This window comes from Streptococcus anginosus (assembly GCF_900636475.1).
Lineage (GTDB): Bacteria > Bacillota > Bacilli > Lactobacillales > Streptococcaceae > Streptococcus > Streptococcus anginosus.
In genome coordinates this window covers 865,072-980,414 of record NZ_LR134283.1, presented here as the reverse complement: position 1 = coordinate 980,414, position 115,343 = coordinate 865,072, and the positions used below count along the sequence as shown (strand labels likewise).

General features: G+C 39.1%; 96 protein-coding genes, 1 tRNA gene, 1 other RNA gene, 2 pseudogenes and 1 other annotated feature (2 of these 101 only partly in view). Of the genes and pseudogenes, 85 read left to right on the top strand and 15 right to left on the bottom strand.

Annotated elements, in window-relative coordinates:
- Positions 1-193, top strand: partial view of a superoxide dismutase gene (locus EL079_RS04745; RefSeq protein ID WP_003025442.1) — the 3' portion only. 413 nt of this gene lie to the left of the window's left edge; 193 of the gene's 606 nt are visible here — the last part of the coding sequence; the start codon falls outside the window, past its left edge; it ends in the stop codon at positions 191-193.
- Between the two features lie 274 nt (positions 194-467).
- On the opposite strand, the gene EL079_RS04740 is transcribed toward EL079_RS04745, so the two are convergent.
- Together EL079_RS04740 and EL079_RS04735 are read right to left on the bottom strand one after the other, a co-directional pair.
- The gene (locus EL079_RS04740) at positions 468-1,829 is read right to left on the bottom strand and encodes a bacteriocin secretion accessory protein (RefSeq protein ID WP_003030685.1); all 1,362 of its coding nucleotides are present in this window, start codon (positions 1,827-1,829) and stop codon (positions 468-470) included.
- Between the two features lie 10 nt (positions 1,830-1,839).
- Complete coding sequence (locus tag EL079_RS04735) at positions 1,840-4,017, bottom strand: peptide cleavage/export ABC transporter (RefSeq protein WP_003030689.1); 2,178 nt, start codon at positions 4,015-4,017, stop codon at positions 1,840-1,842.
- A 247-nt stretch (positions 4,018-4,264) separates the two neighbouring features.
- Between EL079_RS04735 and EL079_RS04730 the strand changes: the two genes are divergently transcribed.
- From EL079_RS04730 to EL079_RS04685, 10 genes are all read left to right on the top strand, one after another.
- Positions 4,265-4,549 (top strand): bacteriocin immunity protein, encoded by a 285-nt coding sequence (locus EL079_RS04730; protein ID WP_003030694.1) that lies wholly within the window; start codon positions 4,265-4,267, stop codon positions 4,547-4,549.
- 181 nt (positions 4,550-4,730) lie between these two features.
- Complete coding sequence (locus EL079_RS04725; RefSeq protein ID WP_018543435.1) at positions 4,731-4,982, top strand: hypothetical protein; 252 nt, start codon at positions 4,731-4,733, stop codon at positions 4,980-4,982.
- 51 nt (positions 4,983-5,033) lie between these two features.
- Positions 5,034-5,363 (top strand): hypothetical protein, encoded by a 330-nt coding sequence (locus tag EL079_RS04720; RefSeq protein WP_003030698.1) that lies wholly within the window; start codon positions 5,034-5,036, stop codon positions 5,361-5,363.
- Between the two features lie 214 nt (positions 5,364-5,577).
- Positions 5,578-6,636 carry a serine hydrolase gene (locus EL079_RS04715; RefSeq protein WP_018543436.1) on the top strand — a complete coding sequence of 353 codons (1,059 nt, stop codon included), beginning with the start codon at positions 5,578-5,580 and terminating at the stop codon, positions 6,634-6,636.
- Between the two features lie 136 nt (positions 6,637-6,772).
- Positions 6,773-7,459: a Crp/Fnr family transcriptional regulator gene (locus EL079_RS04710; protein ID WP_018543437.1), complete on the top strand. Its 687-nt coding sequence runs from the start codon at positions 6,773-6,775 to the stop codon at positions 7,457-7,459.
- A gap of 309 nt (positions 7,460-7,768) precedes the next feature.
- Positions 7,769-8,998, top strand: coding sequence for an arginine deiminase (gene arcA / locus EL079_RS04705; protein WP_003028185.1), 1,230 nt, complete (start codon positions 7,769-7,771; stop codon positions 8,996-8,998).
- 23 nt (positions 8,999-9,021) lie between these two features.
- The gene (gene argF / locus EL079_RS04700) at positions 9,022-10,038 is read left to right on the top strand and encodes an ornithine carbamoyltransferase (RefSeq protein ID WP_003025410.1); all 1,017 of its coding nucleotides are present in this window, start codon (positions 9,022-9,024) and stop codon (positions 10,036-10,038) included.
- Positions 10,039-10,191: 153 nt separating this feature from the next.
- Positions 10,192-11,139: a carbamate kinase gene (arcC, locus tag EL079_RS04695; protein ID WP_003031893.1), complete on the top strand. Its 948-nt coding sequence runs from the start codon at positions 10,192-10,194 to the stop codon at positions 11,137-11,139.
- 237 nt (positions 11,140-11,376) lie between these two features.
- A complete protein-coding gene (locus EL079_RS04690) occupies positions 11,377-12,879 on the top strand; it encodes a YfcC family protein (protein WP_003031884.1) in 1,503 nt (500 codons plus the stop codon).
- Between the two features lie 24 nt (positions 12,880-12,903).
- Entirely contained in the window at positions 12,904-14,238 is a 1,335-nt protein-coding gene (locus EL079_RS04685) for a dipeptidase (RefSeq protein WP_003031838.1), read from the top strand.
- Between the two features lie 64 nt (positions 14,239-14,302).
- On the opposite strand, the gene EL079_RS04680 is transcribed toward EL079_RS04685, so the two are convergent.
- Positions 14,303-14,776, bottom strand: a complete 474-nt coding sequence (locus EL079_RS04680; RefSeq protein WP_003031885.1) for an arginine repressor — start codon at positions 14,774-14,776, stop codon at positions 14,303-14,305.
- Positions 14,777-14,786: 10 nt separating this feature from the next.
- Complete coding sequence (gene queA / locus EL079_RS04675) at positions 14,787-15,815, bottom strand: tRNA preQ1(34) S-adenosylmethionine ribosyltransferase-isomerase QueA (RefSeq protein ID WP_003031869.1); 1,029 nt, start codon at positions 15,813-15,815, stop codon at positions 14,787-14,789.
- A 306-nt stretch (positions 15,816-16,121) separates the two neighbouring features.
- Here queA and EL079_RS04670 point away from each other — a divergent pair, with 306 nt between their 5' ends.
- The 12 genes from EL079_RS04670 to EL079_RS04615 all read left to right on the top strand — a co-directional run bounded on the left by EL079_RS04670 (position 16,122) and on the right by EL079_RS04615 (position 31,846).
- On the top strand, positions 16,122-16,829 hold the full coding sequence (locus EL079_RS04670; RefSeq protein ID WP_003031845.1) for a glucosamine-6-phosphate deaminase: 708 nt from the start codon (positions 16,122-16,124) through the stop codon (positions 16,827-16,829).
- A gap of 116 nt (positions 16,830-16,945) precedes the next feature.
- Positions 16,946-18,322: a DUF1958 domain-containing protein gene (locus EL079_RS04665; protein WP_003031862.1), complete on the top strand. Its 1,377-nt coding sequence runs from the start codon at positions 16,946-16,948 to the stop codon at positions 18,320-18,322.
- Positions 18,323-18,399: 77 nt separating this feature from the next.
- Positions 18,400-19,569 carry an MFS transporter gene (locus EL079_RS04660; RefSeq protein ID WP_003031874.1) on the top strand — a complete coding sequence of 390 codons (1,170 nt, stop codon included), beginning with the start codon at positions 18,400-18,402 and terminating at the stop codon, positions 19,567-19,569.
- A gap of 296 nt (positions 19,570-19,865) precedes the next feature.
- Positions 19,866-20,897 carry a competence protein CoiA gene (locus EL079_RS04655; protein WP_018543438.1) on the top strand — a complete coding sequence of 344 codons (1,032 nt, stop codon included), beginning with the start codon at positions 19,866-19,868 and terminating at the stop codon, positions 20,895-20,897.
- Positions 20,849-22,651 (top strand): oligoendopeptidase F, encoded by a 1,803-nt coding sequence (pepF, locus tag EL079_RS04650; RefSeq protein WP_003031896.1) that lies wholly within the window; start codon positions 20,849-20,851, stop codon positions 22,649-22,651. Before EL079_RS04655 ends, pepF begins: the two co-directional genes overlap by 49 nt.
- Before the next feature lies 1 nt (position 22,652).
- Positions 22,653-23,336, top strand: coding sequence for an O-methyltransferase (locus tag EL079_RS04645; protein ID WP_003031902.1), 684 nt, complete (start codon positions 22,653-22,655; stop codon positions 23,334-23,336).
- A gap of 106 nt (positions 23,337-23,442) precedes the next feature.
- Positions 23,443-24,381: a peptidylprolyl isomerase PrsA gene (gene prsA / locus EL079_RS04640; RefSeq protein ID WP_003031860.1), complete on the top strand. Its 939-nt coding sequence runs from the start codon at positions 23,443-23,445 to the stop codon at positions 24,379-24,381.
- Between the two features lie 137 nt (positions 24,382-24,518).
- A complete protein-coding gene (locus EL079_RS04635; protein ID WP_080559883.1) occupies positions 24,519-25,088 on the top strand; it encodes an LURP-one-related/scramblase family protein in 570 nt (189 codons plus the stop codon).
- A gap of 54 nt (positions 25,089-25,142) precedes the next feature.
- Positions 25,143-27,761, top strand: coding sequence for an alanine--tRNA ligase (gene alaS / locus EL079_RS04630; protein ID WP_003031831.1), 2,619 nt, complete (start codon positions 25,143-25,145; stop codon positions 27,759-27,761).
- Positions 27,762-28,179: 418 nt separating this feature from the next.
- On the top strand, positions 28,180-29,514 hold the full coding sequence (locus EL079_RS04625; RefSeq protein ID WP_003031829.1) for an SPFH domain-containing protein: 1,335 nt from the start codon (positions 28,180-28,182) through the stop codon (positions 29,512-29,514).
- A 50-nt stretch (positions 29,515-29,564) separates the two neighbouring features.
- On the top strand, positions 29,565-30,650 hold the full coding sequence (locus EL079_RS04620; RefSeq protein ID WP_003031904.1) for a hypothetical protein: 1,086 nt from the start codon (positions 29,565-29,567) through the stop codon (positions 30,648-30,650).
- Positions 30,651-30,667: 17 nt separating this feature from the next.
- Positions 30,668-31,846: a TPM domain-containing protein gene (locus EL079_RS04615; protein ID WP_003031856.1), complete on the top strand. Its 1,179-nt coding sequence runs from the start codon at positions 30,668-30,670 to the stop codon at positions 31,844-31,846.
- A 256-nt stretch (positions 31,847-32,102) separates the two neighbouring features.
- Here the strand turns inward: EL079_RS04615 and gggC are convergent, their stop codons facing one another.
- The 5 genes from gggC to EL079_RS04590 all read right to left on the bottom strand — a co-directional run bounded on the left by gggC (position 32,103) and on the right by EL079_RS04590 (position 38,300).
- A complete protein-coding gene (gene gggC, locus EL079_RS04610) occupies positions 32,103-33,653 on the bottom strand; it encodes a streptosactin export ABC transporter GggC (RefSeq protein WP_003031906.1) in 1,551 nt (516 codons plus the stop codon).
- Between the two features lie 63 nt (positions 33,654-33,716).
- Positions 33,717-34,955 (bottom strand): aminoacyltransferase, encoded by a 1,239-nt coding sequence (locus EL079_RS04605; protein WP_003031890.1) that lies wholly within the window; start codon positions 34,953-34,955, stop codon positions 33,717-33,719.
- A 12-nt stretch (positions 34,956-34,967) separates the two neighbouring features.
- The gene (locus EL079_RS04600) at positions 34,968-36,182 is read right to left on the bottom strand and encodes an aminoacyltransferase (RefSeq protein WP_003031881.1); all 1,215 of its coding nucleotides are present in this window, start codon (positions 36,180-36,182) and stop codon (positions 34,968-34,970) included.
- Complete coding sequence (gene yidA / locus EL079_RS04595) at positions 36,182-36,991, bottom strand: sugar-phosphatase (protein ID WP_003031895.1); 810 nt, start codon at positions 36,989-36,991, stop codon at positions 36,182-36,184. The genes EL079_RS04600 and yidA overlap by 1 nt, the downstream gene beginning before the upstream one ends.
- Positions 36,981-38,300: an HD domain-containing protein gene (locus tag EL079_RS04590; protein ID WP_003031897.1), complete on the bottom strand. Its 1,320-nt coding sequence runs from the start codon at positions 38,298-38,300 to the stop codon at positions 36,981-36,983. The genes yidA and EL079_RS04590 overlap by 11 nt, the downstream gene beginning before the upstream one ends.
- A gap of 208 nt (positions 38,301-38,508) precedes the next feature.
- On the opposite strand from EL079_RS04590, the gene EL079_RS04585 reads away from it, so the two are divergent.
- The 3 genes from EL079_RS04585 to EL079_RS04575 all read left to right on the top strand — a co-directional run bounded on the left by EL079_RS04585 (position 38,509) and on the right by EL079_RS04575 (position 42,807).
- Positions 38,509-38,895, top strand: coding sequence for a DUF1934 domain-containing protein (locus EL079_RS04585; RefSeq protein WP_003031891.1), 387 nt, complete (start codon positions 38,509-38,511; stop codon positions 38,893-38,895).
- A 368-nt stretch (positions 38,896-39,263) separates the two neighbouring features.
- Positions 39,264-41,957: a cation-translocating P-type ATPase gene (locus EL079_RS04580; protein ID WP_003031887.1), complete on the top strand. Its 2,694-nt coding sequence runs from the start codon at positions 39,264-39,266 to the stop codon at positions 41,955-41,957.
- A 58-nt stretch (positions 41,958-42,015) separates the two neighbouring features.
- Complete coding sequence (locus tag EL079_RS04575) at positions 42,016-42,807, top strand: DUF2785 domain-containing protein (protein WP_003031907.1); 792 nt, start codon at positions 42,016-42,018, stop codon at positions 42,805-42,807.
- A gap of 35 nt (positions 42,808-42,842) precedes the next feature.
- Here EL079_RS04575 and EL079_RS04570 read toward each other — a convergent pair.
- Positions 42,843-43,660 (bottom strand): annotated as a pseudogene (locus tag EL079_RS04570) (metallophosphoesterase).
- A 184-nt stretch (positions 43,661-43,844) separates the two neighbouring features.
- Between EL079_RS04570 and EL079_RS04565 the strand changes: the two are divergent.
- From EL079_RS04565 to ftsX, 4 genes are all read left to right on the top strand, one after another.
- Positions 43,845-44,588, top strand: coding sequence for a Cof-type HAD-IIB family hydrolase (locus EL079_RS04565; RefSeq protein ID WP_003031882.1), 744 nt, complete (start codon positions 43,845-43,847; stop codon positions 44,586-44,588).
- 195 nt (positions 44,589-44,783) lie between these two features.
- A protein-coding gene (gene prfB, locus EL079_RS04560) for a peptide chain release factor 2 (RefSeq protein ID WP_108720872.1) occupies positions 44,784-45,879 on the top strand; the annotation gives its coding sequence in 2 pieces (ribosomal slippage) (positions 44,784-44,855 and positions 44,857-45,879; 1,095 coding nt in all).
- Positions 45,880-45,983: 104 nt separating this feature from the next.
- Positions 45,984-46,676: a cell division ATP-binding protein FtsE gene (gene ftsE / locus EL079_RS04555; protein WP_003025346.1), complete on the top strand. Its 693-nt coding sequence runs from the start codon at positions 45,984-45,986 to the stop codon at positions 46,674-46,676.
- On the top strand, positions 46,669-47,595 hold the full coding sequence (ftsX, locus tag EL079_RS04550; RefSeq protein WP_003031842.1) for a permease-like cell division protein FtsX: 927 nt from the start codon (positions 46,669-46,671) through the stop codon (positions 47,593-47,595). The genes ftsE and ftsX overlap by 8 nt, the downstream gene beginning before the upstream one ends.
- A 92-nt stretch (positions 47,596-47,687) precedes the next feature.
- Here the strand turns inward: ftsX and EL079_RS04545 are convergent, their stop codons facing one another.
- Positions 47,688-48,323 carry an MBL fold metallo-hydrolase gene (locus EL079_RS04545; protein ID WP_003031900.1) on the bottom strand — a complete coding sequence of 212 codons (636 nt, stop codon included), beginning with the start codon at positions 48,321-48,323 and terminating at the stop codon, positions 47,688-47,690.
- A 136-nt stretch (positions 48,324-48,459) separates the two neighbouring features.
- Here EL079_RS04545 and EL079_RS04540 point away from each other — a divergent pair, with 136 nt between their 5' ends.
- From EL079_RS04540 to ezrA, 7 genes are all read left to right on the top strand, one after another.
- Positions 48,460-50,919 (top strand): bifunctional DnaQ family exonuclease/ATP-dependent helicase, encoded by a 2,460-nt coding sequence (locus EL079_RS04540; RefSeq protein WP_018543440.1) that lies wholly within the window; start codon positions 48,460-48,462, stop codon positions 50,917-50,919.
- A gap of 120 nt (positions 50,920-51,039) precedes the next feature.
- The gene (locus tag EL079_RS04535; RefSeq protein WP_003031880.1) at positions 51,040-52,020 is read left to right on the top strand and encodes a YeiH family protein; all 981 of its coding nucleotides are present in this window, start codon (positions 51,040-51,042) and stop codon (positions 52,018-52,020) included.
- Positions 52,021-52,067: 47 nt separating this feature from the next.
- On the top strand, positions 52,068-53,300 hold the full coding sequence (locus tag EL079_RS04530; RefSeq protein ID WP_003031850.1) for an FtsW/RodA/SpoVE family cell cycle protein: 1,233 nt from the start codon (positions 52,068-52,070) through the stop codon (positions 53,298-53,300).
- Between the two features lie 12 nt (positions 53,301-53,312).
- Entirely contained in the window at positions 53,313-53,861 is a 549-nt protein-coding gene (locus EL079_RS04525; protein ID WP_003031899.1) for a DJ-1 family glyoxalase III, read from the top strand.
- Between the two features lie 128 nt (positions 53,862-53,989).
- Entirely contained in the window at positions 53,990-54,553 is a 564-nt protein-coding gene (locus EL079_RS04520) for an HAD-IA family hydrolase (RefSeq protein ID WP_018543441.1), read from the top strand.
- A 12-nt stretch (positions 54,554-54,565) separates the two neighbouring features.
- Positions 54,566-56,512, top strand: a complete 1,947-nt coding sequence (gyrB, locus tag EL079_RS04515) for a DNA topoisomerase (ATP-hydrolyzing) subunit B (protein ID WP_003031868.1) — start codon at positions 54,566-54,568, stop codon at positions 56,510-56,512.
- A gap of 87 nt (positions 56,513-56,599) precedes the next feature.
- On the top strand, positions 56,600-58,324 hold the full coding sequence (gene ezrA / locus EL079_RS04510; RefSeq protein ID WP_003031886.1) for a septation ring formation regulator EzrA: 1,725 nt from the start codon (positions 56,600-56,602) through the stop codon (positions 58,322-58,324).
- Positions 58,325-58,541: 217 nt separating this feature from the next.
- Here ezrA and EL079_RS04505 read toward each other — a convergent pair whose 3' ends face one another.
- Entirely contained in the window at positions 58,542-59,555 is a 1,014-nt protein-coding gene (locus EL079_RS04505; RefSeq protein ID WP_003031840.1) for a lactonase family protein, read from the bottom strand.
- 352 nt (positions 59,556-59,907) lie between these two features.
- Between EL079_RS04505 and EL079_RS04495 the strand changes: the two genes are divergently transcribed.
- The 6 genes from EL079_RS04495 (at position 59,908) to budA (ending at position 67,041) form a co-directional block, all read left to right on the top strand.
- On the top strand, positions 59,908-60,564 hold the full coding sequence (locus EL079_RS04495; RefSeq protein ID WP_003025323.1) for a response regulator transcription factor: 657 nt from the start codon (positions 59,908-59,910) through the stop codon (positions 60,562-60,564).
- A complete protein-coding gene (locus EL079_RS04490) occupies positions 60,561-61,937 on the top strand; it encodes a sensor histidine kinase (RefSeq protein ID WP_003031848.1) in 1,377 nt (458 codons plus the stop codon). The genes EL079_RS04495 and EL079_RS04490 overlap by 4 nt, the downstream gene beginning before the upstream one ends.
- A 149-nt stretch (positions 61,938-62,086) precedes the next feature.
- Positions 62,087-63,226 carry an AI-2E family transporter gene (locus EL079_RS04485; protein WP_003031863.1) on the top strand — a complete coding sequence of 380 codons (1,140 nt, stop codon included), beginning with the start codon at positions 62,087-62,089 and terminating at the stop codon, positions 63,224-63,226.
- Positions 63,227-63,251: 25 nt separating this feature from the next.
- Positions 63,252-64,481, top strand: coding sequence for a tetratricopeptide repeat protein (locus EL079_RS04480; RefSeq protein ID WP_022524383.1), 1,230 nt, complete (start codon positions 63,252-63,254; stop codon positions 64,479-64,481).
- A gap of 82 nt (positions 64,482-64,563) precedes the next feature.
- Positions 64,564-66,228 (top strand): acetolactate synthase AlsS, encoded by a 1,665-nt coding sequence (alsS, locus tag EL079_RS04475; RefSeq protein ID WP_003031892.1) that lies wholly within the window; start codon positions 64,564-64,566, stop codon positions 66,226-66,228.
- A 93-nt stretch (positions 66,229-66,321) separates the two neighbouring features.
- The gene (gene budA, locus EL079_RS04470; protein ID WP_003031898.1) at positions 66,322-67,041 is read left to right on the top strand and encodes an acetolactate decarboxylase; all 720 of its coding nucleotides are present in this window, start codon (positions 66,322-66,324) and stop codon (positions 67,039-67,041) included.
- A gap of 483 nt (positions 67,042-67,524) precedes the next feature.
- Here the strand turns inward: budA and fbp62 are convergent, their stop codons facing one another.
- On the bottom strand, positions 67,525-69,174 hold the full coding sequence (fbp62, locus tag EL079_RS04465) for an Rqc2 family fibronectin-binding protein Fbp62 (protein ID WP_003031903.1): 1,650 nt from the start codon (positions 69,172-69,174) through the stop codon (positions 67,525-67,527).
- A 118-nt stretch (positions 69,175-69,292) separates the two neighbouring features.
- Positions 69,293-69,530: a binding site (T-box leader), on the top strand.
- A gap of 133 nt (positions 69,531-69,663) precedes the next feature.
- Here fbp62 and trpX point away from each other — a divergent pair.
- The 3 genes from trpX to EL079_RS04450 are packed head-to-tail and all read left to right on the top strand — an operon-like array spanning position 69,664 to position 72,322.
- Entirely contained in the window at positions 69,664-70,668 is a 1,005-nt protein-coding gene (gene trpX / locus EL079_RS04460) for a tryptophan ABC transporter substrate-binding protein (protein WP_003031888.1), read from the top strand.
- Between the two features lie 32 nt (positions 70,669-70,700).
- A complete protein-coding gene (locus EL079_RS04455) occupies positions 70,701-71,567 on the top strand; it encodes an ABC transporter permease (RefSeq protein WP_003031834.1) in 867 nt (288 codons plus the stop codon).
- On the top strand, positions 71,564-72,322 hold the full coding sequence (locus EL079_RS04450; protein ID WP_003031905.1) for an ABC transporter ATP-binding protein: 759 nt from the start codon (positions 71,564-71,566) through the stop codon (positions 72,320-72,322). The genes EL079_RS04455 and EL079_RS04450 overlap by 4 nt, the downstream gene beginning before the upstream one ends.
- A gap of 15 nt (positions 72,323-72,337) precedes the next feature.
- On the opposite strand, the gene EL079_RS04445 is transcribed toward EL079_RS04450, so the two are convergent.
- Positions 72,338-72,679, bottom strand: coding sequence for a hypothetical protein (locus tag EL079_RS04445; RefSeq protein ID WP_025271884.1), 342 nt, complete (start codon positions 72,677-72,679; stop codon positions 72,338-72,340).
- Positions 72,680-72,766: 87 nt separating this feature from the next.
- Between EL079_RS04445 and EL079_RS04440 the strand changes: the two genes are divergently transcribed.
- The 24 genes from EL079_RS04440 to EL079_RS04325 all read left to right on the top strand — a co-directional run bounded on the left by EL079_RS04440 (position 72,767) and on the right by EL079_RS04325 (position 104,100).
- Complete coding sequence (locus tag EL079_RS04440) at positions 72,767-72,979, top strand: YdbC family protein (RefSeq protein ID WP_003025304.1); 213 nt, start codon at positions 72,767-72,769, stop codon at positions 72,977-72,979.
- Positions 72,980-73,179: 200 nt separating this feature from the next.
- Positions 73,180-74,073, top strand: coding sequence for an ABC transporter ATP-binding protein (locus EL079_RS04435; RefSeq protein WP_003030980.1), 894 nt, complete (start codon positions 73,180-73,182; stop codon positions 74,071-74,073).
- Complete coding sequence (locus tag EL079_RS04430) at positions 74,070-75,284, top strand: ABC transporter permease (RefSeq protein WP_003030981.1); 1,215 nt, start codon at positions 74,070-74,072, stop codon at positions 75,282-75,284. Before EL079_RS04435 ends, EL079_RS04430 begins: the two co-directional genes overlap by 4 nt.
- A gap of 120 nt (positions 75,285-75,404) precedes the next feature.
- Positions 75,405-78,677, top strand: coding sequence for an ATP-dependent nuclease subunit B (rexB, locus tag EL079_RS04425; protein ID WP_003030982.1), 3,273 nt, complete (start codon positions 75,405-75,407; stop codon positions 78,675-78,677).
- On the top strand, positions 78,674-82,354 hold the full coding sequence (gene addA / locus EL079_RS04420) for a helicase-exonuclease AddAB subunit AddA (protein ID WP_003030984.1): 3,681 nt from the start codon (positions 78,674-78,676) through the stop codon (positions 82,352-82,354). Before rexB ends, addA begins: the two co-directional genes overlap by 4 nt.
- A 520-nt stretch (positions 82,355-82,874) precedes the next feature.
- The gene (gene glgB, locus EL079_RS04415; protein WP_003030447.1) at positions 82,875-84,785 is read left to right on the top strand and encodes a 1,4-alpha-glucan branching protein GlgB; all 1,911 of its coding nucleotides are present in this window, start codon (positions 82,875-82,877) and stop codon (positions 84,783-84,785) included.
- A 3-nt stretch (positions 84,786-84,788) separates the two neighbouring features.
- Entirely contained in the window at positions 84,789-85,931 is a 1,143-nt protein-coding gene (locus tag EL079_RS04410) for a glucose-1-phosphate adenylyltransferase (RefSeq protein ID WP_003025294.1), read from the top strand.
- Positions 85,921-87,060, top strand: a complete 1,140-nt coding sequence (gene glgD / locus EL079_RS04405; protein WP_003030501.1) for a glucose-1-phosphate adenylyltransferase subunit GlgD — start codon at positions 85,921-85,923, stop codon at positions 87,058-87,060. Before EL079_RS04410 ends, glgD begins: the two co-directional genes overlap by 11 nt.
- A complete protein-coding gene (gene glgA, locus EL079_RS04400) occupies positions 87,057-88,490 on the top strand; it encodes a glycogen synthase GlgA (RefSeq protein WP_003030475.1) in 1,434 nt (477 codons plus the stop codon). Before glgD ends, glgA begins: the two co-directional genes overlap by 4 nt.
- A gap of 21 nt (positions 88,491-88,511) precedes the next feature.
- Positions 88,512-90,908, top strand: a complete 2,397-nt coding sequence (locus EL079_RS04395; RefSeq protein ID WP_003030473.1) for a glycogen/starch/alpha-glucan phosphorylase — start codon at positions 88,512-88,514, stop codon at positions 90,906-90,908.
- Positions 90,909-91,241: 333 nt separating this feature from the next.
- Entirely contained in the window at positions 91,242-91,442 is a 201-nt protein-coding gene (locus EL079_RS04390; RefSeq protein ID WP_003025282.1) for a F0F1 ATP synthase subunit C, read from the top strand.
- 39 nt (positions 91,443-91,481) lie between these two features.
- Positions 91,482-92,195 carry a F0F1 ATP synthase subunit A gene (atpB, locus tag EL079_RS04385; protein ID WP_003030483.1) on the top strand — a complete coding sequence of 238 codons (714 nt, stop codon included), beginning with the start codon at positions 91,482-91,484 and terminating at the stop codon, positions 92,193-92,195.
- Positions 92,196-92,209: 14 nt separating this feature from the next.
- Positions 92,210-92,704 carry a F0F1 ATP synthase subunit B gene (atpF, locus tag EL079_RS04380; RefSeq protein ID WP_003030479.1) on the top strand — a complete coding sequence of 165 codons (495 nt, stop codon included), beginning with the start codon at positions 92,210-92,212 and terminating at the stop codon, positions 92,702-92,704.
- Positions 92,704-93,240, top strand: a complete 537-nt coding sequence (locus EL079_RS04375; protein ID WP_003030492.1) for a F0F1 ATP synthase subunit delta — start codon at positions 92,704-92,706, stop codon at positions 93,238-93,240. The genes atpF and EL079_RS04375 overlap by 1 nt, the downstream gene beginning before the upstream one ends.
- A 15-nt stretch (positions 93,241-93,255) precedes the next feature.
- A complete protein-coding gene (atpA, locus tag EL079_RS04370) occupies positions 93,256-94,761 on the top strand; it encodes a F0F1 ATP synthase subunit alpha (protein WP_003030489.1) in 1,506 nt (501 codons plus the stop codon).
- A gap of 15 nt (positions 94,762-94,776) precedes the next feature.
- A complete protein-coding gene (locus EL079_RS04365; RefSeq protein ID WP_003030484.1) occupies positions 94,777-95,655 on the top strand; it encodes a F0F1 ATP synthase subunit gamma in 879 nt (292 codons plus the stop codon).
- Between the two features lie 34 nt (positions 95,656-95,689).
- Entirely contained in the window at positions 95,690-97,096 is a 1,407-nt protein-coding gene (gene atpD / locus EL079_RS04360; protein WP_003030503.1) for a F0F1 ATP synthase subunit beta, read from the top strand.
- Positions 97,097-97,106: 10 nt separating this feature from the next.
- Positions 97,107-97,526, top strand: a complete 420-nt coding sequence (locus EL079_RS04355; protein ID WP_003028068.1) for a F0F1 ATP synthase subunit epsilon — start codon at positions 97,107-97,109, stop codon at positions 97,524-97,526.
- A 104-nt stretch (positions 97,527-97,630) separates the two neighbouring features.
- Positions 97,631-97,861, top strand: a complete 231-nt coding sequence (locus EL079_RS04350) for a DUF1146 family protein (protein ID WP_018543445.1) — start codon at positions 97,631-97,633, stop codon at positions 97,859-97,861.
- 38 nt (positions 97,862-97,899) lie between these two features.
- The gene (gene murA, locus EL079_RS04345) at positions 97,900-99,180 is read left to right on the top strand and encodes a UDP-N-acetylglucosamine 1-carboxyvinyltransferase (RefSeq protein WP_003030496.1); all 1,281 of its coding nucleotides are present in this window, start codon (positions 97,900-97,902) and stop codon (positions 99,178-99,180) included.
- Positions 99,173-99,349 (top strand): DNA-directed RNA polymerase subunit beta, encoded by a 177-nt coding sequence (locus EL079_RS04340; RefSeq protein WP_003030460.1) that lies wholly within the window; start codon positions 99,173-99,175, stop codon positions 99,347-99,349. The genes murA and EL079_RS04340 overlap by 8 nt, the downstream gene beginning before the upstream one ends.
- Before the next feature lie 100 nt (positions 99,350-99,449).
- Positions 99,450-100,295: a DNA/RNA non-specific endonuclease gene (locus EL079_RS04335; RefSeq protein ID WP_018543446.1), complete on the top strand. Its 846-nt coding sequence runs from the start codon at positions 99,450-99,452 to the stop codon at positions 100,293-100,295.
- A gap of 289 nt (positions 100,296-100,584) precedes the next feature.
- The gene (locus tag EL079_RS04330; protein WP_003030487.1) at positions 100,585-102,321 is read left to right on the top strand and encodes an ABC transporter ATP-binding protein; all 1,737 of its coding nucleotides are present in this window, start codon (positions 100,585-100,587) and stop codon (positions 102,319-102,321) included.
- Positions 102,322-102,330: 9 nt separating this feature from the next.
- On the top strand, positions 102,331-104,100 hold the full coding sequence (locus EL079_RS04325; protein ID WP_003030463.1) for an ABC transporter ATP-binding protein: 1,770 nt from the start codon (positions 102,331-102,333) through the stop codon (positions 104,098-104,100).
- Between the two features lie 458 nt (positions 104,101-104,558).
- Here EL079_RS04325 and EL079_RS04320 read toward each other — a convergent pair whose 3' ends face one another.
- The gene (locus EL079_RS04320) at positions 104,559-105,557 is read right to left on the bottom strand and encodes a YdcF family protein (RefSeq protein ID WP_003030451.1); all 999 of its coding nucleotides are present in this window, start codon (positions 105,555-105,557) and stop codon (positions 104,559-104,561) included.
- A 137-nt stretch (positions 105,558-105,694) separates the two neighbouring features.
- On the opposite strand from EL079_RS04320, the gene ssrA reads away from it, so the two are divergent.
- From ssrA to rfbB, 15 genes and pseudogenes are all read left to right on the top strand, one after another.
- Positions 105,695-106,044, top strand: a transfer-messenger RNA (tmRNA) gene (gene ssrA / locus EL079_RS04315).
- A gap of 8 nt (positions 106,045-106,052) precedes the next feature.
- A tRNA-Ser gene (locus tag EL079_RS04310) sits at positions 106,053-106,140 on the top strand.
- A gap of 150 nt (positions 106,141-106,290) precedes the next feature.
- A complete protein-coding gene (locus tag EL079_RS04305) occupies positions 106,291-106,671 on the top strand; it encodes a CidA/LrgA family protein (protein WP_003037448.1) in 381 nt (126 codons plus the stop codon).
- Positions 106,664-107,359, top strand: coding sequence for an LrgB family protein (locus tag EL079_RS04300; protein ID WP_003030476.1), 696 nt, complete (start codon positions 106,664-106,666; stop codon positions 107,357-107,359). The genes EL079_RS04305 and EL079_RS04300 overlap by 8 nt, the downstream gene beginning before the upstream one ends.
- A 117-nt stretch (positions 107,360-107,476) precedes the next feature.
- A complete protein-coding gene (locus tag EL079_RS04295) occupies positions 107,477-107,989 on the top strand; it encodes an adenine phosphoribosyltransferase (RefSeq protein ID WP_003025236.1) in 513 nt (170 codons plus the stop codon).
- A 100-nt stretch (positions 107,990-108,089) separates the two neighbouring features.
- Positions 108,090-108,849 (top strand): annotated as a pseudogene (locus EL079_RS04290) (homoserine O-acetyltransferase/O-succinyltransferase family protein).
- An 8-nt stretch (positions 108,850-108,857) separates the two neighbouring features.
- Positions 108,858-109,532, top strand: a complete 675-nt coding sequence (locus EL079_RS04285) for a DnaD domain-containing protein (RefSeq protein ID WP_003030497.1) — start codon at positions 108,858-108,860, stop codon at positions 109,530-109,532.
- A gap of 93 nt (positions 109,533-109,625) precedes the next feature.
- Positions 109,626-110,315: a tRNA (adenine(22)-N(1))-methyltransferase gene (locus EL079_RS04280; RefSeq protein ID WP_003030457.1), complete on the top strand. Its 690-nt coding sequence runs from the start codon at positions 109,626-109,628 to the stop codon at positions 110,313-110,315.
- The gene (locus tag EL079_RS04275) at positions 110,302-111,099 is read left to right on the top strand and encodes a Nif3-like dinuclear metal center hexameric protein (RefSeq protein WP_003030444.1); all 798 of its coding nucleotides are present in this window, start codon (positions 110,302-110,304) and stop codon (positions 111,097-111,099) included. Before EL079_RS04280 ends, EL079_RS04275 begins: the two co-directional genes overlap by 14 nt.
- Positions 111,100-111,111: 12 nt before the next feature.
- A complete protein-coding gene (locus EL079_RS04270) occupies positions 111,112-112,209 on the top strand; it encodes an NAD(P)/FAD-dependent oxidoreductase (RefSeq protein WP_003030470.1) in 1,098 nt (365 codons plus the stop codon).
- Positions 112,210-112,686: an 8-oxo-dGTP diphosphatase gene (locus tag EL079_RS04265; RefSeq protein ID WP_018543448.1), complete on the top strand. Its 477-nt coding sequence runs from the start codon at positions 112,210-112,212 to the stop codon at positions 112,684-112,686.
- An 18-nt stretch (positions 112,687-112,704) separates the two neighbouring features.
- On the top strand, positions 112,705-113,532 hold the full coding sequence (locus EL079_RS04260) for a ZIP family metal transporter (RefSeq protein WP_003030461.1): 828 nt from the start codon (positions 112,705-112,707) through the stop codon (positions 113,530-113,532).
- A gap of 201 nt (positions 113,533-113,733) precedes the next feature.
- Positions 113,734-114,603, top strand: coding sequence for a glucose-1-phosphate thymidylyltransferase RfbA (gene rfbA / locus EL079_RS04255; protein ID WP_003030472.1), 870 nt, complete (start codon positions 113,734-113,736; stop codon positions 114,601-114,603).
- Between the two features lie 3 nt (positions 114,604-114,606).
- The gene (locus EL079_RS04250) at positions 114,607-115,200 is read left to right on the top strand and encodes a dTDP-4-dehydrorhamnose 3,5-epimerase family protein (protein WP_018543449.1); all 594 of its coding nucleotides are present in this window, start codon (positions 114,607-114,609) and stop codon (positions 115,198-115,200) included.
- A gap of 30 nt (positions 115,201-115,230) precedes the next feature.
- Positions 115,231-115,343 carry the beginning of a dTDP-glucose 4,6-dehydratase gene (gene rfbB / locus EL079_RS04245; protein WP_003030502.1) on the top strand. 934 nt of this gene lie beyond the right edge of the window, so the window shows 113 of its 1,047 coding nt (coding positions 1-113); the start codon lies at positions 115,231-115,233; the stop codon falls past the right edge of the window.

Genomic DNA, 115,343 nt, shown 5'->3' with positions numbered 1-115,343 from the left:
TAAATTAGAAGTGACTTCAACTGCTAATCAAGACACACCAATCTCTGAAGGGAAAACACCAATTTTAGGAATTGATGTTTGGGAACATGCTTATTATGTGAAGTACCGCAATGTTCGTCCAGATTACATCAAAGCATTCTTCTCAGTCATCAACTGGAATAAGGTTAATGAATTGTACGCAGCAGCAAAATAAGGTGTGCAATGAGATAGAAAAAACGAATCTGATTAGGTTCGTTTTTTTCTGTTATAGTAAAATTACCTATACATTCCTTCCAAATAAAACCAGATTTGTTGTTTGAGGAATTTCAGAGAATGATCGTTTATTCTGTCAATCACGCCAAAAACGAGATAATGATTTTTAAATAATAGCTCATAATCAATATTTTCTCCGACAATAATAATTTTTCCTCCTTGTAAAATATCTTATCATATAAGACAATCTTCTTCTGAGTGAAATCCTTAAACAGTCATTCAACGTTGTTTAACAGTTTATCTTTGTAGTAATGAAAGAATGATTTTTTCGCAATGACACTCGTTACTTGTCCTTGCAAACCGTACTTCAAGATCTGGCTATCTCTTTTAGATACAAAGGCTCTTGCAGTGATTTTAAACAGGTTTCCCTGTTTTGTTTCAGTAGCAGAAGTGTCAATGCTGTTAATTTTACCGATAATAGTGATTGTATGATTTCCAATTTTTTCTAGAGTAAGGCGGGAAGTTTGTCCCTTTTTTAAATTGGTCATATAGGCTGAAGGCACGTAATAGGTGATAAGAACTTCTTTTGTTTTCGTGATATCTGGATAGATCTGAGCAATTTCCGTTCCTTTTGGTAGTAAAGCCTTTCCTTTGAGCGCACTGCTGATATGAAGAATACCTGTTTCAGGAGCAGTTAACTGATTGTTTTGAAGTTGAGCAGTTGCTTGGTTCAATTGATTTTGCAAATCGATTATCTGAGTTGTAAGGGTTCTTAATTCTTGCTCTGTGGTCTGGATAAATTGTGTGCGAAGTACCTCAATTTTAGTCGAAAGACTATTGTCATAGGTCGTTGCAGTTCCGGCACTAGCTTTTTGAATCTTTAGATTGGCAATGGAAGAATTTAGGCTGGATATCTTTGTATCAATTTGAGCTAAGTATTGATTTGTAGTTGACGAATCATGTTTGACGTGATATTCATTTTTATATAGGTTAAAGGTTGCTTGATGAGGATTGCTTTTTGGCAAATTTGAAACGTTGCTAGAAATGGCATTATACAATTCATGATAGTCATTCATTTGTTTTGTTAATTCGTTCATTTGCTCATCAATAGCAGCAATCGTATGGTTGGTTAAAGAAGCTTGTTTACTAACTTCGGAATTATTTTTTGAAATGCCGATAGTTAAATCTTCTGATTGTTTGATAAAATTGTTAAATGTGTTGGCATAGCCAAACTCATCTTTGTCTGTAAAAAGATTTGTTCCCTGCTGTAAACTATTTTTTAATGTTTCTAATTCTGCTTTTTGGCGCTGGTAAGTGGCAAGTTGCGTTTCAATGGCTGTTTGTTGGGAAGCTTCCATATTTTTTGTATATTGAACCAACAACTCTCCTTTGGTGACGGTCTTATTTTCAGCTAAATGATTGGTCAGAACCGTATTGTCACTGGTTGACTGAATCATGGCAATGACTTTCGTTGGTGTGATTTCGCCAATGGATTTGACAGTCACTTCTTTTTGCCCGATAAAGGAAAAAAGAACAAGAAATAGAACGAAGAATACCAAAGGCAGAATGAGAACGGTCGCAAAGTTGTGGTATCTTCGATGATAAAATTCTGCACTTTTAAACAGATTGGGATTCATAATTTACTCCTTATTTATTAAATAGATGATAATAAAAACCTTTTCTTTCTATCAATTCAGTATGAGAACCAGTTTCAATCACTTTTCCTTGGTCAAGGACGATAATCTGATTTGTACGCTTTGAAATGCTGAGACGATGAGCAACAAAAATAATGGTTTTGTCGGGTAATTTCATGAGATTATCAATGACTTTTTTCTCTGTTAGAACATCTAATCCACTCGTTGCTTCATCTAAAATGAGAATGGGAGATTTCGTCAGCAGAGCGCGTGCAAGTGCGATTCGCTGTTTTTGCCCACCAGATAATCCAGCTCCGTCAGACAATTCTGTCTGGTATCCCATGGGCATTTGTTCGATATCTGAACGAATTTCTGCAATTTCACAGGCACGAAGAATGTCTGATTGAGAAACTGTTTGATCGGCTCCTAATGTGAGGTTTTCTAGAATGGAGCCGCTAAAGATGTAAGCTTGCTGAGGCAGGTAGTTGATATATTGCCGAAGAACTTTCTTATCAATTGTCTTGAGGTCATTTCCGTTGAGGCGAATTTGTCCTTGATAAGGCTCATAAAAATGAACAATCATCTTAGCAAGTGTTGTTTTTCCCGAACCACTGATGCCGACAAGACTGATTTTATCTCCTTTCTTGATAGTCAAACTAATATCTGATAAAGTATCTCGTCCAAAGCCGTATTTATAGGAGACGTTATGGAAAGTAATGTCTCCAGCTAAGAATCTTTTCTCCGTAAGGACTTGCTTGGTTTTGAATTCGGATTCTACCAGATAAACTTCATTCAGTCGATGATTGGCAACTTTAGCTGATTGCAGTTTGGTTTGAAGATTGATAATACTTTCAAGCGGACTAGTAAAGTATGAAAGGAGAGTATTGAAAGTAATCAGCTGACCAATTGAAATCTTTTGAGACATGACTAAAGAAGCTCCAACCCAGAGAATGACCACATTCAAAATAAGTTGTGCTCCTTGTTTGAGTGCTGTCTGCATAATAGAATATTTACTTAACTTGAAAGTCTTATCCAGATAATCAACAAACTCGCTATCAATCTTTTGGTAACGGCTTTCTTCGCTGGTTAAAGATTTAATGGTTTCAATTCCGTTGATATCTTCGATAATGGCAGAATTTACCATAGCATTGCTTTGCATAACATCGTTATTCATTTTTTCAAAAGGCTTCATAAAAGCAAAAATAATGAGAGCGTAGATAGGAATTGCAAGCAAGGTGAGTAAAAAGAGATTGGTATTTTGCAGTAAAAGAACATTGCCGACAATCATCACAATGGACAAATCAAGAAAGAGAGACAGGATAGTTGAAGCTAGAGCATCAATAATGGAGTTGGCATCTGTAAAACGAGAAATAATCTCCCCAGTGCGTCTCGTCGCAAAAAAGGACATTGGTAATTCAAAAATATGCCGAATATAAGACAAAATCACATCAATTGTTAATCGTTGACTGAGCACTGTTAGCAGGTAGTCTCTTGAAAAACTCATCATTTGCTGTAAGATGTAGGCAATGATAAGCCCAATTGAAATAATCCCAAGAGTTGATTTCATCTGATTTGGGATGTATTCGTCCAAAACACCTTGCAGATAATAGGAGCCCACAATGTTGATGAGGGTCACGAGCAAACTAGCTAAGACAATATAAAAAATCAAAGAACGCTGTTTAAAGATGAGTGGTAAAAAGCTAGCAAGCCCGTTCTTCTTATCCTTATGAGGTTTATAGCTAGGTTTCGGTGCGAGAAAGATAGCAACACCAGTCCAATCTTTTGCAAATTGTTCTTTGCTAATCTTAGTTATAAATTGTTCTTTGCTAATCTTAGTTATTTTGACAGTTGGATCAGGATCACCGATAAGCAAGTGCTTTTTCTCGTTTTTATAAACAACATAATAGTGCTGAAGGTTGCCGTTTTTATTGATATGTACGATGAAAGGATAGGGAAGCTCTTCTGTATCAAACAATGTCATATCTGCTTGGATTGGTCGGGTTTCAAAGCCCATTTCTTTTGCTGCTTTGACAATTCCAAGTGCAGTTGTCCCTTCTTTGTCTGTCTTTGCGAGCTCTCTCAAGTGTGCTAAAGAATAATTTGAACCATAGTATCTAGCAATGGAAGCCAGAGCAGCAATACCACAATCTCTAGCATCTATTTGCGGCACAAACGATTTTTTTAAATTCACTATAATGTTTTCCTTTCGTTTTGTAATGTTATTTTCTCAAAAAACGCAAGAAAAAGAGCATTTTAATCTTAAATGGTCGTTCTGATGTCTTAAATGATTAAAAAATACCATTCAAGATGTCAAAGCTACTGTTTAAGAATTTAATGTTTACAAAACCAAGAAAATAGTTATATTTAAATGATGTTCAAGATAATTTAAATTGAACAATTTTAAAAGTCGATTTTATAAATTGAAAGAGGAAAATCTGATGGTAGAGATAAACTGGTTTTTAGGTGGCAAAGAGAGACGAGATGAAGCAGTCACTATTGTTGACGATCTGCTTTCAAATTTGACGAATCCCGATTTGAAGAAAGTCTTGTTATCTTATCGTGAAGAGTTGAAAAAGCAGGAAATAGCAACTCCATTTATATTAAGTCGTATGAATCTTGCTCTTTTTCAAAAGCTGATTGAGAAAAATATTCATTTATCAGAAGTTCAGTCTAATCAGTTGAAGAGATTAAGAAGTTTATCAAATATACGGTATATATTTTAACCTAGCTAATATAAGCCTATATAAAAATGCATTAGAACACGAATAATAACTTTTTCATTGCTTCATATAGACAGTTTGATTTGTAACAGTAAATAGCAATCTCTTAGTGATATGATTAATTACGTCTGTGAAATGATGTACTGGAAACGTAAAAAATGAGATGATTAGAAAGTAGGAATATATGACTTATTTAAAGAAACTACAACTATGGATTTTAGGTGGCTTAATAGGAACCTTGCTTTTAGACTATTGGTCACACGATTTAAAGCAGCTTTATGCTATTGTTGCGACTTATGTGATGAGTTCAGCCTATACATTTATCTGCATAAAAATATTGAAGTTTAATGAGAGGCTCACATTGCTGTCGGCTGTTATGTTGTCGGTTGTAGTGATGATTGTTTGCTTATATTTTTTACCTCAATTTATCCTATAAAAATGGAAGACTTTTATTAAGGTAAGAATAAATCAAAAAGTGGAGAATACCATGAAAGTAATTTATAAAAATCAAGTAGCTAATGTTTGGAAAATTGGTAAGGAAACTGAACAGCCTGATTGGGTGAAAGCAGCTTTTGCTAAAAATTATTTATATTGGTTGGATGATCATTTTCGGATTTTAATGGCAGGACTAAATCCTTCTACGCTAGAAAATTTAAAAATTGGCGCAGTTGGAACAGTAGGCGGTGGATTTGCTGGTTATGGCATGTATGTGCTAGGGTATATTGATGATTATTTGGATGTAACCAATCACCGAGTCGTCTCTCAAAAAACATTTGAAAAAGAGTATCATGTTCAAGAAAATTTTAAAATAAATTGATTTTTTATCACTTTTTAGCAGACTAGCTGAGATAGTTTTACCATTCAGGGGATCAGAGCTATCATTTAGGATTTTTTTTAATGAACTAGAATTATTAGTTTATACTGTATATATATAATAAAGGAAGTTGAAAATAGTTAATGATTCTGTTTATCATATCTTGTTATTTTTTTATTCTTCCTATATAATGAGGTATATAAGTTAGGAGAAGTGCGTGAGTAAAAAGACAATAATTCTTTGTTTGATTGGTTGCTTTATGATATGTGGTGTGTTGGTGTTAAGTGCTGTGCACTTTGGGCAAGCTAGAAAGCCACATCATACGAAGGTAGCTAAAAGTTACACAGTTAGTCAAGAAAAGAAAAAAAGTTCGTCAAAAGAGTCGAAACCAGCAACTACTCGTGTTCCAACAAAAAGTATGGAAGAAAAGCAGAAAGTCATGGAAGCTGATTTGCCTGTAATGGGAGCTTATGGTTTGTATTATGATTATGCCAATCTAAATTTGGTTCAAGTCGTACAGGCGTATCTAGATGAGATGGGAATTGATCATTCACAAGTTGCATTTTCTTATAAGGATTTAACGAGTGGGCAAACCTATGCTATGAATGAGACGCAGCCGATGACAGCAGGCTCAACTTACAAATTGCCATTAAATATGTTGGTCGTTGATGAGGTAGAAAAGGGAAATTTATCACTAACCGAGCGGTTTGATATTACACATACTCGCTATGAATATATCGGTGAACACAATAATTACGTAGCGGCATTTAATGGGACAATGAACATTCCTGAGATGCAGGAATACTCTCTTCTCTATTCTGAAAATACACCTGCTTATGCTTTAGCGGAATGCTTAGGTGGCTTGGATAAAGCCTATACGATGTATCAGCGCTATGGAAAAGGAAAGGGCGAGATTAAGACAATCAACCAACAGAATCAAACAACGACGGATTATTATATTCAGGTGTTGGATTATCTTTGGAAACATCAGGAAAAATATAAAGATATTTTGTATTATATCGGTGAGTCTTTTCCAAATGAATACTATAAACGATATGTAAGAGACATTCCAATCTACCAAAAGCCAGGTTATGTTGCAGAGGCATTAAATGTAGACGCAGTTGTGTGTGAGGAAAAGCCTTATTTGATTGCCCTTTATACAGCAGGACTGGGAGGAACGACTTCAGAGAGTGATGAAATCAGCGGTGTTGGTATTACGCAAGTTGGGCAATTGGCCTATGTCATCAATGAATGGCATCGAGTGAATATAAATTAAGATACATATATTTATGTGTCAAAGGACACATTGTAAAAAGAACAAATTTCAGAAAAATGTAAGGGCTCTCTTTAAGATTGAAGCCCTTTTGTGTTATAATAAAAGCAGAATGTAAAAAAAGGACCACAAGGATATCATGATTAACAAAGAGCATTATCGTTACATTAGGGAACATCCTGCTTTTGAAAATTTACCAGTTGAACATTTTGATAAAATAGCGGTTGAGATTCAATTTCGTAAAGTACCAAAAGGACAGATTATTTTCTTTTCTGGCGATAAACGAGAGCGACTTTTTTTGATTTATAAAGGCTATGTTCGCATTGAACAGTACGACCAGACAGATTCATTTAATTACATTGATTATGTGAAAGAAAATACCATGTTTCCTTATGGTGGTATGTTTGAAGATGAGACTTACCACTATTCTGGCGTATCTGTGACAGATTTGGAATATTTTTCGATTCCTGTTGACTTGTATGAATATTATTCTAAGCAAACTATAAAGCAAACGTTATTCATTACACATAAGTTGTCAAATATTTTGCGTTTCCATGAATTACGCTTGCGAAACTCTGTTTTGGCTAGTGCGACAGAGCGAGTTATTCAAGCGATTTCAATTTTATGTATTGATTTTTGCCAAGATAGAGATGATATTCCTTTTGCACTTAGTATGAAAGAACTAGCTAAACTAGGTGCAACTACTCGTGAAACAGTTAATCAAGTGTTGAAAAAATTAACAGAAGAAAACATTATTCAATATAAACGAAAGAAACTAGTCTTTTTGGATAAAGAATACTTTTTAAAATATTTTGAAGATATGTAATGCAAAAGAGGGCGAAATTGTAGTAGAAAACGCAATTTCTTGTCCTCTTTTTCATTTAGACAAATATGAGCTTAAGAATTTGATTAATTTCTAAAAAATAATTATTCATAAAACCAATAAAATGCATAAAATATTTATAGAAAGCGTTTTATTTTGAAATAATATTTGAATTTCTTTTAAAAAAAGCAAAGGATTTGGCATTTTGAATGTACAATTGATTGTGAAAGCGCAAACAAAAGATATTACAATATAACATGTAAATAGAACTTAAGGAAACTTAAGTCACAAAGAAAAAGAGGAGGACATAAGATGTCTACACATCCTATTCATGTTTTCTCAGAAATAGGAAAACTGAAAAAAGTTATGCTACATCGTCCTGGTAAAGAGTTGGAAAACTTGATGCCGGATCACTTGGAACGTCTGCTTTTTGACGATATTCCATTCTTGGAAGACGCTCAAAAAGAACATGATGCTTTTGCAGACGCTCTTCGTAAAGAAGGTATTGAAGTTCTTTACCTTGAAAAGTTGGCCGCTGAATCATTGACTTCTCCAGAAATTCGTAACGAATTTATTGAAGAATATCTTGATGAAGCAAATATTCGCGGGGCACAAACAAAAGTGGCTATTCGCGACATTCTTCATGGTATAGAAGACAACCTTGAATTGGTTGAAAAGACAATGGCAGGTTTCCAAAAAGCAGAATTGCCAGAAATTCCTGAAGAAGCTAAAGGATTGACCGACTTAGTAGAATCAGACTATCCATTTGCTATTGACCCAATGCCAAACTTGTACTTCACACGTGACCCATTTGCTACAATTGGTAATGCGGTGTCATTGAACCACATGTACTCAGATACACGTAATCGTGAAACACTTTATGGTAAATACATTTTCAAATACCACCCAGTATATGGTGGCAATGTTGACTTGGTTTATAACCGTGAAGAAACAACTCGTATCGAAGGTGGAGATGAACTTGTTCTTTCTAAAGATGTTCTTGCAGTAGGTATTTCACAACGTACAGACGCAGCATCTATTGAAAAACTTTTGGTCAATATCTTTAAGAAGAATGTTGGCTTCAAGAAAGTGATTGCATTTGAATTCGCTAATAATCGTAAATTCATGCACTTAGATACAGTCTTCACAATGGTTGACTATGACAAGTTCACGATTCACCCAGAAATTGAAGGCGACCTTCGCGTTTACTCTGTTACTTATGAAAATGAAAAACTTCATATTGCAGAAGAAAAAGGCGATTTGGCTGAATTGTTAGCTAAGAATCTTGGTATTGACAAAGTTCATTTGATTCGTTGTGGTGGTGGAAATACTGTTGCTGCTGCTCGTGAACAATGGAACGACGGTTCAAATACCCTTACAATTGCACCAGGCGTGGTAGTGGTATATGACCGTAACGTTGTTACCAACAAGATTCTTGAAGAATACGGACTTCGTTTGATTAAGATTCGCGGAAGTGAATTGGTTCGCGGTCGTGGTGGACCTCGTTGTATGTCAATGCCATTTGAACGTGAAGAACTTTAAGATTAGAAAGAGGAATAATTAGAATGACAAACTCAGTGTTCCAAGGACGCAGCTTCTTGGCAGAAAAAGATTTTACACGTGCAGAATTAGAATATCTTATCGGTTTAGCAGCTCATTTGAAAGATTTGAAAAAGCGCAATATTGAACATCATTACTTAGCAGGTAAAAATATTGCTCTCTTGTTTGAAAAAACTTCAACTCGTACTCGTGCAGCTTTCACAACAGCAGCGATTGACCTTGGTGCTCATCCAGAATACCTAGGAGCTAACGACATCCAACTTGGCAAGAAAGAATCTACTGAAGATACTGCTAAAGTATTGGGACGTATGTTTGATGGAATTGAATTCCGCGGATTCAGCCAACGCATGGTAGAAGAATTAGCAGAATTCTCAGGTGTTCCTGTATGGAATGGTTTGACAGACGAATGGCATCCAACTCAAATGTTAGCTGACTATTTGACAGTTCAAGAAAACTTTGGTCGTTTGGAAGGCTTGACTCTTGTCTACTGTGGTGACGGACGCAATAACGTTGCAAACAGCCTTCTTGTAACAGGTGCTATCCTCGGTGTGAATGTGCACATCTTCTCTCCAAAAGAACTCTTCCCAGCTGAAGATATCGTGAAATTGGCAGAAGGATATGCGAAAGAAAGTGGCGCACATGTCTTAATTACTGACAATGCAGATGAAGCTGTTAAAGGTGCAGATGTCCTTTACACAGACGTTTGGGTATCTATGGGTGAAGAAGACAAATTCGCAGAACGTGTAGCCCTTTTGAAACCTTACCAAGTAAATATGGACTTGGTTAAGAAAGCTGACAATGAAGATTTAATCTTCTTGCACTGCTTACCAGCTTTCCATGATACAAATACTGTCTATGGTAAAGATGTTGCTGAAAAATTCGGCGTTGAAGAAATGGAAGTAACTGACGAAGTATTCCGCAGCAAATACGCTCGCCAATTTGACCAAGCTGAAAACCGTATGCATACTATTAAAGCAGTTATGGCAGCAACTCTTGGTAACCTTTATATTCCAAAAGTATAATTTAAAACCAAAACCGTTTACCAACAGCTATGAGGGCTGCGACTAATAGCTTTAGTCCAGTCCTCATTTTTAATAGTGCTCGTTTCTATTGTTATTACTAAATACTAAAATAGAAACATAATACAAGAATAACTCTAAGGAGGCTCATTATTTATGGCAAATCGGAAAATCGTTGTGGCTTTGGGAGGGAATGCCATCCTTTCATCTGATCCGTCAGCAAAAGCACAACAAGAAGCATTAGCAGAAACAGCAAGTCATCTTGTAAAATTGATTAAAAATGGTGACGACTTGATTATCACTCATGGAAATGGACCGCAAGTTGGAAATCTTTTATTGCAACATTTAGCGGCAGATTCTGAAAAAAATCCAGCGTTTCCGCTTGATTCGCTCGTTGCAATGACAGAAGGAAGTATCGGCTACTGGTTGCAAAATGCTCTTCAAAATGCTTTACGTGAAGAAGGTATTGAAAAAGAAGTGGCTTCTGTTGTGACACAAGTCGTGGTTGACAAAAATGACCCAGCTTTCACAAATTTGAGCAAACCAATCGGACCATTCTACACAGAAGAAGAAGCAAAAGCAGAAGCTGAAAAGAGTGGAGCTACTTTCAAAGAAGATGCTGGACGTGGCTGGAGAAAAGTGGTTGCTTCACCAAAACCAGTTGGAATCAAAGAAATTGAAACCATTCGTACGCTTATCAATGCAGGACATGTCGTTGTGGCTGCTGGTGGTGGCGGCATTCCTGTTATCAAGGAAGACAACGGTCATCTTGCCGGCGTAGAAGCAGTAATTGACAAAGACTTTGCTTCACAATGTCTGGCTGAATTGGTCGAAGCAGATCTTTTCATTGTCTTGACAGGTGTGGATTATGTCTATGTCAACTATAATAAACCAGACCAAACCAAGTTAGAGCGTGTTAATGTAGCTCAGCTTGAAGAATACATCAAGCAAGAACAGTTTGCACCAGGAAGTATGTTGCCTAAAGTGCAAGCAGCTATTGCCTTTGTAAATGATCGACTAGAAGGCGAAGCTGTCATTACTTCTCTTGAAAACTTAGGTGCTTTAATTGAGTCTGAAAGCGGAACGATTATTGAAAAGGGATAACAGAGTGTTATCATTTATAAGTTTAAGACTGTAATAAAACTTTTTAAAACAATGTTAGTGTTTCCTATTTTTAGATTTGCTTTCTTTTGATCTATTTTACTGTTGTGAAATGATAATTTTTTTGGAAATTACTAGTTTTTTCCAGATGAATATGTTAAAATATAGTCAAAGGAAGCGCTTTCTGAAAATGGGATTCGGTTAAATTTTTACAATTTGTTACATTTAGGAGGAAAACAAATGAGTGAAAAAGCAAAAAAAGGGTTTAAGATGCCGTCATCTTATACCGTTTTGATGATTATCATTGCCATTATGGCAGTATTGACCTGGATTATTCCAGCTGGTCAATATGATGCTGATAAGTCTGGTAATCTAATTACAGGAACTTATAAGACTGTTGCTCAAAATCCACAAGGGATTTGGGATGTCTTAATGGCTCCAATTCGTGCTATGCTTGGGAAAGAACCAACTTCAGCAGCGATTGACGTTTCGTTCTTTATCTTGATGGTTGGTGGTTTCCTTGGAGTAGTCAACGAAACAGGTGCTCTTGATGTAGGGATTGCTTCCATCGTCAAGAAGTACAAGGGTCGTGAAAAGATGTTGATTTTAGTCTTGATGCCTTTGTTTGCTCTTGGCGGATCAACTTATGGTATGGGTGAAGAAACTATGGCTTTCTATCCACTTCTTGTGCCAGTTATGATGGCAGTAGGATTTGATAGTTTGACTGCGGTAGCTATTATCCTTCTTGGTTCTCAAATTGGATGTTTAGCTTCTACTCTAAACCCATTTGCTACAGGTATAGCTTCTGCGACAGCAGGTGTGGGTACTGGTGACGGTATTGTTCTTCGGTTAATCTTCTTTGTTGTGATGACAGCACTTGGTACGTATTTCGTTTATCGTTATGCGGATAAGATTCAAAAAGATCCTACAAAATCTTTGGTTTACAGCCATCGCGAAGAAGATTTGAAACACTTTAATGTAGATGCAGTTGCTAATGTAGAATCTACTCTTAGCAAGAAACAAAAACAAGTGTTGGTACTCTTTGTCTTGACCTTTGTTCTTATGATTATGAGTTTCATTCCGTGGACGGATTTGAACGTACATGTCTTTGAAAACTTCAACAAATGGTTGGTTGGCATTCCTGTAATTGGTAAAATTGTGGGTACATCAACTTCTGCATTAGGTACTTGGTACTTCCCAGAAGGAGCAATGCTTTTTGCAGTTATGGGTATTATCATTGGTTTTGTTTACCGCATGAAAGAAGATCGCTTCATCACTGTATTTATCAATGGTGCAGCTGATTTGCTTGGTGTTGCACTTATCGTAGCTGTTGCTCGTGGTATTCAAGTCATCATGAACGATGGTATGATTACGGCTACAATCCTTCACTGGGGTGAAGTAGGACTCAAGGGTCTATCATCTCAAGTATTTATCGTATTGACTTACATTTTCTATCTGCCAATGTCATTCCTTATCCCATCAACATCTGGTCTTGCCAGTGCAACAATGGGTATCATGGCACCTCTTGGAAAATTCGTCAACGTTCCAGCAAGCTTGATTATCACTGCTTACCAATCTGCTTCTGGTCTTTTGAACCTTGTTACTCCAACATCTGGTATCGTTATGGGAGCACTTGCTCTTGGACGTATTGATTTGGGTACTTGGTGGAAATTCGTTGCAAAATTGGTTGCGGGAATCTTTGTAGTAAGTATTCTACTTCTTATTTTAGGAACTTTCTTATAATAAGAAATTAATGAGGTGTTCTCTATGAAACAATTTTTAACCGAAAAAATTAAGTCTGATTATTTAGAATCGCTGAAAACAATCGTTTCCTACCCGTCAGTTCTTAATGAAGGGGAAAATGGGACACCTTTCGGACAATCTATTCAAAACGTCTTAGAAAAAATGCTAGAGATCACTAGGAGTTTAGGTTTTAAAACTTACATTGATCCTAAAGGCTATTATGGATATGCAGAAATCGGTCAGGGAGAAGAACTCCTGGCCGTTCTCTGCCATTTAGACGTTGTTCCAGCGGGAGATTTGTCCGATTGGGAAACTCCTCCATTTGAAGCAACTATAAAAGATGGTTGGATACATGGACGTGGGGTGCAAGATGATAAAGGTCCGTCCCTAGCTGCACTTTATGCTGTTAAAGCATTGATGGATGCAGGTGTGACATTTAACAAGCGGATTCGTTTCATCTATGGTACAGACGAAGAAACTCTGTGGCGCTGTATGGCTCGTTACAATGAGCTGGAGGAAACAGCGACTCTTGGTTTTGCACCGGATTCTTCTTTCCCGCTGACTTATGCTGAAAAAGGTTTGCTGCAGATTAAGTTACATGGTTCAGGTTCACAAGAACTTGCTATTGAAGCAGGAGAAGCCTTTAATGTTGTACCTGCAAAAGCAAGCTATACGGGAAATTTAGCAGATTCATTAGAAGCTGAATTGAAAAAACAGGCTTTTGAATACGAACGAACTGCAGATACAGTAACAGTCATTGGTGTCCCTAAGCATTCAAAAGATGCAGCTGAGGGAGTGAATGCTATTGTACGTTTGACAACAGGACTAAATCCGCTTATTCAACACTCTGCCATTCAATTTATCGCTGAAGCAGTTAGGGAAGATGCTACAGGCAGCCGCTTGTTTGGTGAAATTTCAGATGAGCCTTCAGGAACTTTGTCATTCAATGTTTCTGGATTAAGCTTAGATCAGGACAAGTCTGAAATTCGGATTGACATGCGGATTCCAGTTCTTGCAGACAAAGATAAATTAGTACAGGAATTAAGCCAACTTGCTGAAGAATATCAATTGCGTTATGAAGAATTTGACTATCTTGCACCATTATATGTGCCGCTTGATAGTGAATTGGTCAGCACGTTAATGGCTGTCTATAAAGAAAAAACAAATGATAATAGTCCTGCTGTGTCCTCTGGTGGTGCTACATTTGCTCGCACCATGCCAAATTGCGTGGCCTTTGGCGCACTTTTCCCTGGTGCTTTGCAAACAGAACATCAAGCGAATGAACGAACTGTGATTGACGATCTGTATAAGGCAATGGATATTTATGCTGAAACGATTTATCGGTTGGCTGGGAAATAGTTAGAAGAAAAAAGCTGAGAGTGGACGAAAATGTCCATTCTCAGCTTTTTCATACTTAAAAAGGTTATTCTTTACTAAAGAAGAACGGGGGTGCAAATTGTTTTAATTTGTTAAAACAGTCTTGTGCTTTTTGATTGTCCTCGCAGATAATCAAGCAGACATCATCACCGCAGACCGTTGCGACAATTTCGGAAAATTCTAGAGCATCTAAGATAGAGCCGAATGATTGTGCCAATCCAGGAAGAGTTTTCATGACAACTTGATGTTGAACAGGACGCAACATAATCAAGGCATCTTCCATATAGAGACGCAGGCGTTTTTCCCAGCGTGAAGGTGCCATGCTATTGATAATATAATAAGAAATATCTGCTTCGTGTACTTTTACTAAGTTCAAAGCTTTAATGTCTCGAGAAAGTGTGGATTGCGTCACTGTAACGCCATTTGCTGAAAGCAAATCTTGTAATTCTTGTTGTGTGTGAATTTTTTTCTCTAGGACAAGCGAGCGAATGAGTCGATGACGGCTTTCAATTTTATTCATATTTCACCTATTATTTTATAAACATAGCATCTCCAAAGCTGAAAAAGCGGTATTTTTCATCAATGGCATGCTGATAAGCAGAGAGCACTAATTCTCGACCTGCAAAGGCTGAAACGAGCATGACGAGAGTGGACTTTGGAAGGTGGAAATTGGTAGAAAAAGCATCTACGATTTTCCAATCGTAGCCAGGTTTAATAAAGATGTTGGTCCAACCGGAGTCTGCTTTGATTTCCCCATTAAATTTTGAACCGATTGTCTCTAGTGTACGGATAGAAGTTGTTCCGACCGCTATAACACGTTTCCCGCTGGCTTTGACCTGTCGAAGCGTGTCAGCTGCTTCTTCAGACAGTGTATAGAATTCTGAATGCATCTCATGTTCGTCCACATTATCTACAGAGACAGGACGGAAGGTTCCTAGACCAACATGAAGCGTCAGATAGACTAATTTCACACCTTTAGCTTCAATCTGAGTCAGCAGCTCTTTGGTAAAATGAAGCCCGGCAGTAGGAGCAGCCGCTGAGCCATTTTCTTTAGCATAAACAGTCTGATAGCGTTCACGGTCTTTTAATTTTTCATGAATATAAGGCGGCAAGGGCATTTCGCCCAGACTTTCAAGCACTTCCAAGAAAATCCCTTGGTAATGGAAACGTACAATTCGTCCACCGTGTTCTAATTCTTCTAAGACAGTTGCTGTTAAGCGCCCGTCACCAAAAGATATAGCTGCTCCGACTTTTAAGCGCTTGGCTGGTTTCGCTAGCACTTCCCAATCATCTCCTGCGATGTTTTTCAACAGTAGTAATTCAACATGTCCGCCTGTTTCAGGCTTTTCACCATGAAGGCGTGCTGGCAAGACGCGCGTATCATTCATAACCAAAGCGTCTCCGGGATTTAATTGGTCGATAATAGCGTCAAAGTGAGTATCTTCCAGTTGACCAGTTTCGTGATTGACGACTAAAAGGCGGGAAGCATCTCGCTTTTCTAAAGGTGTTTGTGCGATTAACTCTTCTGGTAAATGAAAGTCAAAATCAGCAGTATTCATACATTCTCCTTAAGCTGTAAATAAAATCCATAATGAATAACAAGAAGCAACAAGTGGCAGGCACATGAGTAAAATGCCTAAAATCAATAGGGTATAATGCCACATTCGCTTGGTTTTGAGAAGAAGTGCAGTTATGACAAAAGCAACTCCTAACAAAAATAAACAGAATAAATAGACTAACATTCTTCTATTATAACACGATTTTTCGTGCAAACAAGCTCGGATTCTTTAAAAAGGGACAAATTCTCTTGACAAAAATTGGTCTATACCATATAATATAATTAAATAAGGAAAAGGAGTTTAGCGATGAGAATTATTCAAGTGGAAAATCAAGTAGACGGTGGTAGAGTAGCCTTTGAATTATTAAAAGAAAAATTAGCGAAAGGAGCTAAAACGTTAGGATTAGCGACAGGTAGCAGTCCTTTGAGTTTTTACGAGCAAATTGTTGAAAGTGACCTTGATTTGTCAGGCTTAACCAGTGTGAATCTAGACGAGTACATCGGGCTAAGTGGAGAAAATCCTCAGTCATATCGCTATTTCATGCAGGAGCATTTATTTGATAAAAAGCCATTTAAGGAAAGCTTCTTGCCAAATGGTGTTGCAGAAAATGCGGAAGCAGAAATCAAACGCTACAATCATGTTCTGGCAGAGAATCCTGTTGATTTGCAAATTTTAGGAATTGGCACTAATGGTCATATTGGGTTTAATGAACCAGGGACGAGCTTTGATAGTACTGTTCATGTAGTGGATTTGGAGAAATCAACCATTGAAGCCAATGCTCGTTTCTTTGACCAGATAGAAGATGTGCCAACTCAAGCTTACTCAATGGGCATTCAAAATATTCTCAATGCAAAATCCATTATTTTATTTGCTTATGGTGCTTCAAAAGCAAAAGCGATTGCAGGAACCGTGGAAGGACCGATTACAGAAGAACTACCAGGAAGCGTCCTTCAAAAACATGAAGATGTTGTCATTATCGCAGATAAAGAAGCTTTAAGCATTTTGAAAAAATAAGAATCTATTTCCTATCTAATTTTTAGGTAGGTTTTTTGACATTTTGAAAAAAGTTCGTTATCTTATGGATAAAGTGTGCTATACTAGAAGATAAGTGAGAACTTAGGAGGATTCTAGTGAAAAAGCTGTTAGCTATTGTTTGTCTTTTTATGTTGTATGTGGGAGTAACTGCTGCTCGTGCAGATGAATTGGTTGATATGGCACAAAAAATGTATCCAAACGAGAAGGTCAATCCAATCAATCGTCCGAAATCATCCTTGATTGTAGATGCTAATACGGGAAATATCCTTTGGCAAGACAATATTGATGAAGTTCGTGATCCTGCCAGTATGAGCAAATTGATGACCTTGTATTTAGTTTTTGAAGCAATTCAGCAAGGAAAGTTGAGCGAAAATACAGTTATCAAAGCAACACCACGTGATGAAGCAATTGCCAAAATTTACGAAATTTCCAACAATAAAATTGTGGCGGGAGTAGATTATACTGTCTCTGAATTGATTACGATGACAGCTGTTCCATCTTCAAATGCGACAACTGTTATGTTAGCCAATTATTTATCTAACAATGATCCAGATACATTTTTGGACATGATGAATGCCAAGGCAAAAGAATTAGGTATGACCAATACAAAATGGTTCAATGCCAGTGGAGCTGCAGCTGTTTCTTTCAAAGGCTTGTATACTCCACAACGGTATGATAACAATGCAGCCAATCAGACAACGGCGCGCGATTTAGCCATTTTAGGGTACCATTTCGTCAAGAATTATCCAAATATTTTAAATTACACCAATAAACCAGTCGTAACGGTAAAAAAGGGAACGCCGTATGAAGAAACCTTTGAAACCTATAATTACTCACTTCCCGGTGCCAAATATGGCATTGAAGGCGTCGAAGGTTTAAAGACGGGGTCAAGTCCACGAGGAGCTTTTAATTACATCGCAACGATTAAGCGAGGGGAACAACGTTTGATTAGTGTTATCATGGGAGTTGGGAATTGGTCTGACCAAGACGGAGAATATTACCGCCATCCATTTGGCAATGCCTTGATTGAGAAAGCTTATGCTGATTATGAGTACAAAAAAATTTTCAAGGCTGGAGAACAAACAATCAATGGAAAAAGATATAACCTGTCAAAAGATTTCTATGCAACAGTGAAAAAAGGCACAGCAGCAAAAGCAGTTGTGGAAAATGACGTATTGAAAAATGATAATGGTTTGGAGCAACTTTCTTCGCTTATTTCAAACGGAGATAATGTCACAGAAGTAAAGAATACAGCAATTAAAAACAGTGCAGCTAAATCAACTGTAAAAACTACAACAGCAAAATCTAGCGGAAAAAGTTTGAAGCAACTCTTTTTAGATTATCACATTCTGATCGCAGTTCCGTTGCTTATTCTTTTGCTCATTGTCGTTTTTGAAGCAACGAAACGTAAGCAAAGAAGAAAACAGCGTACAACTAACGATACACAGCTATCTCGTCGTCAGAAACGTTAATCACTCATTGCAGAATAGAAAGCTCGATTGATTTATCCAATCGGGCTTTGTCACCTTTTTAGGGAGAAGGAAAAATCATGTTTAGGAAATTTCAAAATAGCTATTTTGCTTATTTTTTGATGTATAATTTTTATTTTTTATCGTATTCGCTTTTTTCGACTTTAATTTCAGTTTATATGCTGGATAAGGGCTATTCAGCTAGCCAGGTTTCGCTGGTTGTTTCCGCCTCGTTCTTTTCTTCAATGATTGTACAGCCTATCATGGGTGTTTTGAATGACGCGATTGGCATTAAAAAAGTAACCATTTATAGTTTCCTTCTGATTATTGTGGGAGCAATCTTTTTCACGCAAGCCAATAATCTCTTGCTGTTGACAATTTGGTATAGTGCTGTTTTAATGTTGGTAAATGGTGTCAACCCTGTTATGGATGTGCTAGCGGCTCAAAGTCCTTATACTTATGGGAAAATCCGTATCTGGGGGACTTTTGGTTATGCAATGGGTTCGCAATTGGCAGGATTGATTTATAAATTCATCTCTCCTCAAGCGATTTTCATTGTGTTTATCGGCATGATGTGTGTGAGCATTCTTGGAGTGCTAGGGATTGATCCGAAACACGATCAACCTCGCAAAAAGACTAAACAAACGAAAAATGATTCCTATATTGGACAGATTTTTAAAAATAAAACATATTTGTTTTACCTCGTTATTGTAGCGCTCTATTCTGGAGTCGGGAATACTGGTCACACTTATATACCATCTATGTTAGAGCATAGTGGTTTAAGTGTCAATGTGGCGACGACTGTGGTAGCTATTTCTGTTATTTGTGAGTCGCCCTTGATCTTCTTTTCTTATCTTTTTATGGATAAACTTCCGATTAAAAAATTGCTTTATATTCCCCTGCTCATTTTGCTCTTACAGTATGTGATTTATGGTCTGGATTTGGGATTGACTTCCAAGATTCTTTTGACCTTGATGTCAAAGCACGCCACAGGAATGTTGTTGATTATGGTGACTTTAAAGATTGTTGCTAATGTAGTAGATGAAAAATATATGGTGACAGCTATTGCCCTTGTTCAAACAGCCCGAAATTTGGGAACCATTCTTATCCAAAATATTGCAGGAGACATTATTGACAAATCTGGCTATGAAATGATGAGCTTTTTCTTAGCTGGTGTGATGATTGTAGTGCTTGTTTTAGCCTTCTTTTTGAAAGTGCCAAACAAGCCAAATCAGAAATTATTCGGTTAAAATAAGAGAGGTATAAAAAAGCTGGATTGAAAGTCTCCAGCTTCATAGCATATTGTATAATAAAGCAATGACGAATTAGTTACCGGATAAGGCTCATGAAACGAGTCTTAATCTTGTTTGCTTTTTAAGCTCGAAAAAACACTTTTGACGAAAACTTTTTTTCTTTACCCACCCCCAACGGTCTCCCAGACTGTTGAGCAACCTTGCGAGTGTGAGACTACGAACTTAAAATTTTTAAGATGAGTTCTGTCTCACTCTTTTTTACGAATAATTTAAGTAAAAGGGGAAAATAATCTATGTTAATGGCTTGTCAGGAAAACGGAAAAATGCTAAATGCTGTGGAAGATAGGGTAAATCCACCGGGTAGGTTTCTCTGCCCGGCTTGTAAGGAAGCGGTGCGATTTAAAAATGGCAAGGTGATGCGACCGCATTTTGCTCATATTTCTTTAAAAGAATGTCATTTTTATACGGAAAATGAAAGCGCAGAACACTTGAATTTGAAAGCTGCTTTGTTTACTTGGGCTAGAAAATCCAATCATGCGATTCAAGTAGAAGCTTATTTACCAGAATTGCAGCAAATCGCAGATTTGTTAGTTGAAAAACAAATTGTGCTTGAAGTTCAGTGTAGCTCACTTAGTCAAAAACGCTTAAAAGAGCGTACGGAAAGTTATCGTCAGCATGGCTATCGCGTTCTTTGGCTCTTGGGAAAGAAACTTTGGCTGAAAAATACTTTGACCAATTTACAAAAGGATTTTCTCTATTTCAGTCAAAATATGGGCTTTCATATGTGGGAATTGGACGAACAAAAACAGCTTTTGAGGCTTAAATACTTGATTCATGAAGATTTGCATGGCAAGGTTCAGTATAAGGAGAAAAGTTTTGCTTTTGGTAAAGGAAACCTTTTAGACATCTTTCGTCAGCCATTCTGCAAGCAGGAAATGACGAGTTTTCTGGCAAAAGAAGATAAAAATATTTGCAGTTATGTGCGCCAGCAGCTCTACTATCAGCAGCCCAAATGGATGAAATGGCAGGCAGAATTGTATCAAACGGGTGATAATTTATTAACCAAAACGGCTAGTGACTTTTATCCGCAAGTCCAACCTGTTCGTTCCAGCTCTTTCTGTCAGATTTTTCAGGATCTCACGCCTTATTACCAGCAATTTTCAGCTTATTATGAAAAAGAAAAAAATAAAAATCTTCAAATTCTCTATCCTCCAGCCTTTTATGCAAAGATTTTTGGCAATATTTATGATAGAATAGGAAGGACGGAGGAAATTTTATGGCAAAACAAAGAAATGAAATTGAAGAAAAATACACTTGGGACCTAACAACGATTTTCCCAACAGATGAAGCTTTTGAGGCAGAGTTAACTCAAGTTTCAAAAGAATTAAAAGAAGCCAGCAGCTTAGCCGGTCATCTTTTGGGCTCAGCTGACAGCCTCTTAAAAACAACAGAAATCCAGTTGGACTTGATGCGTCGTATCGAAAAACTCTATTCCTATGCTCACATGAAAAATGACCAAGATACACGCGTGGCAAAATACCAAGAATACCAAGCCAAAGGAATGGCCATTTATAGTGAGTTCGGACAGGCCTTTGCTTTCTATGAGCCAGAATTTATGGCAATCACAGACGAGCAATATCAGACTTTCTTAGCTGAAAAGCCTGAATTGCAAATCTATCAGCACTTCTTTGATAAGCTGCTGCAAAAGAAACCTCACATCCTTTCTCAACGTGAGGAAGAATTGTTGGCAGGTGCTGGTGAAATTTTTAGTGCTGCAGGTGATACTTTTGGAATCTTGGACAATGCCGATATTGTCTTTCCAACCGTACATGACGAAGAAGGAAATGAAGTGCAATTGACGCACGGAAATTACATTAGTTTAGTGGAGTCGAAAAATCGTACAGTCCGCAAGGAAGCTTATGAAGCGCTTTACAGCGTCTATGAGCAATATCAACACACTTACGCCAAGACTCTCCAAACGAATGTTAAAGTTCATAATTACAATGCCAAAGTTCGTAATTTTTCTTCTGCGCGTGAAGCTGCCTTGTCTGCTAACTTTATTCCAGAAAGTGTTTATGATAGCTTAGTGTCTGCGGTAAACAAACATTTGCCACTCTTACATCGCTACATTGCGCTACGTGCAAAGATTTTAGGTCTTTCTGATTTGAAAATGTACGACCTCTATACACCATTGTCAGAAGCAGATTACAAATTTACCTATGAAGAAGCTTTGACAAAAGCAGAAGAAGTTTTAGCGATTCTCGGAGATGATTATCTTAGTCGAGTGAAAAAGGCCTTTTCAGAGCGCTGGATTGATGTTCATGAGAATCAAGGCAAACGCTCAGGAGCTTATTCTGGCGGTTCTTACGATACCAATGCTTTTATGTTGCTCAACTGGCAAGATACGTTGGACAATCTTTTCACGCTGGTTCATGAAACGGGTCACAGCATGCATTCCAGCTATACTCGTGAAACACAGCCGTACGTTTACGGAGATTATTCTATTTTCTTAGCTGAGATTGCTTCTACGACCAATGAAAATATCCTTACGGAGAAATTATTGGAAGAAGTAGATGATGATCAAACCCGCTTTGCGATTCTGAATCATTTCTTGGACGGTTTCCGTGGAACTGTTTTCCGCCAAACTCAATTTGCCGAGTTTGAACATGCCATTCACAAAGCTGACCAAGAAGGTCAAGTCTTGACGAGTGAGTTTTTGAATGATTTGTACGCAGATTTGAATGAAAAATATTATGGCTTGACGAAAGAGGACAACCCACAAATTCAATATGAATGGGCACGGATTCCACATTTCTACTATGATTACTATGTTTTCCAATACTCAACCGGTTTCTCAGCTGCTTCTGCCTTAGCAGATAAGATTGTTAACGGAACGCAAGAAGATAAAGAGAAGTATCTCAACTACTTGAAAGCAGGAAATTCTGATTATCCGCTAAATGTCATTAAAAAAGCTGGTGTAGATATGGAAAAAGAAGACTACCTCAATGCTGCCTTTGCAGTCTTTGAACGTCGTCTTGATGAATTTGAAGCACTCGTAGAAAAGTTAGGACTGGCATAAAATGGTTGAATCCTATAGTAAAAATGCCAATCACAATATGCGTCGTCCCGTTGTCAAAGAAGAAATCGTCGATTTTATGCGGACACGGCAAAAGCAAGTTTCGGGCTCCTTAAAAGAGCTCGAAACTTTTGCTCATGCAGAAAATATTCCCATTATTCCTCACGAAACAGTTGCCTATTTTCGTTTTCTGTTAGAAACTTTACAGCCAGAAAAGATTTTGGAAATTGGAACAGCCATTGGCTTTTCAGCTCTTTTAATGGCAGAACATGCACCGCAGGCTCAAATTACAACGATTGATCGAAATCCAGAAATGATTGCTTTTGCCAAAGCGAACTTTTCCAAGTTTGATAAGCGTAGGCAAATTACATTGCTGGAAGGAGATGCAATGGATATTCTTCCTCATTTGAAAGATTGCTATGACTTTGTCTTTATGGACTCTGCTAAGTCCAAATACGTTGTCTTTCTGCCAGAAGTTCTGAAGCGCCTTTCTTCAGGAGGAATTATCATCATAGATGATGTTTTTCAAGGTGGAGATGTCACAAAGGAGATGAGTGAAGTGCGTCGAGGCCAACGAACGATTTATCGAGGGTTGCACCAATTATTTGATAAAACACTAGATCAACCTGACTTGATTGCAACTTTGTTGCCTCTTGGTGACGGCATTCTGATGATTAGAAAAAAATGAGAGATTTAATATTTTCCTAAATTTTCATGGTTTTTAGGAAAATTTAAGATATTAAATCTATTTTATGGTACAATAAGAAAGTGAATTAAAAAAAGGAGTTTTCATAATGAAGAAAAAAATTCTAGCAGGAGCCATTACGCTTTTGTCAGTTGTAACATTAGCGGCATGCTCGCAAGCTGGTGGTAAAGATATTATCACGATGAAAGGAAATACAATTACTGTCAATGATTTCTATAACAAAGTAAAAAATAATGCAGCTGCTCAACAAGTACTTCTCAATATGACCATTCAAGAAGTTTTTGAAAAGAGCTATGGTAAACATGTTACAGAAAAAGAAGTCAATGAAACGTTCAATAAGAGTAAGAGCACTTACGGAACTGCTTTCCAACAAGTATTGGCAAGAGCAGGATTGACGGAAGATACTTATCGTGAACAAATCAGAACCAATAAATTGGTCGAATATGCTGTCAAAAAAGCAGCTGAAAAAGAATTGACAGATGCAAACTATAAAAAAGCATACGAATCTTATACACCAGAAGTGACTGCTCAAATCATCAAAGTTGACAGTCAAGACAAGGCAAAGGAAGTACTGGAAAAAGCTAAAGCTGAAGGTGCTGATTTCGGACAAATTGCCAAGGAAAATTCTACGGATACGAAGACCAAAGATAAGGGTGGGGAAGTGAAGTTTGACTCAGCTTCGACAGATGTTCCAGATGCTGTTAAAAAGGCGGCTTTTGCTCTTGAAGCAAACGGTATTTCGGATGTTATCACCGTTAAATCATCAACTTATTCTTCAAGTTATTATATTGTGAAACTAAATAGTAAATCTGAAAAATCAGCAAACTGGAAAGACTACAAGAAACAACTGAAAAATGTTATCTTGACACAAAAACAAAATGATCGCACCTTTATTCAAAAAATTGTTGCCAAAGAATTACAAGCAGCCAATATTAAGGTGAAAGATCAAGCTTTCCAAAGTCTATTCTCACAATATGTCAAGTCAGATAGCAAATCAACATCTAGCTCGTCATCTTCATCAAAATAAGTTGACGAAAAGCTCATAAGTGAGTATAATAGGACTATTGAGAATTGATTTTTGACCTCTTAGCCCAGAGAATTGGCGGTGCTGCAAGCCATGTAAGAACGAAAATCATGCTACTCAAAGAAAAAATTGCATACATAATGAGAATGACAAGTTCATTGAATGAAGGTGGTACCGCGGTTTTTCGCCCTTCGTCTAGTGGACTTGTCTTTTTGCGAGGAACCGTTATGAAGACCTATCTTGTAAAACAAAAATTTCGCTTTGGTGGTGAGAAATTTGACATCAAAGATAATCGTGGGAACATTGATTATCAAGTGGAGGGGAGCTTTTTAAAAATTCCCAAAACTTTTACGATTTATGATGACAAGGGTGAAGTGGTCAGCCAAATTCAAAAGACTGTGCTAACAGTCTTACCTCAATTTGAAATTCAATTGCGCAATGGTTCGAGTTTTTATATCCGTAAAAAATTTACCTTTTTACGAGATAAATATGAATTTGACAACTTAGGTCTGCGCATCGAGGGGAATATCTGGGATTTGGAATTTCGTCTGCTGGATGCGCAGGGACAAGTGATTGCAGAGATTTCAAAAGAACTCTTGCACCTGATGTCCACTTATCAAGTTGTAGTTTATGAAGATGCCTACGCGGATTTAGTGATTTCATTGTGTGTGGCTATTGACTATGTAGAAGCTCTTGAAAGTAGTTCTTAAAACTCACATGGGCAATAGAAAAATCAGTTAGAGAAATGTTTTAAGGAGAAGAAAATGAAACAATTATCAAGTGCTCAAGTACGCCAAATGTGGCTAGATTTTTGGGCTTCAAAAGGTCATGCTGTCGAACCGTCTGTTAGTCTAGTACCAGTCAATGACCCGACCCTACTCTGGATTAACTCTGGCGTAGCAACATTAAAGAAATATTTCGACGGGACCATTATTCCAGAAAATCCACGGATTACCAATGCGCAGAAAGCGATTCGGACGAATGACATTGAAAATGTCGGAAAAACAGCACGTCATCATACCATGTTTGAAATGCTGGGGAATTTTTCTATTGGTGATTATTTCCGTGATGAAGCGATTGAATGGGCTTTTGAGCTCCTGACTAGTCCTGAGTGGTTTGATTTTCCAAAAGACAAGCTCTACATGACTTACTATCCAGATGATCATGATTCTTATAATCGTTGGATTTCAGTTGGTGTCGATCCAAGTCATTTGATTCCAATTGAAGACAATTTCTGGGAAATTGGTGCAGGACCTTCTGGACCAGATACAGAAATCTTCTTTGACCGTGGGGAAGCATTTGACCCTGAACATCAAGGAATTTGTTTGCTTGCAGAAGATATTGAAAATGATCGTTATATTGAAATTTGGAATATTGTTTTGTCCCAATTCAATGCTGATCCAGCTGTTCCAAGAAGTGAATACAAGGAGCTGCCTCACAAAAATATTGATACGGGTGCAGGTCTAGAGCGTCTTGTAGCTGTTATTCAAGGGGCAAAAACTAATTTTGAAACAGACCTCTTTATGCCGATTATTCGTGAAGTAGAGAAGTTATCCGGTAAGACTTACAATCCAGACGGTGACAATATGAGCTTCAAGGTCATTGCAGACCATATCCGCTCTCTGTCATTTGCTATTGGCGATGGTGCGCTTCCAGGAAATGAAGGACGTGGTTATGTTTTGCGTCGCTTGCTCCGTCGTGCTTCTATGCATGGTCAAAAATTAGGAATCAATGAGCCTTTCCTTTACAAACTTGTTCCAACTGTCGGAAAAATTATGGAAAGCTATTATCCAGAAGTGCTTGAAAAGCAAGATTTTATCGAAAAAATCATCAAAAGTGAAGAAGAGTCCTTTGCTCGCACGCTTCATTCCGGTCAACACTTTGCACAAAGCATTGTAGAAGAGTTAAAGGAAAAAGGACAGTCTGTTATTTCAGGAACGGATGTCTTTAAACTGTACGACACCTATGGTTTCCCAGTAGAATTGACCGAAGAAATTGCTGAAGAAGCTGGTATGACAGTAGACCGCGAAGGCTTTGAAGCTGCTATGAAAGAGCAACAAGAACGCGCACGGGCTAGTGTTGTTAAAGGTGGATCTATGGGCATGCAAAATGAAACCTTGCAAAACATTACAGCTGAAAGCCACTTTAACTATGAAAAAGAGGCTTTGTCTGCGAAGTTGGTTGCGATTGTGGCAGATGATAAAGAAGTAGAAGAAGTGACTTCTGGTAAAGCTTACCTCGTTTTTGCAGAAACGCCATTTTATGCTGAAATGGGCGGACAAGTAGCAGACCACGGACAAATCTTTGACCTTGCAGGCAATCTCGTTGCACAAGTCGTAGATGTTCAAAAAGCGCCGAATGGACAACCGCTCCATACGGTAGAAGTGGTAGCACCACTCGCATTAAACCAAGAGTATAAGCTTGAAATTGACCACAATCGTCGTCACCGTGTTATGAAGAATCACACAGCAACACACTTGCTTCATGCGGCTCTTCACAATGTTTTAGGTAAACACGCAACGCAAGCAGGCTCTCTCAATGAAGTAGAATTTCTTCGTTTTGACTTCACTCATTTCCAAGCAGTTACAGCAGAAGAGCTACGTCGCATTGAGCAAGAAGTTAATGAAAAAATTTGGGAAGCGATTGACATCAAAACGATTGAAACAGACATTGATACGGCTAAAGAAATGGGTGCGATGGCTCTCTTTGGAGAAAAATACGGAAAAGAAGTTCGTGTGGTGACAATTGGAGATTACTCTATTGAGTTGTGTGGCGGTACTCACATGAAAAATACTTCTGAAATTGGTCTTTTCAAGATTATCAAAGAAGAGGGAATTGGCTCAGGAACTCGTCGCATTCTTGCGGTAACCAGCAAAGAAGCATTTGAAGCTTACCGTGAGGAAGAAGATGCTTTGAAAGCTATTGCAACGACATTGAAAGTTCCACAAATGAAAGAAGTTTCTCGTAAAGTTGAAGCCTTGCAAGAACAACTTCGTCAATTGCAAAAAGAAAATGCTGAGCTGAAAGAAAAAGCAGCTGCCGCTGCTTCAGGTGAAGTCTTCAAGAATGTTCAGGAAGCTAATGGACACAGCTTTATTGCCAGCAAAGTTTCTGTATCTGATGCAGGTGCTCTACGCACTTTTGCAGACACTTGGAAACAAAAAGACTATTCAGACGTTCTTGTACTTGTGGCAGCCATTGGTGAGAAAGTGAATGTCCTTGTGGCTAGCAAGACAAAAGATATTCATGCTGGCAATTTAATCAAAGAACTTGCTCCAATCGTAAATGGTCGTGGTGGTGGTAAAACAGACATGGCTATGGCTGGAGGAAGCAACCAAGCAGCTATTCAAGAATTACTTACAGCTGTTCCTGAAAAATTGTAATGTCATATTACTTTAAGCGAGATAGATCTGTGCTTGTCTCTACAAGGATTTCAAAAAATGAAATCTAAGAGAGTTGCATAAAAATCATACAAAAAACGAACAGTTTCGATATTCTGTTAGTCAGAACATCGGAATTATTCGTTTTTTTATTTGTACTGTTAGGTTGTGGTGTTTTATAAATCCAAAAATAGCTTTCATATTTTTGATAATTACAATTTTATAAAAATATGGTAAAATAGTTTTGGAGATAAAGCGCTTTCATACAGCTAATCATGTTTCAATAAAAAGACAAACATTGCTAGTTAGCGTATAATTTTTTGTAAAAATTCACAAATTTATGACAAAGGAGATGATGTCGTTCAATAGTACAGTTTAAAGTAACGGAAGCATGCTTTTTAAAGAGAGAAAGGAGATTCTTATGGGACTCATTAAAGCAGGAATTGGTGCCGTAGGTGGCGTATTGGCTGACCAATGGAAAGAATTCTTTTATTGTGATGCCATGGACAAGTCCGTCATGGTGGTCAAAGGACAAAAACAAGTATCTGGACGTTCATCCAATACGAAGGGCAGTGACAACATTATTTCAAATGGTTCTGGAATTGCAGTTGCAGACGGTCAGTGTATGATGATTGTTGAGCAAGGAAAAATTGTTGAAGTCTGTGCCGAGCCTGGTCAATTCACTTATGACACGTCTAGCGAGCCGAGTATTTTTACAGGTAATTTAGGCAATTCCATTAAGGAAACTTTTAAACAAATCGGAAAACGGTTCACTTATGGTGGTGATACAGGCAAAGATCAGCGTGTTTACTATTTCAATACCAAAGAGCTGATTGATAATAAGTTTGGCACACCAAATCCGATTCCGTTTCGTGTAGTGGACTCAAAAATCGGCTTAGATGTGGATGTTTCTGTCCGTTGCTCTGGTGTTTATTCTTATAAGATTGCAGACCCACTTCTTTTCTATACCAATGTCTGTGGCAATGTCGAAAAAGAATATTTACGTGAAGAATTAGAATCACAGCTAAAAACCGAATTTATCAGTGCCCTCCAACCAGCTTTTGCTGCATTATCTGATCTAGAATTGCGGCCAAATCAAATCGTTAGCCACAATACAGAACTTGAAAATGCTATGAATGAAGCACTCTCTAGCAAATGGGGCGAGCTTCGTGGCTTGAAAGTCATCAGTGTAGCTCTTGGTTCAGTAACTCTTCCAGACGAAGATGCTGAAATGATTAAGCAGGCTCAACGTGTGGCTATTATGAAGGACCCAACCATGGCAGCGGCTACCTTAGTCGGTGCACAGGCAGATGCTATGAAAGCAGCGGCTGAAAATCCAGGCGGTGCGATGACTGGCTTTATGGGAGTAGGAATGGCAGCGGGCGCAGGCGGCATGAATGCTCAAAATCTTTTTGCGATGGGACAAGAGCAAGCAGCTAGTCAGCAAACGCAAACAGCGAGTGCAACCTCTCAAACCCAAACTACTGCAGATAAATGGACTTGTCCAAATGGACATGAAGCTTCAGGTAAATTCTGTCCTGAATGCGGTTCACCAAAACCTGTGAGTGACAGCTGGACTTGTACTTGTGGGACTGTCAATAATGGTAAATTCTGTTCAAACTGTGGAAAACCTAAGCCAGAACCCCAACGTCAATACCGTTGCAGCAATTGTGGCTGGCAACCAGAAGATGCTTATAATCCACCTAAATTCTGCCCTGAATGTGGCAATGTATTTGATGAAAATGACCTTGTTTAGAAGCTTTTCTAACTATCTCATAGCTCGATGACAGTAGAAAGGAGGTCATCATGGCTGATTTACAAGAATATAAATGTCCAAATTGTGGCGGTGCTCTTGAATTTAATAGTTCAATCCAGAAAATGAAGTGTCCTTATTGTGATTCCGAATTGGATATGTCAAGTTTGAAGAAATTGGATGAACAATTAAAAACCCAGACTGATGAAAATATGACCTGGAGTACGCAGGCTGGTGGTGAATGGGATACGGGCGAGATTGATCAGCTATCAGTTTATGTCTGTAAATCTTGTGGTGGTGAAATTGTTGCTGACGAGTCAACAGCAGCCACTTCGTGTCCATTCTGCGATAATCCTGTTGTTATGATGGGACGCTTTGCTGGTGATTTAAAGCCAGATTATGTGATTCCATTCAAATTAGATAAAAAGGCAGCAAAGGCGAATCTGAACAAGCATCTCATGGGGAAACGCCTCTTGCCAAAAGTTTTTAAAGACCAAAATCATATTGATGAAGTAAAGGGGGTTTATGTTCCGTTCTGGCTTTTTGACACAGAAGCAGATGCGGATGTTCATTATAAAGCAAGCAGGATTAGAACATGGAGTGATAGTGAGTATGACTATACCGAAACAAGCTATTTTTCAGTTATTCGTTCCGGTCAGTTAGCGTTTGAACATATCCCGGTAGACGGTTCAAGTAAATTGGATGATCAATTAATGGAATCCATTGAACCCTTTGATTTTTCAGAAGCTGTTGATTTTCAGACAGCTTACCTAGCAGGATACCTAGCAGATAAATATGATGTCGGAGCCGAGGAGAGCATTACTCATGCTAACAGCCGTGTCAAGCAAAGCACGGAGGAAGCTTTTGAAGATACAGTTACGGGGTTTTCTACCGTTACCCCAGAATCTTCGAATATTCGCTTGATAAATGGTTCAACTAAGTATGTTCTCTATCCAGTTTGGCTCTTAAATACGACTTGGAGGGGCAAAAAGTTTGTCTTTGCGATGAATGGTCAGACTGGTAAATTCGTCGGAGATTTGCCCTTAGACAAGCAAGCTTATAGACGTTGGCTAATTGGACTGGGCGTGGCGGCAAGTTTAGTTAGTTATGCGGCTGTATGGATGATTCACTTACTGTAAGAAGGGAGGATGAGATTATGTTGAAGAAATTCATAACATTACTGACAACTCTTTTTCTCTCCTTTCTCATGATTGGGACTGTCTGTGCAGAAGAAACCAGCTATATTCGTGATGAAGTCTCAGCCTTTTCAAGCAAGGAAATAACAGAGATTAACAAAGCGGCTAAAGCTATTGAAGAACAATATCATTTTAAAGTTTACTTTTTGGCAGCAAAATCAGTAGGTGAAGATGGTATTTTGTCTTATGCTGAAAAGGTTTATCAAGAATCTGCAGGCACAGCTGAAGGTATTCTCCTTGCTGTTGATAAAGAAAAAAATGAATGGATTCTATATTATGCCGGAAACGCTAAAGAAAAGCTAGGAGCAAAGAGTGACGACATACTTTGGAAAGCTTTTGAGAGTGGGAAAAATATTTATAGCGGTGTTCGGTATTATCTCAATAAAGTAACCAAATTGCTCAATGCATCGGCCAATCCATTACTGGTAGATGAAGCGGACTTGCTGAAGCCGGATCAAGAAAAAGTCTTACTAGCAAAGCTCCAAGACATTAGTCAGCGCCAAAAATGCGATGTCGTTGTCGTGACCGTTAAAAGTCTGGAAGGAAAAAGTGCTCAAGACTTCGCAGATGACTACTTCGACTACAATGGCTACGGTCAAGGAAAAAATCATGATGGGGTGCTTTTCTTAATCAGTATGGCAGAACGGAAGTGGCATATTTCAACGACAGGCTACGGCATCACTGCTTTTACCAATGCTGGCTTAGACTACCTATCAAAGCAGTTCTTGCCTGATTTAAAAGATGGTGACTACAATGCTGCTTTTACAACCTACGCTGAGCAGTGTGATGAATTCCTCACTCAAGCACGAAAAGGGCAGCCTTATGATGTAAAAAATCTCCCTAAGGAGCCTTTAAGTTGGTACTGGATTCCTGGAGCATTGGCTATTGGCTTTGGTCTCGCCTTTCTCATCGTAACAGGAATGAAAGGTCAGCTCAAATCTGTCTATCATCAAACCGGAGCCACTGATTACATCAAGAAAAATAGTCTCCAGATTACCAATGCTCAAGAATTCTTCCTCTACTCAAATGTAGATAAGAAAGCAAAACCGGAGCCTAGCAGCTCCAGTGATTCTGGGGGTAGTAGCACACATACATCTTCATCAGACAGAAGTCACGGGGGCAGTGGCGGAAGTTTTTAGATGGATAATAGTGGAAGTTAAAAAAGGTCAGGATATTTATACTGGCCTTTTTTGCTTGTGCCGACCTAGAAAGAAATTTATAGTGATTTAGGAGCATGTTTGTATCGACGAGTAGAAGAAATCGTATTTCTTCTAAAAGCAAGTAAGGTCAGGGCTTATCGGCTTCATCGTGATACCGATTGCAAAGTGACGGAGATTGTACTTACTTTAAAGGCTTGTCAAGCTCAGATGAAACATATCAATTTTACGACTATTCTTATTCTTTTGATGATAACTCGATTACTTTGTCATATCGTTTAAGAGTTTCATCCGAGTAGTGATGAATGACTTCAATAACGGTTTGATGAAGAGAGAATAAGACATCTTCAATTTCTTGAGCCATTTGTTTATCCAAATTGGATTTGACTTCATCAGCCAAAATGAAATCTTTTTCATAGTAGAGGCTTCTAGCAATCTCTAAGCGTTGTTTTTCACCGCCAGACAAGGCTTGATTGGTGATTCCATTTTTCTCTTTCAGATAGGGCAGACGAACCTTTGTCAGAACATCTTCTATTTTTTCATGATTGATAGGCTTTCCTAAGCTAATATTTTCATAGAGGCTCAAATTATCAAAGTAGTAACTTTCTTGCAGAATGTATGAACCGATTTGCTGCCTCGCTTCTTGGTTGAGTTCTTGACCGTTAAAGGTGATGTGACCAGAATCCGGCTGTAAAAAGCCAAATAGGAGATTTAACAAGGTTGTTTTTCCGCTACCACTTTCTCCGATAATGGCAATCTTTTCGCCAGCGTTTATGGTAAATGAGAAGTCAGAGAGAATAATGTTTCCTTGATGGCTGAAAAAGATGTGTTCACATTTTATTGGGAAGTAATTTTCAGAAGAGATTGTTTCATTAGTTTTTGTTCTTTCAGCTAAAAATTGATATTTATCACATAGATTTTTGCTGGATTTTCGAGTATTGATAAAGTAAGAAAGCTCTTGAAATTGATAGCCGATATTGTAAGATACAAGATAAATCGCTACAAAGCTAGCAGGAGTCAGTCTGCCATAATAGGTCATAAAGCCATCAACAATAATGGGACAAATAGAGCAAAATACGTCAATAGTGTTGATAAGGATGTTATTAATGGTTCGCTGTTTTTCAAACTGGACATTCTGCTCAATATTTTGAAAGAGTTTTTTCTGAAAAAGAGTGTAAAAGAAAGTTTGGCTATGGTAATTTTTAATAACTCTAGCACCTGCTATAAAGCTAGAAAGCAAGGTTATGTAGCTCTGATTGACTTCTGATTTTTGCTTAGAAAGCTGGTCTAGCTGTTTGGAGCCAATACCACTACATAGAGCTGGAATAGCATAGAAAATGATGAAAATTGCTCCTAGCCCAAAATTTGTCAGTAAAGCATACATGATAGAAACGCAGGTGAAACCCAAAGAACCAATAATAATCAGAGTGGATTCTACATAATTTTCCTCGATTTGCTTTACATCATTTTCCAAGTCAGAAAGAATATCTTCATTTGACAATTGACTTTTATACAAAAAAGTAGCAAACATCTTTCCTTTTATATTCGTATTGAAGTCTGCAATGATTTTTGCATAGAAATAGCGTTTGCCTGCCAAACCTAAGACAATCAGCATATTTCCAAGAATTCCCAACATCAAGATTTGCCAGAGAATTTTTAAATTTTTCGCTTGAAAACTATCAATAATCATCCGAACGAGCGTTGGGTTTAAAACTGAATCAATCCATGTCAGCACGATAAACAGAAAGTAAATCGCTAGTAGTTTTTTTGAAATAAATCGTTTCAGCATATTTGATAAGTCCTATCTAAAATACGAATATTTAAAAACTCTCAAAAAGCTGTTTGAGAGTTTTTAAATGCGCCGTAGCAATTTTTTAATCAAACTGAGAATTTTAAATTTAAGTGGTTGTGGATAATAGCGGAAGGTGCCCATTTTGCGAACAATGTAGCCATTGAAATTTTGCTTGAAACGGAGCACGCCGTCTGAGCCATCGAAAATTCCAGTAATACCAAGAAAATTATAAAAAGGAATACCTCGCTTGATAGCTTCTTTCATGACGTATTCTTGGAGAAGTGCTGGGGCGTAGAATTTGTTAAATTCAGGATAGGAACCACTAAAGAGGTAAGTCGCTTCCTGTGGCGTATAGATAAAGAGGCTGCCTGCAAGAACTTGGTCTTCTGTTCCATATTTATCTATCAATTCTTGTGCTTCGGCTTTGCGTGTTTCAAAACTTTCAAATTGGCTAGAGAATTCACGCAGTTGATTGTGCTTCTTCTCTGACTGAGGATTTTTTTCTAAATCCGCTTCTAATTTTTGAATTTTTTGTCTGAGTTTTTTTTGATCATTTTGCAGATGTTGCAGATAATCTTGAAAATTAAGCGTTGCAATCATAAAGTCCGCTTGATTGCCAAAAGCATCGTAGAAATCTTGGTAGTAATCTAAAGGTTTATCACTATATTCACGCCGCTCGGAAGTAGCAGAAGTGATTTCCTTGAAAATATTTAATTCATCTCGCTTCAATTTTTTTAATTGAATGCCGAAAGTATTCGCCTTTTTGACGGTTGATTTGCCATTTTTGCTGAAGGATTTGAGTAGATCTTTTTCAGTTAGTTCAGTCAGGTCTTTGACATAGTGCCAATCAGGTTCGCCGCCTGGATAACCTGTCTGCAAGCCATCAAATTCATAACCTAAGTCTGTCAACTCTTTTATCAATTCTGTTTTTTCGGGCGAGGTCGGCTGACCATTGCTGTCAAATGTTTGATAAGTTTCATAAGGTTTGACAATTAGCTCTAAAGCGCCATTTTCTTTAGCGTAGGTCTTAAGTTCACGGTAGAAATGCTGTAGGTCTTGAGGATTTGTTGAAACAGGGCCACAATTTATTTCCATGTGAAGTCCGCCTGTCATGGGCATACTGTAGAGCACAGCTGAAACAGTCACTTCGTCATGCTCATTTGTGTATCCTACATATTGACAAGTAAAGCCACGTTTTGATAAGAGCTTCTCCATTTCTACCGTCTGCATAAAAGAACGTTGAGCGCAAGAAGCGCTGTGTTTTACAAATTCTTCCTGACGAAGTTGTCTGAATGTCATACGATTCCTTTCTTAGTGTTTGCTACGGAATTTCTTTCTCAAAGTATAAGCAAGGTTAGAGAGATGATAGAGTGGATTGGTTGGCAAGTTAAACTCCCCGACAAATTCTTCAATAGTTGGATTGAACTTGGATTTAAAGTGATAAAGTCCGCCGTCTAAATCATTTTCAACACCACCCATGTTTTGCCAGTTCGCTCCACGGTCGAAGGCGTGCTTTGCAGTTTCATACCAAGTGAGGAGAGCTGGCTGGTAACGACGGTATTCTTCATCCATTCCAGCATAGATATTTTCAGAGGTAGCTCCATATTCTAGAACCAATGTCCCAGATAAAGGCACGGTTGTTACACCTTGAGCAATTTTTTCTGACAAGAAATCCATTTCTTCTTGCAGTCGTTTTTGTTCTTGCTTATTGTTTTCAATTTTACCAGGTTTAGTTTTTTCAGTGAATTTGCTGGCTTCTTTTTCAGCTTTGGCTTTTTGAGCTTGAAGACTTTCTAGACGCTCATTTAGGTCAATGCTTGCAAGTGTGATATAGGAATGCTCTGGGTAAGTATCAAGGAGTTTTTGATAATAGTCCTTCCCCCGCAAGTGAATACTCTTTCGATTCTCGGTTTTTTTCATCAAAGTAGAGAAATCATCCAAAAGTTCTTTGCCACCAAACTGGACTTGAATGCCTTTGTTTCGTGCAGTGCGAATGGCTTGGCGTGTACTTTTTGATAAAAGTTCTTCGCTGAAATTATCCTTATAAATATTTGCTTGAAAACGTGGTTGAATTGTTTCGTCTAATGATTCTGTTCGCCCCACCCAAATAGCTCCCGCTTTCTGGAGATTTTGAATCACGTCAAGTGTTTCTTGCTGTTCTTTTTTGTCTTCTCCAATTTGAGCCTGCACGAGGAAAAGACTAGGATCGAACTTGATAAAAAGAGCTTTTTTAGTTTTGGCAAATTTTTTTAAAGAGGTCAGAACAAAGTGTAGCAATTCCTGATCTTGATAGTCCATAATAGGGCCACGCGGAATATAAAGCATGGTCATACTGAGCGGCAGTGGCTTGATGAGAATGCTGGCCGAGGCTACTAATTGATTATTTTTGTAAAAACCAATTCGTTCATTGTCCCAATTATCTTTGACCTTTGCCCAAGAAGCGCTTTGAAGCAAGTTGGTTTGAGAACTTGCCTTAACAAAATCATCGTGTTCTTGAGCAGAAATTCCAATCTTATAAGTGTACATCAGTTTAAAACCCACTCTCTAATAGCGTATGCAACGCCGGATTCATCGTTTGATTTGGTGATATACTTGGCAATTTTCTTCAACGCGTCAGTCCCATTTCCCATTACAACAGGATTTCCCACGACTTCTAGCATTGCACGGTCGTTTTCTTCGTCCCCGATAGCCATAGTCTCCTCTTTTGTCAATCCTAATTTTTCCGCTAGATGCACGACTGCAGCCCCTTTATTGACAGTTTTTTTGACAATTTCTAAGTAAAAAGGTGCAGATTTCACGAGTGTGTACTTGTCGTACAATTCTTTAGGGAGTTTGGCGATTGCTTGATCCAAAATTTCTGGTTCGTCAATATACATGATTTTGACGATTTCTTTGTCTACCATCTCTTCTGGAGTGCGGTAGTAGACTGGCATATTGACCAGTCCGGCTTCGTAAACGGTATATTTTCCAATGTTACGGTTAGCAGTATAAATACCGTCCTTGGTGATAGCGTGCATGTGAACCCCTAATTTGCGACTGAGACATTCAATATCCAAATAATCATCGTAGGTTAGAGTTTCTTTGATATATTCTTCCCCTGTAACTGTATCTTGAACCAGCCCGCCATTGAAGGTAATGACATAATTTCCCGGCTCGTTTAGGTGTAACTCTTCAAGCAAATTTCTCACTCCTGGAATGGGGCGTCCAGTTGCAATGACAATCTTTACTCCAGCAGCTTTGGCATCTTGTACAGCAGAAAAAACTTCTGGTGTGACTTCTCTTTTGGTGTTTAATAAGGTTCCGTCAATATCAACGGCAACTAGTTTAATACTCATGTTCGTATGCTTCTCCATATATAAATTGATCGTTTTTGATATACGACAAGAAAGTTTTACTATTTTCACTAAAAAGTCCAGCTTCTTTCAGCATCTCTTTTGGGAAATAGAAACGATTGTCTCCATGTCTTGTGCCTGCTAACGATTCAACAATGGGCGACAAAGTGGACAACTCCGCGAGACTGCCATCCTTTTGGATAATTTCAATCTGAGTGCGTGGTTTTTCGACATCTGGACGATAAAAATCATAAGGTAGATCAAAATTGCGGTGAATAGCGGTATAGTAGTCAGGATCAAAGCCGACTTCTGCAACCAAATCCCGCATAACATTCAGATATTTCTCATTTTCTTTTGAAAAAATAATGGATTTAAAGACTTTGCGGTTGATGAAACGCTGTGCTAAATCAGATAAAATCGTATCAGGGCTCGTCATCCAGACCTGGAAATAAGTATTCATCACACCATCATCCAGTGCTAGATAATCTTTCAAGGTCACTCGCTTTTCAAAGAAAGGAATGAGGTTGGGAGAAGAGAGTGCAAAATAGTCTTTCTGCTTTTCGTATAGAATTTTAGCTCGCTTGAGCAAGTTTTGCAAGAGTACTTCCATTGCCCGACTAGCAGGGTGAAAATAAACCTGCATATACATTTGATAACGACTGACGACATAATCTTCCACAGCATGCATGCCGTTGCGTTTGAAAGCAATGCCGTTTTCAACAGGACAGATAACGCGTAAAATCCGTGTCAAATCAAATTGTCCATAAGAAGCGCCTGTGTAGTAGGAGTCTCGCAAGAGATAATCCATGCGATCGACATCAATCTGACTGGAAATAAGTTGCACCACCTGTTTGTTTGGATAGGTGTGGTTGATAACGCTGGCTACTTTTTCCGGAAAATCAGGCGAAACTTGAACCAGAACTTTGTTAATCTCTGTTTCAGGGTTTGTGATAATCTGGCGTGTAATTTCCTCGTGGTCGGTATCAAAGAGACGCTCGAAAGTATGTGAATAAGCGCCGTGACCGACATCGTGCAAGAGGGCTGTTGCCATGACAAGTAAGCTTTCATGACAATCCCAAACCTCTGGATATTTTTCGTCAAAGATTTTTGTAATTCGTCTTGAAATCTCATAAGATCCAAGGCAATGCGAAAAACGGCTGTGCTCGCCTCCGTGGAAGGTATATCCAGAAGTTCCTAGCTGTTTGATGCGGCGCAGTCGTTGAAATTCTTTGGTGTTTATTAAATCATAGATGACTTGGTGATCCACATGAATATAATTATGGACGGGATCACGAAATACTTTTTCAATCATGGCTCTATTATACCACATCTCGTCTAGCAGTCCAAATAACAAAGTAATCTATAACCTCTGAAAATAGCGATTCAAACTTGCTGGTTTAATTCAAAAATTATCCCATTCAGAACTATGGCAAAATAAAAGTATAAGAAAAAATGGGAGAAAAATTTTTGATTTTCTGCTAAAATAAAAAAAGAAATAGGAAGACGAGGAAATTTAAAGAGTGAAAATTAGAATCCAAAATCGAATTCAAATGGATGAGCAAGTAGAGCAAATTGACCAAAGTTACGCTGTAGATTGGACTCAAAAGGGCGCTTATCATTATTTATTGTTTAAAAATGAAGAAGGAGAGAAGGTTGTGTTGAAGTTTCATGATGAAGAACTAGTCATGACACGCTTCTCCACCCCTAAATCCTTGATGCGATTTATCAAAGGGGGAGAAGCTTTGGTTGGGATTCCGACACCAGTCGGCATGCAGCAATTTATCACGAAAACAAGCCATTACCAAGTTGATTTGAAAAAGCAGATACTTGAGCTTCATTATCAATTGAGAACACCTGACGGCGAACGAACTTTTGCGGATTATCAAATGGAAATTTCGTGGAGATAGAAAGATATGAAAAGAAACCTTCCTAGTTTAGTGATGACGGCTATTTTCATTCTCAGTAGATTTATTTGATTTTTTTCTGACAAGGCTTAATATGTTCTTTGACCTAACAGGAACACTTGTCATAGCGATTATTTTATTTATTGTGTCTTGTTATCTATTCGGTAAAATAGATAGAAATTGAACTTTTTTTGCTTGAAAAAATTGAAGAATTTGATATAATAAAAACACTCAAGGGAGTAGCTAGCGGGATATCCGTTACAAGGTCGTCAATACGAAAGCAATTTCCGGCCTTGTATGAAACAGCGAGACTTGTTGCAATAAACAGGTCTCTTTTTGTTTGTCAAAAAGGGATCAAAGGAGGAAATAGTTTGTCAAAAGAACAAAAACGCCAAGCGTTTTATACGCAAGGTTCGGAGGAAGTTTTAAAGGATTTGGAAACTTCTGAGCAAGGTTTATCAAGCAATGAAGCCGCTAAACGTTTAGATGAATACGGACGCAATGAACTGGATGAGGGAGAGAAAAAATCCCTTCTGATGAAATTCGTTGAGCAATTTAAGGATTTGATGATTCTTATTTTGCTGATTGCGGCTATTCTTTCGGTTGTGACTTCAGGTGGTGAAGATATTGCAGATGCGATTATTATCCTAGCTGTGGTCATTATTAATGCCATTTTTGGAGTTTACCAAGAAGGTAAGGCAGAAGAAGCAATTGAAGCACTCAAATCTATGTCTAGCCCAGCTGCGCGTGCGCTGCGTGACGGGCGTGTGACAGAAGTAGACTCAAAAGAATTGGTCCCTGGAGACATCGTTATGCTGGAAGCAGGTGATGTGGTACCTGCTGACATGCGTCTTTTAGAAGCAAATTCTTTAAAAATTGAAGAAGCGGCTCTGACTGGCGAATCCGTTCCAGTTGAAAAACATCTGACTGTTGATGTAGCTACTGATGCAGGTATTGGCGACCGTATCAATATGGCATTCCAAAATTCAAACGTTACGTATGGACGTGGAATGGGTGTCGTTGTCAATACAGGTATGTTTACAGAAGTCGGTCATATTGCTGGTATGCTTCAAAATGCTGATGAAACAGATACTCCACTCAAGCAAAATCTAAATGGTCTTTCAAAAGTGCTGACCTATGCGATTTTAATCATTGCAGCAATCACTTTTGTGGTCGGCGTATTCGTTCAAGGAAAAGACCCGCTGGGCGAATTGATGACATCAGTCGCACTTGCTGTGGCAGCAATTCCAGAAGGACTTCCTGCTATTGTGACCATTGTCTTGGCACTTGGCACACAAGTTTTGGCGAAGAGAAATTCCATTGTCAGAAAGCTTCCTGCAGTTGAGACGCTTGGCTCTACTGAAATTATTGCTTCTGATAAGACGGGAACCTTGACCATGAACAAGATGACGGTTGAAAAAGTCTTTTATGACGGCAGTTTGCATGAAGCGAAACAAGATATTGACCTCGGACTTGACTTGCCATTGTTACGCTCGGTTGTCCTTGCTAATGATACTAAAATCAATCAAGATGGAAAACTCATTGGTGACCCAACAGAAACAGCTTTTGTTCAGTATGCACTTGATAAAGGGTATGATGTTAAAACTTTCTTAGAGAAATATCCTCGTGTCGCAGAATTGCCATTTGATTCTGATCGTAAGCTCATGTCAACCATTCATCCTTTGCCAGATGGTAAATTTTTGGTGGCTGTAAAAGGTGCGTCAGATCAACTCTTAAAGCGTTGTGTGGCTCGTGACAAGGCAGGCAATATTGCGCCGATTGATGAGGCAACGACTCAGTTAATTAAGGGAAATAACTCAGGTATGGCTCATCAGGCTCTGCGTGTGTTAGCTGGTGCCTACAAAATTATTGATGAAATTCCAGAAAACTTAACATCTGAAAATCTTGAAAATGATTTAATATTCACAGGTATGATTGGGATGATTGACCCTGAACGACCAGAAGCTGCTGAAGCTGTTCGAGTGGCTAAAGAAGCAGGTATCCGTCCGATTATGATTACGGGTGACCACCAAGACACAGCGGAGGCTATTGCTAAACGCCTTGGAATTATCAATGATGATAGTAAAGACCATGTCATGACTGGTGCTGAGCTTAATGAATTGTCAGATGAAGAGTTTGAAAAAGTTGTTGGTCATTATTCTGTCTATGCGCGTGTATCTCCTGAGCATAAGGTGCGGATTGTCAAAGCATGGCAACATCAAGGCAAGGTTGTTGCTATGACAGGTGACGGTGTAAATGATGCACCAGCTTTGAAGACAGCCGACATCGGTATCGGAATGGGGATTACAGGTACAGAAGTTTCGAAAGGTGCTTCTGACATGATTCTGGCTGATGATAATTTTGCAACGATTATCGTGGCTGTTGAGGAAGGACGGAAAGTCTTCTCTAACATTCAAAAGACCATTCAATATTTGCTTTCAGCCAATACAGCAGAAGTGTTGACAATTTTCCTTGCAACTCTTTTTGGCTGGGATGTGCTGCAGCCGGTTCATCTTCTCTGGATTAACCTTGTGACAGATACTTTCCCAGCTATTGCACTAGGGGTTGAGCCAGCTGAACCGGGTGTGATGACGCATAAACCGCGTGGTCGTAAGTCTAGCTTTTTCTCAGGTGGTGTCATGAGTTCGATTATTTATCAAGGGCTTTTGCAAGGTGCTTTGGTACTCGGTGTTTATGCTTATGCTTTGATGAATCCAGTTCATGTTGGTGACATGAGAGCTATTCATGCGGATGCGCTGACCATGTCCTTTGCAACGCTTGGACTAATCCAGCTTTTCCATGCCTTTAATGTAAAATCTGTTTATCAATCACTTCTAACAGTTGGACCATTCAAATCTAAAACTTTCAACTGGTCTATTCTTGTTTCATTCATTTTATTGGCTTCTACCATTTTGGTTGAGCCACTAGAAGGAATTTTCCATGTAACAAAATTAGACCTCTCACAATGGGCAGCCGTTCTCATTGGAAGTTTCTCCATGATTATCATCGTAGAAATTGTTAAATTTGTTCAACGCAAACTTGGCTTTGATCAGAATGCTATTTAAGAAAGAAAAAGTCATCTTCGGATGACTTTTTCTAATAATCTAATTGAAAAGGAAAGATATGGAAAAAATACTAAAAGAAAAATTAGCACAGGATATGCCGATTTATCAACAAGAAGAAATCCTTTGGATGTTAGATCATGTTGGTCATCCGAATTATAAAATACGAGATGACTTAATCTTTGTTTCTCTAGCCAGAGCCATACAAGAACAGTTATTTACAAAGGAACAGTTTGATTTTGTAGCGGTTGAGGCTCTAAAACGACAAGGACTCTTGTATAAAAAAGAAGAGGTTGGTCAAGCGACTCTGACTCGATCTTTTACGGCTTTATTATTCGCTAATTTGCTAAATGCAGATGCTAAGAAAAATTCACTTTATTTTAAAAGACTTTCTAGTCATCAAAGAATGGCTCTATTTGAACAAGGTCTATCTTATTTATTGTATGAAAATGATAGCACTGGTTATTCTGAAGAATATGGTTGGGTGCATGCCTTTGCTCATGGTGCAGATCTTTTAGTTGAGATTATCTGTCATCCAGATTTTCCTATAACACGAGTAAATGAGGTTCTTCAAGTATTAGAAAAGATTTTTAAAAGAGTGGATTGGCGCTTTATTAGTGATGAAGAATGGCGTTTGGCACGAGTAATCTATCAAGCTGTTTTAAATGAGAGGCTCTCACAAACCAGAGTTGCGGTTTGGTTAACTTCACTTAGCTTTCCGTTAGAAAACTCAATAGACTTCATACAGTTTTCCAATGTTCGTTCGTGCTTATTAGAAATTTATCTCCAATTAAATAAAGAAAAAGTTCTTGCAGACGAGCTGAGAGAAACTATTCAGTTATTTTCGTACTAAATATCAAAAATGATAAGGGCATCTTCTAATTCTTCTCAGAGGTGCTTTTTCTTACATGATTGGAAAAGAAATAAGTCTTTTACTGCATTATAGCGTTTATGGAGACGGTACATTTGAGGGATTTTGTATTGAGGATGATCTTTGAAAAATTGTTGGGTCAACTGCCATTCGCGGATGTAACCAAGAGGTCTTGTATGATAGCAGACACTGTCAATCATTCGAGCGGAGTGGCGGTGGTGAAGATGACCAAAGACAACACCTTTCACACCATATTTGACAAAGAGCTCATGAAAGGTCTGATTACCCAGAAAAGTATTAAAGCGCTGAAAATAAGGGTGATTGTAAAGAAAATCTTTGTGAGGAACAAAATGCATAGCTAGGATAATAGGACCATTCAGAGAAGCCAAAATTCTCTCAAGTTGTTCTAGGGTCTGTTGAGTGAGTATAGGGTCATCAGTGTTGCGGTTCAATCGTCTATCAAACCAGAAAAATTGCTTGGTTCGTTTGTGTTCTTCAGGTGTTTTTTCGGGAACGAAGCCATAGTCATACCAACCTGCTAGGCTAATAAACTGAGTCTGTCCAAATGATTGTATGTTGAAATCGTGCTGTTGAATCTCGTCTTCAGTCATTCCTAGCATGTCATGATTGCCTAAATTGTAAGAAGCGGAGAAGGACTTTTTGAGCTTTTGTAAAAAGGCAAACTAATTTGCTCAAAACCATTAGACAGATCCCCTGCAAAATGAATATGATCAACCTTTCTTGCTGCTAATAGTTCCATTAAAATAGTGATTTCTTCATCAGTAAATTGGTTTGAATCCAAATGAAGATCACTCATAAATGCTAAATTTGTTATGTTCCTAGTGTAGCATATTTGAGGCAAAATGAAAGAAATAAATTTTTCGTCAAAAATCATAGGAAAGTTTAAGTCTTTTGGTGTAAAATAGAAGCAAGAGGAGGTCTACGAATGATAAAATTAGTAGCATTTGACATGGACGGTACATTTCTGCACTCAGACAATACCTACGATGTGAAGCGCTTTGAGAAAATTTATCGAGCATTGCTTGCAAGAAAAAGATATAAAAGTAGTCGTCATTTCAGGCAATCAGTATGCCCAACTGGCTTCATTTTTTCCAAAATATCAGGATGAGTTAATTATTGTTTCAGAAAATGGAGCACTAATTTTTGAAGGCGAGAAGTTATTGCGAGAAGAAAAAATCGCTAGAACAGAGATTGAAAAGGTTTTAGACGTGCTTGTGTTAGAAGGATTAGAAAATGCGACAACTCTTTGCGGGCTTCATTCTGCTTATTTGATCAAGTCAGCACCCAAACAGTACAAAGAAGAAATTGCAATTTATTACCATGCATTGAAAGAAATCTCTAATTTTCAGGATTTACCAGAAGATGATTTTGTCAAGTTAGCTTTATTGGTGCCAGAAGAAAAAACAGATCAACTCCTTGAAAAGCTAAATCAAGTTACTGGTCAACTCGTTCAGGCAGTTTCAAGTGGACATGGTTCGATTGATATCATCCAAAGAGGTGTTCATAAAGGCTCTGCTCTTGAATTCCTTAGTCAGCATTTTGGTATTGCACCACAGGAGATGATGGCTTTTGGGGACGGTGGAAATGACCTAGAAATGCTAGCTTATGTGGGTCACAGCTATGCGATGGCAAATGCTTCTGAAAAGGTCAAGAAAATAGCAAAGTATCAAGCACCAAGCAATCAAGAATCAGGCGTTTTAGAAATTCTCGAGCGAAAGGTTGTAAAGAAGGGACTATCATGAATATCATTTTGACGTATCTAACTTCTTAATATTTTTCTTCAGACAGCAACTTATCTAACAATCGTGTAACAAAGAACGAAATTTCTTGATAAGGACTTAGAAATTTTATACAATAACTATTATTGGATTTTGTCAGAAATTAGGAAAAAATACTGATTTGTGATATAATAAAACGATATGTGAAAAGAGGTAGATATGGATATTTCAGAAATTCGTCAAAAAATTGACGCAAATCGTGAAAAATTAGCTTCTTTCAGGGGGTCTCTTTGACTTAGACGGTCTGGAAGAGGAAATTGCTATCTTAGAAAATAAGATGACAGAGCCTGACTTTTGGGATGATAATATAGCAGCGCAAAAGACATCTCAAGAATTAAACGAACTTAAGCAAACCTATGATAACTTCCAGCAAATGACTGATTTATTTGACGAATCAGAGATTTTGCTTGATTTTCTAGCGGAGGATGATTCTGTACAGGAAGAGTTGGAAGAAAAATTAGCAGAGTTGGAAACAAAAATGACCAGCTATGAAATGACACTCCTCTTGTCGGAACCTTATGATAATAACAATGCTATCCTTGAAATTCATCCAGGCTCTGGTGGAACAGAAGCTCAAGACTGGGGGGATATGTTGCTGCGGATGTATACACGCTTTGGCAATGCTCATGGTTTCAAGGTTGAAGTATTGGACTATCAAGCGGGAGATGAAGCGGGAATTAAGTCTGTTACCTTGTTTTTTGAGGGTCCTCATGCCTATGGTTTGTTGAAGTCTGAAATGGGAGTTCATCGCTTGGTGCGCATTTCGCCATTTGACTCAGCTAAGCGTCGTCACACTTCTTTTACTTCAGTGGAAGTCATGCCGGAGTTGGATGACACGATTGAAATTGAGGTGCGAGACGAAGACATCAAGATGGACACTTTCCGTTCCGGTGGTGCTGGCGGGCAAAATGTCAACAAAGTTTCAACCGGTGTTCGTTTAACTCACATACCAACGGGAATTGTGACACAATCCACTGTTGACCGCACACAATATGGAAACCGTGATCGGGCAATGAAATTGCTTCAAGCGAAACTCTACCAAATGGAGCAAGAAAAGAAAGCAGCTGAAGTGGATTCCTTAAAGGGAGACAAAAAAGAAATTTCTTGGGGAAGCCAAATCCGCTCTTATGTCTTTACTCCTTACACGATGGTCAAAGATCATCGGACAGGCTTTGAAGTCGCACAGGTTGACAAAGTCATGGACGGAGATATTGATGGCTTCATCGATGCCTACTTGAAATGGCGGTTAAACTAAACATTAAATTTACGAGAGTGGTGCAGACAATTGTAATTGCAATGCAATCATAGTTTCCTCTCCCACTCCCTCAACTATCTTACGAAAGGAACTCTTAACAATAAATGTCAATTATTGAAATGAGAGATGTTGTCAAAAAGTATGACAACGGGACAACAGCCCTGCGTGGTGTGTCCATTGAAGTAGAGCCAGGAGAATTCACCTATATTGTAGGTCCTTCTGGAGCAGGGAAATCAACTTTTATTCGATTATTGTATCGTGAAGTGAAAGTTGATAAGGGAAGTCTGCAAGTTGCTGGCTTTAATCTTGCTAAGATTAAAAAACGTGATATTCCAATGCTACGTCGGAATGTTGGTGTCGTTTTCCAAGACTATAAGTTGCTACCCAAAAAGACAGTCTATGAAAATATCGCCTACGCTATGGAAGTTATTGGAGAACGCCGTCGGAATATCAAAAAGCGCGTTATGGAAGTGTTGGATTTGGTTGGTTTAAAACACAAAGTCCGTTCATTTCCAAATGAACTCTCAGGTGGGGAGCAGCAGCGGATTGCCATTGCTCGTGCGATTGTGAACAATCCTAAAGTTTTGATTGCCGATGAACCGACGGGGAATTTGGATCCAGATAATTCGTGGGAAATCATGAATCTACTGGAGCGAATTAACCTGCAAGGGACGACGGTTCTAATGGCGACCCACAATAGCCAAATTGTAAATACTTTGCGTCACCGCGTTATTGCCATCGAAAATGGTCGTGTGGTGCGTGATGAAGCAAAAGGAGAGTACGGATACGATGAATAGTAGATTTTTAAGTCACCTGCTTGAATCGCTCAAAAGTTTGAAGCGAAATGGTTGGATGACAGTTGCTGCAGTCAGCTCCGTGATGATTACACTAGGGTTAGTCGCAATCTTTGTGTCAGTCATTTTAAACACGGCGAAGCTAGCAACAGATATTGAAAATAATGTGCGGGTTATGGTCTATATGCGACCAGATACAGCGGACAATGAAGAGACTATTACAAAAGAAGGTCAAACAGTCAAAAATGAGGCCTACCATAAGGTATATGATGCCCTCAACAAAATGTCAAATGTGAAATCAGTAACATTTTCTAGCAAGCAAGAACAATTAAAGAAACTAACAGAAGTCATGGGTAAAGATTGGAAACTCTTTGAAGGAGATGCCAATCCCCTACATGACGCTTATATTGTCGATACAACTGACCCCAAATACGTCACGTCTGTCGCAAACAATGCGAAGAAAGTGGAAGGGGTTTCTGAAGTAGAATACGGTGGAGCCAATACAAAACGTATTTTTGCGTTAGCTAATTTTATCCGTACATGGGGAATTGTAGGAGCGCTCCTCTTAGTCTTTATTGCTGTTTTCTTGATTTCAAATACTATTCGGATTACGATTATTTCACGCAGTCGTGAAATTCAAATCATGCGTCTGGTGGGAGCAAAAAACAGTTACATTCGAGGTCCGTTCTTGTTAGAAGGAGCTTGGATTGGCTTGCTTGGGGCAGTTGTTCCAGCTGGCTTGGTCTATTTTATTTACGAAATGGCCTATAAGTCATTTAATCCATCTCTTGCTAGTCAAAATCTTTCAATGATTGTACCCAAAACCTTTATTCCATTGATGATTTCCTTCCTTTTTGTAGTAGGAATTATCATCGGAGCGTTTGGCTCGGTTCTCTCAATGAGACGATTCTTGAAAATTTAAAAAAGAAGTGATAATAAAAACCCTATTGAACCCTGACCCGAAAGTTAGACAGAAAAATCTAACTTTTGAGATGCAGTTCATTTAGGGCTTTTTTAATGCAAAAATGGATTAAACATTTTTTCATGAACAATGGTGGTTTGAGGACCATGACCAGGGTAAACATCATAATCAGGCAAGACCAGCAACTCGTTTTTGATGCTAGAAATGAGTTGTTCTATATTTCCAGTATAGAGGTCCGTTCGACCAATTGATTCGCAAAATAAAGCATCGCCAGTTAAAACAAAGTGCTCGTTAGGAAAGATGATTGAAACACCACCGATTGAATGTCCTGATGTTGGTACGACGTAAAAATAAAAATCATCTAGACTGTAAGGACTATGATAGTCAAAAAAGACATCGGCAGGCTGGAGAATGATGTTATCAATATCTTGGTGGCGAGCTAGTCCAGATAGATTATACTCCGGAGTGTAAAGCCAAGTTGCTTCACTTTCAGCGACATAGACAGGTGGATGTCCAAAATGTTGACGAACTAAATCAACACTCATAATATGATCGTAATGAGTATGGGTCAGCAAAATAGCTGTAATTGGCTTATTGATTTCTTGGATTTTTGCTGCAATTTTATCCCAGTCACTACCCGGATCAACTACGATGAGGTGATGCTCATTTTCTAAATAATAAGTATTTTCATATGCTTGAGAGTTTAAAGTTTTATGAATTGTTATCATGAGAACTCCTTTCACTTCATAGTTTAGCAAAAAATATGAAAAATGACATAAAAGAAATATCAAGCTATTTATCAAGGGAAAATAAGGCGTAAAACGTGATACGAAATAGTTGAATTTATGGTATAATTTTTCTAATATGACACAAGAAAAAAGAAAATATGCTGTGGTGGATTTAGAGGCAACGAGTGCCAGCAGCAACGCAAAGATTATTCAAGTCGGGATTGTGCTGATTGAAAATGGTCAGATTGTTAAAACTTATGAAACCGATGTGAATCCTCATGAGAAGCTGGATTCTCATATTTGCCAATTAACAGGATTGACAGACAAGCGATTGAGAAGGGCGCCAGACTTTTCTCAAGTAGCTCGTGAGATTTATGAGTTGATTGAGGATGCCATTTTTGTGGCTCATAATGTGAAATTTGATGCTAATTTATTAGCAGAAGCCCTCTTTTGGGAAGGATTTGAATTAGTGACTCCGAGGGTAGATACAGTAGAGCTTGCGCAAGTCTTTTTCCCAACGTTTGAAAAATACAATCTAGGAATATTATGTGAGCAGTTAGATATTCCTTTGAAACATGCGCATACAGCGCTTGCAGATGCCTCAGCAACGGCTACATTATTTTTAAAAATACAAGAAAAAATCCAAAAACTTCCGAAAGAATTAGTGGAATATTTGTTGAAATTTTCGGATAGTTTGATTTATGAATCACGTTTGGCAATAGAAGATGCTTTTAACCAAATGTCGGACATAACTTGCCACGATTTGATGAAGTGGCAGGGGATTTTTCTTAGAAAAAGTAAAAAAATTAAAAAAGCGAGAAAACTATCCAAAAATTTCCAACACAATATCAATTTGCTGGATTTAGAGGAGCGAAAAGAACAAGATGAGTTTGCGCATGATGTGGAACAGGCTTTAAAAAGTCAGCAACCAAGTTTTTTACAAGCTCAGACGGGCTTAGGTAAAACTTATGGTTACTTGCTTCCTGCTTTGGCTCAAACGAGCAAGCAAATTTTGGTGACGGTTCCTACGAAAGTGTTGCAAGATCAGATTGTGGCAAATGAAGGACAAAAGTTAGAAGAAATCTTTCATCTTTCTGTTCATAGCTTGAAAAGCCCTGCTAATTATTTAAAGCTTGACTTCTTTTATGACAGTTTGCAGCAGGTAGATGACAATCGTTTGGTCAATCGTTGTAAGATGTTGCTTTTAGTTTGGCTCACAGAAACAAAATCTGGTGATTTGGATGAAATTGGTCAACGGCATCGCTATCAGACCTATTTTCAACAGGTGCTTCATGATGGAAAATTGAGCAAAAAATCCCTCTTTTATGGTGCAGATTTTTGGCAAAAAGGTCAAGAAAAGTCCAAACGCAGTCGTGTATTAGTGACCAATCATGCTTATTTTTTGACGCGGTTAGAAGATGATAAATCCATTGTGGAGAATCGGCTTTTGATTGTGGATGAAGCTCAGAAGTTGTTTTTAGCTTTGGAAAATTTCTCTCGAAAATCCCTCAATATGACAAAATGCTTGCAGCAGATTCAATCAGAACTTGAAACAACAGATACCATTTTGCAGCGTCGGTTATTAGAGGACATTCAATTTGAATTGACTCATGCGGTGGAACAATTCCAATGCTACAAGAAAAATGAGCTAACGAAAGAAACCTGTTCCAAACTCCGACAAGATTTATCAGAGTTAGATCAAAGCTCTCTTTCTGACTTACGCACTATTTTTGCCACAAAATATGACCAGTTCTGGTTAAAAGAAGAGCAATTTGATGACTATCGAGTAACGATGTTGGAAGCTGCTTGCCTAGAAGTGCTAGATTTTAGAGCCTTGCTACCTGAAGAAGTGCAAGTCTTGTTCGTTTCAGCCACGCTTGAAATCAGTAAAAAAGTGCATTTAGCGCATTTACTTGGTTTTGAACATGCACCATTTTATCAGTTACTACAAAAGCAGAAACATCAGCAGAAAATATGGCTAGACAAGGATTTTCCAAATGTTGTAGACTTAGATGTGGATACTTATGCAGAATTGATTGTCAAATGGGTTCATAAGTTAGCTACTCAGGAAGTTCCACTTCTCGTTTTATTTACATCGAAAGCATTATTGTTAGCTGTTTCAGAACGCTTGAGTCTTCCTCATTTAGCCCAGTATAAGAATGGTGAAGCAGCTAATATTAAGCGACGTTTTGATAGAGGGGAAAGTAGTATTTTACTAGGAGCGGGTAGCTTTTGGGAAGGTACAGATTTTTCTAGTCAGAAACAAATGATTGAAGTTATTACGCGAATCCCTTTTGATAATCCGAGTGATTTCTTTACGCAGAAGCTCAATCGCAAATTGCGGCAAGAAGGTAAGAATCCTTTTTATGATTATAGCTTACCTGTTGCGATTTTACGGATAAAACAGGCTTTAGGACGTACAATTCGACACCAAGAGCAGCAATCAGCAGTCGTTATTTTAGACAATCGCATTTTAACCAAACGATATGGACGCCAAATTCAAATAGCTCTGGAAAAAGTTGCTCCACTATCCATCACAAGTATGAAACAAATTCCAAAAGAGATGGAGCAATTTTTGAAGAAGGAAACGATGTAACTTCAATTTATGAATGACTCAGTTCAAAGTAAACTGAGTTTTTTTGTTAAAAATACTGATTTTCTCTGCTGCTAGTTTTAAATTTTGTTATAATAGAAACACAAAGAAAGAAGGTTCAATATGTATCAAAAATATCTTCCAGGGATTGGTTTTGCTTTTGTATTAGCGGCAGTAGCAACCGTCTTGGGAAATTTCTTTCCCTTGATTGGCTCCAGCGTTTTTGCCATTCTTTTGGGAATTTTAGCCAATAATCTTTTTCATATAAAAAAGACTTATCATGCTGGTTTAGCTTATTCAGGTAAGAAATTACTGCAATATTCCATTATTTTGCTGGGGTTCAGCATGTCCATTGGTCGGGTTTCTGCTACAGGCATCTCCTCTTTAAAAATTAGCATTTTAACTATACTGATTGCTTTTATTTCAGCTTATGTGGTAGGACGTCTGTTGGGAATGGGCAAAGTTCTAACCACTTTAATTGGATTTGGAACGGCTATTTGTGGTGGTTCTGCCATTGCAGCAGCTTCACCGATTTTAGAAGCAAAAGATGAAGACATCGCTTTATCTATTTCAACAATTTTCTTCTTTAACATTTTAGCAGTTTTTATTTTCCCATTTTTAGGGCATCTGATGCATATGAATAATGCAACTTTTGGAACTTGGGCAGGAACCGCTATCAATGATACATCATCTGTTGTAGCAGCAGGATACACTTACAGTCAGTCGGCGGGAGATTTGGCAACGATTGTAAAACTAAGTCGTGCTTTAATGATTGTACCAGCTTGTCTCATCTTTGCAGGAGTCCGATATGTACGCTCACAAAGCAGTCATCAAAAAGTCAATTTAAAGAAGATTTTCCCTTGGTTTATTTTGTGGTTTGTTGTGGCGTCTATTGTTACTAGTGTTGGGATTTTTCCAAGTTCGCTCGTTCCTGCAACAAAGTTCTTGTCACAATGGCTTATGGCAATGGCTCTTGCTGGAATTGGTGCAAGGGTATCCTTTGGGCAATTTAGAAAAGCAGGCGCAGCGCCGTTGTTGACAGGAGCATTTGCTTGGTTTGCAGTTGCTGTATCGAGCTTAATTATTCAATACTTTTTCTCATAAAAGTGCTTTAAAAGTGACTGACATTTATTACGTATGTTGGAGGAGATATGCCTTATCAAAAACGCTCGATTGATTCACGAGTGGATTATAGTTTAATATTACCGGTGTTTTGTTTGCTTTTTATTGGTGTTGTAGCCATTTATATCGCTGTTAGTCATGATTATCCAAAAAATGTTTGGCCAATTGTAGGGCAGCAGATTGCCTGGATTGCTCTAGGAACAGTTATCAGTCTGGTTATCATGCTATTCAATACAAAATTTCTTTGGCAAATAACGCCATACTTATATGTATTTGGCTTGGCATTGATGGTGCTTCCGCTTATTTTTTATAGTTCAGAATTAGTTGCTTCGACAGGAGCAAAAAACTGGGTGACTATAGGACATGTGACCTTGTTTCAACCATCTGAATTTATGAAAATTTCTTATATTCTGATGCTGTCACGAGTTGTTGTTAATTTTTTACAGCGTTATAAAGATAGAGAGCGAACGGTTAAATTGGACTTCTTCCTGATTTTTGAGTTAGCCCTTTATACCTTACCCGTTCTGATTTTATTGGCATTGCAGAGTGACCTAGGGACAGCATTAGTCTTTATCGCAATCTTTTCAGGAATTGTCCTCTTATCAGGTGTGTCTTGGAAAATTATTGTACCAGTTGTTTTGACCATTCTGGTTGTAGGCGGTGGCTTTTTACTTATCTTCATTTCAAAAGACGGGCGAGCTTTTTTGCACCAAATTGGGATGCCAACCTATCAGATCAACCGTATTTTGGCTTGGCTGAATCCGTTTGACTACGCTCAAACCACTACTTATCAACAGGCACAAGGTCAAATAGCAATTGGTAGTGGTGGTCTCTGGGGACAAGGGTTTAATGTATCCAATCTATTGGTGCCTGTACGTGAAAGTGATATGATTTTTACTGTCATTGCAGAAGATTTTGGTTTTGTCGGTGCAACGATTGTGATTGCCTTGTATTTGCTATTGATTTATCGTATGTTAAAAATTACGCTGAAATCAAATAATCAATTTTACACCTATATTTCTACTGGTTTTATCATGATGTTACTCTTTCATATTTTTGAAAATATCGGAGCAGTGACGGGAATTTTGCCTTTGACAGGGATTCCACTTCCATTTATTTCGCAAGGGGGATCCTCTATCGTCAGTAATTTAATCGGGGTTGGGCTCTTGCTTTCTATGAGCTATCAAAATAATCTATCAGATGAAAAACGCTCACATTATCCTACAAGGCGTAAAAAAGTAGTATTAAAACAATTAAAATAAAGGAGAAGAAGTATGACAAAAGTAGCTGTTATGTTAGCCAATGGCTTTGAAGAAATTGAAGCATTGACGGTTGTGGATGTTCTTCGCCGTGCAGGAATCCTATGTGACATGATTGGCTTTGAAAAAGCGGTAACAGGTTCTCACGGTATCGCAGTTCAAGCAGATAAAGTTTGGGCTGGAAAGTTAGATGATTATGAATTGGTGGTACTGCCGGGAGGAATGCCTGGTGCGACAAATTTGCGAGATGATGATCGTTTGATGTCAGCTCTACAAAAGATGCAAGAAGAAGGCAAGTGGATAGCAGCCATTTGCGCAGCACCGATTGCACTAAATCGTGCAGGAGTCTTAAAGAACAAACAATTTACCTGTTATGATGGTATCGAGTCAGATATTGAAACTGGAACTTACATCAAACAAACTGTCGTTGTTGATGGGAAAGTGATTACCAGCCGAGGTCCCGCAACTGCTCTAACTTTTGCTTATGAGCTGGTTCATCAGTTAGGTGGAGACAGTGAGCAGCTTGCAACGGCGATGCTTTACAATGATGTCTATAGTGATTGATGCTCTATGATACTAAAACTTATTTGGAATGATCCAAGTAAGTTTTTTTATGAAAATTCATGTCTAAAATAGGCTTTCCTATCTGTTTTAACAGCCATTTTTTACAAAAATATGTTATAATAAAAGGTATGGATTATCAAGATTATATTTGGGATTTAGGGGGGACTCTCCTCAATAATTACGAGACGTCAACGGCTGCATTTGTAGAAACGTTAGCTGGTTTTGGGATTCAAGCTGCCCATGATGATGTTTACAAGGCGCTAAAGGTTTCAACTCCCTATGCAGTTGCTCAATTTGCGCCCAACATTCCTGCATTTTTACAAACTTATAAAGTGAATGAAGCAAGAGAGTTAGCTCATCCAGTATTATTTGAAGGTGCTGCAGATTTGCTCAAGAATATCGTTGCACAAGGAGGGCGTAATTTTCTGATTTCTCATCGGAATGATCAGGTTTTAGAGATTCTTGATAAAACAGGGATTTCAGGCTACTTTACAGAAGTTGTGACTTCTAATCGTGGTTTTAAGAGAAAGCCAAATCCTGAGTCAATGCTTTATTTAAAAGATAAGTATCAGATTGAGAATGGGTTAGTCATCGGAGATCGTTCAATTGACACAGAAGCAGGTCAATCAGCTGGCTTTGCAACTTATCTCTTTGATGATATGGAAAATCTCAAGAAATTTATAAAAATATAGAAAAGGAATCGTATGTCAGAAGAAACTAAAGAAATGCAAGCACAAGATTATGATGCCAGTCAAATTCAGGTTTTAGAAGGTTTGGAAGCTGTCCGAATGCGTCCAGGGATGTATATTGGCTCAACTTCAAAAGAAGGACTGCATCATCTTGTTTGGGAAATTGTAGATAACTCAATTGATGAGGCATTAGCTGGTTTTGCAACACATATTCAAGTGTTTATTGAGAAAGATAATTCGATTACCGTTGTTGATGACGGTCGTGGAATCCCTGTAGATATTCAAGAAAAAACAGGTCGCCCTGCGGTAGAAACTGTCTTTACCATTCTTCATGCTGGAGGAAAATTTGGCGGTGGCGGGTACAAGGTATCTGGAGGATTGCATGGTGTCGGATCTTCTGTGGTTAATGCTCTTTCTACTCAACTTGATGTTCGGGTTTACAAGAACGGTCAAATTTATTTTCAAGAATACCGTCGCGGGCACGTCGTAGCGGATCTGGAGATTATCGGTGAGACTGATCGCACAGGAACAACTGTTCATTTTACACCAGACCCAGAAATCTTCACAGAAACGGTTGAATTTGATTTTGAAAAATTAAATAAACGGGTGCAAGAACTAGCATTTTTGAATCGTGGCCTGCGAATTTCTATTACTGATAAACGGGAAGGTTTGGAGCAAACAAAAGATTACCATTATGAGGGTGGGATTGCTAGCTATGTCCAGTATATCAATGAAAATAAAGATGTTATCTTTGAAAATCCGATTTATACAGACGGAGAAATGGATGATATTACTGTTGAAGTAGCTATGCAGTATACAACAGGCTATCACGAAACTGTCATGAGTTTTGCTAACAACATCCACACTCATGAAGGCGGGACGCATGAACAAGGTTTTCGTACAGCGCTCACACGTGTCATCAATGACTATGCCAAGAAAAATAAACTTCTGAAAGAAAATGAAGACAACCTGACTGGTGAAGATGTCCGTGAAGGATTGACAGCGGTCATCTCTGTCAAACACCCTAATCCTCAATTTGAAGGACAAACAAAGACGAAGCTTGGAAATAGCGAAGTTGTTAAAATAACCAATCGTCTCTTTAGCGAAGCTTTTTCAGATTTCCTTTTGGAAAATCCTGCGGTTGCTAAGAAAATTGTTGAAAAGGGAATTTTGGCATCTAAAGCTCGGATTGCAGCTAAGCGCGCACGTGAAGTGACCCGCAAGAAATCAGGACTAGAAATCTCCAACTTACCTGGTAAATTAGCAGACTGCTCTTCCAATGATCCGCACGAAACAGAATTGTTTATCGTGGAAGGAGACTCAGCAGGTGGTTCAGCTAAGTCTGGTAGGAATCGGGAATTTCAAGCTATTTTACCAATTCGTGGTAAGATTTTAAATGTTGAAAAAGCCAGCATGGATAAAATTTTAGCCAATGAAGAAATTCGTAGTCTCTTTACTGCAATGGGAACAGGCTTTGGAGCGGATTTTGATGTAAGCAAGGCTCGCTATCAAAAATTAGTCATTATGACCGATGCCGATGTTGATGGTGCGCATATCCGAACCCTTCTTTTGACATTGATTTATCGTTATATGAAGCCTGTTTTAGAAGCGGGGTATGTCTATATTGCTCAACCGCCTATTTATGGTGTGAAAGTCGGCAGTGAAGTGAAAGAATACATCCAGCCCGGAGCCAATCAAGAAGAAGAGCTACAGTTGGCATTGGAGCGTTATTCTGAAGGGCGTTCTAAACCAAGTATTCAACGTTACAAAGGCTTGGGAGAAATGGACGACCACCAACTTTGGGAAACAACGATGAACCCAGAACATCGCTTAATGGCGCGTGTCTCAGTAGATGATGCAGCAGAAGCGGACAAGATTTTTGATATGCTAATGGGGGACCGTGTAGAACCTCGTCGTGAATTTATCGAAGAGAACGCCGTATATAGTACATTGGACGTTTAAAAAAATCTGAAAAAATTCACATTTACCAAGAAAATTATGATATAATAATCATGATTATTTTCAAGTAATATTTTGAAGGAGTTTTACATGTCTAACGGACTAATCATACTAATCATAGTGATAGCAGTTCTCTTGATTGTTGCTTACATAACTGCTGTCTTATTAAGAAAAAGAAATGATGCCTTGCTTGCTAAGTTAGAAGATCGCAAAGAAGAACTTTATAATCTTCCTGTAAACGATGAAGTCGAAGCGGTTAAAAACATGCATTTGATTGGACAAAGTCAAGTGGCTTTTCGTGAATGGAATCAAAAATGGGTTGATCTTTCTTTAAATTCTTTTGCAGACATCGAAAATAACCTCTTTGAAACGGAAGGTTACAATAATTCGTTTCGGTTTCTAAAAGCAAAGCATGGTATTGATAAAATTGAGAGCCAAATTGACTTGATTGAAGAAGATATTACTGCTATTCGTAATGCACTTGCTGAATTAGAAAAGCAAGAGTCTAAAAATAGCGGTCGTGTCTTGCATGCTTTGGATTTATTTGAAAAGTTGCAAGTGTCTGTGGCAAATGATACAGAAAGTTATGGCTCAGCGCTTCCTGAGATTGAAAAGCAATTAGAAAAAATTCAATCTGAATTCTCTCAATTTGTAACTTTAAACTCATCAGGCGATCCTGTTGAAGCAGCGGAAATTTTGGATAAAACAGAAGATCACATCCTTGCTTTAACGCATATTGTTGAAAAAATCCCAGAGCTTGTATCAGAATTAGATCAAAAGTTACCAGAACAGTTGGAAGATTTGGAGTCTGGTCATCGCAAATTACTGGAATCCGGTTATCATTTTATTGAAACTGATATTGAATCTCGCTTCCAACAGCTGCATACTAGTTTGAAACGCAACAGTGAAAACATTGCTAGTTTAGAATTGGACAATGCACAATATGAAAATACGCAAATCCAAGAAGAAATGGATGCTTTATATGACATGTTTAACCGTGAAATCAAGTCACATAAAGTAGTTGTCAAACTAGTCAATAGTTTACCAGGTTATTTAGGCCATACAAAAGAAAACAATCAAAATCTTTTGACAGAGATTGCCCGCATTTCAAAATTGTATCTCTTGACAGAAAGCGATACAAATCATGTTCGTCGACTTCAAAGTGAACTTTCTAGCTTGGATGATGTTGTTTTAGAAGCAATTGAAGATTCTTCAGAAAGAAAACAGGCTTATTCTGTTCTTCAAGAAAATCTTGAAACCATTCAAAAACGTGTGAAAGAAATTGAAGATGAACAATTAGTACTGAGTGAAAAATTGGCTAAAATTGAAAAAGATGATGCCAATGCTCGACAAAAAATTAATATTTATATCAACAAATTGCACACGATTAAGCGTTATATGGAAAAACGCAATTTGCCGGGTATTCCACGGAGCTTCCTGACCACTTTCTTTACTGCAAGTGATAACACAGAAGCTTTAGTAGCAGAATTGGAACAATATCGTGTCAATATCGAATCAGTAAACCGTATGCTAGAGATTTTGACAAATGATATGAATGAACTGGAAAATGAGACTTATCGGATTGTTGAAAATGCTACTTTGACAGAGCAATTGTTACAATATTCAAATCGCTATCGTTCATTTGATGAAGGAGTTCAAACTGCCTTCAACCGTGCACTAGAGATTTTTGAAAATGACTTTGATTATCAAGCATCGTTTGAGGAGATCTCGCAAGCATTGGATGTAGTAGAACCCGGTGTAACTAATCGTTTTGTTACATCATATGAAAAAACACGAGAAAATATCCGATTTTAAACTAAAATAATAAAGAGACAAGGTTTCATTCCCTTGTCTCTTTTTATTAGGTTCCTTTCGTCAGTATCGTGATGTTCGGTATAAAATTGGCGACTAAAGCAGACGGTCGTGCTCCCTAATACAATTACTTGCAAATGAATAGAATCTGGGAAGATGGCATATAAGGCAACTAAAAATCCCAACCATAGGCGATTGGGATTAGTCTCTTAAGAAGAGATTAATGAGTAAAAGCAACACAAACACCTTCTGGAACAAAGAAATCATGTGATAATTCTGTTAATTTTCCTGTTTCTGGGTCACGTTTGAAGACCGTCGCATTGTCTGAATCTTGATGAGCTGCGATAAGATACTGTTGATCTGGTGTAATATTAAAATCACGTGGATTTTTTCCATTAGTTGGTACGAATTCTACAAGTTCAAGTGTTCCATCTCCTGCTACTTTGTAAACAGCGATTGAATTATGCCCGCGGTTGGAGCCATAAAGGAAGCGACCGTCAGCAGATAGGCGAATAGCAGCTGTTCCATTAAATTCTGAAAAGTCTTCTGGTAAAGTGGAGATGGTTTGCAGGCGTTCAAATTGACCATCTCCATCGTAAATTAAAACTTCAATAGTAGAGTTTAATTCACAAATAAGATAAGCAATTTTGTAGTGAGGGTGGAACACAATATGACGTGGACCAGCGCCAGGTGTCGCATGATAAGTCTCTAATCGATTTAGACGTCCATAATCACTAATTTCATATGTCACAACTTCATCAGTTCCTAAATCACACGTAACCAGATACTTATCGGGTGTTAAATCTGCAAAATGCACATGAGCAGCAGCTTGGTTTTCATGAGGACCGTAGCCGATATGAACATCAGAATCAACTAATTTAAGGCTACCATTTTCTTGTCGTCTATAAACTAATACTTGTCCTTTATGGTAGTTTGCCCCGTAGACAAGGCTTCTTGCTTCATCTACACTCACATAGCATAGAGGAGCACCTTCGGCCACAACGTGATTGAGTAACTGTCCCGCTTTATTAAAGGCTGCAATGCCTCCCTCACCGTGTTCAGTTCCGACAGAATATAGGTTCTGTTGCTTGTCAAAAGCTAAATAAGTAGGATTTGGCTCTTTTGCAATAAGTGTTAAATTTGCCAGTTCTCCTGTGCTGGTATCAAAATCAGCTTTGTAAATTCCTTCTGAGCTACGACGTGTATAAGTTCCAAAATAAACTGTTTGTGTCATCATTCACCTCGAAATATTTGATACTTTCATTATAACACAAAAAGAGATGAAATGGTTTTCACAAATGAAAGCTGCTATCAGTTCTATGATGAAAAAATAGATAAAAAATAGATTCGAGATAGGATGGGAACAGATGACTTTGATACAATAAAAATAGATTTGCGGGTGGTGGCGCTAACAATTAGGGTTGTCTGTTTGACTTCTGAAAAATGTTTTGTTTTTTGGGAAGAAAGTTTTTATCCTGCATCACGGTTCAATCTTTGTAAGTTCACTATTTTGTTGTATAATAAAAGTAATCTTTACATTGATTAGCAGTCATTTAATTTTATATCTATATTTTAAGGAGTAAGAAATGCATAAGATTTTAGTAGTAGAAGATGACACTACGATTAATCAAGTGATTTGTGAATTTTTGAAAGAAAATCATTATGAGGTGACACCAGTTTTTGACGGGGCAGAAGCCCTACGTGAATTTGAGGAAAAATCGTTTGACCTCATCATTTTGGACGTTATGTTGCCCTCTATGAGCGGTCTGGATGTGTTGAAGGAAATCCGGAAGACGTCGCAGGTACCAGTTATGATGTTAACTGCACTAGATGATGAATATACTCAGCTGGTCAGCTTTAATCACCTTATCAGTGATTATGTTACCAAACCATTTTCGCCACTTATTTTGATGAAACGCATTGAAAATATTTTCCGGAGTACTGTGACAGAATCAGAGATTGTCGTTGGAGACTTGCGTGTTTCAATTGATGATTGTACCGTTTATTGGCAAGAAGAAAAAATGTCTCCTACTAAAAAAGAATATGAAATTATCCAAGCTTTAGCTAAAAGAAAAAATCATTTGGTGACGCGGGATCAATTGATGAATACAATTTGGGGTTATAGCGAACTGGATAGTCGTGTTTTGGATAACCATGTAAAAAATATTCGGAAAAAAATTCCTGGAATACCTCTTAAAACGATTACTGGTATGGGTTATCAACTTGGAGGAGAAGAAGAGTGAGAATTGCTAAAAAGCATTTTCTTTTGACAGGAACAATAATTTTTATTGTCGTGACAACGGTTTTAACAACACTCTATTTTGTGATGCCTGTTTATTATGAGCAAGTCAAGCATCGAGAAGCTAAAAGTGAGTTCTTTCAGATTGCTCAGCAAGTTCAAGGAAAACCGTCAGATGATATAGGAAAGCTTTTAAGTGACTACAATCGAAAGAATACACGCGTCTGGTTTAGTATATTAGATGCGAAAGGAAAACTTATTTATCCACATATTGATTTAGCTAATGAAAAGGGAGAATTCCAATTAACAATTTTACCTTCTGACATGAGTTTGAATAATCAAACTAAAAGTATGAGCAAGAAGATAAGAACGGCAGAAGGGACCACATTGACCTTACGTGGGGAATATTCGCTCCAACCAATATCGGATGCTACTTACGTGTTGTTAAGTCTTTATCCTTATATCTTATTCTTTTCGTTAACGTTAGGTGGTATAGTGGCTTTTCTTTATAGTCGATTTGCAACCAAACGCATTACAGATATTTCAGAGAGCACGCGAAAAATGGCAACTCTTTCTCCAGATGTGGCGTGTCCTGTCAAAGGGCGGGATGAAATTTCCACTCTCGCTCAAGATATTAACAGTCTGTATAACAATCTTTTGACAAGTATTGAAGCGCTGCGATTGGAAAATGAGAAGGTTGCTGAAAGTGAACGGGAGAAAGCAGAATTTCTACGGATGACTTCTCATGAGCTGAAAACGCCGATTACCAGCATGATGGGAATTGTGGATGGTATGATTTATGGTGTTGGTGACTTCAAAGATAAAGATAAATACCTACATAAATGTCGTGAAATTTTGGAAGAGCAATCAAAACTTGTACAGTCTATCTTGGCAATTTCTAAAATTGAAATGCGGATAGAAGCGGAAGAGGAAGAATTTTCACTTAATCAGCTCTTGGAGGGAAACTTGAGCAGCTATAAGATGTTAGCTGATGTGAAAGGCTATCAATTTACTGTACAGTTAGAAGAGCTTCAAGTGCATGGCAACAAGACTTATTTGCTGAAAGCTATTAAAAATTTACTAGATAATGCTTTCCATTATACATTAGCCGGTGGAGAGATTCTTTTAATGATTAAAGACAATCAGTTAATCATTGAAAATGATGCGGAACATGTGTTGGATGAACAGCAAATCCAGCAAATATTTCAGCCATTTTATCGTCCGGATTACAGTCGTAACCGCAAAGATGGCGGAACAGGTCTGGGACTCTTTATCGTGCAACAGATTTTGGAAAATCATCATTTGCACTATCTCTTTGAAGCTGTTGATGACAAACGAATGCGGTTTACAATTTTTTTCTCAGATAAAGAAAGCTAAAAGTGGGAATCCGTTCATGAATTGAATGGATGACCGCTTTTTATGTTTGATTTGAGTGCAAGAAGAAAATTCACAAAAGGCTATCTTTTCTTCAAGAATTTTTTAGAAAAAAATGCTACAATGAGATAAATAAAGAAAAGGATGTCTGTATGGAACACAAAAAGAAGGATTTCAGCCTATCATGGTTTTTTCGGTGGTTTTTAGACAATAAAGCAATTACTGTTTTTTTGGTGACCTTATTGTTGGGGTTGAATATTTTTGTATTAAACAAAATTAGTTTCATTTTCATTCCTGTTTTAGAATTTATTGGGGTTATTATGCTGCCAGTTATTTTAGCAGGACTTTTGTATTATTTATTAAATCCGATTGTGGATTGGATGGAAAAACATAAAGTCAATCGTTTAGTTGCGATTACGATTGTTTTTATTTTGATTGCATTGCTCTTAATTTGGGGCCTGGCTGTAGCAATTCCAAGTTTGCAACATCAGATAGTCAGCTTTGTCAAGAATTTACCAGCCAATTTGAAAAAATCAAATAAAATTATTCAAGATTTTTTGGAAAATCGTATTTCTGATGATGTCAAACCTCAATTGGAAGAAATTGCGAATAATTTTTCAGATCAAGTGACAGCTTGGGCGAGTAATTTCTCATCTAAAGCTGTGAACTGGGTTAGCACATTGATTAGTACGGCTTCGCAAGTGATTGTAGCCATTATCATCATGCCTTTTATCCTTTTTTATCTTTTGCGAGATGGAAAAAACTTAAAATCTTATTTGACAAAATTCATGCCAACTAAGTTTCGTGAACCAGTCGGACAAATTTTGACAGATGTCAATACGCAGCTTGCCAATTACGTTCGTGGGCAAGTAACTGTAGCTATTATCGTAGCGATAATGTTCATCATTTTCTTTAAAGTAATCGGGCTTCGCTATGCAGTGACACTTGGGGTGACGGCAGGGATTTTAAATTTGATTCCTTATTTGGGAAGTTTTCTAGCTATGCTGCCGGCTCTTGTTCTGGGTTTAATTGCTGGACCAATTATGCTCTTGAAAGTCATTGTGGTCTTTATTGTAGAGCAAACGATTGAAGGGCGGTTTGTGTCGCCATTAATTCTCGGTAGCCAATTGAACATTCATCCAATCAATGTTCTTTTTGTCCTTTTGACAGCGGGATCTATGTTTGGTATCTGGGGCGTTTTACTGGGAATTCCCGTTTATGCATCTGCAAAAGTTGTGATTGCTGCTATTTTTAAATGGTATAAGAAAGTCAGCGGCTTGTATGAAGAATAATTGGTAGATGAAACAGGAGAAGAAATTGAACAACAGTGAGAAAATGGTCGCTTCTTTGCAAAAGCAGGATTTGGCGCATGCCAATAAATATTTTGAAAGAGCTCTAACAAATGATACAGAGGAAGAATTACTTGAATTAGCCGACTACTTAGAAAGTATCGGCTTTTTCCCTCAAGCGAAGCGAATTTATGAAACATTAGCTCCTCATTATCCAGAAGCCTACATCAGTTTGGCGCAGATTGCTAGTGAAGACGGGCAAGTGGAAGAAGCGTTTGCTTATCTGGAAGAAATTACTTCTGATAGTGACTGGTATGTGACAGCACTCTTAGTCAAAGCTGATCTCTATCAAATGGAAGGCTTGCCAGATGTTGCAAGGGAAAAATTAGCCGAGGCAAAGCAATTATCTGATGAACCGTTAGTGACTTTTGGCATGGCTGAAATAGATTTTGAATTGGGAAATTTCAATCAAGCCATTAAGGAATACGCTAGCTTAGACAATCGCATGATTTATGAGCAGACGGGTGTTTCTACTTATCAGCGGATTGGTGTTTCCTATGCAAGTTTGGGAAAATTTGAAGTGGCGATTGAGTTTTTGGAAAAATCTTTAGAGATTGAATACGATGATGCTGTAGCCTTTGAATTAGCGACTATTTTGTATGACCAGAAAGAATATCAAAAAGCTAATCTATACTTTAAGCAAATTGATACGATTTCGCCGGAATTTGAAGGTTATGAGTATGGTTATGCTTTGTCGCTTCATGCAGAACATCAGACAGAAGAAGCATTACGCCTTACGCAGCAGGGCTTGTCGAAAAATCCATTTGATACACGTCTTTTGTTGCTAGCTTCGCAGCTTTCTTATGAGTTGCACGATGAGCGAAAGGCAGAAGATTACCTTTTGAAAGCAAAAGATAATGCGGAAGACTTGGAAGAAATTGCATTGCGTTTGTCTAATCTTTACTTAGAGCAAGAGCGTTTTGATGAAGTTTTGAAATTTGAGGAGCAAGATATAGACAATGTACTGACTAAGTGGAATATTGCGCGTGCCTATCAGGCTTTGGAACAGACAACAGCAGCTTTGGAGCGATATCGACTGTTGCTCTCGGATTTAAAGGAAAATCCAGAATTTTTAGAGCAATATATTTATCTACTTCGTGAAATGGGAGATTTTGAAGAAGCAAAACACCAAGCAGAGCATTATCTTCACTTGGTTCCAGATGATGTGGAGATGCAGGAATTGTACAATAGTTTGTAAAAAGAGTAACAAGCACAATCCTATAAGACGCATGGGAATTATGATATAATGATGAGCGTGATATTCAGGAAGGACGAAGAAAATGACTGAAAAATTTGGTGCGGATTTGATTGTGGATAGTTTAATCAATCACAAGGTGGATTATGTATTTGGAATTCCCGGTGCAAAGATTGACCGTGTATTTGATACCTTAGAGGACAAAGGCCCACAACTTATCGTTGCTCGTCATGAACAAAATGCTGCTTTTATGGCGCAAGGAATTGGGCGGATTACAGGAGAGCCGGGTGTCGTGATTGCAACGAGTGGACCAGGTGCTTCAAACTTAGCAACGGGCTTGGTTACGGCGACCGCAGAGGGCGACCCAGTGCTGGCTTTGGCTGGTCAGGTCAAACGCTCTGACCTTCTCAAACGCGCTCACCAGTCTATGGACAATGCTGCACTATTTAAGCCGATTACTAAGTATTCAGTCGAAGTGCAAGACGGCAATACTCTGTCAGAAATCATTGCCAATGCTTATCGTCATGCCAAGTCAGGAATGCCGGGGGCAAGTTTCATTTCCATTCCACAGGATGTGGTGGATAGTCAGGTGCAAGTGAAAGCAATTAAACCGCTGACGGATCCGCAGCTGGGTTCTAGTTCTGTGGCAGACATTAACTATCTAGCGCAAGCGATTAAAAATGCTGTGTTACCGGTTCTTCTCTTGGGAAATGGCGCTTCAAGTGCCAAAGTGACGGCTTCTATTCGTCAGTTATTGGAGCAAGTACAGTTGCCTGTTGTGGAAACATTCCAAGGGGCTGGGATTGTGTCTCGTGAATTGGAAGAAGCTACTTTCTTTGGGCGTGTCGGGCTGTTTCGCAATCAGCCGGGTGACATGCTCCTGAAAAAATCTGACCTAGTCATCGCTATCGGCTATGATCCGATTGAGTATGAAGCGCGCAACTGGAATGCGGAAATTTCTGCCCGCGTCATTGTGATTGACGTAGAGCCAGCAGAGATTGATACTTACTTTCAACCGGAGCGTGAGCTGATTGGAGATATTGCAAATACTTTGGATTTATTGCTGCCAGCGATTAACGGCTATCAATTACCAGAAGGCTCGCGGGAATATCTGCAAGTGCTGCGAGATAAAATGGACGGTGATGTGAAATTTGACCGCAGCCAAACTGAAAAAGGTCGCCTACACCCGCTGGATATTGTCGAAGTCTTGCAGGAAAATACGACAGACGATATGACAGTTACTGTCGATGTGGGTACGCATTATATTTGGATGGCACGTTATTTCAAGAGCTATGAACCAAGGCATCTGCTTTTTTCAAATGGGATGCAAACGTTAGGAGTGGCATTACCCTGGGCAATCTCAGCAGCCTTGGTTCGTCCCAACATAAAGATCGTTTCTGTGTCTGGCGATGGTGGTTTTCTCTTTTCGGCCCAAGAGCTAGAGACAGCAGTTCGTCTACAATTACCAATTGTTCATCTTATTTGGAATGACGGTCATTATAATATGGTGGAATTTCAAGAAGAAATGAAATATGGTCGTTCATCTGGAGTGGACTTTGGACCTGTTGATTTTGTTAAATATGCAGAGAGTTTTGGTGCGAAAGGATTCCGAGCAACCTCTCCAGCAGAATTGACACAGCTGCTTCAAAAAGCTTTAGAGGAAAGTGGACCGGTCATCATTGATGTGCCAGTTGATTACAAGGACAGCAGCATGCTGGGAGAAACGATTTTACCAGATGAGTTTTATTAAAGAAGAAGTGGGAAAGAACTCGAAATTTTTAAAAGGGTTCGTTTTTCCACTGTTTTTTCAGGTAAAGATAGTAAACATTGCCTAGGAGGAGAAATGGCAGAGCTTGTAACATTATTTCACTACAATACTTTGGGAGCTTTAATGGCAGGGCTTTACAAGGGGACGATGACGATTGAAGAATTGCTTAAACATGGCGATTTAGGGATTGGTACTTTAGACTCTATTGACGGAGAGCTGATTGTGCTTGACGGCAAGGCCTATCAAGCCAAGGGGATAGGAGCAAGTCCTGAAGTGATGGAAGTTTCAATGGATAGGACGGTTCCTTATGCTGCAGTGGCTTTTCACCGAGCAGAAGCGTGTTTTCGTCAGGACGTTGAGCTGACTGATGAAGCGTTGAAGAAGCGCATAGAAGCTAGCTATGTCGGGGAAAATCTTTTTCACTCAATTAAGATTCATGGTGAATTTAGCAGCATGCATGTGCGCATGGCTCCAAAAACCTCTCTGGGAAAGAAGTTCGCAGAAATCGCAGCTCATCAGCCTGAGTACCAGGTAGAACACATTTCGGGAACAATCGTTGGCTTTTGGACGCCAGAGCTGTTTCACGGTGTCAGCGTAGCTGGTTTTCATCTTCATTTTCTATCTGATGACCACCAATTTGGCGGACATGTTATGGATTTTGTCATGAAAAATGGAGAGGTTGAAATCGGAACGATTGCAGCATTGGAGCAGCGTTTTCCGATTCAAGACCAAGATTTTCTCGCTGCCAAATTGAATGTGGCGGAGCTAAAAGAAGATATTGAGAAATCTGAATAAAAGGCGGCGGGGTAGGTTTAAGAGACTTACATACACCTTAAATAGTCTGAAATAGAATACAAAGGTTGGAATTCAGTTTCCAACCTTTTTTAGGTCTGTCGCCCCGGTCGACGGAGAGAATGGGAATTAGTTTAAACTGCCGCCCACGTCGACGACCTATCTAAGAACTGGTTCACTCCGTCTGAGGGTCGGATAGCTTGTCAGAAAAGTGCTTCACTCCGTCCGAGGGTCAGATAGTTTGCCTGAGAACTGGTTCACTCCGTCCGAGGGTCAGATAGTCTGCCTAAGAACTGGTTCACTCCGTCCGAGGGTCAGATAGTTTGCCTGAGAACTGATTCACTTCATCCGAGGGTCGGACAGCCTGCCTGAAAACTGGTTTGCTTCGTCCGAGGGTCGGACAGCTTGCCAGAAAAGTGGTTCACTTCGTCTGAGGGTCGGCCGTACGAAGAGTCGTCAGAAAAAGGTGCCGATTAGCGGACACCTTTACATTTTCATAGATTTGATTTTGGCTTCATCGGGAGTGACCCGCAGGGTCTTTTGTCCAGTATAGGTCACAAAACCGGGCTTGCCACCGGTTGGCTTATTGAGCTTTTTGACTTCAATCATATCCACCTGAACGAGATTGGACAATCTCGCCTTAGAAAAGTATGCTGCCAATTCCGCAGCATCTGTCTTGACCTCATCACTTGGTTGCAGATTGCCTGTGATGACCACGTGACTGCCGGGAATATCCTTGGCATGAAACCAAAGTTCCTCTTTTTTAGCCATTTTAAAAGTCAACTCGTCATTTTGCAAGTTGTTTCGACCAACCAAAATAATCGTCTTACCGTCAGTTGCCAAGTATTTCTCTGGTTTTTTCCGTTTTTGGATTTTTTCACGCTGACGCCGGCGAATAAAACCGGTCTGAATCAATTCTTCACGAATTTCAGCAATTTCTGTCAAGTTAGCTTGTGACAGGGCGGTTTCCACACTTTCCAAATATTGAATGGTTTCTTTAGTTTCTTCAATCAGTCCCGTTAAATGCTTGACTGCTTCTTTCAGCTTTTGGTATTTCTTAAAATAGCGCTGAGCATTTTGGTTAGGGGTCAAAGCTTTATCCAACACAATAGTAATTTTCTCGCTTGTGTAGTAATTGTCCAGTTCTACTTGGTCTTGATTGTTTGGAACTTGGTGCAAAAAAGTAGTGAGGAGTTCTCCCTTTTGTCGAAATTCTTCAGCATTTTCAGTCGCGACCAGTTCTTGCTCTTGTTTCGTTAATTTTTTACGATTTTTTTCTAATTCATTCTCCACTCGATGAATCAGTTCGCTGGCTTGTTGATTAACGCGATCGCGCTCTGCCTTATCTTGATAGAAAGCATCTAACAATTGTGATAAACTAGGAAATTCTTTTTGACTATCCGCAAAGAGAATGGGGGTAAATGACTTGCTAGTCAGGGTTGCCTGAGTGGAGCTAGCGAAGAAGGCGCGGAAGATTTTTAACTTATCACTTGTTAAGCGCTGGCTGAGTTCAGCTGCTGTATCGCGCCCCAATCCTTGAAATAAGTTTTGTAAAGAATGGGCCGACAAATCCTCTGTATGCAGAATTTCAAATAGCTTTTCATCAGAAATGGTAAAGGGATTGCGCTTATCTGTTTGAGGTGGAGTGACATAGCTTGAACCAGGCAGAATCGTGCGATAACTATTCTGCGAGAAGCCGACATGTTTAATGGCCTCAATGATGTTGCCACTTGCCTTGTCCATTAAGATGATATTGCTGTGTTTGCCCATGATTTCGATGACTAGAGTTGCTGCCACGCTATCTCCAATTTCATTTTTGTTGGAGACAGAAATTTCTAAAACTCGATCATTATCAATCTGTTCAATGCTTTCAATCGTAGCACCTTGCAGATATTTCCGCATGACCATGATAAATGTATTAGGAACTGCGGGATTTTCAAAGCTGGTATTGGTTAGTTGAATGCGACTAAAAACAGGGTGAGCAGACAAGAGCAATTTATGATTTTGTCGATTACTGCGAATTTGTAGCACTAATTCCTGATTAAACGGTTGATTGATTTTTTGAATACGACCGTACAGTAACTGTTGTCGCAATTCCTCTGTCATGTGGTGTAAAAAAAATCCGTCAAAGGACATGTTTTTCTCTCCTTGAATGGTACTAAAGAAAATTATAACAAAAAATAGCAAGAAAAGGTTGGAAAATTATTGTCAGAAAAGTTTGACAAAATACTTGACTTTTGTTTCAGAAACATCTAAAATAATATCAAATTAGATAAAGTAATAAAATAGTTGTTGGCAGAGAGCTTGTGGTTGGTGAAAACAAGTAGCAGCGTTTTATGAAATTGGGCTAATGGATAGAAGTTGAATTTGAAACGATAAAAATTCGGTGAGCACACCTTACAGTGCAACTTGTTGTTAGACAAGATAGAGATGTGGGAGAAGTCTATTATTTTTCCCATAATTGAGGTGGCACCGCGATTTACGCCCTCACACAGGATGAACTGTGTGTGGGTTTTTCTTTTATTGTTTCATTTCCCTTAAAATGGAGGAAAAATATGTTTAAACGATGGCGACTCTGGCTTTTACTCGAATAAAAAATAGAAAAATATGAAATGGAGAACAGATATGAAAAACAAACGGTTAATGGGAATGATTGCTCTTTTAGTGGTATTAGTTGTCGGAGGCATTATTTATTCTAGTGTAACTGGCGAGAAAGCACCGAAGACAAACAATACAACCAAAACAGTAAAAGTTGGTGTGCTGCAATATGTCAGTCATCCGTCACTTGATTTGATTTATAAAGGGATTCAAGAAGGCTTGGCGCAAGAAGGTTATAAAGACAAGAATATCAAGATTGACTTTATGAATGCGGAAGGTGACCAAAGTAAAGTGGCAACGATGAGCAAGCAATTAGTTGCAAATGGCAATGACGTGCTGATTGGAATCGCAACGCCTGCTGCTCAAGGTTTGGCTAGTGCAACGAAAGACAAGCCAATCGTCATGGGAGCAGTGACCGATCCAGTTGGGACGAATTTAGTAAAGGATTTGAAAAATCCGGGAGGCAACATTACAGGTGTGTCTGACCACAATCCAGCTCAACAGCAATTGGAGTTGATCAAACAATTAACACCGAATGTGAAAACGATCGGCATCCTTTATTCAAGCAGTGAAGACAATTCAAAAACGCAGGTAGAAGAATTTACAGCTTTGGCTGAAAAAGCAGGCTATAAAGTGCTTCCTTATTCTGTACCTTCTACCAATGAGATTGCTTCAACCCTGAATGTGATGACAGGAAAGGTAGATGCCATTTGGATTCCAATTGACAACACCATTGCTTCGGCTTTTTCAACAGTCGTTTCCAGCAATCAAACGGCTAAAAAACCTATCTATCCAAGTGCGACAGCTATGGTAGAAGAAGGCGGTCTGGGCTCGGTTGTTGTCGATCAAAAAGATCTTGGAGTGGCGACTGGAAAAATGACGGCGAAAATTTTGAAGGGCGCTAAACCAGCAGACACAGCTGTTGAAATCTTTGCTACTGGCAAATCAGTTGTGAACAAAAAAGTGGCTGCTCAGCTAGGAGTAACGATTCCAGATGATGTTCTGAAAAAGGCAGGACAAGTCATTGAGTAAAGCTAGTATATTTTAAAGGTTAGGACAACAGTATGATTATTTCAATTGTCTCACAAGGACTTGTTTGGGCTATTTTAGGCTTGGGGATTTTTATGACCTTCCGCATTTTAAACTTCCCTGATATGACAACAGAAGGCTCTTTTCCGTTGGGCGGAGCAGTGGCAGTTACGCTAATTAGTAAGGGAATCAATCCTTTTCTAGCAACTGCTGCTGCCATTCTAGCTGGCTGTCTGGCAGGCATGGTAACAGGGCTGCTCTATACTAAGGGGAAAATTCCTACTCTCCTTTCGGGGATTTTGGTCATGACTTCCTGCCATTCTATTATGCTTATGTTAATGGGGCGGGCTAATCTTGGACTTCTTGGAACGAAGCAAATTCAGGACTTTCTACCGTTTTCTGGCGAATTAAACAATCTTCTGACAGGATTGATTTTTGTCAGTTTGGTAATTGTAGCATTGCTTTTTTTCCTAGATACAAAATTGGGTCAAGCTTATATTGCCACAGGAGATAATCCGGATATGGCAAGGAGTTTTGGCATTCATACAGGACGAATGGAGTTAATGGGTCTGGTGCTGTCTAATGGTGTCATTGCCTTAGCTGGCGCCCTTATTGCCCAGCAAGAAGGTTATGCGGATGTCTCGCGCGGGATTGGTGTCATTGTTGTGGGGCTTGCCAGTCTCATTATCGGAGAGGTGATTTTTACCAGCCTGACATTGGCAGAACGCCTATTGACGATTGTTGTCGGTTCTATTTTCTATCAATTCCTGATTTGGGGCGTGATTGCGCTTGGCTTTAATACCAGCTATCTTCGCCTTTACAGTGCGGTTATCTTGGCAATTTGTCTCATGATTCCGACTTTCAAAAATAAATTCTTTAAAGGAGTCAAGTTAAGCAAATGACAGCAATTGTAGAATTAAAAAACGCGACAAAAATTGTCAACACAGGTGTTGAGGAAGAAAAGGTCATTTTGAATGATGTTTCACTGGATATTTTTGAGCATGACTTCATTACGATTTTAGGCGGAAATGGGGCAGGGAAATCCACGCTTTTCAATGTCATTGCAGGAACATTACCATTGACGAGTGGCAGCATTTATATTCTAGGTGAAAATGTGACCAGTTATTCACCAGAAAAACGGGCTAAGTATCTGTCACGCGTCTTTCAAGACCCAAAGATGGGAACAGCTCCGCGCATGACGGTGGCAGAAAACCTATTGATTGCTAAATTTCGTGGTGAAAAACGCCGTCTAGTGCCACGCCGTCTGAGCCATTATCGCAAAGAATTTCAGGGGACGATAGACAAAATCGGCAATGGTTTAGAAAAACACTTAGATACGCCGATTGAATTTCTCTCGGGTGGGCAAAGACAGGCTTTGAGTCTTTTAATGGCGACTCTCAAACGCCCTGAGCTGTTGCTTTTGGATGAACATACAGCAGCGCTTGACCCCAAAACCAGTGTGGCATTGATGAGTCTGACAGATGAATTTGTAAATCGTGATCAACTGACTGCTCTCATGATTACCCACCATATGGAAGATGCTCTCAAATACGGAAATCGCTTGATTGTCATGAAAGACGGACAAATTATCCAAGATTTACATCAAGAAGAGAAAGCGAAAATGACGATTGCGGATTATTACAGCTTATTTGAATAAAAAAATTCCAATCTCCTAGCGGAGGTTGGAATTTCTTTTTTGCGCTTCTCTGATAGTATTTGGAACCAGACGAATCCGCTTAATATCTGAAATACGAATAATCGTTGACATACTTTTCTGGAAGTTTTTAACAATCAATTGCTGACGCTCTTTGTCATATTTGACAATATCACCAGTAAAACTTTTATCTGAAAAAATGACATGCACACCTGATTTTTTTTGCAAAGCTGTTTCAATTGTCTGCAAAATATTGGCGTTGTCTTCCTCTACCTCTTGTGTATCCTTTTTGTAATTGATAAATTCACTTGCGCGCTCTAAAATCATTTCGAGAAATTTTTTCATAGCTAAATTCTCCATAACTTGTTACAATATATTATATAACAAACTCGCTAAAAAAGTAAATTTTTTACGAATAAATCAAGAAAGAAGAAAAAGGAGACAAAAATGTCAGAATTCAAATTTGAGATAGAAGAAAAGTTATTGGTATTGTCAGAAAATGATAAAGGCTGGACGAAAGAGCTGAATCGTGTGAGCTTCAATGGTGCGCCAGCCAAATACGATATCCGTAGTTGGAGTCCTGACCATACAAAAATGGGGAAAGGGATTACGCTCTCCAATGAAGAATTTCAAGTATTAGTGGATGCTTTTAAGGCTTAGTAAAGCGCAAATAGAATCAAGGTAAGAGAGTGAGAGACAGTCAATCTATAAATGGCAGCTATTGATGACTCTCTTTTTGTTGTAAAAAAATAAGAAAATTTTACACAAAAACTTGAAAATACGCTTTCAAAAGATTATACTATTAAATATAGAGATTGTATATATACATATAGTGAGCTTAGAATTTTAGGAGGTTTAGGATGCTTGAAATTCAAAATTTAGAAAAAAGTTTTGGGCAAAAACAAGTGCTATTTGGTGTTGATTTCAGGGCTGAATCAGGGCAAATCCTCGGTTTGATTGGAAAGAATGGTGCGGGGAAAACTACGATTTTCCATAGTATTCTGCGTTTTTTAGAATACAGCGGAAACATTACATTTGATAAGCAACCGATTTCTCAGGAGACTTATCGGAAAATTGGTTATTTACCAGAAGAGCGAAGCCTGATGCCCAAGTTGACTGTCTATGAGCAAGTGCGGTATTTGGCAAATTTAAAGGGAGTACCAAATGCAGTTGTGAAAGAAAAATTACCTCAGTGGATGGAGCGCTTGCAAGTCAAAGGCAAAGTGACCGATAAAATCAAGAGCTTGTCTAAAGGGAATCAACAAAAGGTTCAGCTGATTATCACACTCTTGCATGAACCAAATTTGATTATCCTAGACGAGCCATTTAGTGGTTTGGATCCTGTGAATACCGAGATTTTGAAACAGGTCATTATTGAGGAAAAAGAGCGTGGAGCAACGATTATTTTCTCTGACCATGTGATGACCAATGTGGAAGAATTGTGTGATGATGTTGTTATGATTCGTGATGGGAAAGTCATTTTGGATGGCAGCGTGCAGGAAGTTCGTAATCAATACGGCAAAACACGTCTCTTTGTGTCTAGCTCGCTGTCTCAAACGGAATTAGAAGCACTTCCTCACGTAAGTAAAGTCAATCTAACCAACCAGGGAACATGGCGATTGATATTAGATGACGAAGCAGCTGGTAAGGAATTGTTTGACTTGTTGACTAAAGGACAATATATTGAAACTTTTGACCAACAAGCTCCAACAATTGATGAAATCTTTAAGTTAGAATCAGGGGTGGAAGTATGAAACAGACTTTAATTGTTATCAAAGAAACCTATCTTCGTCATGTCAAGTCATGGAGTTTTGTCTTCATGGTTATTTCGCCTTTCATTTTTATCGGTCTGAGTATGGGAGTTGGTTATCTTTCCTCCATGTCAAATAGTAATTCTAACCGTGTCGCAGTTGTATCAGACAATGCTCAAGTGAAGGAAGCTCTGAAAGATACTAAGAATCTGGATTTCGATTATAAAAATAAAGCAGCAGCTAAGAAAGCTGTAAAAGATGGCGATGTTGGCGGATATTTGCTAGTATCAGAAGCAGACGGGCAAATCAAGGCAACTTATTTTGCAGATACGAGCATGAGTAGTGCTACAAAAATTGAAATTACACAGAAACTGATGCAGTTGCAACAGGTTGCAAATATTAGCCAAGCTAATTTATCAGCTAATCAAGTGAAGCTACTTTCAAGAGCTATTGATTTCAAAGAAAAGATTGATGAGAAGAAAGAAGCGAAGAAGGCCACTCAAACGATTGTCGCAACAGCAATTGGTCTTGTACTTTATATGATTCTCATTGTTTACACAAGCTCAACTGCTCAAGAAATTGCAAGCGAAAAAGGGACGAAGATTATGGAGGTTATTTTCTCCAGTATCAAGGCTTCTGAATATTTCTATGGTCGAATGGCAGGAATTTTTGCAGTTATCTTGACCCATGTCAGCATTTATGTAATCGGCGCTGTGCTGTTGCTTGCTTTTTCAGACCAGATTTCTTTTGTAAAAGAATTCTTAGATGCCAATCCAAATCTGATGAAGCATTTGGGAGAAGCAATTTCCTTTAATACCATTGCTTTCATTACTTTGAGTGTCTTTTTGTTCGTTGTCCTGTCTGCCTTTTTAGGCTCGATGGTAACAAGAATTGAAGATGTTGGGAAAGCTGTTCAGCCTGTTGTGATGCTGATTCTCCTTGGATTTTTGGGAGTGACGGCTCTTGGAAACGCTGGTGACACAATTTTGCTTAAAGTTGGTTCTTTTATCCCATTCATTTCGACTTTCTTTATGCCCTTCCGTGCCATTAACGGTTATGCAAATGGGCTGGAAGCTTGGATTTCATTTGCCATTTCCTTTGTCTTTACCTTAGGAATGACAGTTTATATCGGTCGGATTTACTCCAGCTTAATTTTACAAACAGATGATATTGGCATTTGGAAGAGCTTCAAAAAAGCTTTAGCTTATCATTAAAAATCGTTCTCCACAAGTATTCTTGTGGGGATTTTTTTCTTGAAAAGGTATGTAGTCAATCGCTGTTGAAAAACTTTAAAAATGATATAATAGGACTATATTTTGACAAAAAGGATGATCATGAAATTACTTTATACTGATATTCGCAATCCCTTAACGAAGATTTTGGTAAAAGAAGCAGAGCGCTTGGCACAGGCAGGCAAGCGCGTGTTTTATATTGCCCCTAACTCTCTTTCATTTGAAAAGGAGAGGGCTGTTTTGAGTCTTTTAGAAAACCACGCTTCGTTTGCTATTACAGTGACACGTTTTGCGCAGATGGCGCGTTATTTTGTCCTCAATAATGTGCAGCAAGGCAGACCATTAGACGATATTGGTTTGGGAATGCTGTTTTACAAAGTCTTATCAGAAATGGATGAGCACGATTTGCGGGTGTACGGTGGCATTCGGACGGATGCGCAATTTATTCAGCAATTGGTTGAGCTTTATCATGAATTGCAAGCTGCTCAGATGACCTTTTCGGATTTGGACTATCTAGATGAGGATGAGAAAAAAGCAGATTTGATCAAGATTTTACAGCTAGTGATGTATCAGCTTAATCAGAGTGAATTTATTTCTGAGTCAAATATTATGGTCTTTGCCAATCATATTACAGCAGGTGATGTAGATAAAGAATTGCAAGGATTGGCTTTGGTCATTGACGGTTTTACACGTTTTTCAGCTGAAGAAGCTTATTTGATCGAGCTTTTGCATAGCAAGGGTGTGGAAATCATTATTGGTGTTTATGCCAGTGAGAAGGCATACCGTGCGACTTTTCGAGAGGGTAATCTGTATCAGGCTAGCGTGGATTTCTTGCGCCATTTGGCAAATGAGTATGAAGTGAAACCTGAATATAGACCTGCAAAGCAGCCAGATGATGCTTTTGGAAACATTTCAAAACTGCTAGAAAGCCGCTATGATTTCTCAGATGTTGAGCTGGAGCTGACGGAGCAAGACCGTTCGCATGTACAGATTTGGTCGACTGTCAATCAAAAAGAAGAACTGGAATATGTGGCGAAAAGCATTCGCCAGCGAGTTCATGATGGTGCTCGCTACAAAGATATTCGCTTACTTTTGGGAGATGTGGAAGCCTATCGTTTGCAGTTAAAGACGATTTTTGATCAGTATCAGATTCCTTTTTATTTGGGGCGAAGCGAGTCCATGGCACATCACCCTTTGGTGCAGTTTATTGAAGCGTTAGTGCGTTTAAAACACTACAATTTTCGAACGGAAGATTTGCTCAATCTCTTAAAAACAGGTCTTTATGGTCATTTAAAGCAAGAAGAACTAGACTTGTTTGAGCAATATATCCGTTTTGCAGACGTGAGAGGAATGAGTAAGTTTTCTAAAGAATTTACTCACAATCAGCATCAAAAATTTGACCTGATTCACATCAATCAATTAAGAAAAAAAATAGTCACTCCGCTTTTGGAATTTTTCAAATCTCGTAGTCAAACTGCGACAGGTTTGCTTCAAAAATTTCATCAATTTTTAACGACAACTTCTCTTTCTCAGAATTTTGCTGGTTTAGTAGATTCTACGAATCCGCAAGATCAGGAAAGACAAGAAGAAGTCTGGAAGGCTTTTTGTCATGTTTTGGAACAATTTGCCAGTGTCTTTTCAACCAGCAAGGTCAAGCTAGATGATTTTCTGACTCTGGTGCAGTCAGGAATGCTGTTATCCAACTATCGGACTATTCCAGCAACAGTGGACGTTGTGACCGTTCAATCTTATGATTTGATTGAGCCCTTGTCAAGTCCTTTTGTCTATGCTGTTGGTTTGACCCAAGACTGTTTTCCAAAAATTGTGCAAAACAAGAGTCTCTTGTCAGATGAAGAACGATTACGATTAAATGAAGCGACTGATGCGCATTCGGAATTGCTGATTGCTGCTCAGGAAAATCTCCAGAAAAATCGTTTTGTCGCTTTGTCGCTTCTGAATGCTGCAACAGAGAGGTTGGTGCTTTCTACTCCTCAGATTGTCAATGAAATAGAGAACAACATTTCTCCATATTTGTTAGAATTGCATGAACAACCAATTGGGCTGCCGATTGAAGTGAAGCGTCCGCAGGCAACAAGTGATGATATTGGTACTTATCGTGCTTTGTTGGCGAGAATTATTGAGTTGAATCAAGGGGATATTGATCGAGAGCGCTCTTTGACGGAGAAAGAGCAGACTTTTTGGTCAGTTGCTGTGCGGGTTCTGCGCAAAAAATTGGAAAGTGAAGGCATTTCGATTCCTAATGTAACGTCAAAACTTGAAACAGAAACCTTGTCAACGCAGACATTGCAAGCTCTTTATCCGCCTCATCAAGCATTTCAGCTATCTACTTCAGCTTTGACAGAATTCTACCGCAATCAATATGCTTATTTTTTGAAGTATGTCTTGGCTTTGCAGGAAGAAATGACGATTCACCCAGATGTGCGCAGTCATGGAAATTTCCTGCATCGTGTGTTTGAAAAAGTCATGCAAGATTCGTCAAGTGAGCCATTTGATAATCGTCTAGAAAAAGCCATTCAAGAAGCGAGTCAGGAAGCGGAATTTGAAGCTCTTTATACAGAAAATGCAGAAGCTTTGTTTGCTCACGAAGTTTTGCTGGACACCGCGCGTGCGACAGGGCGTGTTCTAGAAAGAAATGATTTAGTAGAAACCATTCAAGAAGAAGCTGTTTTCGGTCAAGAAGAAACAAATGTTCTAACCTTGTCAGACGGACGCAACCTTCAAATTCGAGGGAAAGTTGACCGCATTGACCGTTTGAAGATAGATGGCAGTCTAGGCGTTGTTGACTATAAATCAAGCGATACGAATTTTGATTTTCAGAAATTTTTCAATGGCTTAAATTCTCAATTACCTACCTATCTAGCAGCTTTGAAACAAGAGTCGTGGATGAATGAAGAAGTGCATGCTTTTGGTGCTATGTATCTGCAGATGACCAATCCACTTGTGCCTTTAGCAAAGACGAAGTCGCGAGGCGACGCTGTCAAAGAAGCAATGAAGAACCTAGAATACAAAGGTCTGTTCTTGTTTGAGCAGGCTCGTCAGCTGAATGGTTTGTATGATAAAAAGAAAGTGAATCTGTTGAGTCAAGAGGAATTGGAGACATTGTTGGCTTATAATGCACTCTTGTATCGCCGTGCTGCTGAGCAGATTTTGGCAGGGCATTTTTACATCAATCCTTATACGGAGAATGGCAAAAGTATTGCACCTTTTGTGGAGCAGTACAAGTCCATTACGGGATTTGAAGCGAACCTTCACCTCTCTAGCGCCCGCCATTTGGTTAAGTTAGATAGTCACCCGACAGGTGAAAAGAAGCGTCAAGCATGGATAGAAAAGATGAAGGAGGAGCTAGAAAAATGAGACAGATTCCATTTTTGAGTCAGGAAGAAATCTATACTTTGCAGGACCAAGAAGCCCAGTCTAACAAAGCTCAAAAACGTACACCAGAGCAAATCGAAGCCATTTACTCCTCTGGTCAAAATATCCTTGTGTCTGCTTCTGCAGGATCAGGAAAAACCTTTGTTATGGTGCAACGGATTATTGACCAAATTCTGCGAGGAGTTCGCATTGACCATCTCTTCATTTCGACCTTTACCGTTAAAGCCGCAAGTGAGCTAAAAGAGCGCTTGGAGAAAGAGTTATCCAAGGCTTTGAAGGCAACAGGCGATGAGGAACTCAAACAGCATTTGTCACAGCAATTAGCTGATATTCCCAATGCTGACATTGGTACCATGGATTCTTTCACCCAAAAGGTCCTCAATAAATATGGTTATCTCCTAGAATTGGCGCCGAATTTTCGCATTTTGCAAAATGCGAGTGAGCAGTTATTGCTACAAAACGAAGTTTTTGAGCAAGTTTTTGAAGAATTCTATCAATCTGATCAGGCTGCTTTATTTAAAAAATTAGTCAAAAACTTTACCGGTCAAAGAAAAGATTTGCTTGGTTTTCGAGAGCAGATTTATAAGATTTATGCTTTTTTGCAATCCACTAGTAGTCCAATAGCATGGTTGGAAAAAGATTTTTTGAAAGGCTATGAACGTGCAGATTTCCAAGAAGAAAAAGCGCAACTTTTGGCACAAACAAAAGAAGTCCTTTTTGACCTAGAAGAATTTTTCCATTATCATTTGGCGAATGAAGCCAAGGAATTTCCCAAAGCAAAATACCTTGAGAATGTGCAGAGCGTGCTTGATTGTCTGGTAAGCTTACAAGAGCAGTCCTCTGAGGAAGCTTATCTCACAGCACTTGATAGAATTGTAGAGATTTCACGTGCAAGCAATGGGAAAGCTTTGACAAACAGCGGACGCAAAGAAGAATTAAAAGAAATTATCAGCGCTTATAATGAAAAACGTAAGGAAAAAATTCAAGTTTTACGTGATTTAGCGGATCAATTTTATCGCTTTGAATTTCAAGTGACCTATCATGAGGAAGCCAAGGAAATCTTGCTTGTCTTGCAGCAATTTATGAAATCGTTTGTGACAAGCTATCTACAACGGAAAAAAGAAGAAAATGCGTTTGAATTTGCAGATATCAATCATTTTGCCATTCAGATTTTAGAAGAATTTCCTGATGTGCGCCACTTTTATCGGACAAAATACCATGAAGTCATGGTGGATGAGTATCAAGATACCAACCACACGCAGGAGCGTATGCTGGAGCTGTTATCAATTGGGCATAATCGCTTTATGGTGGGGGATATTAAGCAGTCTATTTATCGTTTTCGTCAGGCTGATCCGCAGATTTTTAATGAGAAATTTAAAACTTATCAAGAGGATAGCCGGCAAGGGAAATTGATTGTTTTGAAAGAGAATTTCCGCAGTCATGTGGAAGTCTTGGAAGCCACGAATGACGTTTTCAAACGCCTCATGGATGAGGAAGTGGGAGAAATTGATTATAATGAAACGCATTATCTGGTAGCTGGAAATCCTGCTAAAAAAGCACCAAATCCACAATATCAGACGGAATTTCTCATTTATGACGGAACGCTTGAGACGGATAATGAGGAGAATGACAAGGATGTTTCTTCTGTTTCTGCAGGAGAAGTAGCGCTGGTCATTAAGGAAATTATCCGTCTGCACAATGAGGAAAATGTCCCATTTGAAGATATGACATTGCTAACGGCTTCGCGGACGCGCAACGATGTGATTTTATCTGAGTTTGCCAAATACGGTATCCCAGTCGTTTCCGACGGTGGCGAGGATAATTATTTGCAATCTGTAGAAGTTATGGTGATGTTGGATACCCTGCGTACGATTAACAATCCGCTCAATGATTACGCTTTAGTGGCGCTCTTAAAGTCACCGATGTTCACCTTTACTGAGGATGAATTGGCTCGTTTGGCCTTGCAAAAAAAGGTGACAGAAGCTACTTATGTTACTCATCAGGAAAATCTCTATGAGAAATTGAAAAATTCTCTGAGTGGGAACGGTCAACATCCCGAACTCATCACACTTCCTCTTTTAAAGAAAATCCAGCAGTTTCAAGAAATACTGCAGGATTGGCGAAAGTTTGCAAAAACCAATTCGCTCTATGATTTGCTTTGGAAAATCTATCAAGACCGCTTTTATTATGACTATGTAGGAGCCCTACCAAATGGAGCAGGGCGTCAAGCGAATCTCTACGCTCTTACTTTGCGAGCAAATGACTACGAAAAGATGAGTTTTAAGGGCTTGTCGCGTTTTATTGGGATGATTGATAAGATCTTAGAAACTCAAAATGATTTGGCGAGTGTCGTCATTGCGGCTCCGAAGCATGCAGTCCGCTTGATGACAGTTCATAAGAGCAAAGGTTTGGAATTTAAATATGTCTTTTTGCTTAATATGGATAAAGTCTTCAATCGTAAGGATAGTAGTTCTGCTTTGATTATCAGTCGTCAAAATGGCGTCGGCATCAAGTATGTCGCGGACGTAGTGGTAGACGCTGCTGATGAGTTAGCGCCTAATCATGTTCGCTTGTCTATTGATACTCTTCCTTATGTGCAAAATGAGCGTGAGATTCATTTGGCAAGTATTTCTGAGCAAATGCGTCTGCTCTATGTTGCTATGACGCGGGCAGAAAGAAAGCTGTATCTGGTTGGCAAAGGTCGTCAAGAAAGCCTAGAGAAAAAGACCTTCCCTGCTCCTGAAAATGGTCGTTTAGCAGCCTCCATTAGGCAAACTATGACAAGTTTTCAAGACTGGATTTGGGCTTTACAGACAGTCTTTGAGAAAGACGATTTAGCTTTTTCAACACAATTTGTGACGGATAGCGATTTAACAAGTGAGAAAATAGGTCAGTTAAAGCTGAAGGAACGGATTGTCGAGGAGAACTTAGCGCACAATCGCCAGTCTGAGGATATTCGCAGGGCTTTGGATATTTTGGAAAATGTGGACAGGCTAAATACTCAGTATCGAGCAGCCATCCATTTGCCAAGTGTTCGGACACCGAGCCAAATCAAGAAATTTTATGAACCGATCATGGATACAGACGGTGTTGAGATTATGGAGAAAAAAACTCCAGATTTTATTGGAAAAACTTCTTTTGAACTACCTGACTTTGCTAAAAAAGCCCCTGTTACAGGAGCGCAAATCGGTAGTGCTGTCCATGAACTGATGCAGCGTATTCCTTTAAATCAACTGCCTACAATAGCTATTTTAAAGGAAACATTAGCTCAGGTTCAGGCAGAAGAAACTGTCAAAAAGAAGATTGATTTGCAAAAGATAGCTAGTTTCTTTGAGACAGAGCTTGGTCAACTACTCTTAAAGCAGGCAGATAAAGTTTATCGTGAAGCTCCTTTTGCTATGTTAAAGCAAGATCAAGCGAGCGGACAAGATTTTGTTGTCCGTGGAATTTTAGACGGTTATCTCCTACTGGCTGATCGTATCATTCTCTTTGATTATAAGACAGATCAATATACAAATCCAAGTGAATTAGTGGAGCGCTACCAAGCGCAATTATCACTTTACGCTGAAGCTCTTCGTCGTTCGTATGGTATTGAAAAAATAGAAAAATATCTAGTGCTGTTGAGCGGAGTTCAACTTCAAGTAGTAAAAGTAGACTAGATAAGATTTTTAGAGAATTGGGCTGATGAATGCTCCCAATTCTTTTTCACAAAAATAGAATCCTCTATTTCCGAATATTTGAGTTGTAAAATAATAAAAAAGTTCACAAATCAGCTGATTTTTTAGAAAAAGTTATTGAAAATTTCAGAAAAATACGGTAAACTAGTATGTAACCAGACGATGGAGGAATGATATTTGAAATTATATCCTGTTGTTGCAATTCAATCTTATAAACTAAATCAAAAGGCGACTTTGTGTGGCCTTTTTTGTAAAGCTGTCTAGACCTTTATGAAAATTTTCATTTAAAAAAGTTTACTCTTTTATCGACTATTTAGTAGGAATGGAATGAAAAGTTCAAAATTTTAACAAAATCTAGTTATTTTTGCTAATAGTGGGCATTATTTGAAGAAATGTTCGGTTTTGAGAATTTTTTGTAATAATAATGGAAATTTACTTGAAAAGCAATAGGAAAAATAGTAAAATAGAATCATAGAAAACGCTTACAAAACGAGGTGAAAAAATGGATAGACAAGAAGCATTGAGAACTTTTACCACAGGTGAAAATTTCCATTTACAGCACTATTTGGGGGTTCATCAAGATGAAGTTGATGGACAAAGCGGCTATACCTTTCGTGTATGGGCGCCAAATGCTCAAAGTGTGCATTTAATAGGAGACTTTACTGACTGGTATGAAAATCAGATTCCTATGACACGCAATGAAGGTGGCGTATGGGAAGTATTCACGGATTTGCCAAAGGAAGGAGATATTTACAAATACAACGTTAAACGAAGCAGTGGTCAAGAAATTTTAAAAATTGATCCCTTAGCTATCTATTTTGAAAAACGTCCTGGTACAGGTGCAGTAATTCGGACGATTCCAGAAAAGAAATGGAAAGATGGTCTATGGTTAGCTCGCAGAAAACGTTGGGGATTTTTCTCACGTCCAGTGAATATTTACGAAGCTCATGCAGGTTCCTGGAAGAAAAATGAGGATGGTAGCCCGTATTCATTTGCTCAATTAAAAGATGAACTGATTCCTTATTTGGTTAAAATGAATTATACTCATGTGGAATTCATGCCACTAATGGCGCATCCACTTGGATTGAGCTGGGGTTATCAGCTAATGGGATATTTTGCACTTGAGCACACGTATGGAACGCCTGAAGAGTTTCGTGATTTTGTTGAAGAATGTCATGTCAATAATATCGGAGTTATCGTTGACTGGGTGCCGGGTCATTTTACTATCAATGATGATGCCTTGGCTTATTATGACGGTACACCTACGTTTGAATATCAGGATCATGACCGTGCCCATAATTACGGCTGGGGCGCTCTTAACTTTGACTTAGGAAAGAATGAAGTGCAGTCTTTCTTGATTTCTAGTATCAAGTTTTGGATTGACTTTTATCACTTAGATGGAATCCGTGTGGATGCTGTTAGCAACATGCTCTACCTAGATTATGATAGTGGTCCATGGCAACCAAATATTGACGGGGGCAATCGCAACTACGAAGGCTATTACTTCCTTCAACGCTTGAACACGGTTATCAAACTGGCTCATCCAGATGTCATGATGATTGCAGAGGAAAGCACGAGTGATACAAAGATTACAGGTATGGCAGAAATGGGTGGTCTTGGATTTGACTACAAGTGGAACATGGGCTGGATGAATGACATTCTGCGCTTCTACGAAGAAGACCCAATTTACCGCAAGTATGATTTTAATCTAGTAACCTTTAGTTTTATGTATGCTTTCTCTGAAAATTTCTTACTGCCATTCTCTCATGACGAAGTGGTACATGGTAAGAAGAGTCTCATGCATAAGATGTGGGGAGATCGCTATAATCAATTTGCTGGTCTGCGAAATCTCTATACTTACCAAATGTGTCACCCAGGTAAAAAATTACTTTTCATGGGTAGTGAATGGGGACAATTCTTAGAGTGGAAATGTGAAGAATCTTTGGAATGGCGTGATTTGGCTGATGATATGAATGCCAAGATGCAGCATTTCACTTCTCAGCTCAATCAGCTTTATAAAGAAAATCGTGTTTTGTGGGAAAATGACTTGAGTTGGGACGGTTTAGAGATTATTGATGCGGATAATACAGATCAAAGTGTACTTTCCTTTATTCGGAAAAATGACAAGGGAGATATGTTAGTTTGCGTCTTTAATATGGCTCCGGTAGAACGCAAAGACTTTACCATTGGTGTTCCGGTAGCAGCCATATATGAAGAAATTTGGAATACGGAATTAGAAGAATGGGGAGGTGTGTGGAAAGAACACAATCAAACAGTTCAGTCTCAAGAAGGCTTGTGGAAGGATTATCCTCAGACGTTGACCTTTACTTTGCCAGCATTAGGGGCAAGTATTTGGAAAATTAAACGTTGTGTGAAATCAGCAAATGGAAGTAAGAAGTCCAAAAAGGAGTAACAGATGAAGAATGAAATGCTAGCTTTGATTCTTGCCGGTGGGCAAGGAACACGCCTTGGAAAACTCACTCAAAGTATTGCCAAACCAGCAGTACAATTTGGTGGACGCTACCGTATCATTGACTTTGCTTTGTCCAATTGTGCCAATTCAGGAATTCATAATGTTGGTGTCATTACTCAATACCAACCATTAGCTTTGAATAGTCATATTGGGAATGGTTCTAGTTGGGGACTGGATGGTATTAACACAGGAGTTTCTATTCTCCAGCCGTATTCAGCAAGTGAAGGAAATCGTTGGTTTGAAGGAACTAGTCATGCGATTTATCAAAATATTGATTATATTGATACTATCAATCCTGAGTATGTCTTGATTTTGTCTGGTGACCACATTTACAAAATGGACTACGATGATATGCTTCAGTCTCACAAGGATAACAATGCCAGCTTAACAGTAGCTGTTCTAGATGTCCCTCTGAAAGAAGCCAGTCGTTTTGGTATCATGAATACTGATGCTAATAATCGCATTGTCGAATTTGAAGAAAAACCAGCTGAACCTAAGTCTACTAAGGCTTCTATGGGGATTTATATCTTTGACTGGAAACGCCTGCGTAATATGCTGGTAGCTGCTGAAAAGAGCAATGTAGATATGTCTGACTTCGGTAAGAATGTTATTCCAAATTATCTTGAATCCGGCGAAAGTGTCTATGCTTATGAATTTAAGGGATATTGGAAAGATGTTGGAACGATTGAATCACTTTGGGAAGCCAATATGGAATATATTGATCCAAACAATGCTTTAGATAGCCGAGATCGTCAATGGAAAATTTATTCACGTAACTTGATTTCCCCACCAAACTTCCTTGGAGAAAATGCTCATGTAGAAGATTCTTTGGTTGTGGACGGCTGTTTGGTAGACGGAACAGTTAAACATTCGATTCTTTCTACGGAAGCTCAAGTGCGTAAAGATGCAGTTGTAGAAGATTCTGTGATTATGAGTGGTGCTATCATTGGTCAAGGTGCAAAAATCAAACGTGCTATTATCGGTGAAGGAGCTATCATTTCTGATGGTGTAGAAATTGATGGGACAGACGAAGTACAAGTTATCGGATACAATGAGAAAGTGGGGGTACCATCAGATGAAGATTGATAAATATTCAGCAATTTTAGGAAATACAGTTGGATTTCATGATATGTCTACTTTGACAAATCATCGTCCAGTTGCCAGTTTGCCGTTTGGTGGGAAATATCGTTTAATTGACTTTCCGTTGTCTAGCCTGGCCAATGCAGGGATTCGGAGCGTCTTTGGCATTTTCCAACGAGATAATATTAGTTCTGTCTTTGACCATATCCGTTCTGGACGTGAATGGGGGCTGTCTACTCTTTTGAGTCACTACTATCTTGGTATTTATAATACGCGCGTAGAAAGTTCTACTGTTGGTAAAGAATACTACGAGCAATTATTGACCTACTTAAAACGTTCAGGCAGCGATCAAACGGTAGCATTGAACTGTGATGTTTTGGTGAACATCGACTTGAACCAAGTCTTCCACTTACATGGTACAACTGCTCAACCGATCACAGTTGTCTATAAAAAATTACCAAAAAAAGGAATTTCCGAAGTCAATGCTGTTTTGGAAATTGATGAAACAGATCATGTGAAAAATCACCATCTTTTTGATGATAAAAAAGATCAGGATTTGTACAACATGTCAACGGATATCTTTGTTGTGGATACACCTTGGCTGATTGAAAAGTTAGAAATAGAAGCACAAAAAGAATTTCCTCAAAAATTACGTTATGTTTTACGTGATTTAGCTGCTCAGGAAAAAGCGTTTGCTTATGAATATACGGGTTATTTAGCAAATATTCATTCTGTCACTTCGTACTTCAATGCCAATATTGATATGCTTGATTCACAAAAATTCTATTCCCTTTTCTCTCCAAATCAAAAGATTTATACGAAAGTAAAAAACGAAGAGCCAACTTATTATGCAGTCGGTTCTAAGGTTTCAAATGCTCAATTTGCTTCTGGCAGTATTATTGAAGGAGAAGTGAGTGGTTCTGTCATTTCTCGTAATACTCGTATTAAAAAAGGAAGTCGTGTAAAAAACAGTATTCTTTTCCCACGTGTCCTTATTGGCGAAAATGCTGTTGTAGACTATGCAATCTTAGATAAGGGTGTTGAGATTGCTGAGAATGTGACCGTTCGAGGAACAGTTGATAACCCAGTTGTTCTTAAAAAAGGCGAAAAAGTGACAGAGGATAGAATTCAATGAAAATTTTATTTGTAGCAGCAGAAGGTGCACCTTTTTCTAAAACAGGAGGATTGGGAGACGTCATTGGCGCTCTCCCTAAATCTCTTGTGAAAGCTGGTCATGAAGTGGGTGTCATTCTTCCATACTATGATATGGTGGATAAAAAGTTTGGCGACCAAATGGAAGACTTGTTCCATTTTGAAGTGAAGGTCGGTTGGCGTGGTCAATATGTAGGCGTGAAACGTACAGTTTTAAACGGTGTTACCTTCTACTTTATAGACAATCAATACTATTTCTTCCGCGGACATGTTTATGGCGATTTTGATGACGGCGAACGCTTTGCCTATTTCCAAATGGCAGCTGTTGAGTTAATGGAGAGAGTGGATTTTATTCCAGATGTTCTCCATGTGCATGATTATCATACAGCGATGATTCCATTTTTGGTGAAAGAAAAATACCATTGGATTCAAGCCTATCATGGTATTCGGACTGTGTTAACCATTCACAATTTAGAATTTCAAGGGCAATTTTCTGATGGCATGCTCTGGGATTTGTTTGGAGTAGGCTATGAGCGTTATGCAGACGGTACCTTGCGTTGGAATAACTGCTTGAATTGGATGAAAGCAGGGATTTTGTATGCAGATCGGGTGACAACCGTATCACCAAGCTATGCGCATGAAATCATGACCCCAGAATTTGGCTGTGGTTTGGATCAAATTTTACGAATGGAATCTGGTAAAGTATCAGGTATTGTCAATGGAATCGATACAGATATTTATAATCCAGAAACGGACAATTTGCTGGAGTACCATTTTAATAAGGATGACTTATCTGGTAAGTTGGCAAATAAGCGTGCTTTGCAGGAAAAAGTTGGTTTGCTTGTGCGAGACGATGTGCCTTTGGTAGGAATTGTATCTCGTTTAACTTGGCAAAAAGGCTTTGATTTGGTTGTGGATCAGTTGCACAATTTATTGCAAGATGATGTACAAATCGTTCTTTTAGGTACAGGAGACCCGTCTTTTGAGCAATCCTTTGCTTGGTTTGGTCAAGCTTATCCAGAAAAATTATCTGCCAACATCACTTTTGATGTGAAATTAGCGCAAGAAATTTATGCAGCTTGTGATATGTTCTTAATGCCAAGTCGCTTTGAGCCATGTGGATTGTCCCAAATGATGGCCATGCGTTATGGAACCTTACCTCTCGTACATGAAGTTGGTGGCTTGCGTGACACCGTTCAACCGTATAATGCCTACGAAGGAACAGGAACTGGATTTAGCTTTAATAATTTCTCAGGCTACTGGCTGAAATGGACGTTTGATATGGCTGTCAGTCTCTATCATAACGATAAAGAAGCATGGCAGTCGCTTCAAAAGCAAGCTATGGAGCGTGATTTCTCATGGGACACCGCTAGTCAGGCCTATAGCCATTTGTACCAATCTCTTTATTCATAGAAGGGAGTTTGCTATTCAGAAATGGAACTAACAAAAGAACAGTTTCTTCAAGATTTTAAAGATATTTTACATGAAGAACAGTTAATTAAGGTAGAAGATGCCACTCCGACAGAGCTGTTTCAAACCTTAGCACGTACGATTCGCAAATACATCACTCCTATGTGGTTGGAACGACGAAACAAACTAGTAGAAGACAAGCAAAAAATTGCTTATTACTTTTCGATTGAATTTCTGCCTGGGCGAATGCTGGAAACCAATTTACTAAATCTTGGAATCCTCGATGTTGTCAAAGAAGGCTTTGACGAATTAGGTGTTGATTTTACGGCTGTCAAACAGGCTGAGCACGATATGGCGTTAGGAAATGGCGGTCTTGGTCGTCTTGCAGCAGCTTTTATGGATTCACTTGCAACCACAGGCTATCCGGGATTTGGCAATGGAATCCGCTATCGCTACGGACTTTTCAAACAAAAAATTGTAAATGGATATCAAGTCGAATTGCCGGATGATTGGTTTGGTAGTCTAGGAAACGTCTGGGAAACGCGGAAAGATCATGATGTTGTAGATGTTAAAATCTTTGGAAATGTCTATCTGCAAGCCAACAAAGAAGGGCGAATGCTTCCCGTTTATGAAAATTCGCAAACTCTCCGTGCAGTACCTTACGATGTACCACAAATTGGTTTTGGAAATGACGTTGTTAACAATCTTCGTCTTTGGGATATCGAAATTCCTGAAGAATATGAGCTAGAATATCCAACAATTGAAGCACGCCGCAAAGTACAAGATATCACAGCTATTTTGTATCCAGATGATTCAAGCTATGAAGGAAAAGAGCTACGCTTGATTCAAGAATATTTCATGACCAGTGCCGGCTTGCAGACGATTATCAAATCTTATCGGAAGCAAGGGCTGCCTTTAGAGCAAATTCATGAAAAGGTATCGGTTCATATCAATGATACCCGCCCAGCGGTTGCACCAGCAGAGTTTATGCGGCTTTTACTTGATGACTGCGGTCTTGAATGGGCAGACGCTTGGAATGCAACAGTAAAGACGATGAGTTATACCAATCACACCATTCTTTCAGAAGCCTTAGAAAAATGGGATGCGGAACTCTTTAAAAATGTTCTTCCTCGTGTTTACCAGATCATTCTTGAAATTGACAATCGCTATGTTTCTGAAATGGCTGCGCGTGGCATTGACCCGCAAGTGATTGAGAACACTCGGATTGTCAAAGATAACCAAGTTCACATGGCGCATCTCGCGATTATTGGAGGTCATTCGGTCAATGGGGTGGCAAAACTTCACACAGAACTTCTCAAAGAAGATACGCTCCGTGATTTTTATGCCATTTATCCTGAAAAATTCAATAATAAAACAAATGGTATCATTCAACGTCGCTGGTTGCAAATTGCAGATGAACCATTGTCAAATGAGATTGATCGCTTGATTGGTAACGGCTGGCGGACAAACATTCATGAACTTCGTAAGCTCTTAGACTACAAAGATGACCCACAAGTTTTGAGTGAATTTTATAATGTCAAGCAAGAAGCAAAGGCGCGCTTAGCAGCTTTCATCAAAGAATCTACGGGAGTAGAAGTATCAACGGAAGCTATCTTTGATGTACAAGTGAAGCGGCTTCACGCTTATAAGCGTCAATTGCTCAATTTACTCCATATCCTTAAATTATATTGGGATTTAAAAGACAATCCTGATAAAGATATGGTGCCACGTGTCTTCATTTTTGGTGCGAAAGCAGCGCCAGGTTATCATTTTGCCAAATCTGTTATCAAATTGATCAACGAAGTGGCTAATCTTGTCAATAATGATGAGAGTCTACAAGGCAAGCTAAAGGTTGTTTTTCTTGAAAATTATCGGGTCAGCTTGGCTGAACTCATCATTCCTGTTGCAGATGTGTCAGAGCAAATCTCGCTCGCTTCCAAGGAGGCTTCCGGCACATCTAATATGAAATTCATGATGACAGGCGCCATTACTCTGGCAACCCTTGACGGAGCCAATATTGAAATCAAAGATGAAGTCGGAGATGACAATATTGTAATTTTCGGTATGGACAAAGATGAAGTCTATGACCATTATGCTCGTCATGATTACTACTCACGTGGTGTTTATGAAAGAAATCCTGTGGTTCGCCGTGTGGTGGATAGTTTTGTGGACGGAACCATTCCAAATGTCCGGAATGAAGGTTCTGAGATTTATGAAGCTTTGATTACGCACAATGACGAATACTTCCTTTTGGAAGATTTTGCTTCGTACGTAGCGGCTCAAGAAAAGATTGATCAACTCTATCGTGACAAAGAAAAATGGGCGCGTATGAGCCTTATTAATATCGCAACATCTGATAAATTCACATCAGATGATACGATTGAACAATACGCCAAAGAAATTTGGAACCTAAAAAAGTAATAAGCTAGGGGCTGGGACTTATCCAGCCTCTTTGTTGAAAAAGTGAATTGTAGTTTTTGTCTATATTTAATCGATAAAGATTGCCTATAATATACATATATAGGGAAACAAAATTCGATAATTGGAAATAGCTATTTCCACATCAACAAACTGATAGTGGGATCAAGTTCGTTTTACTACTATTTTAAAACCACAATTGTTGCAGGATAGCCTACTTTTTTGGAAATTGAAAGAAATCCGTATAAAACGTTTCCAAAAGACAAAAACATTTGACAAAAAGAATTTTTAGGACTAAACTAAGTAAGTAAATTTTAAACATAAGGAGAATTCATCATGAATTTAACATTTTTTGGATTATGTCTTGCCTGTATGGGTGTTTCACTCGCTGAAGGTTTTTTAATGGCAAATCTATTTAAATCAGCATCACGTCAACCAGAAATCATTGGTCAGTTGAGAACGCTTATGATCATGGGGATTGCCTTTATCGAAGGTACTTTCTTCGTAACACTTGCGATGTCATTCATCATCAAGTAAGAAAAGAAAGTTATCCTTTAGAAAAGGGGGTGGAGTTCGTTGGAAGAAAGTGTAAATCCAACTATCACTTTAGGTCCTGTGACCTTTGATTTGACTCTACTTGCTATGTCTCTTTTAACTGTATTTATCGTATTTGCCTTTGTTTATTGGGCTAGCCGGAAAATGACTCTAAAGCCTTCTGGTAAGCAAAATGTCTTAGAATACCTCTATGATTTTGTCATTGGCTTTACAAAGGGCAATATTGGCGATAAATATATAAAGAATTATTCTCTATTTATCTTTTCCTTATTCCTTTTCGTTGCAGTAGCTAACAATCTTGGTTTGATGGCAAAAGTGCAGACAACCAATGGTTATAATTTGTGGACATCTCCAACGGCCAATCTTGCCTTTGACTTAGGATTTTCATTTTTGATTACCTTAATTTGTCATGTTGAAGGGATTCGCCGACGGGGAGTGAAAGCTTATCTCAAGGCATTTGCGACACCTGCTGGAATGACTCCAATGAATATTTTGGAAGAATTCACTAATTTTGCCTCTCTGGCTCTGCGTATCTATGGTAATATTTATGCGGGTGAAGTTCTGTCTGGTTTGTTGTTAACTTTATCACAACAAGCTGCTGGTTGGTATCCAATTGCTTTTGTCTTGAATCTTGTTTGGACTGCTTTTTCAGTCTTTATTTCATGTATTCAAGCATACGTGTTTACCATGTTAACATCTATGTATCTGGGTAAGAAAATTAACGGTGAGGAATAGAAGGGAGAAAAGAGATGAATATTACTTTAGGTAGTCTTATTGGGGATTTTATCCTTGTTGCAGGCTCATTTCTTCTGTTAGTCATTTTAATCAAGAAATTTGCCTGGGAGAATATCACAAGTACTTTTGAGCAACGTGCCAAAAAGATTTCAGATGATATTGATGGCGCAGAGTCTGCTCGTCAAAAAGCAGAAGATTTAGCTCAAAAGAGAGAAACAGAATTAGCGGGTAGTCGTCAAGAAGCGACAACAATTATTGAAAATGCCAAAGAAACTGCTGAGAAAAACAAAGCAGGAATCTTGGCAGATGCAGCTGATGAAGCTGGACGTTTAAAAGAAAAGGCTAATCAAGAAATCGCTCAAACCAAAGCAGAAGCCATGAACAGTATCAAAGGTGATGTAGCCGATTTGACTGTAAATCTTGCTAGCAAAATTTTAGGTCAAAAATTGGATCAAGAAGCTCACAAAGAGCTCATTGACCGCTATATTGACAAGCTAGGAGATGCTTAATGGACAAAAAAAGATATGCGGTAATTGAAAAATATACCACACCTTTTGTCCAACTCGTGATTGAAAAAGGTCAGCAAAAAGATGTTTTTGAAAAGCTTCAGCAAATCAAAGACATTTTTGACAATACAAATTTATCTGCCTTTTTATCACATATTGGTGTTGATGATACAGAAAAAGAAAGAAGCCTTCGCTATTTTCAAGGATCTGATTCATCCTTGATTGACAATTTCATTGAAGTTATTATTCATAATCATCGTGAAGATCTTTTTTATGATATTTTAGTAGAAAGTCTTCACCAGCTTGAAACGATTAGTAATGAATTTGAAGTGACAATCAAATCAGTTCAAGGTTTATCGGAGGAGCAAAAATCTAAAATTATTCCGATTATTGAGCGAAAATTTGGATTGCAGGTTCGTTCTTTAAAAGAAGAACTGGATGCAAGCCTCATTGGTGGCTTTATCATCACAGCTAATAATAAGACAATTGATGCAAGTATTAAACGTCAATTACAAACAGTAAAAGAAAATTTGAAATAGAAAGTGGTGTGAATTTTGGCGATTAACGCACAAGAAATCAGCGCTTTAATTAAGCAACAAATTGAAAATTTCCAGCCAAATTTTGACGTCACAGAAACAGGGGTCGTCACATATATTGGTGATGGAATCGCCCGTGCTCATGGTCTTGACAATGCAATGAGTGGTGAGCTGTTGATTTTTGAAAATGGCTCATACGGTATGGCACAAAACTTAGAATCAACAGATGTAGGGATTATCATTTTAGGTGATTTCACAGATATTCGCGAAGGGGATACCATTCGTCGAACTGGTAAAATCATGGAAGTGCCTGTCGGAGATGCTTTGATTGGTCGGGTTGTGGATCCGCTCGGTCGTCCGGTTGATGGGCTTGGCGAGATCAAGACAGATAAGACGCGTCCAGTTGAAACACCTGCTCCAGGGGTTATGCAGCGGAAATCTGTATCAGAACCGCTTCAAACAGGTCTGAAAGCGATTGATGCTTTGGTGCCAATCGGTCGTGGGCAACGGGAATTGATTATCGGAGACCGTCAAACGGGTAAAACAAGTATTGCGATTGATGCGATTTTGAACCAAAAGGGACAAGATATGATTTGTATCTATGTTGCCATTGGTCAGAAAGAATCCACGGTTCGTACGCAAGTAGAAACGCTTCGTCAGTATGGAGCGTTGGATTACACAATCGTTGTCACAGCGTCAGCTTCTCAACCTTCACCATTGCTGTTTTTAGCACCTTATGCAGGTGTAGCAATGGCAGAGGAATTTATGTATAGTGGCAAACACGTTTTGATTGTCTATGATGATTTATCAAAACAAGCGGTTGCTTATCGTGAACTGTCACTCTTGCTTCGTCGTCCACCAGGTCGTGAAGCTTTCCCAGGAGACGTATTCTATCTTCATAGCCGTCTTTTGGAACGTTCTGCCAAAGTTTCGGATGAATTAGGTGGTGGTTCTATTACAGCACTGCCGTTTATCGAAACGCAAGCAGGAGACATCTCCGCTTATATCGCAACCAATGTAATTTCAATTACAGACGGTCAAATCTTCTTAAGCGACAGTCTCTTTAATGCAGGTGTTCGACCTGCTATTGATGCCGGTTCATCTGTATCACGTGTAGGTGGTTCTGCACAGATAAAAGCGATGAAGAAGGTTGCCGGAACCTTGCGTATTGACCTTGCTTCTTATCGTGAACTGGAAGCATTTACCAAGTTTGGTAGTGATTTGGATGCTGCGACACAAGCGAAATTGAATCGTGGTCGTCGGACGGTAGAAGTCTTGAAACAACCGGTTCATGAACCATTACCAGTTGAAAAACAAGTCGTTATTTTGTACGCCTTGACACATGGTTTCTTGGATAGTGTACCGGTTGATGATATTCTTCATTTTCAAGCAGAACTGTTTGATTACTTTGATGCTCATCATGAAGACCTCTATGAAATCATTCGTACAACAAAAGACCTTCCAGAGGAAGCAGTCTTAGATGCTGCAATTACTGAATTTATCAATCAGTCTAGCTTCAAGTAAGAATAGAGGTGTCAGATGGCAGTTTCATTAAATGATATAAAAAATAAAATTGCATCCACAAAAAACACCAGTCAAATCACAAATGCTATGCAAATGGTATCTGCTGCTAAGCTAGGAAAGTCAGAAGAAGCGGCCAAGAATTTCCAAATCTATGCTTCTAAAGTCAGAAAGTTGTTGACAGATTTGCTTCATGGTCATGAAGTGCAAAATTCCAAATATCACCCTATGTTGATTAGTCGTCCGGTGAAAAAAACAGCTTATATCGTTATTACATCGGATCGCGGCTTAGTTGGCGGTTACAATGCGACCATTCTCAAATCCATGATGGAACTTTTTGCAGAATACCATGATAAAGATGATTTCGTCATCATTTCAATCGGTGGTATGGGCTCGGACTTCTTTCGGGCACGCGGGCTTCAGCCTATTTATGAATTACGTGGTTTAGCAGATCAACCGAGCTTTGATGAGGTTCGTAAAATCATTGGCAAAACGGTTGAAATGTACCAAAACGAATTGTTTGATGAATTATATGTTTGTTATAATCACCACGTCAATAGTTTGACCAGCCAAATGCGTGTTGAACAAATGCTTCCAATCGTGGATTTGGATCCAAATGAAGCAGACGAAGACTACGTTTTGAATTTGGAATTGGAATCTAGTCGCGATGTCATTTTGGATCAATTGTTGCCTCAGTTTGCTGAAAGTATGATCTACGGGGCAATTATTGATGCGAAAACAGCAGAAAATGCAGCTGGAATGACCGCGATGCAGACAGCAACAGATAACGCGAAAAAAGTTATCAATGATTTGACCATTCAGTATAATCGTGCTAGACAAGCAGCTATCACGCAAGAAATTACTGAAATTGTGGCGGGTGCAAGTGCACTAGAATAGTGTCACATAAAATAAATATAAAGAGGAGAAAAGAATGAGCTCAGGCAAAATTGCTCAGGTTATCGGACCAGTCGTTGACGTTGCGTTTGCAGCTGGTGATAAATTACCTGAGATAAATAATGCACTTGTAGTCTATAAAAATGACGAAAATAAATCGAAAATCGTCCTTGAAGTAGCTCTTGAGCTTGGTGACGGAGTGGTTCGAACCATTGCTATGGAATCAACTGACGGGTTGACTCGTGGCATGGAAGTCCTAGATACTGGTCGTCCAATTTCTGTCCCCGTTGGGAAAGAAACACTCGGTCGCGTCTTTAACGTTTTAGGAGATACCATTGACTTGGAAGCTCCTTTTGGTGAAGATGCAGAACGTCAACCAATCCACAAAAAAGCTCCAACTTTTGATGAGTTGTCTACTTCATCAGAAATCTTAGAAACAGGAATCAAGGTTATTGACCTCCTTGCACCTTATCTAAAAGGTGGGAAAGTCGGGCTTTTCGGTGGTGCCGGAGTTGGAAAGACAGTCTTGATTCAAGAATTGATTCACAACATTGCCCAAGAACACGGTGGAATTTCTGTCTTTACTGGTGTTGGAGAACGAACACGTGAAGGGAACGACCTTTACTGGGAAATGAAAGAATCTGGCGTTATTGAAAAAACAGCCATGGTCTTCGGTCAAATGAATGAACCACCTGGAGCACGTATGCGTGTGGCTTTGACTGGTTTGACCATTGCTGAATATTTCCGTGATGTCGAAGGTCAAGATGTGTTGTTATTCATTGACAATATCTTCCGTTTCACGCAAGCAGGTTCTGAAGTATCTGCCCTTCTTGGACGCATGCCTTCAGCCGTTGGTTACCAACCAACACTTGCGACAGAAATGGGACAATTGCAAGAACGGATTACGTCAACCAAGAAAGGTTCTGTAACCTCTATCCAAGCTATCTATGTGCCAGCCGACGACTACACTGACCCTGCGCCAGCTACAGCGTTTGCTCACTTGGATTCTACAACCAACTTGGAGCGGAAATTGGTGCAATTAGGGATTTACCCAGCAGTTGACCCACTTGCTTCTAGCTCCCGTGCCCTTGCTCCTGAAATTGTCGGAGAAGAGCACTATGCTGTAGCAGCAGAAGTGAAACGCGTCCTTCAACGTTACCATGAATTGCAAGATATTATTGCAATCCTTGGTATGGATGAATTGTCAGACGAAGAAAAGACTTTGGTTGCGCGTGCGCGTCGAATTCAATTCTTCTTGTCACAAAACTTTAATGTTGCTGAACAATTTACTGGGCAACCAGGTTCTTATGTACCAGTTGCTGATACAGTTCGTGGCTTTAAGGAAATCCTTGAAGGAAAATATGATCATCTTCCTGAAGATGCCTTCCGTGGTGTTGGTTCTATCGAAGATGTCGTTGCTAAAGCTGAAAAAATGGGATTTTAAGAGGTGACCTATGGCTCAAATGACAGTACAAATCGTGACACCTGATGGTCTAGTTTTTGACCACCATGCAACGTTTGTTTCCGTTAAAACTCTTGATGGAGAAATGGGGATTTTACCGCATCATGAAAATATGATTGCTGTTTTGGCTGTCGATGAGGTCAAAGTGAAGCGGATTGATGATGAAGATCATGTCAATTGGATTGCTGTGAATGGTGGAATTGTCGAAGTGGCTGATAATGTAATCACCATTGTTGCAGACTCTGCTGAACGTGCTCGCGATATTGACATCAGTCGTGCTGAAAGAGCAAAATTACGTGCTGAACGTGCTATTGAAGAAGCACATGAAAAGCATTTGATTGACCAAGAACGTCGTGCCAGAATCGCTCTTCAGCGTGCCATTAACCGAATTAACGTTGGAACAAGATTATAATACGAAAAGGCCAATTGGCCTTTTTTATAATGGCTTTTTTGTTATCGATACATGATTCGTGTCCGATAGTTTGCTCTCATCTATTTTTTTGGTATAATGGGGATATGATTCAGTTAATTTTTACGCTTAGTAGCCATATGATTTTTATTTTTCTTTCATTTCACTTGCTTTCTACTGTTGTGAATTGGGAAAAACTATTGAAAGTGAATGCTGACAATGCTTTTAGAATTCGTTTTTTGATTTTATTGCTTAGTATTGCATTAGGCTTTTTGCTCAGCTCTTTCTTCCTCAGTCTCTATACATTAGGACGTGATGTGTTTAATAGCAATTTATAAGATGAGAAAAGTAATAAAATAAGTGTTTTGGAGAAAATATGGATAAAATTATTATACAAGGTGGTTCAAATCCATTAGTTGGTTCGGTTAAAATTGAAGGTGCCAAAAATGCTGTTTTGCCTTTGCTTGCAGCAACTATTCTAGCGACGACAGGGAAAACAACTCTAACCAATGTCCCTGTGCTATCCGATGTATTTACAATGAACAATGTAGTCCGTGGGTTGAATACAAAAGTGACCTTTGAGCAAGAAGAAAACAAGATTACGGTGGATGCTACACAGCCATTGAGTGAAGAAGCACCTTATAAATATGTCAGTAAAATGCGTGCTTCAATTGTTGTATTAGGACCTATTTTGGCGCGTAATGGTCACGCAAAAGTTTCCATGCCAGGTGGCTGTACGATTGGAAGCCGTCCTATTGACCTTCATTTGAAAGGTTTAGAGGCAATGGGAGCAGAAATTAAGCAGACGGCTGGATTTATTGAGGCCAAAGCTAACCGATTGCATGGAGCTCATATTTACATGGATTTTCCAAGTGTGGGTGCGACGCAAAATATTATGATGGCAGCAACGTTAGCAGACGGTGTGACTGTTATTGAAAATGCAGCTCGGGAGCCTGAAATTGTGGATTTAGCTGTTTTGTTAAACAAAATGGGTGCTAAAGTCCGTGGTGCAGGTACGGAAACATTAACTATTACTGGGGTTAAGGAATTATCTGGGACAAGTCACAGCGTGGTCCAAGACCGTATCGAAGCCGGAACTTTTATGGTAGCAGCTGCTATGACAGGTGGCAATGTTCTTGTGCGAGATGCTATCTGGGAGCATAATCGTCCGCTTATCGCGAAATTGATGGAAATGGGTGTGTCTGTTACCGAAGAAGACGAAGGGATTCGGATTCGTTCAGATTTATCCAAGCTAAAAGCGGTCAATGTGAAGACTCTTCCGCATCCAGGTTTCCCAACAGATATGCAGGCACAATTTACAGCTTTGATGACGGTTGCCAAGGGTGAGTCTACCATGATTGAAACTGTTTTTGAGAATCGTTTCCAACATCTGGAAGAAATGCGTCGGATGGGTTTACATTCAGAAATTATGCGGGACACAGCTCGTATCGTCGGTGGTCAAGCCTTGCAAGGGGCAGAGGTGATGTCAACAGACTTGCGTGCGAGTGCCGCGTTGATTTTAACAGGCTTGGTTGCAGAAGGTGAAACAAAAGTAGGACAACTAACTCACTTGGACAGAGGCTATTACCAGTTCCATAAAAAGTTGTCTAACTTAGGTGCTTCTATTAAGCGAGTGAAGGAAGAAGACGATGAATAATGATTTGAAATACGTTGGAAAACAAGTTGGAATTGTTCTAGCAGTCTTGTTGCTTGGTTTGATTTTGTTTTCACTTGGCTTAGTTGTTGGCTACGGTGGAAAAAATCCATGGGCTATTTTATCGCCAGATAAGTGGCAGGAAATCATCAGCAAATTCACAGGACAATAGACAATAATATTGATAGGAAAAAGGGAGTGAGACAGAGGTCGTGATTTCGTAGAAGTTGGCTTTGAGTCCCGCTTCCTATTTATTTAAAAAGGGAGGAGAAATGGCGAGAAAGAAATCCAACCAGAAAGTAACACAAAGTGTAGCTGGTCTGGTTATAGCACTGGTTCTTGTGCTAGGAGGTTATTCTTTTAGCAATCATCATAGTAGTACGAAGCCTTCTGACAGCACTGCTATTAATCGAAGTATTCGGACGAATCATGCAGCACCCAGTCAAGAATTAGCACAGAGTGTTTTGACAGAATCCGTTAAACGGCAGCTCAAAGGAAAGATTGAATGGAATGGAGCGGGAGCTTTTATAATCAACGAAAATCAAACAACATTGGATGCCAAAGTTGCAAGCGTTCCTTACGCGGATAATAAGACCAAGCTTGTTCGAGGTCAGACTGTTCCGACTGTAGCCAATGCTCTTTTATCCAAAGCCACTCGTCAGTATAAGAATCGTGAGGAGACAGGAAATGGCTCCACGATTTGGACACCTGCTGGTTGGCATCAGGTGAAGCATTTATCAGGTGAATACAATCATGCGGTTGACCGTGGGCATTTGTTGGGTTATGCTTTGATTGGCAACTTGAAAGGCTTTGATGCTTCGACCAGCAACCCGAAAAACATCGCTGTGCAAACAGCTTGGGCTAATCAAGCCAATACTAGTTATTCTACAGGTCAAAATTTTTATGAAACAAAGATACGTAAGGCACTAGACAAAAATAAACGAGTTCGGTATCGGGTGACTTTGATTTATGCCAATGAACAGGATTTGGTGCCGGTTGGTTCGCATATTGAAGGCAAATCTAATGACGACAATCTGGAAATAAATGTCTTTGTCCCCAACGTACAGACAGGAATTCGATTAAATTATCAGACAGGAGAAGTGACCGTTACCAACTAGATTATTGCTAACGTTGCATTTATATCATCTTTTTGTTATACTATTTTTACATGAGGTCGGACAAAAAGTATCTCAGCCTCTATCTAATTTAGTGATAAGCGAATGACGCAGTAGGTGATTGGAATCTTTATTCGCTTTTCAAGCTCGAAAGAGCACCTAATCACCCTTGCGGGGGTGGGACTACGAACTTAAATTTTTCAAGATAAGTTCTGTCCCACTCCCATTTTGTCTAAAAAGTACGTTGGTGCTTTTTTATTGTGGATTTATTTTATGAGGAGAAAGGAGAAATATGAAGTATATTTGGTCTTATTTGAAAAAATATCCCAAATGGTTGATGTTGGATTTCTTTGGTGCTGTCTTCTTTGTCGTGGTGAATCTCGGTTTGCCGACTGTTTTGGCACGAATGATTGACGAAGGGATTAATCGAGGAGACAGCAATCGTTTGTATTATTGGGCGATTGTGATGCTTATTGTGATTTTGTTGGGAATTTTGGGGCGGATCGTGCTTTCTTATGCAGCTGGTAAGTTGACAACGAGTATGGTGCGTGATATGCGTAATGACATCTACGACAAATTGCAAGAGTATTCCCATCATGAATACGAGCAGATTGGTGTTTCATCCTTAGTGACACGGATTACCAGTGATGCTTTTGTTTTGATGCAGTTCGCAGAACAATCCCTAAAAATGGGTGTCATCACACCAATGATGATGATGTCTAGTGTGATGATGATTTTTTTCACTAGTCCTTCCTTGGCTTGGATTGTTGCAATTTCTGTTCCTTTCCTCGGCATTGTCGTTTGGTATATAGCAGTCAAGACTCGTCCTTTATCAGAAAAACAACAAAAAACTTTAGATAAAATCAATCAATACGCACGTGAGAATTTAATGGGGCTGCGCGTTATTCGTGCTTTTGCACGAGAAGAATTTCAAGAAGAGCGCTTTGCTTCACAAAATGAAATTTATGCGGATAATTCCAATCGCTTATTTAAATTAACTGGTTTGACAGAACCGCTCTTTGTTCAAATCATCATTGCCATGATTGTTGCCATTGTCTGGTTTGCTTTAAAACCACTTGGTACAGGAGACTTGCAAATTGGGGATTTGGTTGCTTTTATCGAATACAGTTTCCACGCTTTGCTGTCTTTCTTGTTGCTATCTAGCTTGTTTACTATGTATCCTCGTACAGCTGTTTCAAGTGAACGGTTGAAAGAAGTAATGGAAATGCCCATTTCAATCAATCCAAATGAAGATGGTGTGACTGAGACAGATAATCATGGTTATTTAGAGTTTGATAATGTTACCTTTGCATATCCTGGTGAAACAGAGAGTCCAGTCTTGCATAATATTTCCTTCAAAGCTAAGCCTGGTGAAACGATTGCTTTTATCGGCTCGACCGGCTCAGGGAAGTCCTCATTGGTGCAATTGATTCCGCGCTTTTATGATGTGACTTTAGGAAAGATTTTAGTGGACGGAGTGGATGTGCGTTCTTATAATCTAAAAGCACTACGGCAGAAGATAGGTTTCATTCCACAAAAAGCTCTGCTCTTTACCGGCACAATCGCAGAAAACCTCCGCTATGGGAAAGAAAATGCTAGTCGTGAGGAATTGGTGCAAGCAGCAGATGTAGCACAAGCGAGAGACTTTATCGAAAGCAAGGAAGAGCGTTTTGAAACGCATTTGGCAGAAGGAGGGAGCAATCTCTCTGGTGGTCAAAAGCAACGTCTCTCCATTGCGCGAGCGGTCGTGAAAGAACCAGATATTTATATTTTTGATGATTCATTTTCTGCGTTGGACTATAAGACCGATGCCATTCTTCGAAGTCGACTCAAAGAAGTTACGCAAAATGCTACTGTATTGATTGTAGCACAACGTGTGGGAACCATTATGGATGCAGATCAGATTATTGTTCTGGATAAGGGAGAAATTGTCGGGTGCGGAACACATGAAGAATTGTTGCAAGATAACGATATCTATCGCGAAATTGCTAATTCTCAGCTTAATAGTCAATCACTAACAGAAGAATAGGAGGGAAAGATGAAGCAACATAGTTTTATGCGCTTGTGGAGTTACTTAAAAGTTTATAAACTCTCAGTAATCCTTGCTATCTTTTTGAAGGTGGTGAGTATTGTGATGAGCGTGCTAGAGCCTTTTGTACTTGGTCTTGCTATTACAGAATTGACACGAAATGTGCTGGACATAGCAAAAGGAGTTGAAGGCGCCAGTATAAACACAACATATGTCTTTTGGGTAATGGCACTTTACCTTTTGCGTGGTTTGTTCTATGAAATTGGGGCTTATTATTCTAATTATTTTATGACCAATGCAGTGCAAAATACAGTACGTGACATGCGCAATGAGTTGAGTTCTAAAATTAATCAAATTCCAGTTTCTTACTTTGATAAGCATCAATTTGGAGATTTGCTAGGGCGCTTTACCAGTGATGTAGAGACTGTTTCAAATGCGCTTCAACAGTCATTCCTGCAAGTTGTCAATGCGGTTTTGACCATTACCTTGGTTATCGGAATGGTCTTGTATCTCAATTTTCAACTGGCTTTGATAGTGATTGCTAGCATTCCTTTGACCTATTTTGGGGCGACTTTTATTTTGAAGAAATCACAACTGTATTTTAAAAAGCAAGCAGATACGCTAGGTGTCATGAATGGATTTGTTCAAGAAAATCTAACTGGTTTTAATGTGCTGAAACTCTATGGCCGTGAAGAAACATCTTCAGACGATTTTCGAGAAATCACGCAAAATCTCCAAGAAGTTGGCTTCAAAGCTAGTTTTATTTCTGGCTTGATGATGCCAATTTTGAACGCCGTTTCAGATTTGACCTATCTGCTTGTAGCGGTTGTTGGTGGTCTGCAAGTCATTTCTGGACAATTAACAATTGGGAACATGCAAGCTTTTGTACAATATGTTTGGCAAGTAAACCAACCAATCCAAAACCTAACGCAATTGGCTGGGCAATTGCAGAGTGCTAAGTCTTCGCTGGATCGTGTTTTCCAAGTCTTGGATGAACCAGACGAAGTAACAGATGCGAAAGAGCGGCTGGAACATGATTTGACAGGTCAGGTCAGCTTTAAGCATGTTGACTTTCAATACGTGGAAAACAAACCGCTCATTCGCGACTTCAATTTGGAGGTAAAGCCGGGTGAAATGGTAGCAATTGTCGGACCAACCGGTGCTGGAAAGACCACCCTCATCAATCTACTGATGCGTTTTTACGATGTAACTGCCGGTTCAATTTCTGTTGACGGCCATGATATTCGCAATTTGTCTCGCCAAGAATACCGCAAACAATTTGGGATGGTCTTGCAAGATGCTTGGCTTTATGAAGGAACAGTCAAGGAAAACTTGCGCTTTGGAAATCTGAATGCGACAGATGAAGAGATTGTGGAAGCTGCCAAAGCGGCTAATGTCGATCATTTCATTCGGACGCTTCCAGGTGGTTATAATATGGAAATGAATCAGGAATCCAGCAATATTTCGCTAGGACAAAAACAATTGCTGACCATTGCGCGAGCATTATTAGCCGATCCAAAAATCTTGATTTTGGATGAAGCAACCTCGTCCGTTGATACACGCCTAGAGCTCTTGATTCAAAAAGCGATGAAGAACCTCATGCAAGGACGAACAAGCTTTGTCATTGCTCACCGCTTATCGACGATTCAAGAGGCGGACAAGATTTTGGTTCTCAAAGACGGGCAAATCATTGAGCAAGGAACTCACGAATCGCTTTTAGCTGATAAAGGTTTCTATTACGACTTATATACAAGTCAGTTTGCTAAGAAAGAGGCCTAACGAATAAAGGAGCAAAAGAAAACTCCAATTAAACAATAAAAACACGAACTCTGTCTTTGACTAGTTGCTAGCTAATCTGGACGAGTTCGTGTTTTTTATCTTTGGTGACATAAAGCTAAAATGCAATTGCTCTGTCTCACAACTATCTTTTGCTAAATCTTCAAAACTGCATGACATTTCTTCCGTCCGCCCAGCGGACGAAGTGAACTAGTTTTGATTTATATTGTCAGCCGGGCGGATGGGGTGGATTAGTTTTGATTTATACTGTCAGCCCGGCGGACGAAGTGAACTAGTTTTGGTTTATTGTGTCAGCTGGGCGGACGAAGTGAATGAGTTTTGGTTTATAGTGTCAGCCGAGCGGACGAGGCGAATGAGTTTTAGTTTACTTTGTCGCCCCGGTCGACAGCTTCAATCGTTTGCTCCGAATCGTTCATTCCGTTAAGTGAAATTACGCCTTATCAAAAGAGGTTAGTAAGCCAAACAATGAAATACAATCCAAGAAAAATAGCGTGCCATTTCCAATAGAGTACAATCAGTCCGATTGTTTCACGTATCCAAGCCGACGGGAGAAAATAAAGTGCTGTTCTAGAGCCGATACTTCGCCCCTTTATGCCGAGCTTTCGCATGTAAATACCTGCTCGCAAAGAGTGGAAAGAGTTGGTGACGACCAAGCAATAGTAATTTTCCTTACTTTTTTGGTCTAAAATAGTTTTGCTAAACTGCAAATTTTCTAAGGTATTGGTTGACTGCTGTTCAATTATAATATCTTCTTGTGGAATACCTACTTGCCTTAAATATTGCGCCATTGCTTCTGCTTCGGTTATTGGTTCATCGACACCTTGTCCTCCAGAAACGACAATTTTGGGATGGTTATGAAATTTTTCATACATCATCTTCCCCTTTTCAAGTCGTTGAGCGAGAAGAGGCGGAACCTTGTCTCCTATCAAACCAGACCCTAAGATGATGATGTAGTCTGGATGTTTTATGACGGGAAAAGTATTATAAACAAAACCGTAAAGGATATAGGTCACATAAAGATAGCTACCATAAATTAGAAGTCCATTTGTAAGAGATAGGATTTTATGAAGAAAGATAAAATGAGGAAAGAAAAAAGTAAGCGCTAGGGAAAGAGCAATAGCGAGTCCATAAAAGAGGGAGAGAAGGTTTGCTAAACGCCTACCTTCAAAGGTCATCATCTGTCTGCCATTAAAAATGAGATAAATGGTTGAAATTATAACACTCAAAGGAATGAAAAGTGCTAAGATGAGCAAAGAAAGCATTGCCAGATTTCTATTGACAAGTTGTTCCATATGAATCACAAATAAACCAGAAACGATAGCGGCAAATAAAATTAAAACGATACTAAGCAAATACGCATTGAAGAGTCGCCTTGGCTCTATATAAAACAAGGCAAGAAAAAGAAGAGCAGGAAGAAGCCAAATAAGATGCAATACCATAATGTGATAACAATCCTTTCAAACAGATTCCTTTTTAGTATAGCATAAAAGTTCCTGTAAAAAATAATAGATTCAAAAAGAATAGACTTAAAAATTGAAATATTATTAAAAAATATGGTATAATACTTTTATGTCTTGGGGTCGTTACGGATTCGACAGGCATTATGAGGCACATTTTGCGACTCATCGAGCGGATGTAAAGCGCCAGTTAAATATAACTGCAAAAAATAATAATTCTTACGCTTTAGCTGCCTAAAAAACAGCCAGCGTGACCAGATTCGGATTGCTCGTGTTCGATGACCGGTCTTAATAATAGCGAGATACGATTAAGCCTTGTCTAGGGGCTTGATAAGAGACTGATAGACTCGCTTGGCTTGGGCTTGAGTTATGTGTCAAAGCGAAGTTAAATCCAATACATAACCTATGGTTGTAGACAAATGTGTTGGCAGGTGTTTGGACGTGGGTTCAATTCCCACCGGCTCCATTGTTAAATATGGAAGATTACTCAAGAGGCTTAAGAGGCTGTGTTGGAAACGCAGTAGGCGTGTGAAAGCGTGCGTGGGTTCGAATCCCATGTCTTCCGTTTTGTTACAAAACGCTCGTTAGTGGCGTTTTTTTCTTACTAGAAGATAAAATGAGTGAAGAGAACGGATTCACTCATTTATTTTTTTGAAAAATATTGAAATTTTTCTGAAAAGTAGTAGACTGTTACTAGAAAGTTTGGAGGTTTCTTGTGAAATTATACGTACAATTGATGATTATTTTTTCGATTTCTTTGATAGGAGAAGGGATTTCCTATCTTTTTCATTTGCCTATTCCAGGAAGCATTATTGGCCTCATTCTTCTTTTTTTGGCTTTGCAATTTAAAATTTTCAGATTGCGGCATGTGAGTATGGTGGGAAATTTTTTATTAGCCAATATGACCATTTTATTTTTGCCGCCAGCGGTTGGAATTATGGATAAATTTCATGTCATTGCGCCTTATTTGTTGCCGATTGTTTTGATTATTGTTGGGGCGATTGTGATCAATGTGGTTGTCATTGCCGTGGTTGTTCATTTTATCAAAAATCGCTTTGAAGGAGATTACGGAGAAGGAGAAACAAGAAATGTCTAATTTGTGGGGCAATCCTTTATTTGGTTTGGCTTTATCAATCTTTGCTTATCTGGTAGGAATGTTGATTTTTCGCAGATTTCCGCATCCTTTGACAACCCCTTTACTTCTAGCCACCATATTTGTCATTGTATTTTTAAAATTGACAGGAATTTCTTACAAGAATTACTACGTAGGCGGGGCGTATTTGAATAATCTCATTGTGCCGTCAACGGTTGCACTGGGAATTCCTTTGTATAAAACATTTCATCTCATGAAACACCATGCCAGAAGTATTTTGATTGGTACTTTTATAGCGGTAGTAGTGAATACTAGTTTTACGGCCTTGGTCGCCAAGGCTTTTGGAATGGATTTTTTCTTAGCAATTTCACTCTTTCCCAAATCAGTAACAACAGCTATGGCGGTTGGAATTACAGATAAAATACAAGGGCTGGCGACGGTGACGTTGGTAGTTGTAGTTGCAACGGGAATCTTGACAAGTGTGATCGGTCCGACGGTTTTAAAAATCTTAAAAATCAAAGATCCTGTTGCAGTAGGCTTAGCTCTTGGAGGAACGGGACATGCTGTTGGGACAGGGACAGCCTTTAAATATGGACAAGTCGCAGGAGCTATGGCTGGTCTAGCTATTGGCGTGACAGGGATTATGTATGTGATTGTCAGTCCAATTGTTGCAAGTATTATTTTAAAATAGCAAAAGACGAGAATGACTGTGCTGTGACTATTTTTTGAAAGCAAGTATGTTTTCTGCCCCATTTCCTAAAAAACATGATATAATAGAGAGTAAAAACTTTTTGATAGAAAGACAGTTATGGATTTAAAAGATTATATTGCAACCATTGAAAATTACCCGCAAGAAGGGATTTTATTTCGTGACATTAGCCCATTGATGGCAGATGGAAATGCCTATAGCTATGCTATTCGTGAAATTGTCCAATATGCTACGGACAAGAAAATTGATATGATTGTCGGTCCAGAAGCGCGTGGATTTATTGTTGGATGTCCGGTAGCTTATGAGCTTGGAGTTGGTTTTGCTCCAGTACGTAAGCCTGGGAAATTGCCTCGTGAGGTTATCTCAGCTAGTTATGAAAAAGAGTATGGTGTAGATACCTTAACAATGCACGCAGACTCTATCAAGCCTGGACAGCGTGTACTGATTGTTGATGACCTTCTTGCAACGGGAGGAACGGTTAAAGCAACAATTGAAATGGTTGAACGTTTAGGTGGTATCGTTGCAGGTTGCGCTTTCCTTATTGAATTGGATGAATTGAAGGGACGCGAAGCTATTGGTAACTACGATTACAAAGTTCTCATGCATTATTAAGGTATAACTAAAAGCTATATCTTATTGTAGAAAAAAGTATAATTGAAAACTATATCTCCTTTCAGTATAATAAAAGCAGAAAGCAAAAGGAGATATTTTCATGCCTATCAAAATTGATAAGAAATTACCAGCTGTTGACATTTTAAGATCTGAGAATATCTTTGTCATGGATGATGAGCGTGCAGAACACCAAGATATTCGTCCTCTGAATATCTTGATTTTGAATTTAATGCCGCAAAAAACAGTGACGGAAACGCAGTTGTTGCGTCATTTAGCAAATACGCCATTGCAACTTCGGATTGAATTTCTTTACATGACTTCTCATACCTTCAAAACGACACATACGGACTATATGGAGACGTTTTATAAGAATTTTGATGAGATCAAGGGTCGTTATTTTGACGGTTTGATTGTCACTGGAGCGCCAGTCGAGCATTTGCCTTTTGAAGCAGTAGATTATTGGGAAGAATTTCGACAAGTTATTGACTGGTCCAAATCGCATGTTTACTCAACGTTGCATATTTATTGGGGAGCGCAAGCAGCTCTTTATGTTCGTTATGGCATTGCCAAACACCAGATGAACCGCAAGTTGTCTGGCATTTACAGTCAATCCACACCAGAAAAACCAAATTTGCTGTTCCGCGGCTTTGATGATGAATATGCAGCTCCTCATTCGCGTTATACAGAAGTTCTCAAAGAGGATATTTTAAATAAGAGTAATTTGGAAATTTTAGCTTGTGGAGAAGAGGTTGGTGTCTCCGTTGCGGCAAGTCGTGTAGATTAATTATGCTGTTTATCAAGAAACGCCATTTGACTGGGCAAATGCAGCAAATGACGCGTCCTTGTTTGCTTATTTATAAGAGGTGTTATGACTTATTTATCAGCGTATAAGACGGGCAATTTAGTATTGCCAACTGAGCTTCTTTTTCATTTTCATGAGATATTTGATAATAGTGATGACTTTTTGGTTTGGCAATTTTTCTATTTGCAAAATACAACATCGCTAGAAGAGATTTCTCCTGTTCAGATTGCAGAAAGTATCGGGAAATCCGTTGCAGAGGTCAATCGCTCTATGTCAAATTTGACAGAAAAAGGATTGTTGCAGTACAAAACAATTGCACTCAATGGTGAAATTGAGGCAGTTTTTGATGCGCTGCCAGCGCTTGAACGATTGGATGAAATTGTAGAGAATCACTCAAGCGTTGCGCAAGCTGTTTCTCAAAATGTTTTAAAAGACTTGGTCGAGACTTTCCAGCAAGAATTAGGTCGTCTCTTGACACCGTTTGAAATCGAGGATTTGACAAAAACGATTCAAGATGACAAGACCAGTCCGGAACTTGTTACTGCTGCTCTTCGTGAAGCTGTTTTTAATGGAAAGGCAAACTGGAAATACATCCAAGCTATTTTACGGAATTGGCGCCGTGAAGGCATTACAACAGTAGCACAGGTAGAAGCGAAGCGAGAAGAGCGTGAGGCGACAAATCCACAAAATATCACTGTCTCGGATGATTTTTTGAAGGCTATGGATTTGTGGCGAGATTAAGAAATCGGAGTTTATTCTCTTGGAATAGACTCTTTTTTTAGTTCCTTAAAAATGATATACTAAGTGAAGCGATTATTTTAGAAATGAGTTATCATGCAAGTAAAGAATATCTCAAAACGTTTGAGAAAAGTGGCTGGTTTTGTACCACAGGATGCCAAAATCTTGGATGTAGGAAGTGACCACGCTTATTTACCGATTTATCTAATTCAGCAGGGGAGAATTTCCTCAGCCATTGCTGGTGAAGTTGTTGAGGGACCTTATCAGTCTGCGGTGACGAATGTAGCCGATAACCAGATGTCCGATAAAATTTCTGTTCGTTTGGCAAATGGTTTGGCAGCTTTTGATGCAGAAGATCAGATTGATGTTATCGTTATTGCAGGAATGGGAGGAGGATTGATAGCAGATATTTTAGACAATGGCAGTGCAAAATTGGCATCTGTTAAGCGCCTGATTCTTCAGCCTAACAATCGGGAAGATGAACTTCGCAGGTGGTTGTGTGGTCATAATTTTCAAATTACAGAAGAAGCTATTGTGGAAGAAAATGGGAAATTTTACGAGATAATGATAGCTGAACAGGGGCATCAAGTGTTGAATGCTGAACAAGAACGCTTCGGACCTTATCTAATGAGGGAGCAATCAGCTGTTTTTCTAGATAAATGGCAACGAGAAGTAGACAAGCTGGAAAAAGCTTTGGCTAAAATCCCTGAGAAAAATCTAACGGAACGCTCTGCTATGTCCAAAAAAATCAAGCAAATCAAGGAGGTACTGCATGCTGGCAAGTGATGTTATTAACCGTTATGAAGCATACTGTCCTAAGGATCTGTCCATGACGGGAGATGTCTGTGGACTGCAAATTGGAACTCTGAATAAAGAAGTTAAGCGAGTACTGGTAGCTTTGGATATTCGCGAGCAGACAGTTGCAGAGGCGATTGAAAAAGATGTAGATTTGATTTTGGTTAAGCACGCACCGATCTTTCGGCCTATTAAGGATTTAGTGGTAGACCGACCTCAGAATCAGATTTACATCGATCTGATTAAGCACGATATTGCAGTTTATGTCAGCCATACCAATATTGATATTGTAGATGACGGTCTCAATGACTGGTTCTGTGATCTACTGGGAATCACTGATACGGATTATCTTAGCGAAACGGCTCCTGGACACGGCATTGGTCGTATTGGCAAGATTGCACCTCAGACTTTTGGAGACTTTGCAGGCAAGGTTAAGGAAACTTTTGGTCTGGATAGTTTGCGTTTGGTGACTTATTCGGATGTGGATTTGGAGCAAATGATTGAGAAAGTGGCGATCTGTGGTGGCAGTGGTCAGTCCTTTTACAAGGAGGCTTTAGCAAAGGGTGCTCAGCTTTATATTACAGGTGATATTTACTATCATACCGCTCAGGATATGCTGAGCGAGGGGCTTCTAGCTTTGGATCCGGGTCACCATATAGAAGTGCTCTTTGTAAAAAAATTGGTTAAAAAGTTTCAAGACTGGAAAGTAGAAGAGGGTTGGGAAGTTGAATTTTTAGCTAGTCAGGTTTCTACAAATCCTTTTAAATATATCTAAGTAGGGGACTGTATGAAAAAAGTAGCAATTATTGGAGCAGGGATTGTCGGATCAACTGCTGCCTATTATCTATCAAAAAATCCTGCTTATCAGGTAACAGTTTTTGACCATGGAATAGGTCAGGCAACCAAGGCAGCGGCTGGTATTATTAGTCCGTGGTTTTCTAAGCGGCGCAATAAAGAATGGTATCGCATGGCGCGACTGGGAGCAGATTTTTATCTGGATTTGATAGCTGATTTACAGAAGGACGGTTTTGCAACGGAGTTTTACCAACAGACCGGCGTCTTTTTGCTGAAGAAAAAAGAGGAGAGCTTGGAGGCACTCTATGACTTGGCAGACCAACGGCGAAAAGAGTCACCGCTCATTGGAGACTTGCGGCTGCTTTCACGGGCGGCAGCGGCAGAGTATTTTCCGAGGCTTCAAGGGTTTGACCGGCTACTCTATGCTTCTGGAGGAGCACGCGTGGAAGGCTCATTATTGACTCAGGCTTTGCTTGCGGCTAGCGGTGCAGAAGTAATTCAAAAGAAAGTAAGTTTGGACATTCGAGATGGGGCTTTCTGGGTTAATCGTTCTTGTTTTGACCAAGTTATATTGGCAATAGGAGCTTGGTTGCCTGAGCTTCTGAAACCATTAGGTTATCAGGTGGATATTCGCCCACAAAAGGGTCAGCTGCGAGATTATCAGACTGCTCTGGTGACAGATGATTATCCAGTTGTCATGCCAGAGGGAGAGCTAGATATTATTCCTTTTCAAAATGGCAAAATCAGTATGGGAGCTACTCACGAAAATGAAATGGGCTATGACCTCAAAGTAAATCAGGCTATGCTGGATGAAATGGAGCAGGAGGCACTTTACTATTTTCCTAGCTTATCTCAGGCAAAAGTGGTGAGCGAACGGGTCGGAATTCGAGCCTATACTAGTGACTTTTCTCCTTTCTTTGGTCAGGTGCCAAATCTTCCGCAGGTACTTGCAGCCGGTGGCTTAGGGTCTTCCGGCTTGACGACTGGTCCTCTTATCGGATATCATTTAGCTCATATGGTTCAGGGAAAAAGTGGCAGTTTAAATCCAGCGGATTATCCTATTGAAAGATACATTAAGACAGAGAAATAGATGACAGAAAAAATTTTAAATTGGGTTAATATTTGTGTGAAAAAAGGGGACAAAGTTCTTTTGCTTAACCGCCAGCATGATGATTTTAAAGGCTGGATTCAGCCAGGTGGGAAAGTTGAGTTTCCAGAATCTTTTTTTGAAGCAGCGGCTCGTGAGTTGAAAGAAGAAACAGGACTGATAGCTTTGAATTTACAGCTTAAAGGCATTTCCGGTTTTACCAATCCAACAAAAGCAGAGCGTTATGTCTTTTATGATTTTCTCTGCGAGGATTTTGAAGGGGAACTACTAACGGAATCACGGGAAGGTCAGCCCAAATGGTGGTCAATTGATGAGTTGGATTCACTACCCATGCAGGATGACATCAGAGGCAGAATTCCTTTGTACTGGCGAAAAGGCTCCTTTGAGCGGATTCACTATTGGGATGAAGAGAACCATTGCATCAAAGAAACCAAGACGATATTGTATGATGAAAGATAATGAGGAGATGAAGTTGTTATGAACTGGTTGCAGGAGCAGCCTGTGGTGCTGCAGGCTTTTTTGGCGGGACTCTTTACATGGGGCTGTACCATTGTAGGCTCTGCGGTTGTCTTTTTCTTTAAAACAGTCAGTCGTAAGCTGCTGGATATTATGATGGGATTTGCAGCTGGTGTCATGATTGCAGCTTCATTTTGGTCGCTCTTGCAGCCTTCAATTGAGTATGCAAAAGGTAACTATGGAGTGTGGTCTTGGATGCCAGCCGCCCTTGGTTTTCTGTTGGGTGGTTTCTTCTTGCGCTTTATTGATGCGGTAGTACCCCATTTACACCTTAGCAAGAAGGATGTATCTGAGGCAGAAAGCCTGCCGGAGCACAGCCGGAATAAATTGTCCAAAACGGCTCTGCTTTTTCTGGCTATTACCATACACAATTTTCCAGAAGGTTTGGCAGTAGGAGTAGCCTTTGGTGCCTTATCCAGCAATTCCAGTCCGGAAGTTTTTATCGGAGCTGTAGGTCTGGCTCTGGGAATTGGTCTCCAAAATGTGCCGGAAGGGGCAGCCTTATCCATTCCTATACGGACAGACGGGGAATCGCGTCTTAAAGCTTTTTACTGGGGTTCAATGTCGGCTATTGTTGAGCCTATCGGAGCTGTCCTTGGTGCTTATGCGGTTATGGCAATGACGGCTATTCTACCCTATGCCCTGTCTTTTGCGGCGGGAGCTATGATTTTCGTCGTCGTGGAGGAGCTGATACCAGACTCTCAAACTAATGGCAATACAGATGTTGCGACTTTAGGTCTCATGGTAGGCTTTGTGTTGATGATGGTATTGGATGTGGCTTTAGGATAGCAGATACTTTTTCGAGACCAATCGTATATTTTATCAGCCTATTTAGATAACAGCAGTTCTACTTTGGCTGATTTTTTGTTTCGTTTTGGATTTTCATTAAGTATGAGAGACTTTAAATGAAAGCACTCTCTTTCTTGAGGGATGACATCCGCCTTCAAAAATGGTAAAATAAAGAGAATACATTAAGAGAGGAAACTCATTATGAAAGGTATTATCCTTGCAGGTGGTTCTGGTACACGTTTATATCCTTTGACTAGAGCTGCATCTAAACAACTCATGCCGGTTTATGACAAACCCATGATTTATTATCCGCTATCAACCCTCATGCTGGCTGGTATCAAGGACATCTTGATTATCTCAACCCCGACAGATCTCCCTCGCTTTGAGGATTTGTTGGGTGATGGCTCGGAGTTTGGCATCAAACTTTCTTACGCTGAGCAACCAAGTCCAGATGGCTTGGCTCAAGCCTTTATTATCGGTGCTGACTTTATCGGCGATGACCATGTGGCTTTGATTTTAGGTGATAATATTTATCATGGCCCAGGTCTTAGTAAAATGCTGCAAAAAGCTGCTTCAAAGGAAAATGGAGCGACTGTCTTTGGTTATCAAGTAAAAGACCCAGAGCGTTTCGGTGTGGTTGAATTTGATGACAATATGAATGCCATTTCTATCGAAGAAAAACCAGAACAGCCACGTTCTAACTATGCAGTTACAGGACTTTATTTCTATGACAATGACGTAGTAGAAATTGCTAAAAATATCAAGCCTAGTCCACGTGGAGAGCTGGAAATCACTGATGTCAATAAGGCTTACTTAGACCGCGGTGATTTGTCTGTTGAGCTGATGGGACGTGGTTTTGCTTGGTTGGACACCGGTACACACGAGAGCTTATTAGAAGCTGCTCAATACATAGAAACCGTCCAACGTATGCAAAATGTTCAAGTAGCAAACTTAGAGGAAATTGCTTACCGTATGGGTTATATTACCAAAGAACAAGTGCATGATTTGGCACAATCACTTAAAAAGAACGAATACGGTCACTACTTATTACGTTTGATTGGAGAAGAATAAGACATGTCTGAACAATTTTTTGAAAAAAAATTAGCAGTTCGTAAGATTGAAGCCATTCCTGGCATGCTGGAATTTGATATTCCAGTTCATGGGGACAATCGTGGCTGGTTCAAGGAAAACTTTCAAAAAGAAAAAATGGTACCCCTTGGTTTTCCAGAAAGCTTTTTTGCTGAAGGTAAGCTTCAAAACAATGTCAGCTTTTCCCGCAAAAATGTGCTCCGTGGTCTTCATGCAGAACCTTGGGATAAGTACATTTCTGTCGCAGATGGCGGAAAAGTTCTCGGTTCTTGGGTTGATTTGCGTGAAGGGGAAACATTCGGAAATACCTACCAAACGGTCATTGATGCCAGCAAAGGGATTTTCGTTCCTCGCGGTGTAGCAAATGGCTTTCAAGTATTGTCAGATACAGTTTCTTATAGCTATTTGGTCAATGATTACTGGGCATTAGAATTGAAACCTAAGTATGCCTTTGTCAACTATGCTGACCCCGCTCTTGAGATTGAATGGGAAAATCTTGACCAAGCAGAAGTATCTGAAGCAGATAAGAATCATCCAATGCTTAAGGATGTTAAACCTTTGACCAAAGATATGTTATAATACCCTTAGAAAATAGGAGAGAATCTTTTCATGACTGAATATAAAAATATTGTGGTGACAGGTGGTGCTGGCTTTATCGGTTCTAACTTTGTTCACTATGTGTACAATAACTTTCCAGATGTGCATATTACTGTTCTGGATAA

Excerpts from the sequence above, each read along its gene's own strand:
- EL079_RS04725 (WP_018543435.1), top strand. The coding sequence starts at position 4,731 with ATGACTTATTTAAAGAAACTACAACTATGGATTTTAGGTGGCTTAATA.
- EL079_RS04520 (WP_018543441.1), top strand. The coding sequence starts at position 53,990 with ATGGATTATCAAGATTATATTTGGGATTTAGGGGGGACTCTCCTCAAT.
- EL079_RS04540 (WP_018543440.1), top strand. The coding sequence starts at position 48,460 with ATGACACAAGAAAAAAGAAAATATGCTGTGGTGGATTTAGAGGCAACG.
- trpX (WP_003031888.1), top strand. The coding sequence starts at position 69,664 with ATGAAAAACAAACGGTTAATGGGAATGATTGCTCTTTTAGTGGTATTA.
- murA (WP_003030496.1), top strand. The coding sequence starts at position 97,900 with ATGGATAAAATTATTATACAAGGTGGTTCAAATCCATTAGTTGGTTCG.
- EL079_RS04330 (WP_003030487.1), top strand. The coding sequence starts at position 100,585 with ATGAAGTATATTTGGTCTTATTTGAAAAAATATCCCAAATGGTTGATG.
- budA (WP_003031898.1), top strand. The coding sequence starts at position 66,322 with ATGGCAGAGCTTGTAACATTATTTCACTACAATACTTTGGGAGCTTTA.
- alsS (WP_003031892.1), top strand. The coding sequence starts at position 64,564 with ATGACTGAAAAATTTGGTGCGGATTTGATTGTGGATAGTTTAATCAAT.
- EL079_RS04340 (WP_003030460.1), top strand. The coding sequence starts at position 99,173 with ATGAATAATGATTTGAAATACGTTGGAAAACAAGTTGGAATTGTTCTA.
- prsA (WP_003031860.1), top strand. The coding sequence starts at position 23,443 with ATGAAGAAAAAAATTCTAGCAGGAGCCATTACGCTTTTGTCAGTTGTA.
- EL079_RS04590 (WP_003031897.1), bottom strand. The coding sequence starts at position 38,300 with ATGATTGAAAAAGTATTTCGTGATCCCGTCCATAATTATATTCATGTG.
- EL079_RS04285 (WP_003030497.1), top strand. The coding sequence starts at position 108,858 with ATGACTTATTTATCAGCGTATAAGACGGGCAATTTAGTATTGCCAACT.
- EL079_RS04600 (WP_003031881.1), bottom strand. The coding sequence starts at position 36,182 with ATGTACACTTATAAGATTGGAATTTCTGCTCAAGAACACGATGATTTT.
- EL079_RS04275 (WP_003030444.1), top strand. The coding sequence starts at position 110,302 with ATGCTGGCAAGTGATGTTATTAACCGTTATGAAGCATACTGTCCTAAG.
- yidA (WP_003031895.1), bottom strand. The coding sequence starts at position 36,991 with ATGAGTATTAAACTAGTTGCCGTTGATATTGACGGAACCTTATTAAAC.
- EL079_RS04350 (WP_018543445.1), top strand. The coding sequence starts at position 97,631 with ATGATTCAGTTAATTTTTACGCTTAGTAGCCATATGATTTTTATTTTT.
- EL079_RS04575 (WP_003031907.1), top strand. The coding sequence starts at position 42,016 with ATGGAAAAAATACTAAAAGAAAAATTAGCACAGGATATGCCGATTTAT.
- EL079_RS04680 (WP_003031885.1), bottom strand. The coding sequence starts at position 14,776 with ATGAATAAAATTGAAAGCCGTCATCGACTCATTCGCTCGCTTGTCCTA.
- atpF (WP_003030479.1), top strand. The coding sequence starts at position 92,210 with ATGAATATTACTTTAGGTAGTCTTATTGGGGATTTTATCCTTGTTGCA.
- rexB (WP_003030982.1), top strand. The coding sequence starts at position 75,405 with ATGAAATTACTTTATACTGATATTCGCAATCCCTTAACGAAGATTTTG.
- EL079_RS04395 (WP_003030473.1), top strand. The coding sequence starts at position 88,512 with ATGGAACTAACAAAAGAACAGTTTCTTCAAGATTTTAAAGATATTTTA.
- EL079_RS04365 (WP_003030484.1), top strand. The coding sequence starts at position 94,777 with ATGGCAGTTTCATTAAATGATATAAAAAATAAAATTGCATCCACAAAA.
- EL079_RS04320 (WP_003030451.1), bottom strand. The coding sequence starts at position 105,557 with ATGGTATTGCATCTTATTTGGCTTCTTCCTGCTCTTCTTTTTCTTGCC.
- EL079_RS04730 (WP_003030694.1), top strand. The coding sequence starts at position 4,265 with ATGGTAGAGATAAACTGGTTTTTAGGTGGCAAAGAGAGACGAGATGAA.
- EL079_RS04300 (WP_003030476.1), top strand. The coding sequence starts at position 106,664 with ATGTCTAATTTGTGGGGCAATCCTTTATTTGGTTTGGCTTTATCAATC.
- EL079_RS04485 (WP_003031863.1), top strand. The coding sequence starts at position 62,087 with ATGGAACACAAAAAGAAGGATTTCAGCCTATCATGGTTTTTTCGGTGG.
- EL079_RS04525 (WP_003031899.1), top strand. The coding sequence starts at position 53,313 with ATGACAAAAGTAGCTGTTATGTTAGCCAATGGCTTTGAAGAAATTGAA.
- glgB (WP_003030447.1), top strand. The coding sequence starts at position 82,875 with ATGGATAGACAAGAAGCATTGAGAACTTTTACCACAGGTGAAAATTTC.
- EL079_RS04280 (WP_003030457.1), top strand. The coding sequence starts at position 109,626 with ATGCAAGTAAAGAATATCTCAAAACGTTTGAGAAAAGTGGCTGGTTTT.
- EL079_RS04430 (WP_003030981.1), top strand. The coding sequence starts at position 74,070 with ATGAAACAGACTTTAATTGTTATCAAAGAAACCTATCTTCGTCATGTC.
- arcA (WP_003028185.1), top strand. The coding sequence starts at position 7,769 with ATGTCTACACATCCTATTCATGTTTTCTCAGAAATAGGAAAACTGAAA.
- EL079_RS04645 (WP_003031902.1), top strand. The coding sequence starts at position 22,653 with ATGGTTGAATCCTATAGTAAAAATGCCAATCACAATATGCGTCGTCCC.
- EL079_RS04495 (WP_003025323.1), top strand. The coding sequence starts at position 59,908 with ATGCATAAGATTTTAGTAGTAGAAGATGACACTACGATTAATCAAGTG.
- EL079_RS04720 (WP_003030698.1), top strand. The coding sequence starts at position 5,034 with ATGAAAGTAATTTATAAAAATCAAGTAGCTAATGTTTGGAAAATTGGT.
- argF (WP_003025410.1), top strand. The coding sequence starts at position 9,022 with ATGACAAACTCAGTGTTCCAAGGACGCAGCTTCTTGGCAGAAAAAGAT.
- EL079_RS04295 (WP_003025236.1), top strand. The coding sequence starts at position 107,477 with ATGGATTTAAAAGATTATATTGCAACCATTGAAAATTACCCGCAAGAA.
- fbp62 (WP_003031903.1), bottom strand. The coding sequence starts at position 69,174 with ATGTCCTTTGACGGATTTTTTTTACACCACATGACAGAGGAATTGCGA.
- glgD (WP_003030501.1), top strand. The coding sequence starts at position 85,921 with ATGAAGATTGATAAATATTCAGCAATTTTAGGAAATACAGTTGGATTT.
- pepF (WP_003031896.1), top strand. The coding sequence starts at position 20,849 with ATGGCAAAACAAAGAAATGAAATTGAAGAAAAATACACTTGGGACCTA.
- EL079_RS04635 (WP_080559883.1), top strand. The coding sequence starts at position 24,519 with ATGAGAATGACAAGTTCATTGAATGAAGGTGGTACCGCGGTTTTTCGC.
- EL079_RS04625 (WP_003031829.1), top strand. The coding sequence starts at position 28,180 with ATGGGACTCATTAAAGCAGGAATTGGTGCCGTAGGTGGCGTATTGGCT.
- alaS (WP_003031831.1), top strand. The coding sequence starts at position 25,143 with ATGAAACAATTATCAAGTGCTCAAGTACGCCAAATGTGGCTAGATTTT.
- EL079_RS04375 (WP_003030492.1), top strand. The coding sequence starts at position 92,704 with ATGGACAAAAAAAGATATGCGGTAATTGAAAAATATACCACACCTTTT.
- EL079_RS04335 (WP_018543446.1), top strand. The coding sequence starts at position 99,450 with ATGGCGAGAAAGAAATCCAACCAGAAAGTAACACAAAGTGTAGCTGGT.
- EL079_RS04545 (WP_003031900.1), bottom strand. The coding sequence starts at position 48,323 with ATGATAACAATTCATAAAACTTTAAACTCTCAAGCATATGAAAATACT.
- EL079_RS04450 (WP_003031905.1), top strand. The coding sequence starts at position 71,564 with ATGACAGCAATTGTAGAATTAAAAAACGCGACAAAAATTGTCAACACA.
- EL079_RS04325 (WP_003030463.1), top strand. The coding sequence starts at position 102,331 with ATGAAGCAACATAGTTTTATGCGCTTGTGGAGTTACTTAAAAGTTTAT.
- EL079_RS04445 (WP_025271884.1), bottom strand. The coding sequence starts at position 72,679 with ATGGAGAATTTAGCTATGAAAAAATTTCTCGAAATGATTTTAGAGCGC.
- ftsX (WP_003031842.1), top strand. The coding sequence starts at position 46,669 with ATGAATAGTAGATTTTTAAGTCACCTGCTTGAATCGCTCAAAAGTTTG.
- EL079_RS04435 (WP_003030980.1), top strand. The coding sequence starts at position 73,180 with ATGCTTGAAATTCAAAATTTAGAAAAAAGTTTTGGGCAAAAACAAGTG.
- EL079_RS04690 (WP_003031884.1), top strand. The coding sequence starts at position 11,377 with ATGAGTGAAAAAGCAAAAAAAGGGTTTAAGATGCCGTCATCTTATACC.
- queA (WP_003031869.1), bottom strand. The coding sequence starts at position 15,815 with ATGAATACTGCTGATTTTGACTTTCATTTACCAGAAGAGTTAATCGCA.
- EL079_RS04505 (WP_003031840.1), bottom strand. The coding sequence starts at position 59,555 with ATGACACAAACAGTTTATTTTGGAACTTATACACGTCGTAGCTCAGAA.
- EL079_RS04615 (WP_003031856.1), top strand. The coding sequence starts at position 30,668 with ATGTTGAAGAAATTCATAACATTACTGACAACTCTTTTTCTCTCCTTT.
- EL079_RS04455 (WP_003031834.1), top strand. The coding sequence starts at position 70,701 with ATGATTATTTCAATTGTCTCACAAGGACTTGTTTGGGCTATTTTAGGC.
- EL079_RS04440 (WP_003025304.1), top strand. The coding sequence starts at position 72,767 with ATGTCAGAATTCAAATTTGAGATAGAAGAAAAGTTATTGGTATTGTCA.
- EL079_RS04655 (WP_018543438.1), top strand. The coding sequence starts at position 19,866 with ATGTTAATGGCTTGTCAGGAAAACGGAAAAATGCTAAATGCTGTGGAA.
- rfbA (WP_003030472.1), top strand. The coding sequence starts at position 113,734 with ATGAAAGGTATTATCCTTGCAGGTGGTTCTGGTACACGTTTATATCCT.
- EL079_RS04250 (WP_018543449.1), top strand. The coding sequence starts at position 114,607 with ATGTCTGAACAATTTTTTGAAAAAAAATTAGCAGTTCGTAAGATTGAA.
- EL079_RS04740 (WP_003030685.1), bottom strand. The coding sequence starts at position 1,829 with ATGAATCCCAATCTGTTTAAAAGTGCAGAATTTTATCATCGAAGATAC.
- EL079_RS04535 (WP_003031880.1), top strand. The coding sequence starts at position 51,040 with ATGTATCAAAAATATCTTCCAGGGATTGGTTTTGCTTTTGTATTAGCG.
- atpD (WP_003030503.1), top strand. The coding sequence starts at position 95,690 with ATGAGCTCAGGCAAAATTGCTCAGGTTATCGGACCAGTCGTTGACGTT.
- EL079_RS04530 (WP_003031850.1), top strand. The coding sequence starts at position 52,068 with ATGCCTTATCAAAAACGCTCGATTGATTCACGAGTGGATTATAGTTTA.
- gyrB (WP_003031868.1), top strand. The coding sequence starts at position 54,566 with ATGTCAGAAGAAACTAAAGAAATGCAAGCACAAGATTATGATGCCAGT.
- EL079_RS04620 (WP_003031904.1), top strand. The coding sequence starts at position 29,565 with ATGGCTGATTTACAAGAATATAAATGTCCAAATTGTGGCGGTGCTCTT.
- glgA (WP_003030475.1), top strand. The coding sequence starts at position 87,057 with ATGAAAATTTTATTTGTAGCAGCAGAAGGTGCACCTTTTTCTAAAACA.
- EL079_RS04270 (WP_003030470.1), top strand. The coding sequence starts at position 111,112 with ATGAAAAAAGTAGCAATTATTGGAGCAGGGATTGTCGGATCAACTGCT.
- EL079_RS04660 (WP_003031874.1), top strand. The coding sequence starts at position 18,400 with ATGTTTAGGAAATTTCAAAATAGCTATTTTGCTTATTTTTTGATGTAT.
- EL079_RS04265 (WP_018543448.1), top strand. The coding sequence starts at position 112,210 with ATGACAGAAAAAATTTTAAATTGGGTTAATATTTGTGTGAAAAAAGGG.
- EL079_RS04670 (WP_003031845.1), top strand. The coding sequence starts at position 16,122 with ATGAGAATTATTCAAGTGGAAAATCAAGTAGACGGTGGTAGAGTAGCC.
- ftsE (WP_003025346.1), top strand. The coding sequence starts at position 45,984 with ATGTCAATTATTGAAATGAGAGATGTTGTCAAAAAGTATGACAACGGG.
- EL079_RS04410 (WP_003025294.1), top strand. The coding sequence starts at position 84,789 with ATGAAGAATGAAATGCTAGCTTTGATTCTTGCCGGTGGGCAAGGAACA.
- gggC (WP_003031906.1), bottom strand. The coding sequence starts at position 33,653 with ATGCTGAAACGATTTATTTCAAAAAAACTACTAGCGATTTACTTTCTG.
- EL079_RS04605 (WP_003031890.1), bottom strand. The coding sequence starts at position 34,955 with ATGACATTCAGACAACTTCGTCAGGAAGAATTTGTAAAACACAGCGCT.
- EL079_RS04355 (WP_003028068.1), top strand. The coding sequence starts at position 97,107 with ATGGCTCAAATGACAGTACAAATCGTGACACCTGATGGTCTAGTTTTT.
- ezrA (WP_003031886.1), top strand. The coding sequence starts at position 56,600 with ATGTCTAACGGACTAATCATACTAATCATAGTGATAGCAGTTCTCTTG.
- EL079_RS04260 (WP_003030461.1), top strand. The coding sequence starts at position 112,705 with ATGAACTGGTTGCAGGAGCAGCCTGTGGTGCTGCAGGCTTTTTTGGCG.
- arcC (WP_003031893.1), top strand. The coding sequence starts at position 10,192 with ATGGCAAATCGGAAAATCGTTGTGGCTTTGGGAGGGAATGCCATCCTT.
- addA (WP_003030984.1), top strand. The coding sequence starts at position 78,674 with ATGAGACAGATTCCATTTTTGAGTCAGGAAGAAATCTATACTTTGCAG.
- EL079_RS04710 (WP_018543437.1), top strand. The coding sequence starts at position 6,773 with ATGATTAACAAAGAGCATTATCGTTACATTAGGGAACATCCTGCTTTT.
- EL079_RS04685 (WP_003031838.1), top strand. The coding sequence starts at position 12,904 with ATGAAACAATTTTTAACCGAAAAAATTAAGTCTGATTATTTAGAATCG.
- EL079_RS04390 (WP_003025282.1), top strand. The coding sequence starts at position 91,242 with ATGAATTTAACATTTTTTGGATTATGTCTTGCCTGTATGGGTGTTTCA.